Here is a 115,343-nt window from a genome sequence, read left to right as displayed (position 1 = left end):
TCATCTGTTCATAGGCACTTCTCGCAATCTCCTCACGGCCATGCCCCACATTCACACACCACAGTCCGGACATCGCATCCAGATAACGCGTACCATCCTGATCGGTGATCCAACTGCCCTCCCCACTTACCGCAATCATTGGATGATCGTTATGAGGCGAGATGTGATGCCACACGTATTTGCGATCCTTCTCCAGCCATTCTTCCTTCGTACCGCCAAGCGGCTGAGGCTGCTGATCCACAGAACTCATTCGTCATCCTCCTCCACACGCTTATTTCACCGCTTCTTCATAGATGCTTTTCTCGAGCGCTTCATCCAGGTTGGCAGCTTTTTTGATCAGACCATAGTTCAGTGCAATATCCGCAGTCCGGGTAAATGACTCATCCACAAAACTGCCGACTTGCTGCTCCGTAAATCCTTCCGGTCGAATCAGCTTCGCAATCTCTTCCAGCATCGTGACCTGATGTTCACGGGTGGTGCTGCCATCCGTCACATTACTCATCACGATATCCACCGTTTCATCCTGTTGATCAATGGCGTAATTCCACCCTTTCAGAATGGCACGGGTCACTTTGATCGCAAGCTCACGGTTGCTGTCTACCCAATCCTTTTTGGCAATCAGCGTATCCTCCAGCATGCCAACACCGGCATCTTCAATGTTGAACACATCCAGATCGGATTCTTTCATTCCACTTTCCAGTACAACGTGGTATTCGTTATAGATCGTCGCCGTAGCTACATCTACCTGATCGTTGAAAAACTGATCCATTGTGAAGCCCTGCTTCACCAATTCAATGTCTTTCTTCGGGTCCAGGCCGTTCTTCTCCATGAACGCGAGCACCTGAAACTGCTGACTGCCAAACCAGGTACTGACCATCTTGCCCTTCATCTGAGCCGGATCGGTAATGCCCAGGGACTTCTTCGCAATCAAACGATAGCTGCTCTTCTGTGAGATCTGGGCGAGCGAGACGAGTGGCAGGCCGTTATCCCGGCTGACCAGCAGACTGTCTACACCCGTAATGCCCACATCGGCCGCGCCATTGACCACCTGCTGCTCAATCACGATATCCGGGCCACCCGGAATAATCTCGGCATCAATGCCTTCCTCTGCAAAAAAACCTTTTTCCTTCGCTGCATAAATCCCGGCAAACTGCGCCTGCGGCACCCATTTCAGTTGAATTTTCACTTTGGTTAACGGTTGATCTGCTTCTCCCGCCCCTCCTGAACTCGCGGCAATAGGTCCAGCCGCTGGCTCGGACTTCGTAGAACATGCGCTCAGCATCGTAACAACCAACAGGAGCAATACCAGCAAACCCGGCTTCAACGTTTTGTACATGTACAGAACAACCCCCTGTTTATATACGAATTTTCAAGCATCAGTCCGAGTTCAAAAAGTCTGCTTTTCAGTACCGTGGACTTTTTGAACAACCTCAATCACGTATTACGATCTATGGATGGTTGATACCCTGATGTATGTTAGTGATCTGTGCGTGCACGATTCCACGGAATGAGTCGCTTTTCTGCCAGAACAACCGCTTCATACAGCACAATACCGAGCGTAGCGGCGATGACAATGCAGGACCAGGCCAAGGGCATGTTCGCCAGTCGAATCTGATCCGAGAGCAAGTATCCGAGCCCTTGTGAGGCAATGAAAAACTCACCCACAATGGCCCCGATAATACTGGTCGACATATTGATCTTCAGTCCGGCAAAGAGGGAAGGCATGGCGTGAGGCAGTCTCAGCTTCCAAAAAAACTGCATCCTGCTCGCAGCAAGGCCACTCAGCAGATCACTGTACTGCGGTTGAATGGAAGTCAGCCCTTTGAACAGGCTGACGGCCATGGCGGCCATTGTAATCACCGTGACGACTGCAATACGCGACCAGATCCCATCACCAAACCAATTATTCATAATCGGGGCAAGGGCCACAATCGGAACAGCGTTCAGTGCTGACAAAACCGTAACCGCGGCCCTGCCGCTTGTTGGAAAGAACGATGCACCCGCTGCCGCTAGAGCGCCCAACAATGATCCGAGCAAGAAACCTCCCAGCATTTCGGTTCCGCTGTACATCGCATAACGAAAGAGCATATTGGCATTTTCCTGAATGGATGCCGCAATCGCGGAAGGCAAAGGTAGTTGGTAACTTTCCAGCGAAAATATCCAATGAAACAACCTGAGCTGCCAAAGGGTGAGAAACAACACACCAGCACCCCAAGGAAGCATGCTCAGTGCAATGGAGCGCCCGCGAACGCTGGTGCCCAATCTGGCCTTTTCAGCTTGTCCCTGTTGTCCATGAATTTCCGATCCGGGAGAAGCCGTCATCTGTGAACCAGTGAGGGGCGTAGCCGCGCCAGTTACAGCAGCAATTGCCACACCTTCATCCTGCTTCCGTTGCAAAACTTGACCTTCACTCATGTGGCATCCCCTCCTTTGGCCCTGAATTCAGGCTGCCAAGGGGTCAGCCAACGTTCTGCCAAACTGATGGCCAGATACGAGATCAGGCCAATGCCAATGCTAAGCATGATGGTCGCCCAGAACATGCCAACTTGGGCATGACCGTAATATAACGAACTGACCATCAGGACGCCGAGTCCATCGGGAGCGCCCATCAATTCCACAACGATGGAGGAGGTCACCGCCAGCGGAGCGGCTATTTTCAACCCAGAAAATAGTCCCGGAAGTGCTGAGGGCAGCAGGCATTTGATATATCGTGCAGTCAGTGAAGCTCCACAGGAACGCATAAGTTCCAGATGCTCTGGTGCTGCACTTTTCAATCCTTTTAACGTATGGATGATGATCGGGAAGAAAGTGACATACGCCGCCATAACAATTCGGGCCCACTCCGCGTTGTGGATGATGCCGTACACAATCGGAGCGAGACCAATGACCGGAACCATCTGTGAGGAGACTACATATGGCGATAATGTGCGCTCCAGCCAGACAGCCGCGCTCATGAGCAGCGCCAGACCCAGACCCAGCAGCGTTCCCCCTGCGAAACCAATGGCTGCATTGCCAAACGTGACAGCCCCCTGCTCTGCGAGCGTACCCGAGTAACGAAACAGGGCTGCAAGGACTTCGTGCAGATATGGAAGGCGAGACGCCGCCTGCTGAGGTGACAGAAACAGCTGGAGCATCCAGGCGATTGCTTCCCACAGCACCAATACGGCCATAATCCAGATGACGACCCAGGAGCGATATCCCGGTTTAAAGAACCGCAGGGACATGAGATTCATCACGCTCCTCGTAGAAGCAATTGCGGATGGTTGTAATCATGTGGTAGAAAGCTTCCGTTTCTCTCAGTTCACTATGACGTTCGGAAGGCAGGTTGACGGAATGAACGGAATGCACCTGTCCCGGATGCGCCGAGAGCACGATGACCCGGTCGGACAGAAATACGGCTTCGGGGATGCTGTGTGTGACAAAGAGGAAGGTCTTGCCTGTTGAGCGCTTGATCTCAAGCAGCTCCAATTGAAGCTTTTCTTTGGTGAATTCGTCCAGGGCCGAAAAGGGTTCATCCATGAGCAGCAATGGTGGATCAAGTGCAAGGGCACGTGCAATGGATACACGTTGCTGCATCCCGCCACTGAGCTGCCATGCATAATGGTCTGCGAAGCGGGTTAGCCCTACCATTTCAAGCAGTTCACCGCTAATGCGGCGGCACTCCTTCCGGCGGGTACCTAGCAACTCCAAGGGCAATTCCACATTGTGACGAACGGTGCGCCAATCGAACAGGGCTGGTGTCTGGAAAACGATGCCGAACTGTCGCTGTAGTCGAGCCCGCTCAGGCTCCTGACCTGCAATGCGTACGGTGCCTGAGGTAGGTTGAAGCAGATCACCCACCAGCCGGAGCAAGGTCGACTTGCCACAGCCGGAAGGGCCTAGCAGAGAGACGAACTCATTGGACTGGATCTGGAATGTAACATCCGACAAGGCAGTGACTTGTTGTGTACCTGTGCCAAAAACAACGGACACATGGTCTACATCAATATGGCAGGCTTCGGGGACTGTGGCTGAGGGTGCGGAGGACATGGGCATTCTCCTTTGTGGGAAGTTGTTTTCATTGCACACCAAGGCTGAATGGGAGGTTTATATACACGAACGTAACAGGTTTTGCTTGTTAGATAATACTATATCGCTTTGGGCGGGGATTACATTATACAGTGTGTTTTGAGTATGGGCCTGTTCATGTTACACAATGTAAAATGAGACCCATTCTCAGATGTATTCATGTGAATTTCCTTGGTAGAAAGCTAACATATATTTCACCTAACAATAAACGTACGATCATTTGTATTTATTGAATGAATATTCGGAAAATATGACATATCCCCTCGTATTCTTGTTCGTTTTCTTGTATAAAGATTGAATATAGAATCCAGAAATTGGGGTGGTCATGATGTTTGATTGGCTGGGATGGAGAAAAGGATTGCCGCTGTGGCGATCGTATCGGTTGAACGCACATATGAAGGAAGATGTGGAACAGATTTTTGAGGGGATTGCGGAAACGAGACGGCAGCTTATGATGGACTGGGCAGATGAACAATGGAATCACCTGGATCGTTTGCTTCAACAGATACAGTCGGTCCAATTAGAGGATGTATTACAAGGTTCACAGCAACGAAGCAAACTAGATGCATGGTTTCAATCCAGTTATATTCGAGCCGTAGACAGTACGGAGCTATTCATGCTGAACGAACAGAATCAGGTAGTATTCTCTACATATAAGAAACATATTGGACAGATCTATGAAGATTACGAAGCTTTAATTGGACCAGGATTGAAATACTCCAGAGCAGATCGTCATGGCAAAAAATGCTTGTATGGTCCTTATTCTGATCCACTGACGTTGGATATTGGTCCACGCTCGTCCGCTTTTCACGATGATGTCACCTTGCTGTTTATCTCCCCAATCCTGCAGGAAGGTCGATATGTTGGTTCATTATGCAGTCGTGTTCCCGGGGATGTACTCGGTGACCTGATCCAACGAGAATCTGGTCATATCTATCCTGATTCTGGTGACAATTATCTCTTTATGGCTGAGTCGATATTAAGGCCCCATCTGCAACCCGGCACCGCCTTATCCCGAAGCCGCTTCGAAGACCGTACCTTTACGCATGGGGAAAATCTCAAAGATGGCGTCACCACCGAATGGGGTATCGTTTCCGTCAAGGAGCATACCGAACTGGAACTCATGTTCACTGATCCATCGACCGGAGAACTACACCCCGGAGTAGCAAACACCATTCAGAATGGTTCCAATCTGTTCGTAGCCTTTCCCGGCTACTCGGATTACCGCCATATTTCTGTGATCGGCAAAGGCATCACCTTCCAGCTGCCACACTGTCCTGATCGCTGGGGCATGATGTGTGAAGGGGATCTGGAAGAAGTGTATCGGATACGAAGCATCGGCTGGCGCCAGTTCAAGCAACACAGTCTCTTCACGCTTTTGTCAGGCGTTGCAGGAGCAGCTCTTGTCTATGCCCTCACTGGTAGTGGGTGGAGCGCAGCAGCAATGGCCGCTGTTAATGTGTTATTCGGATTCTTCACTGCATTACAGCTGCATCGCAGCCAATATCAACGAGTTCATGAAGACTTGCGTCGCATCAGCCGATTTATTCGAATTAACGCCGAAGGCAGGGGTGATCTGACCCAGCGCCTGGACACGTCTGCTTTTGCCCAAGATGAATCAGGTGAACTGGCGAAGTGGATCAACAACATGATCGATTCTCTGGAAGGCATTATGCTGAAGGTACAACTTGCCACGGTAGACGTTATGGATAATCAGTATCAGATGCGAACTTCAACAGAGACAACCCAAGGTACGACTGAGCGTGTGAACTACAAGCTTGGTTCGATGATTCAGGCCATTCGCACCCAACTGGAAGATCTCGACCAGGCCAAGATCGCTGCTGATCACATGCGCATAACGCTGCAACAACTGGAGACCTCTGCTACCGAACAGATCAGCGTGGCTCAACAGGAAGTGGAACGAATCGGCGATAAAATGACCCAAATCTCAGGAGCGGTGTCCGATACCAACCGTACCATCCTGTCCTTCATGGATACCATGAAAGAGATTTACCGTGCACTGGCTGTCATTGATGAAATTTCAGCTCAGACCAACCTGCTGGCTCTGAATGCCACCATTGAAGCTGCACGCGTGGGCGAACATGGCCAAGGGTTCTCAGTCGTGGCAGGGGAAATCCGCAAGCTGGCCGAGTTATCCCGCTCTTCAACTGAAAATATTCATCAGATTCTGGACCGAATCTCAACGGCAGCAGGAGCCGCATCTCAATTAATCACAGAGGGTGATCAGGTGCTGGCTGAAGGAACAACACTGGTTCAGGCCGCTTCGCAACTTTTGCAAAATGCTACCGCCGAAGAACCTGAGCGCACAGAAGTCGTGGATCAAGTGATCATGCTGATGGAGAATATTGCTGCAATCAGCCATCAAAATCGGGCGACTTCTGCTGAGGTGGAAGCAGAGATGATGGAACTAATCCGTGATATGTTGCAGGTTCAGCATTCTTCGCATAACGTGGAAGTCATTACGGTCTTTCTGCAACAACTCGTGGGACAATTCCATCTGAATCACCCCGCCAAAAATGCTGTCATCTGACGTCATCGTTGACGCGGATTGGAGAAATAGCTAAAATTTGATGCAACTGTTCCTTTTGAAATTGTCGTATCATTTATAATAGAAGATTTCCAATCTGAACCGATGAAAGGGTGGTCTGCATGGAACTGCTTCAGGATTCATTTGGCCGGATACATGACTACATCCGTATTTCTGTTACGGACCGCTGTAATTTACGCTGTGTGTACTGTATGCCTGCAGAGGGTATGGAATTTGCTCCACATGATGAGATTATGAGCTACGAAGAAATAGCACAGGTGCTGAAGGTACTTGCCCCGATGGGCATGCGCAAAGTCCGACTCACCGGGGGCGAACCATTGGTACGCAAGGATCTGCACAAGCTCGTCAGCATGATCTCGGCGATTGACGGGATTGACGATATTGCTCTCACTACCAACGCTCTTCTGCTGGACAAACAAGCTCAGGCGTTAAAAGATGCTGGGTTGAACCGGATTAACATCAGTCTGGATTCCCTGCGCGCTGATCGCTTCTCCATGATTACCCGCGGCGGAGATGTGAACAAGGTGCTGAAAGGCATTGAAGCTGCAACTGCCGCTGGCCTTGCTCCGATCAAGCTGAATGTTGTGCTGATGAAGGGTATCAACGATGATGAGATCAAAGATTTTATTGCAATGACGATTGATCAACCTCTTCATGTGCGTTTTATTGAATATATGCCGATTGGACAGGCTTCGGATTCATGGCGCAAATCTTATTTGCCGCTGGAAGCCGTGACAGATGTATGTGCTGAAGCAGGCTGGACGGTAGAAAATACAACAGGCCCTGCGGGCAATGGCCCATCACGAAATATGAAAATTGCGGGCTCCGAAGGCACATTTGGATTGATTCACCCCGTAAGCGATCACTTCTGTGACAATTGCAACCGACTTCGGCTGACCGCTGACGGACATATCAAAGCCTGTCTCTACTGGTCCGATGAGTATAATGTTCGCCGCTTCGTGGATGATCCGGATGCCATGGCGGCACTTTTCCTCAAAGCGCTGGGTACGAAACCGAAGAATCATGAGATGGCTCTGGCTTTGGAACAAAAAATGCAATCTCATACGCCGACGGTACGCCGCATGTCCCAGATTGGCGGATAACAACAGTACGCATATAACACAACCGGGCTTTCCTGCGTATGGATATATATCTGTACTGTCAGGATGACCTCTTCACACAACGGAAGAGGTAACGCTGGCGCGGTGACCCCTTACGTGAATCAGCATTCATAACGTGAAGTGGAGCGTGTCACAAGGAATAGGCGAATACCCCAAGCAGACAAGAACATGATGTTCTTGTCTGCTTTTTCGTTATATTTTCATAAATTTCTGAAAAACTCCAATTCCCCTGTTTCAATTGTTGAAAATTTAATTAATATACGTTATGCCCTTGTTGGGTCTTCAAGATCAACCTCATTCTGACGATGTATACAATACATCTAGATGATACATATACATTATAGGAGCTGAACCTTATTGAACATCGTTGAAGCACTCGTTGCAGCAAGTCCATATTTTAAAATTATGCTGAAAGAACATGATATCATGATTGCGGTAACCGATACGGAGAAGTTCTGGTATTATGTTCCCAGCAACAAACTCGATCTGGGCATCAAGGCAGGAGACCCTGTTTCCCTAGATGACCCTACACTCCGCCGGGCACTTATACATGGGGAAACTTCAGCGAACCGTATTGATGCAAAATTCTATGGTACATCCATCAACTCGGCGGCCACCCCACTTCGGGATGAACAAGGAAATATCGTGGGCACACTTGCCATTGGTTTCTCTCTTCAGAACGAGGAAAAACTGGAGTACTTCACTGAATTGATCGGCGGTATCAGCGGAAAATTAACAGATATGGTGCAGACGGTAGCCGCCCAATCCGAGCAATTGACGGCATCTTCCACGCAGATTTTGGATAATACCCGCATGGCTGTGCAGAACTCAGGCGAAGTCAACAAGGTCGCCGCATTCATCCGTGAAATCTCAGAACAGACCAATCTGCTAGGCCTGAATGCAGCCATCGAAGCAGCCCGAGCAGGTGAAGCAGGCGCCGGATTTAGCGTCGTTGCATCTGAAGTGCGGAAACTTTCTACGGGTACCAAAGAAGCTACGGTGAATATCGAACGTTCCTTGAAGGATGTTCAGCATTCCATTCAGCAGATGGAGCAGGAGATCACATCCATCTCACAGTCTAGCAACCAACAAGCGGTGCTGGTAACCGAGTTCAGCGAGGTCATTGATCAGTTGAACAGTGTAAGCCGTGATCTGAAAGTGTTTATTGAATCCATGCTGCTGAAGGCAGAATAGATCCGATTATGATTTCCCTAACTCAAATGACCAACCATATATAAGAGACACAACACCAAAGCATTATCGAGCATTACAGTTCCAACTCAATAACTTGATCACCAGGCATGCTGATAATCACATTCAGCAACCACATTGAACTCTCCGTGCGATTGACGTCACGGGGAGTTTTTTTATTTTAAACAGGATGAGCCACATCACGGTCCTTCTATGCATAGATGAGCTTCCACAGCATCATAACTGCCAGCCCAACCATGACCACAGCGGACAACCGATTAAACACCAGACTGATGCGTCCAGTTCGATCCGTTCTGCCAATCACCCTTCCTGCGCCTGCAAGTCCCAAGAACCATATCCACGATACAGCCGCGGCTGTCAGGGCAAAATAGATGCGCTCCACCCCTTCATAGTGAAGTGAACTGGTGCCAATCACAGCAACCGTGTCCAGCAGAGCATGCGGATTGAGTAAAGATACCGATGCGGCAAACGCAATCTGTCGCCCCGCTGACATTACCGTCTGCGAACCTTCCACAGATTCGGACGACCTCCAGATACTCCAAGCCATATACAGCAAAAACAAACTTCCTGCTCCATACAACACATTCGCCAGCAATGGCCACTGCAGCAAAATGAGTGATACTCCTCCAACGGCTGCCCCGATCAACAACGTATCACTGACCCCTGCCGTTATTACAGCAGGCAGTGCATGTATATAACGCCTCTGGCTCATGCCCTGGTTAAAAATAAATACATTCTGCACACCCAGTGGCAAAATCAGGCCAAACGCCAGAACCACTGCATGAATAACAATCTCCATCGTTCTTCCCCCTTATCTCTGTATTCCATAGTAGGGCAGATGATGGCTGGCGTAACCAACCACTTGGATGGCATCAGACCCAACCAAATGATATAGTGTTCGTTACAAAGAAAAACGGAGGTGATTCTGCCTGTAATGGAACGTTCTGATTCTCGGCTAAACATGGGGTGGAAGCCGAACCCTTCTCTCAACTTGCCCTTATATCGCCAGATTGAAGCCTATGTCCGGCAGAAAATCACAACGGGCGAATGGTCAGCAGGATATCGTCTCCCCTCACAGCGAATATGGGCTGAGTCCATGGGGGTAAACCGCAGTACATTGGTCACTGCCCTGGATAACCTGACCGCCGCTGGCCTCATTGAGGGCAGACATGGCGGGGGAACCTATATTTCCGGTTCTGGTTGGCATGGTATGGCTCATGGAGCGATGCCCAACTGGAACGAAGCCATCGAGGAGGGCTGGTATTATCCCAACCTGCCTGAGATCCAGCAGATTAATCAGGCTGAATTTCGGCCCGGCATCATACGTCTTGGCACAGGGGAGCTTGCCCCGGAGCTGATGCCTCAGGATGCTTTTAACGACATACTGTATTCCCTATCCCATCGTTCGCGTATACTCAACTACCTGGAACCTCAAGGAAGCCTGGAGCTTCGTGAGGCTTTGTCAGTCCATTTGCAGGCTACTGGCATTCAAGCCTCTCCAGATTCCATACTGATCGTATCCGGCTCTCTTCAGGCACTGCACTTGATTTCGGTCGGACTGCTCCCTCGCGGATCAGCGGTTCTGCTGGAAAAACCGTCGTATCTCTATTCGATTCACGCCTTTCAGTCAGCAGGGTTGAAAATGAGTGGTATCCCGATGGATAACGAAGGTCTACACATTGCACGTCTGGAGGATGCTGCGCAGCATGTCAAAGATCAAGATCATATCTCGCTTCTCTACACGATCCCGAGCTTCCACAATCCCACCGGCTCTGTCATGAGTGATCACCGCCGGGAAGAACTCATGACCATCGCTCGAACACTAGGCATCTCCATACTGGAGGATGCCGCCTACAGTGATCTGTGGCTGGATAAACCTCCTCCGTCATCACTGAAGGCGCGTGACCAGGAAGGACGGGTGCTGCATATGGGCACCCTGTCAAAGGCAGTCAGTCCTGGATTGCGCCTCGGATGGCTAGTTGGGCCAGAGCCGGTCATTCGCCGTCTCGCCGATATCAAGATGCAGACCGATTATGGTACCAGTTCACTCGCCCAAGAAGCTGCTGCCCTGTGGTTCGCAGAAGGACATCACGCTGGACATATGGAACGCCTTCGCCCTGAACTACGCAGACGCAGAGATACCATGCTGGAGCTGCTTCAAAGTCACTTTCATGGTATTGCGGAGTGGGAAATACCCGCTGGTGGATTTTATATCTGGCTGCAATTCACGGTCTCCCCTCTCTCCATCCGCCAATTGTTCCATACCTGTCTGGAGCAAAATGTACTTATCCACCCGGGTTACCTGTATGACCGGCTGGATGCGAGTCACATTCGGCTGTCTTACGCTTATGCCTCACCTGATGAGATGGAGCGTGGACTACAATGCCTCGCAGAGGCTGTCCAGAGGCTCATGGATTCTGAATCCTGACTTCGACGAATACTGTTTCCTGACTTCGCAATCAAAAAACAGCCTTGACCTGGAAGGACCATGTCCTTCAGATCAAGGCTATTCGCGTAAATTTTGTAAGTTTAGCCGAATACCAGTACGGGCAAATACCAGCTGCGCTCCGGGATTCCTTTGAATGTTCTACCCTTTGACCGCACCCTCCGCAATACCCTCCATAATGAACTTCTGGAAAAACGCATAGATTAGAATAACCGGAATCGCAGTCAGTACCAGGGAGGACAGAATCAACGGCCATTCCTTGTTATATTCTCCAAACAGCATGTTCGTGGACAGAATCAGCGTATAACGATTCACATCGGTCAACATGAGTAGTGGCAACAAGAAGTCGTTCCAGATCCACAGGAAGTCCAGAATCGCGATGGTAACTGTGATCGGTAACAATAGCGGGAAGATAATCTGGAAGAACGTCTGGAACTCATTACATCCATCCATCTGAGCCGACTCCTCCAATTCACGCGGAATGGACTTCACAAACCCGTGATAGAGGAAGATTGCCATGTTTACACCAAGCCCGATATAGATCAGGGCCAATCCGTACGTGCTTCCCTGTACCCCCATGCCTTTGGCTACCCGTGTCAGCGGAATCATGATTGAGTGGAACGGTACCAGCATGGACGCAACAAACAGGAAGAAGATCAGATTGCTCAAACGTCCGGAGGTACGTGACAGCTTGTATCCCGCAAGTGAGGCACAGAAGACGATTCCCCCGATGCCCAGAAAAGATACAATCGCCGAGTTCATCGAACTGCCCAGCAGATTGATTTTGTTAAACGCGTCCGAATAATTCTCCCAGTGAAGCGTTGTTGGCAGCGCGAGAAAGGATTGGAACATCTCACCCTGTGTTTTGAAAGAGTTCACCACCGCCATGTAGATCGGCAGCATGGCAACGAGAGAGCCCAGAATCAGCAGCAGTCGAATCAGATAACTGTTCAGTCGTTGCATCCTCATGCTTCCACCTCTTTCTTCTTCATGACGGTGATCTGGATGAGTGTAAAGATGAGTACGATGATGAACAGCACAACCGATTTGGCACTCGCATAGCCGTATCTGAAGTTGTTGGAGAACGCTTCTTCATAGATGTTCATCGTGATCACCTGCGTGGCCCGGCCCGGTCCACCACCCGTCAGTCCATACACCACTTCAAACACTTTGAATGCTCCGTTCAGCGTAAGGAAGAAACAGATGGTCACGGCATGAGTAATCATTGGCAACACCACATTGCGCAGCACCTGGAATGCGTTGGCCCCATCAATAACAGCCGCTTCCTTGAGACTTTTCGGCACACCCTGAAGAGCAGCCAGATAGATGATCATCATATACCCTACACCGTTCCAGAGCGATACGATCATAATGGAGTAAAATGAAAACTTCGGATCACCCAGCCATTGCTGGTCGAGGAACGAAAAGGCCAGTTTCTCTGCGAGCTGTGGCAGCACCTGAGAGAAGATGAATGTCCACATGAAAGCACTGATGATTGTACTGATCATGTTAGGCATGAAGAACAACGTCCGGAAAAGCCCTTTGCTGCGCGTTCGTGACTCAATCAACACAGCGAGCAGCAAGGCAATTCCATTTTGCAGAATCAGCATAAATATTACATATTTCATCGTGAACCACAGGGAGTTCAGAAAGTCGGGATCTTCTTTGAACAATTCCACGAAGTTGCCCAGACCGATAAAGCTGTAATCCCGATTGAGTCCGTTCCAATCCGTCAGACTATAGAACATGCCACTAAACGTGGGATACAGCAGGAAAATCGCATAGATGACAAAGGCAGGCGCAGTGAACGCGAGCAGTGACAGATACTTCTTGAACACATTCGTAGCCATTGGTTCTCCCCCTTTTCACTCGAAGCGGATGATTGTAAACGAGGGAACGAAGAACGTTCTGCCTGCCATATCATCTGCTTGGAGACTGTAACGAAATAAAGTACCGCTCATTTGTTGATTACACTCCCAAACCCATTGAGATTTTGTCAACAAAACAAAAGCAGGTACTCCATTCCTTACAGCTCCTTACTTGTTGACTTTGTTGTAGGATTTCCACGCCTTGTCGAGCGCATCGATAACCTGCTGTTGATTTAATTGCCCAGAGTAGTAACCTTGCAACGCTTTGCCTGACTCGTCTTTCACCGCTTGAGGGAGGGATGGGTCCTCATATGCTTTACCTTCACTCACATATTTCTGGGCATCGTCTACCCACGGGAAGCTCTTGAAGTCATGGATCTTGGCAATCGGATTGAACTTGAGTGCTTCGAAGAATGCACTTGAATCCTTGTCATCGAGAATATAGTTCACGAAATCGAGTGCCACTTCTTTGTTTTTGCTAGATGACGATACTGCCAGTGAAGTGGAGGTGCTCAGATTGATTTTGGTATCATCCGGATTGTCATTGATCGGCATGGGTGCTACACCAAAGTTCAAGTCCGGGATGGACTTCAGAATGGTTTCGGCAAACCATGGTCCCTGAATCCACATCGCGGCGCTTCCTGATGCGAAGGCTGCTGAACCATCATCTCCGCCCACTTCCAGCGCTTTGTCCGTTCCATTGGCATTAACCAGATCGAAGATATCAAACAATGCTTTCATATCGGAGAAGGAGCCCTGATCCTGATTCATCTTCTCCACGAAGTCTTTGTGCTCAGACTGAGTTAATGCACCCACGGTAAGCGGCAGGAATAATTGCGGAATCCAGGCTTCTTTGTAGGACAGTTCAAACGGTGTAATGTTGGCTGCTTTGAGTTTCTCCACGACCGCTTTCATTTCTGTTAACGTCGTTGGCACTTCCAGCCCTTGCTCTTTGAAAATATCTTTATTGTACAGATAGCCCCATGATACTGTTTCCAATGGAACAGCTACGATTTTGCCCTCCGCATCCGTTATGGAAGGTTTAACCGAATCCAGCAGCTTATCGACAAAAGGTTGGCCCGACAGGTCTTCCAGATAACCCGCTTTGCTGAATGGTGGAATCTCATTGACTGCATGGAGGGCGAACACATCCGGTGCATCATTGGAGGCGAGACGAGTCTTCAGAATCTGAGGGGCATTGTCCGCTGGCGGCATCTCCAGTTGCACGTTCACCTCAATGTTTTTCTCTGCTTTCTCCTTGGCTTTGAACTGTTCTATATATTTATCGTAGTGTTCTTTCAGCCGAGGTTGTGCAACGAATACTTTGAGTGATACCGTGCTGCCTGATGCCGATTCCTCCTGCCCATTGTCCGTCCCTGCATTGGAACCGCAACCTGCGAGCAGAACACTGACCAGTACTGCACTTGCTACACTTTTCCATACTTTCATCTCTTATGACCTCCCGGTGTGTAACTGGTTTGTCTTTCATAGGCTCATTATATATCAGAGAATGAAAGCGCTTCATTGGACAAAATTAGACTTGTGTATTGGATTATTTTAAACCTTAATCCTGCTGCAAATGCTCTCTCGAACTACTCATTCCGTGCTGCTGCTTGAATTGCCTGACATACGAGGTTGTCCCTTCCGCATCTCCCCAGGAGATACTCCGAAATGCTTTTTGAAAACCCGATAGAAGTAGGACACATCCTCATAACCCGCCATCTCGGCAACATGCTTGAACGGAATCTGTTCATCCATCACCCATTCTTTCGCTCTCGTCATACGTAATTGGACAACATAGTCGGTCACGTTCACCTCATACTCTTTCTTGAATACCTTGCTGAGATATTCCTTGCTGACAAAAAAGATCTGGGCGAGCTGCTCCAGCGTAATCATCTCCATACAGTGTTGCTCCATGTATTGCTTCACCTCGTCCAGGTTCAGCTTGTTCTTGAATTTACGCTGTGCAATGAGCTGCTCCAAAGCCTGGTAGTATGGAGTCGAAATCCATGTGATCGTGGATTCGATGGAAGCCAGCGCTGTTGAAGGAGGTAGCGCCGTTGCCACTGGCCGCTCGTACAAGCCGTTGGAGACGCACAACTCATCCAGCAAAGCCTGTAATTCATAAGCCACCCGCCCTAGCTGCCGGGGTCTGTTAATCTCGCATCGTTCCAGCTTCTGCTGTAATTGTTGGAACCACTCACGCAGACTCTGGACGTTCAGGTCATTAAACCTCAAACGAGCCTGCTGCTGAAACAGGGAGAACTCACCAGCAAACGCAGAGGGATACGATTCCCATGATTCAGGCGCAGATTCAGCCTTTTCCAATTCTTTTGCACATTTGGCCAGTACACCATTCAGTTCATCCGGATTCACCGGTTTGAGCAGATAATCTGCAGCCCGATGGCGAATCGCATGTTTGGCATAATTGAAGTCATCATACCCGCTCACTACGATTACCTTGATCCGAGGGTATTGTCCGCTCAACGTCTGTAGCAGCTCCACACCGTCTGTGCCGGGCATGCGCATGTCCGTAATGATAATGTGAGGCTGATGCTGCTTGACCAGTTGTATGGCCTGCTCACCATCCTCTGCCTCACCTGCGACGGTCATGCCTAGCTCACTCCAATCTCCAAGGGTGCGCAGAATATCCCGGTTCCACGGTTCATCATCTACCAGCAGCACTCTGTACAGTTCTTTGTTCACAAGGCTTCGCCTCCCGTATTGCAGGGTATTCGTACTGTAACGCTTGTCCCCTGTCCGTATTCACTTTCCATGTTCATCCCGTATTCAGGTCCAAAATGCATCACCATTCGTGAAGCTGCATTGACCAGTCCAATACTCGTGCCTGAACTCCACACCCGATCTGCCTCCCAGGTAAGCCGCTCCAGTCGGGACTGCATCTCCGCTAGTTTCTCAGCATCCATACCCACGCCATTATCACGAATTCGAATGGTTACATCTTTGGATTCACAGACGACCTCAATGCCCAGTTTCCACTCACCCTGCTTCTTCTCCAGACCATGTAAAAATGCATTCTCCACCATCGGTTGCAGAGACAACTTGGGAATATAACACGCCCGAAGTTCCCCAGTAATCTCCAGGGTATATTCAAGCCTGCCGGCAAAACGCTGCTTCTGAATCAGCATATAATGCTCCAGCTGGTCCAGTTCAGACTGCAGGGGCACAAGCCCATCAGGTGCTCGCACAATATAACGAAACATCTCGCTCAAGGCTCGAATGACCTTGTAACTGTCTGCCGGTTTTTGCGAGTAGACCATGCCACCAATCATCTGCAACGTATTTTGCAAGAAATGCGGATGGATCTGGGATTGCAGTGCTTTGAGTTCGGCCGTCTGCTTCTCCAGATTCATCAGGTAGTTGTCGCGAATATGTTCCCGAATACGATTAGCCATGCCGTGCAGATTTTTCTCCAACAGACCAATCTCATCTACCCGGCCGCTTCGTACCACTTCCCTGTCCTTGATCAGTTGAATACCCTTCATGGAATTCGCCAGTCTGACAATGGGCTTCGATGTCCGCCAGGCCACCAGCGCAGCTAGTCCCACAGATATGACGGTGGCCAGGCCACCCACAACCAATCCGTATTTCATCGTTTCCAAGGCACTTTCGTTAACGACATGGGCAGGTACAATCTTGATCACACGCAGTCCTGACGGCTCGATGGAGTGAAAGAATACATATTCTTTGGCTGTCCGGATGAAGCCCGAACTTTCTTTCGTGCCTGCCAATTTCTCCAGCGCTTCCGCAGACGGCTGAATCTCTTGGTTTGGCTGATAGACCGGACTGCCCGCGCTGTCAGCAATGTATACCGCATAGTCTCCACGGCTATCCAGCAGCTCCAGCGTCTGATTGAACTCAGCCCACTTGACCTCCAGACTGATGGCCCCGATCTGTGCCTGATCCTCGAAGCGGTTCATGCTGCGGGTCATATGAAACTTTTGCGGATCGTCCGGATCATTGATAATTGTAAAATCTTTATGTTGTGCAAAAAGCTCATGATATCCTTCCGGTATTTCCGATACCGCCTTGATGCGCGAATCCATGGAGTTGAAGGTGAACAGGGTGTCCAATTCCTTCAGATAGAGTTCAACGCCAAATACATAATTGCCAGCCGAATAGTATACACTGTTGAGCATATTGAACATGGCCTTCTGTTCATCGAATCGGCTGGCCGCCGGTGCTTCCTCGTTCAACGCCAGATATTGATGCAATTCGTCACTGATCTGAATCGAATAGATAATATTGTTCATGCGGGCGAACTGTTCACCCAGATAAATGGAGGCCCAGTTCATATTCGCCCGGTTGGTCTCCATAATCTCCTCTTCCATGGAAGAGCGGGTATTCTCGGCTGCCATAGCGGTCATGGCAATGACGGGAAGAACGGCCAGCAGCGTCATGGTAAGGATCAATTTATTGCGAATGCTGCGTTTGAAAGGATCTATCAGCTTCCGATAACATTCGGTAAACACAGCGCATCCACTCCTGAGCTAAAATAGACAAACGCCCCAGCATGGAAGCCGAGGGCGCTTTGGTCTTTATATTCGTTTGGAAATGTTGAATTCAACTTATATACCTATATTTATTATTTCTTATTATTGTTCGATAATCCGTATGCCCCATGGTTCCAACTCGATCTTCTCTCCCGCAGCAATCGGAGTTCCTGCCAGAAGTTCAGTCCCTTCCCCATAAGCATTCACGAAGGATGTTGCCTCATCCGCATAATTGAAATAGTAGCGAATCGTGTTCCCTTGATCGTTCACACCTGTCTTCACAATGATAGGAAAAGCCAGCTCCTGATCAGCTCCCCATAAGCCCGCTTCCTTCATGACACGTTCCAACACCTTACGGATCACCGCAGAACTGGTATAACATCCGACATAGGTTGCTTTGCCTTTTCCATAGGCATTCTGGGTAATTGCCGCATATTCATCCCAATGTGGATGATCATACCAAGCGAGTACTTCAGCCGTTGTTGGTGTAATCAGTTCCATCCAGGTGTGGACCTGGTTCTGCTCTTCACCAACTCCAAATGGATCATCGCGCAGCGAAACATGTTTTGGCTCTACAAATAGGTTGTAGCTGATCCCGCATGCCTCACTAATTAAGCCGGGCTGGCGGGTAGAGCGTACCTTGATATGCTCATTTGTGAATCCGCTTTTGAACGAGTAGACGATATGTCCGCCATCCTGTACGAATTGATTCAATTTTTCCAGCAATGCATCCGAAGCAGCATACAGAGCAGGTACAACGAGCACGTCATACTCCGCATAACTCTCAACCGATGGGTCGATGAGGTCACAGCTAATGTTCATCTTGTACAATTCATCGTACATCCAGCGCACCACGTCATTGTAGTTCTTGTCACTGGTGAAGTTAAAACCAAACCATTTGATGGATGTCAGAGCCTCATTGCTAAAAAGCACTGCCACCCGATTCTTTTTCTTCAGATTCACAAGCTGAGGACTCAGTCTTGCAAAATCCCTACCAATGGTCTTCGCTTCGTTGTACACCGGATTCGGTTCGAAATCATGACTGAGCAATCCTTTCCAATACGTCTCAAACGAATTGTGCAACGAATGCCAGTGCCAGTAAGCGACCATGTTCGCCCCTGATGCCAGATGACTGAATGCCTGCAAACGCAGTTGTCCCGGATACGGAACCCAATGCCAGAACGCCTGCGCTTCGGTCTCCAGTACCAGATAGTTCGATTGTTTGGTCGAACGCGCCACATCCCCGCCGAATGAAATTTCAATGCCGGTCAGATCATCCTGGGAAGGATGGTAGATGTCCACACTGGTGATGTCAAAAGGTTTCGATGCGGCAAAATGATCCACATCCCCTTGAATGCCGTAGGAATATCCACGCCAATCGAAGTCAAAGTTCTGGGTAACAAACTGTCCTGCCTGTTTGTATTCATTCACGATCCCCACTTGCCAAGCCAAAAAGTTGGTTACCAGCTGCCGCTGGAACTTGGCAAATTCAGCGCCCAGACTGCCGTTGATCGTTCCTACCACAGACGGGAAGTCCTCCCAGCTATTGATTCGATTGCTCCAGTAGTCGAGACCAAATTCCTTGTTAAGCTCTTCCAGAGAACTGAACTTGTTCCGCATATATTTGACGAATTGCAGTTGCACATTATCTCCGGCCGTATTGTAATGCTTTGTCTCGTTATCTGTCTGATAACCGATAACCGCTGGATGTGTGCTTACCCGAGAGATTAGCTTCCGGATGATCCGTTCGGCATAGAATAGATAGGTTGGGTGTGTAATATCCATGATCTGTCTTGCGCCGTATTTACCAGGTCCCTGAGAGGTGGTAGCCAGCACGTCCGGATGTCCCTTGACCATCCATGTTGGAACAGCATACGTTGGTGTCCCGACGATAACCTGAATTCCCGCTTCATGCATGGCATCCAGCACACGGTCTACGGAAGAAAAGTCAAATACGCCATTCTGCGGTTCATGGGTACTCCAGGTGGATTCTGCAATACGGACCACGTTGATGCCTGCATCCTTCATCATCTGAATATCCTTGTCCAATCTTTCGTAAGGCATATATTCATCATAGTAGGCTACACCATATAATAATTTGTCCATGATTTAATCTCCTTTTTGAAAATATAATGTTCTTGACGTGTGCAAGAGTTGACATATTCCAATCCATAATGGTAGCGTTTACATTATTATGGGTCGAAGAACTTGGATTGTTCAGCAACCACTTAAAAACGCTGATGCGTTCCATGGATCATCCATCCTTGCGTTAAACTAATTATAATGAAGTATACTACGGGTGCCGATTGTATAAGGCAAGTTGTTTTTACCCTTTTCCGAGGTGAATATGATGGATATCCGATCACAGCTCCGAGAAATGCCTCACCATACGTTGGCCCACTGGCTGCCTATTATCGACTGTAACATCAAATTTTATGGTGCGCACAGCCAACAAGTACCCTATGGATGGGCGATGCCGGAGGAATCACATCCGGGCTTTGAGATTATGTTGATCATCGAAGGTACGCAGGAGAGTGTGATTCATGGTTATACCTATACCGTGGAGGAAGGTTCCATTCTTCTCATTCCTCCCGGGTTCAAACATACAAATCAATGTGTATCCACGGAAGGCATGACTTATTTTAGCGCTCACTTTAATGTGGATGATCCCGTCTTCACCCTGAAGCTGATGTCACAGCACAGCCGAATCTACGCAGCAGGTACGGCAGATAATAGGAAGATGCGTTTAGTGCTGGAGAGCTGGATGGGCATGATTAACATATCTGAGGCCTACACGTCCACTGACAAAATGATCATGCAGGCCCGCATGTTTGAACTGTTCGCCCTGTTGTTCCAAGCCGCTGACAATGAACCGGAGTCCACCACTTCCGTTGCTGCTTCACATGCACCAGCTCCAACAGCCATGCATTATGCGGGAGCTATAGCGGAGGCAATCAAGCAGGCATTCCATGCCCAGCTTCGAACCAAGGAAAGCAGTATATCCACGGTCAAAGTAGAGCAGATTATATCCTCGTTTGGCATCAGCCCGGGATATGGTCTACAGGTCTTTCGCAAGGTATACGGGCGATCGCCCAGAGCTTACTTGTCCAGCTTGAAGTTGCAGGAGGCCAAAGTGCTGATCGAACAGCCAGAGCTGTCGCTCGGGGAAATTGCGTGGAAGCTCGGTTACACCCATCTGTCCCATTTCAGCAGACAATTCAAACGTTGGACAGGCCAAAGCCCGCTTCAATATCGCAATCATCATGCAGATACATCAGGTGATCCTGTATCCTACAGATCGGAATCGAGTCCAGAATCTTGATTGCGGATACGTTCGTACTCTTCCGGCGTGTTCATATTACTCATTTGCATCGCTACTTGATGAACGCCAGCTCTCTCAAGCTCTTCTGCTTCGACATAACAGCAACCGATCTCTTCAAGCCATCGCATAACTCGAAGATGATCCTGTATCAGGCGCTGCTCCAGATCAGGGAGCACTCGTATGTGGTAAGCCCCTGCAAGAGGGTGGACATGTCCATCCACGCGTGGAACGATAGCAGAATAAGAGTTATGCGACTCGACCAGTTTTTTTATTCCATCAAAGAAAGACGTTTGCAGGAGCGGCATATCGCAGGCACATACCAGATTCCAGTCTGTATCGGAAGCTTCCAGCGCCGCGTGGAGACCGGCGAGTGGCCCCTTCCCCGGATAGTGATCCTGAACGCAGTCGTAGCCCATTGCACCGTAGGTTGTCACATTGGGTCCGGCAGCCACGATGATACGGGATACGGCGGGCCTCATGGCCTTTGTAACATGTTGCAGTACTAGGGAACCGTTCAGTTCCAGCATGGCCTTGTTGGTCCCCATGCGGCTGGATAAACCTCCTGCCAATATGATGCCTGTCCATTCCCTCGTGTTCATGTTGTTATCCTCCCTCAGATCACGATATGTGTATGACCGCATCAATTTCAAAACGTTCGCTATGCATTGAATCCCCTTTCAACAAATGATACATTGAACAATATGCATTTGAAAGGAATGGCTTAATTGGACAGACCTGCACCTTCAAGAGGCAATCCCTCATTGGTTTCTCTGAAACTATATAACTTTTTCATATATGGAGCCATCTCGATCTTCGCCGGATTCCTGCAGCTTTACCTGCAAGAGATTGGCATGACCAAACTGGAGATTGGCAGTCTCATGGCGATTGGACCTTTTGTATCCTTGTTTGCCAACCCGTTCTGGGGTTTCTGGAGCGATAAATCTCGCAACATTCGCATCATTCTGATGATTATGATGGGAGGTACATTTGTGCTCGCCCAGGGTGTGTTCTATGCGCCCACTTATACATGGATTTATGTAGCCATGATTTTCTTTTATTTTTTTCAAAGTCCATTATTTGCTCAAACGAACAGTCTGATTCTCGGATATATCGATGGTACAACCCAAAAATTCGGGTCATTCCGGCTCTGGGGTTCACTCGGTTGGGCACTGACTGCCGTCGCAGCCGGACCGCTCATTGACCGTTTTGGCATCGGCAGTGTATCCATTATATTTGCATGCATGATTGCCACCGCCTTTGTATTATCCGTATTTCTACCCAGACAGCCGATCGCTTCGGATACACCCGTGGTTACTTTTCGGCGGTTTGGCAAAGTCATGTTCAATCCGTATTTTATGGCATTTATCGGCCTGGGTGTACTCGTATCGGTGCCTAATGCCATGAACAGTACGTTTATGTCACTATATATTGTAGAAATGGGTGGTGACAAACAGATGGTCGGCTGGGCCATCTTCACCTCATCCATTCTCGAAGTCGGCGTATTCCTGCTGCTCGACCGCTTGCTCAAGCGTAAAATGAGCATGCTCTTAGCATCTCTCATTCTGATCAGTGTGCTGTTTGCACTTCGCTGGCAGCTCATGGCACTGGCTAACAACCCACTGGAGATTGTATTCATTCAATTGATGCACTCCATTACGTTTGGTGGGTACTTCTATGTGGGTACGCAGCTAACCATGCTGTTTATTCCAAGACCTTATCGTTCCTCCGGTCAAGCGGTATATACGATGGCCTGGGGCGGTCTCTCGGGCGTTATTGCGGGTCTGTTCGGCGGCTGGTTGTTCCAGAGCTTCGGTGCAGAAATCATGTATAGCATTGGCGTATTCTTCTCGCTCATCGGCGCTGTTGGATTTAGCATCATGTGGTTATCGAATCGACGTAACGGCTATCAGCCAGTTGTATTGACGGAGATGGGCAATATGGATGAGGACCGATAATCTTTTGTTAGAAAGAGTTGAGAGATCGTTTTACACAAGAGCACTACGATGACAGAATACCCTTCCGATCGCTGTTATCCCCGGATTTTTTGATTCCCTTTTCAAAGGGTAAAATCCGGGGATAAAGGCGAACGCTCTGCTTCTTCAGGTTATTTCTGTCTTCTCCGTTATCGTGTAAATAAACCGTTCAAACATTCAGACAAAAGATTAAGCATAGGTGTAGTAAAGAGAAAGGCGTCTCCATGGGTTATTGCCATGGAGACGCCTTTTACATTTATAAATTTAAGTCTACTGGTTAGGCTTATAGCTTTAACTTGTAGCATTGATCCTACGCCTTGACTTTACCTTATGCCTTTGGCAGTTGGAATGAGCTTTTCAGGGATACGACCCGGTTAAATACCGGACGTCCTGGCTCGGAATGTTTTGGATCTACACTGAAGTAACCGTGACGGAAGAATTGGAATTTATCCTGAGCGTTTGCTTCCTTCATCTCTTGTTCCACAAACCCGTTAACAATCTCAAGGGAGTTCGGGTTCAGTTGATCCAGGAACGTTTTCTCCGGTTGCTCTTCCACAACCTCAGTTTCAGCTCCAGCTACTGCCACTTCGACCTCTGCTTCCGGTGCTTCATCCATGATCAAAGGCTCATACAGACGGAATTCAGCAGGTACCGCTTGAGTCGCTTCTACCCAGTGGATGGTGCCTTTGACTTTACGGCCAGTGAATCCACTGCCACTCTTCGTCTCCACATCATAGGTACAATGAATCTCGGTCACATTACCTTCTGCATCCTTGATCACATCGTTACATTTGATGAAGTATGCATGTTTCAGACGAACTTCGTTGCCAGGGAACAAACGGAAGTATTTGTTCGGTGGATTCTCCATGAAATCGTCTTGTTCAATGTAAATCTCACGGGAGAACGGAATTTGGCGATTACCCATCTCCGGGTTCTCCACATTGTTCTCAGCTTCAAGCCATTCCACTTGTCCTTCAGGATAGTTGGTGATGACCACTTTGAGCGGGTGCAGGACAGCCATCGTGCGCGGAGCTTTCAGTTTCAAGTCTTCACGTACAAAGTGCTCCAGCGTTTGCAGGTCAATTACCCCTTGGCTCTTGGAGATGCCTGTCTCGAATACAAAATCACGAATGGCTTCCGGTGTATATCCCCGGCGGCGCAGACCTGAAATCGTCGGCATGCGTGGATCATCCCATCCATCCACATGGCCTTCGTCCACGAGCAGTTTCAGCTTCCGCTTGCTTGTCACCATCTGGGACAGGTTCAGGCGGCCAAATTCGTACTGATGTGGTTGGCTCTCCATCTCACATTCAGCGATAACCCAATCATAGAACGGGCGTTGATCCTCAAACTCCAAGGAACAGAGGGAATGCGTTACACCTTCAATTGCATCTTCAAGCGGGTGAGCAAAGGCGTACATTGGATAGATACACCATTTGTCGCCCGTGTTATGATGGTGTGCATGTGAAATCCGGTAAATAACCGGATCGCGCAGATTGATATTCGGTGCAGACATATCGATCTTGGCACGCAGCACTTTCTCTCCGTTCTTGAATTCGCCTGCACGCATACGTGTGAACAGGTCGAGATTCTCTTCCACCGAACGATCACGGTACGGGCTGTTCTTGCCCGGCTCCGTCAACGTTCCGCGCATTGCACGGATTTCGTCGGCGCTTTGGTCGTCGATGTAGGCTTTTCCTTTTTTAATCAACAAGACAGCACGGTTGTACATCTCATCAAAATAATCCGAGGCAAAACGTTTCTCGTTCCACTCGTATCCGAGCCATTTCACGTCTTCCTGAATCGATTGAACGTACTCAACATCTTCCTTGACCGGGTTCGTGTCATCAAAGCGCAGATTCGTTTTGCCGCCAAATTCGCCGCCCAGCGTAAAGTTAATCCAGATCGCCTTGGCATGGCCGATATGCAGATAACCGTTCGGTTCCGGAGGAAAACGGGTAATAACTTCCTGGACTTTCCCAGACCGGAGATCTTCGGTAATAATATTTTTGATAAAGTTAGGTGGGGTTGTACGATTGTCCACAGGTATCAAACCTTTCATGAATGGATTGGAGCCTTCGGGAATTGCAGCAATTCCGGCTATAATTCCTTAATAACGAAGTCATTTCCTGAAAAAATCTATTTTCTTGGAAAGTTTCGTACGCGTTTCATTTAAATATACCTTTAACGGGGGAGGAGTTCAATAAAGAACGGCACCAAAGTCAGGATCAGCCATGCATAAATAGGCCCAAAACCATTTTGACGGGTTCGCTCGAATCATGTAGCATGATAGTAAAAACAAATTAAAGGGAGGGTTTCCCATTCCATTGAACTCGCTTAAACTGACCAAAGAACAGCAGGATGAAGCCATTCGCACCATCCAGTCGTATTTCGAAGAGGAACGTGGCGAAGAACTGGGTGATCTGGCCGCTTGGGGTGTCCTCGACCTGTTCATGACACAGCTCGCTCCCTACATATATAATCAGGCACTCCGTGACGCACGCACAACAGTTAATCAACGCATGGCCTCGATGGAAGAAGACCTGTTTGCACTGGAGCAAAAGTTACCCAAGACTTCCCGCTAATCCACTAATTTATAAAGAAAGAAGGTTGCATTCATGTTTACCTATTCATTGGATGAATATACCGAACTCCGGCCGCTGGCCATGGAACATACCAAACCGCTGTTCGAACTGACGGATCGCTCGCGGGATCAATTGAGACATTGGTTGCCGTGGGTGGATCATGTGACAGAAGTGGAACACACCTCGAACTTTATTACCAACGCGTTAAAACAAGGTGCCGAGAATGGCGGATTCACCGCCGGAGTATGGTCAAAGGGGGATCTAGCCGGCGTCATCGGATTCCACGAGATTAACTGGACTAACCGCTCGGTAAGCATCGGATATTGGCTTGGCAAAGGTTTTGAAGGTCAAGGCTTGATGACAAGCGCTTGTCGCGTTCTGGTTGATTATGCACTGGTGACCCTGGATCTGAATCGCGTCGAGATTCGCTCGGCAACCAACAACAAACGGAGTCGCGCTATCCCAGAAAGACTCGGATTTGTTCTCGAAGGTGTCATTCGTCAGGCAGAGAAGCTGCCTAAAGGTTACGTGAACCATGCAGTATACGGCATGCTTCAGCATGAATGGGAACTTTTGCGCTAATTCGCCTACATAATAAATCAGGAGAGATCTCTCCCAACATACCGGAATAACAGGAATACCCTCGATCTCCACAGAATGTGGTGACAGAGGGTATTTTATTGTATCCATGGATTTTATAGGGCTCGGACCATGCCACCATCCACGATCAATGAGGTTCCGGTAATGTACGTATTGGCCCCGGATAACAGGAACACCACCGCTTTGGCAAACTCCTCCGGTTGACCATAACGTCCTAGTGGAATCTCTTTACGGAACTGGTCAGATACCTCTTCCTCACTGATTCCGTTCTGCTCAGCCCGCGCTGCATCCAATTCACGAATACGATCTGTTGCAATACGTCCTGGTGCCACCGTGTTGATCAAAATTCCGTATGGAGCCAGCTCCTGGGATAACGTCTTCGCCAATCCAAACACGCCTGTACGGAACGTGTTGGACAGCACCAGACCCGGAATGGGCTGCTTCACCGAAGTTGAAGCGATATTCACAATGTGTCCTCCGCCTTCTTTCATATAAGGAAGAGCACCGCGAATCAGCCTTACATAACTGAGTACATTTAATTCAAATGCACGCTCCCAATCTTCATCCGTCAGTGACTCAAATGAACCCGATGGTGGGCCACCCGAATTGTTCACCAGAATATCAATCTGCCCAAACAGCTCCGCTGTCTTATGAATCAGCGCCTCAATATCTGCCTTGCGTGTCACATCGGTTGCACAATATTCCACACGTCCACCACCACCAAGCGCCAGCAGCTCCTGCTTCACTGCTGCGAGCTTTTCTTCGCTCCGGCTGGCAAGCATGACGTCAGCACCTTCTGCTGCCAATTGAGCGGCTACCGCTTTGCCCAGCCCTCGACTGGAAGCCAGCACCAGTGCTTTTTTACCTTGAAGTCCCATGTCCATCGTTGTTCCTCCTTCTCAGCTGGTTTCTATTTGGTCTGGATAAAATAACCCATAAGAATATCGTCCACATACTTGTCTCCGATATAAAACTCGGACACCAGCCTGCCTTCCGTCACAAATCCACACTGTGTATAAAACGTAATCGCTCCCGGATTGCTGGAAAGTACGCGCAGCCTGAGCTTGCGAACGCCTTGTTGGGCCGCATGCTTCTTGATGGCATCCATCAAAGCTGTGGCAATGCCACAACGCCGATCATGAGGGTGAACTGCAATATGAATCTCGTAGACATGACGGTTGACCGGCATACCTGTGGCTGGCTGAAAGCCCACATAACCACATACCCGCTCTCCCTGCACCGCAATCAATTGACTGCCTGGAGGGCAATGCTGCAGATATTGTTGCCTGGAGCGCCAATGCATCGGTGCAGGAGAGGTGTATTTGTCCCATACCAGGGCATCCAACTCCATTAGCTGGGCAGCATCCTTAATCTCCGATGGACGAATCGTAAATGTATGGCTGGTAAGCATAATGATTCAACCTTTCGTGCTATAGTCGACAACGCTGTGCGCTACAACGTCGGGAAAGTTAAGAGAGTTAAGAACGTTGAGAAGCTTAGGAATAGGAAGACATTGTTCGTTCGCTTCACTGTTTAGATTTCTTTGTTCTATATATTGTAGCATAGCCTCAGCTTTGACTAAAATTCCACTCGGTATTGAACCTTTTCGCAAAATGAAATAAACACTTAACCTTGCCGTAACGTCATGCTTTATACTGATTCGATAAGGAGGGGATGCATGATGAATATCAAAGAGGCAGCAAGCAGGCTTGGTATATCGGCGAGAGCCATTCGTTTTTATGAGGAAAAAGGATTAATTCTCCCCGCCAAACAGTCTAGTAACGGGTATCGTACATACACTGAGAATGATATCTGGCGGCTTCAAACCATTGCTGCACTGCGTGAGATTGGCATGTCCCTACAGGATATTACACACGCGCTCGGAGAGATTGATCAAGGGAATCAGCAGCGGCTGGAAGAATATCTGGAGCTGCAACAGGCCGTCATGTATGCCCAGTGGATTGAGTTGAAACGTATGATGGATACAACCCAACGTATGATTGACCTGAATCGTCAGGAAGTACCGCTGGATGTCAGCCATCTGCACGATCTTGCGGACAGTGCCCGTCGCCTGCGTGAAGCCCGGCAGAACTGGCATGATCGGTGGAATTATGACACGCAGGCAGCCATCCATGATCAGCGAGTGCAGGCTGAAGGCAGAGTCAGTACTGAACATCCCAATTCAGAGGACAATCATCATTCGGACAACGCCTCCCCTGTAAGCCATGAGAATGAAGTTCTACATCCACACCAGGATGCAGATCATTCCACGCCGGGCGACTCCAATGATACGGTACAGTCTTCCTTTTATCTGTATCACAACTATGACGAAGCGCTCGAACAGACAGCACATTGGATCTCTCCCGCCCTTGGTGAGAAAGGACTCGATATCGGTACAGGCACAGGTAATCTGGCTGGGAAACTGCTACAGCACGGCGCAGACATGACCGCAATCGACCAATCCCGGGAGATGCTGCGCAGATGCCGCACCAAATATCCTGAGATGCATGTGAAACTTGGGAATTTTCTGGCGCTGCCTTTTGCCGATCATTCCTTCGATTTTGTTGTATCCAGCTTTGCTTTCCATCATCTGAGTGCAGACCAGCAACTATTGGCTTTACAGGAGATGCAGCGGGTATTAACCTCGCGCGGACGTATCGGTCTAACCGATCTGATGTTTGTGGATGCTGCTCACCGTGAATCCTACATTCGGCAGGCCGAAACCACAGGACATGAGGAACAGCTGCGTGCCTTGCGCGAGCGTCACTTCCCTCTGCTGGGTGAGCTATGCGGCTGGTTGGAGCAGCAGGGCTACGTAACCAAGCATGTGCGGCATAATGAGCTGTTACATACGTTACTGGCGGTTCCACTGCGGTAAGCAATCATGAGCATATGCCAAAAAGGCCATCCCGCCTTGAATAAAGGAGGATGACCTTGGTGTACATCATGTTATGAAATTACATATAGATATCAACAACCGTACGCTCAGTTGCACTACGTGCTTGTCTGAACTCATCAAGCGAGATGCAGACCCCGCCCTGACGGTAACGGTTCGCTGTACGCTCGGTGCGAATGTCCTTGCCATTCACCGCTACACGGCTCACAGCACCTTCGTTCAAGTGATAGATAAACGTCACTGGCTCACCTGCATACTCGAATTCGAATTGCATGCCGTTCAGCTCAGCTGGCAATACCGGGTCAATGACCAGATCGCCGCCCTCTTGACGAATGCCAAGTGCATTGGAGATCAGCTGGTTCATATAGATTCCAGGGCCGCTGGAGTAGATTCTCCATCCGCCTTTCACCTGTACAGTCCCTTTACGAAGCTGGTCAAAATGCTCCTGTGCCTCATAACGCGTATTAAACTTGCCGTCTGAACTACTGAAGTACGAGTTCGCTTGGCGAATCTCCGCGTTAGGTACAACCTCACCGATACCAACCGGGTTGATCATCGCGAGACCATTCCACACCTGATCTGTCTTGCCGAGCTTCGCCATCGCTTCCACGTAACGGATATGAGCATGAACATATTGCAAACCAATCTCACGTCCGAAATTGGATGCTTGCTCTGCACGTTTGAAGTGTGTACTTACTCCGCCAGCATATTGAGCCGGACGATTCATCAGACGCACGCCATCCGGGCACAGGAACTGTTCACGGATCAAGGCATAATGCGATTCAGCTTGCTCCGCATTCAGCAATTCACCGATCATGCTGCGCGTCATTGGCAACAGACGATATTGAATACCTGTCTCTGTGTCTGTTGGATGAAGCATCAGTTTCGCTTGGTCGGCTTCTTCCATGTACACAAAGCCTGGAATCACATCTGTGCCCAGCATGTAACGGTTAAAGTCCTCACGGATGCCTTGAGCCAGCACGTCAAGCTCCTGTGCAAAGTCCGCATCCTTGAATTTCAGCGCTTGCGAGAGCACATTCACGGACTGATACGTCAATGCTACAGTCCAACTGCTCACCATGTATTGCTTCAGCTGTGCATTGGCTGGTTGGAGCGTATCATCCCAGTCGCCATCGCCGTAGGAAGACAGGAACGTATCATGCAGGAAGTGCGAGCGGATATATTCGATCTCTTTTTTCGCGTGATCCAGTACCGTTGCCGTCTCTTCCGTGAACCCGAAGCTATGTTTAACGGTATAAGGTACTTTCTCATCCAGGATCGCATAGTCGCGAGTTGCTGTCAGGTAGTCCGCCAATACTTTCAACGGCCATACGATGATGTCGCCATGACTTTCTTCCTGTTGAATCGCAAAGTATTTATCAAACATGAACCATTGCGGCCAGTTGCCATCATCTTCATATTGGTGGGTATAAACCATTTTGATGATATCGCGAACTTGCTCATATTTTTGCGTTGCCATAAAGTACTCCACCGGACCTTGGCACACATCCCGTGTACCCCAAGCCGCGCCGCCATACTGCTCCAAACCGTGAGGCACGGAGTAGTGAACCAGCATATTGTGGGTGTACCACCAAGCCAGCGCATTTACTTTGAACAGATCCTCAGCACTCTGACCTTCGCCACGGGACAAACGGAATCCGTTCATCACACCTGCGAAGAACTCGCGGTATGCCTGTACTTCCTCTTCAAACGTCAGGCTTGAACCTGCTACCACTCCGCTATCCGCTTGACCTTCCAATACCCCTTGTACCTTCAGCGTCCATTCAGCACTCGCTTCCAGACTAAGCGTTACCAGCGATGCGGAACCACTGCGGATACCACTTGCCAGCAACGTTTCGTCCCCTACATTCACAGCTGCGCCGTCCACCGACATGCGGTATTGCAGATCTGGATACGTTCCTGCACTAATCGCTTGTGGATCAGCCTTGAAGATCAAAGTATCGCCATCCTGCGTCATATGCAGCGGATATTCGTATTCATTCACATTCATCGTAATCTGGTTTGTTACCAGGTAACGGTATGCTGTGCCGCTTGTGGAGCGTACGTTCATGTTCACCTCGGTGGTGTGTGCCCCTGTATAGTTCGTTACGATGATCGTATCGGATGCCGTTTTGTAGATCCAACGTACATAGTTGAAGCCAATTTCGAACAGGGAAGGCATCGTCAGCAGACGATATTGTCCGTCCATTTCCACATAGATGCGTTGTCCCGCCGTTTTCGGCACGTTTAGTGCATTGCGAGCATTACTGATCATTTTATTAAAATTGGTGTTACCAATAACGAGTTGTGAGTTGAAAATACCGTACATATACGATGTTGTCGTAATAACCTGTGCTCCAAGTTGCACGTTGCCACCACTCATCAGAATGTGACCGTGTGGACGCTCTACGAGCAATTCTTTTGCTTTCAGAACGATATGCTCATAGCTGCCTGTGAAGAAGGACAACAGTTCCTCACCGCTGTGCTCTTCCTGATGACGATCAGGGAACAGTTCATGAATCTCATCTTGTGTCAGATCAAATGTAACCAGTGGTTCACCCAGGAAGGAGGACAGTTTCACCTGTTCCAACGTGTCACCATTTTCCACAGTCAGAGCCTGTACTTCATTCCATGCTGCGGTAACTTCATCTCCGAATTCCAGTGCAGAGATTCCTTCGGCATGATTAGGCTTCGCCAGTCCATAGAAGACCACCTGAGCTTCTCCGTTTAGATTCAGCAGTTCAGATTGCAGCGCCGTGTAGGCAAATTCATACTGATACGTCTCATTTGCCAGCGTTGGGCGATTCAAGCTCTCTGGTTGATTCGTTTCCTTGTACGACAGACCGAAGAATTGGAATCCATCTGTGGAGTAACCAACTGCTTTCGTCAGGGAACCTTGTTGCATATAAGGAAATGCGCCGCCCTGAGGCTGGTTTTGACGGGAACAAACGACATAACCTTTCGCTTCATCTTCAAACACCGTGTGGTCAATGTATTGTGACAGATAAGCTTCATTACTGCGTACCGCACCTGGATCAGCAAGACCTACATCCTGTCCGTATACCACGTCTACGTTATGTTGTTGTCCTGTGAGCTTCACATCCCAGAACCATACACCTTGAGGTGTAGCCGTAAATACGACCTGATAGCCAATGCCTTTTTCGCTACCTTCCAGCTGGACTGTGCCCTCCCAGATCAACTGGTTGCTGGATTGTGCCTTGCTTGTAATCACCTTGCTGTTCGAACGTACACCGAGCAACGGGAACGAGCTGATATTCTCTCCCTCATGTACACGCAGGTACAAGTTGTTCAATGATCCATCAATCTGGTTGTTGAGCAACTGGTTCAACATCGTTGTGCCGGATGTAGCTTGGTATAGGTCGCCACTGTTCAAAAAGGTAAAGGATAACTCTCCGGCACTTAAGCGGATCGGTTCATTAATCATCGTTGTCATAAGGTTCACTCCTTGAAATAGTTAAAATCGAAACGTTTCGATAAATCTGAAAAAGAATAGGGGCCTCTTCAAACCGGCCATTTACAGCCCGTCCGGACGATAACCCCATCATTAAACTTTTACTTCAGCATGCAGGCAGTTCTTGGTTGTTCAGACTCGGTCTAAATCGAACGTACAGAGCTGCGCTCGATCATGTTAATCGTTAACGTATATGAAGGGTCAACCGCTTCGCCATTGAGCATCTGGAATAACAGATGTCCGGCGAGCGACCCGGCTTCATGCTTCGGCTGGCGTATCGTTGTCAGTGGTGGATTCACATATTCGGACAACTGAATATCGTCAAAACCGATCACGGAAATATCATCCGGCACCGATACACCACGCTCTTCCAATGCCTTTAGGCCGCCAATCGCCATCTCATCGTTACCGTAAAATACCGCTGAGGGAAGATCGCCTTGCATGATCATCATCTTAGTTGCGCTGTATCCGCCCTCACGTACAAAATTACCGTTCAGACGCCATTTGGACTTTTCTTCAAGTCCCGCTTCCCGCATCGCTCGCAGGTACCCTTGGTAACGGAGCGCGTTATCATATGAGTTGGATGGACCGCTGATATAGGCAATCTTCTGATGTCCTGCCTGAATCAGGTGGCGGGTGGCAAGGTAACCGCCCTGCTCTCCATCTACCAGCACGTTGACCAGATGGTCACTCGACAGCTGACGATCCATCACAATGATCGGAAAACGATGACCGGCAGATTCTACCAGAATATCATCATGAATGTTATGCGCCAGGATGATGGCTCCATCTACTCTTTTTTCACGCAAAAATCGCACTGCCGTTGAGTCCCGTCCACCCATGGAGCTGCACGCAATCAGGTCATACCCGTTCGCGAGGGCTACATCCTGTACACTACGGATCAACTCCGAGTAATACGGGCCCGACAGATCGGTCAGGATCAAAGCGATCGTGTTTGTCCGGCTCCGTTTCAGGTCCATGGCAAAGCCGTTCTTGCGGTAATTCAGTTCTCGTGCTGCCTCAAGCACTTTAGCTTTGGTCTTGGCACTAACCTTGCTATCCCCGCTCAGCGCATAGGAAGCAGTCGAGAGTGCTACACCTGCCAGCTTTGCCACATCCTTAATCGTTGCCATTCCACGTTCGCTCCTTCTAAACTATATATAAGTTCAACTAAAGAATATTTACACTTACCACTCCGATGACAGAATAACCTTCCGATCGCTGTTATCCCCAGATTTTTTTTAATTCCCTTCTTCAAAGGGAAAATCCGGGGATAAAGGCGAACGCTTCGCTTCTTCACGTTATTTCTGTCCTCTCCGTTCTCGCGTAAAAAGTTTAGTTGAACCTATATAGAACAAATTCAAGGTTACCCACATTTTATACGGTACATGGTTAGAACAACCACTAAATCCTTCATTATCGTTTATTAATCTTTATACATATCATAGCGATGGATGTCAATCGAAACGTTTCGAGGTGTTCTCAAAAAAAATCCTCGTTCCCATCCTTATGGGACCACGGTTGAATGCGTCCCGTTCCAATCCATACCATTAATGATGGTCATGACGCGTCTTTCAATCTGGCGCCCTATGACCAGTTATTGCCTAATACAATGAAACTGGCAGTAAACGCCAGATTGAAACGTTTCGACATTTTCATTATAGTCGGTGTTGATAGCGATTTCAACCACTTTATCTATTTTTCACAGAAAAAGTTGAATTGTCCAATCTGTCCATCCACGTCACTCCGTTTATAGTATATACTGCATAATAGTTGAGATCCGCGAATTACGCCAGTATACAAAGGGCATGAGACGCATAATGCCCCTGCTGACTTATATAAGGAGACAGTTATTTAATGAATATTTCCAAACCCACATACCAAAAAAAACCACTGTCCCGTCCCGTTTCCTTGCAGAAGATTCAGTCCGTACCTGTTGCCCTGTTCAAGCTGTGCCATCTGGTGCAGCTTCACGACCGCGAGGCATTCTCCCGCATAGATGAGATGTGGAGCACACTTCACGTACTATACGTCATTACTGCTGGCCAGGCCAGGCTGATCAGTGCAGAGGGCAAACTGACATTAAATGCAGGCTCTGCAGTCGTTCGACAAGCTGGAAGCCTGCTTCAGCACGAGAGCAAGCGCGGCTCCCTGTCGCCAGTACAGGGCATTGCTATTGCTTTTGATTCCATTGAAAATGAACAGCTGTTCTGGCCGTTCGGGATACCAGCCCCCATTGCGAGCCGTACTCTCACCGACAGGGCAGTAGAGCTGATTCAAGCAAGTTCGACAGGCCATGATTCGAGCCCCTTCAGGCCACATATGCTTTTCTATGAATTACTGGATATTTTGCGGGATCATGTAGCTCATTCTGCTCATGAAGATCAATCCTGGCTCGATGCTGTACTCAGACATATCCATCAGATGTATACGCATCCGCTGACTCGCGAACAATTGGCACGCGATGCGAATGTGAGTCCCGAGCATTTTTCAAGAGAGTTCAAGAAACATACAGGTCTTACGTTTGTTGAATATGTGACCCGTCTCAGAATCAGGATGGCTCAGGAACATCTGTTGTTCGCGAACCCTACGCTACAGGAAATTGCACATCTAACAGGCTACAGGGACACCTTTTATCTGAGCCGCAAATTCAAACAGATGGTTGGATCAGCACCAACACACTACCGGAAAATGCCCAAGAAGATTGTATCTTTGACTTACAATTATACGGCCTCACTTCTGGCACTGGGCCACACTCCCCACATGGGCGCCGTAGCAAGCTGGATGGAAGAAAAAATGTGTGCGCATGATCATGATGGTCATGAACAATTTGAGCAACATTCCGAATATGAGCTGGTTAAACATACGGATCTGATTGCAAACACTCAGCCCGACGTCATTATCGGTTATGCACCACATCCCGCTTCCGATGAACTACGTCTGATCGCACCGACCATTCTGATGCCCTTTGAGGAACTTGATTGGCAGGAGCAGCTTCTTCATTTGGGTCGAATTACGGGGCTTGAGTCCAATGCACAAGCGTTGTTAGATCAATATCATCAACTTGAGCAAGAAGCCAATCATACGTTGGACCAACAGATGGAAGGAACACGAGGGTCCGCCGTTTGCATGTTTATGATTGGAGAAGACGGGGCTTATATCTACGGTCATGGCTGGGGCAGAGCTTCTCATGTGCTGTATCAATCGCTGGGCTTCACTCCACCCTCACGTATGGAGCAGGATGGGCAGTTACTTACGGGGTACGTTCATGTTCCGTTGTCCGAGATTCACTTGTATGCCGCAGATCACATGTTTGTCGCCTTCCCTGAGGAACCTGCCGAACGAGAAATGCTGGATAACTTGCTGAATCAGGAATCTTGGGGCACCCTCTCCGCCGTTCGTGAAGGACGTGTATACGAGATTGATGCCGACATGTTCTATGGATTCGATCCTCTGTCCGTTATGGAGCAGTTGCAGCATATCATGCGTCACCTCACATCATAATTGTCCATGCTGTAGTGATCATAGTTGTCCATGTACAAATATCATATCTTCCTCTATGTTATTAATGAGAATAATAATCATTATTGATTATACACAGGGGGAACAAGAATATGTTTGCTGCAAAAAAACGCTTTTCCGGCTTGGTGCTTATGCTCGCCATCATTATGATTCTGGCTGCATGTAGCAGCGGAACAGGCTCGACTGCCACTGAACAGACATCGGCAGCGGGAACCGAAACGACAACAGCCTCTTCCGAGACAAACACAGACACGTCGTCCGGTTCGGATAATTCAAATGCTACACGAATCTACAAGTCGTTAAGCGGGGATGTTGAAATTCCGGCTGAACCGAAACGAATCGTCACGGATATGTACGTAAGTGATCTGCTCGCACTGGGTGTGAAACCCGTTGGGGCTGTTCAATATTATTTGGAAAACCCGTTCTATGCAGATCAGGTGGCGGGCATCGAAAGTATCGGTGATCGGGCAGCGGTATCCATGGAGAAGGTTATTGCCTTGAACCCGGATCTGATCATTACCTACTCTGATCAAGCCGAAGAGATTGAAAGTTATAAAAAAATCGCACCTACCGTGGTCATTCCGTATGGTACATTCACCAATGTACATGATGAAATCCGGGGATTCGGAGAGCTGATGAACAAATCCGAAGCAGCCGAAGCTTGGCTGAAAACGTACGATGAACGAATTGAAGCCGCTCGCGCCAAGGTGAAAACAGTCATCAAACCGGAGGAAACCTTCTCCATCCTTGAAGTATCCGACAAGAGTTATTATGGATATGGAGACAACTTTGGTCGAGGAGGACAAGCGGTCTACAGTGCTTTGCAACTTGCCCCACTCGAAATCACCAAAAAAGAACTGATGGGTGATACCCAATGGAAAGAGATTTCGCGTGAAGTTGTTGGTGATTATGCAGGGGATCATATCTTCTTAACCGTTGGAGAGAACAATAAAAATTACAAAGGTGATGCCATCTGGCAATCCCTGCCGGCTGTGAAAAACAATCAGGTGTATGAATTATTGGAAGACCGTTACTGGTACTTCGACCCGATTGCGATTCAAGGTCAGGCTGAAGAATTCGCCGATATGATCGTAGAACGTGCAGAGCAAAACCGTAAATAACATAAGCATAAATCCAGGTGTCCGGACAGGCTAGGGCGCGTCTGAAAACTCCGAAGGAAGCAAATTTTGCCGAATTTTCGTTCCAAGCAAGAAAGTTTTCCGCAGGCGTGCCGGGGCACGTCAAGGGAAAGTGACGCAGCAGGGGGCGAAAGGCGGTAAAAGATGCACTTCAGCGAGTTTTGAGACACGCCCTGATCAGCCTGCTCGGGCATTTGTGTCATATCAAGGAGGACTTACATATGCTTCGCCGTTTTATGTCTTATTATCGTCCTTACAAAAGGCTCTTTATCATGGACTTCTCCTGTGCCATCGCCGCCGCTCTGCTGGAGTTGGCCTTTCCACTCGCCGTTAACCGGGTGGTCGATCAGCTGCTTCCGGCTGGCAATTGGTCCATGATCTTAGCGGCGTGTGTCGGGTTGCTCGGCATCTACCTGCTTAGTTCCTTTTTCCATTATGCAGTCACCTATTGGGGACACAAGCTTGGCATTAACATCGAATCCGATATGCGGCGTGAACTGTTCCAGCGTGTACAGAAGCAGTCCTTCCGCTTCTTCGACAATAATAAGACCGGTCATCTGGTCTCCCGCATGACCAACGATCTGATGGATATTGGTGAGATCGCGCATCACGGACCCGAGGACCTGTTCATTGCCCTCATGACACTCGCCGGAGCTTTCGGGATTATGCTGGGGATCAACTGGCAGCTCGCTGTGATGACGTTCATCATCGTGCCGCTGATGATCTACCTGTCCCTGTATTTCAGTCGCAAAATGTCCAAGGCGTTCAAGCGCATGTTTGCGGATATCGCCGATTATAATGCACGGGTCGAGAACAATGTGAGCGGCATCCGTGTGGTACAAGCTTTTGCCAATGAAAAACATGAAGTAGGACGTTTCGTAGAGAACAACGAACGTTTCAGACTCACCAAACTGATCACCTACCGCATCATGGCCTGGAACTCTTCACTCAGTTTTATTCTGATGAAATTTGTATCACTGTTTGTACTGGTATGTGGAACCTGGTTTGTCATTCAAGGCAGTATGACCTACGGGGAATTCATCGCTTTTGTGATGCTGTCCAATGTATTCCTCGGACCCATCGAGAAGATTAACTCTGTCATCGAGACGTACCCCAAAGGTATCGCCGGATTCAGACGTTACCTGGAGCTGCTTGAAGCTGTGCCGGATGTAGAAGATACACCTCAGGCGAAACCGATTCCGAATGTCAGAGGCGATATTGCCTTCCATAACGTTACCTTTTCTTATGGAGAACACAAACCTACACTGTCTCAGGTCAATCTGGATATTCAGGCAGGCCAGACGGTTGCTCTGGTCGGACCTTCGGGTGGGGGTAAAACGACGCTATGCAGTCTGATCCCACGTTTCTACGATGTGGATGCGGGACATATCTCCGTCGATGGCATTCCGGTGAAGGATATGACGCTGGAATCACTGCGCTCCCATATCGGGATTGTACAGCAGGATATTTTCCTGTTTGACGGAACGATTCGCGAAAATATTGCATACGGCAAACTGAATGCTTCCGATGAGGAAATCTGGCAAGCCATTCGCCGGGCCCAACTGGAAGAACTGGTACAATCCCAGCCAGATGGACTGGACACCATGATTGGTGAACGTGGCGTGAAATTGTCCGGCGGACAGAAGCAGCGTCTATCCATCGCAAGAATGATCCTGAAAAACCCGCCCATTCTCATTCTGGATGAAGCCACTTCCGCGCTCGATACCGAGACAGAAGCCGCCATTCAACTGGCGTTGTCCGAGCTGGCTCAAGGACGTACGACATTGGTGATTGCCCATCGACTAGCGACCATCAGACACGCCGATCGCATCGTGGTGGTGGAGAACGGTAGCGTAGCTGAACAAGGCAGCCATGAAGAACTACTCGCGCGTAAAGGTTCGTACAGCCGACTGCATCAAGCCCAGTTTGGCTAAGGTAAAACTTAAAAGCTATAAGTTCAATATATGAGTTGTACAAATAAGTCACTACAACAACAGCAGAACAACCCTCCCTCTGTACTAGAGGGAAGGTTGTTCTTTATATTTACTATTCGTTATATAAATTGAACTACATATTTACACGAGAACGCAGAGGACAGAAATAACCTGAAGAAGCGGAGCTAAAAGCTTTCTGAAAGAAAGCTGCATCGGAAGCATATTCTTCGCCTTTATCACCGGATTTCCCCCTTTGAAAAAGGAAATCCAAAAAAACCTGGGGATAACAGCGATCAGAAGGTTGTTCTGTCATCGAAGTGGCAAGTGTAAATGGCGTTTAGTTCAATTTATATAACTACCCATCCAGAATGGCATTTGCTCGCTCACGAAATTCCACCGCCGCCTGCTCAGGTGTAATTTTGCCAAACAGCAGAAGATCATACAACTCACGTAACACCGCAGTGACCTCTGGCGCTCCTACGGGATCAGGCGGGTCCATCTGAGTGCTGTTATCCGCAACCCAATCGATATAATCAAACACCTGCGCCAGCTCCGGTTCAACCACCAGCTTCATCCGCTCTTTGACACTGGATGAGACAGGCACACCCCGCTCCCCTTTGAGAAGCAGATTGGCATCCAAATCATTCACAAAAAAGCTGATGAACTTGGCAGCCTCCTCCTTATGTCTGGAATTACCCGCCATGGAGAAAAACATGCCTGGCTTCAAGAACAATCCATCCTGGCTGTTTGGCCCAGGCATTGGGGAGATGGTTAAGGGTTTGCCATAACGCTGAGCGGTGCTGATAAATTGGTTGGAATACCCCCAGCTAAACAAAGCCTCTCCCAGATAAAACGGGTCGTTATCAGGCTGGCCAATATCTGATGTCCAGATATCCGGTGCAAAAATAAGCTTATTCTCAGCGAGCTGCTGCATCCTGCCAAAGTAATCAATAAACAACCCATCATCCTCATACCCCAAACTCTTGCCATCCTCGGCGTATAGCTTGGAACCATACTGTCTCAAGTAATACGCGAAAAACTGTTCCGGTGTAAAATAGGTTCCCAAATAGATGCCTTTCCCGAGCAATTGCTCGCCCATCCGGTCAAAGTCCGCCCATGTCCACGTCTCCGTTGGCAATTCAATATCATTGGCCTTTAACACTTCCGGATCATAGATGCTGAGCATGGCGTTAACCCCCAAACTGAGACCATAGGTTTTTCCATTCAGGCTACCACTCTCCAACTGTTCCTTCTCAATATCTGTCGTGTCAATCAGCCCGCTCTGCATGTACGGCGTCATGTCTTCCAACAGTTGCAGCGAACTGTACTGGGACAGATAGGAGATGTCCATCTGGATAATGTCGGGCAACGCATTGCCTGCTGCATGTGGGGCAAGTTTTCTCCAATATTCATTGAAACTGCTATATTCGTATTCGATGTTCACATGTGGATTCAACTTCTCATACAGGTTGATAACAGCTATCGTTGCATTGTTGCGGAACTCCCCACCCCACCAAGCGATTCGCAGCGTTATCGGCTCTTCTTCCACAATCATGCCTGGCCTTTGATCCAACTGGTTCACGCAGCCAGGAAGAGTCAGCATAAGACAGAGCATGCCCATCATTCGCATCCATCTTCCCATAGCTTCTCCTCCTTACCTGGTGATGGGGGTGGCAGCAGCACCGTTACTCTCGTTCCACGCCCCGGCTTGCTCTCCAGCAGAACATCATATTCTTCGCCAAAAGCCAGACGCACCCGCTCCCTGATATTCAGCAGACCAATACCTGTGCCTCTGGTTTTCACTTCACCGCGCAGCACCTGTTCCACATATTCGGGTTCCATGCCGGGACCGTGATCCTCCACGATAAGGGCCAGCTTGCCACCTGATATTTCGGCATACACTCGAATCAGACATGATCCAACCTGTGGTTCCAAACCGTATTGAATGGCATTCTCCAGTAGTGGCTGTAGGGTCAACTTGGGAATGGCACAACCCAGATAGGAAGCAGGCACATCCATACGGAAATCCAATCGTTGCCGGAAACAATCAGCAGAAAAGTTGGAATCATGCCCCCGCCGAAAAACATCGTGAACGTAATTAATTTCATCAGCGTTTTTCTGCCCATCAGATCACCACGTGACAGCCCATATGCAGCCAGTGAAGTCATGAGCAGATTGATGGCTGTACCCACCACAACATAGAACAAGGTGTTCATATATCCCGTATAGATGCGAGTATCCTGAAATACCGACTTGTACGCTCCCAGCTGAAAACCTTCAGGAATGAGCATCAGTGAACGGGAACGCAGCATCTGGTCCGGGTCGCTGATTGAAGAATTGAACACGTACAGCATCGGGTACAAGCATAAAACCATGATCACCAAGAGCAGCAGTGTATTAAATACATCAAAAAGTCGTTCCCCTATAGACTGTTTCATCGCTTCACCTTCCGATTACCATAGACTGGTTGAGTTAAGCTTTCTGCTGATCGCGTTTGCGATAATGAGCAGCGCGAAATTAATGACGCCGTTAAATAGTCCGATGGCGGTTGAGTACGTATAGTTCCCTTCCAAAATACCGGATCGATATACAAAGGTGGATATGACATCCGATGTCTCATAGGTCGGTGCCGTTTGCATCAGCAATATTTTCTGAAAATCCGCATTCATGACCGCCCCCATACGCAGAATTAACATGATCACAATCGTGGGCATAATGCCCGGCAGCGTAATATGTAACAGCTGTCTCCAGCGGCCTGCGCCATCAATTTTGGAAGCCTCATACAACTGAGGATCAATACCACTTAGTGCTGCCAAAAAGATAATCGAGGCCCAGCCTGCGCCCTGCCATATGTTGGACAGGATGTACATCGGACGGAACATATCTTTTTCCGCCAGAAACATAATCGGCTGCAGATCGAAAAAGTCACGAATGACGTTAAATAACCCACCGTCCAGAGATGAGAACGTTTTCAACATTCCAACCACGACAACAACCGAAATAAAATGCGGCATATAACTAATGGTCTGTACTGCACCTCTGAACCACTTCTTCCGGACTTCATTCAGCAGCAGTGCTAGTAGAATCGGAGCCGGGAAACCAAATACAATACTGTAAAAACTCAAAATCAGTGTGTTCTTAATCAGTCGCCAGAAATAATAACTTTCAAAAAACATGGTGAAGTTGTCAAATCCGACCCATTCGCCTGCCAAAATTCCTTTGATCGGGTTGTAGGATTCCTGAAATGCCATCAGTAGCCCGTACATTGGCCCATAGCTGAAAATCAGATAGTAGGCTACCACAGGAACGAGCATCAGATAGACGTATCTGTTGCGGACAAGTTCCTTTTTCACCGAACTCCATTTGCCAGCTGGCTTCAAACGCCCAGGTTCAATCCCCCGGCTTCGATTCAGCTCCATCCACTCAACCTCCACTCTCGATGTTCATTCACTAACATGACACTTCTAATGATAGAATCGAGCGCCTTTTCTTCCCATGCTCATTTCCGATAAATGGATGTTCAAAACCGAGTTCTGTCCGACAAAAAAAGACCCTGCTGTCGATGAATGGCGTTCAGGGCCCGATCACAGATTAGATGTAGAGGTTGCTATCTAGATAAATCGAGCTAAAGAATATTTACACTTGCCACTCCGATGACAGAACAACCCTCTGATCGCTGTTAACCCAGATTTTTATGATTCCCTTTTCTAAAGGGAAAACCCGGGGATAGCATATGCTTACGATGTAGCTTTCTTTTAGAAAGCTTTTAGGCGAACGCTCCGCTTCTTCGTGTTATTTCTGTCCTCTCCGTTTTCGTGTAAATGTTTAGTTCAATGCTGTAGAAGCGACAGCAACGCTGTCTTAGGGTACTTTTTTATACTCGGAAGGGGAGAATCCCGTGTATTTCTTGAACATTTTGCTGAAATACGGCCAGTTGGCACCAAAGCCTGTCTGTTCGGCAAGCGAGGATACGGTGTAGTTCCCGTCCTGCTCCAGAAGCTCCAACGCTTTACGGATGCGGTAGCTTAACACATAGTTCGTAAATTTCTCACCGGTTTCTTTTTTGAACATTTTGCCGATGTAGTCTGGATTCATGTATATTTCCCCGGCGATGGACTGGAGTGTTAATGTCTCGTCCCTGTAGCGCTTCTCTACCAGCTGTTTCACACTACCTACCATCTGCGATTGTCTGGAGCGGTGTTGTTCGTAGCGGCGCAGGGTGATTTCCTTGCCGACAGCAAGCAGAAACTGTTGAAAAGAATGCAGGGTGCTGGATTCAATCATGCCTGGCAACTGGTCCATATACCTTTTCATCTCGGCAGAGCCACTGAGTCGAATCATCTCCATAAACATCTGAATAAGATAGGACTTCGTTTGGGAGATATCGTATCGCAAGCTGGCAAGCAGCTGAAACATCCGGTTCAGCTCTGTTCCAACTTCCTGCCAGTGTCCGGCCTTGATTGCAGTAACCATCCGCTCCGGATCGTATTCGAATTCAGGAAGACTGTGCTCCCCGGGAGAGTAAATATCCCGCTCCATAATCAGACTGCCCTCACCGAGGTAAAAGCGGTAATTGAGATAGACCAGCGTCTGCATGTACAAATGGCGTGCCTGCGATAGATCTCCTGGCTCGCTCAGCGCAATCGTGAGATCATCATGATAATATCGAGTAAATGTGGCGCGAATCTCATCGATATTATGGAACAACTGCATTTCAGACAACTTGTCCTCCATAATTAGTAGCACATGCCTTCCAACCGTGGCACTTAATATTGGGTTGTGAAAAATATCTTCAGCAATGTTCTTGACCGCGAACAAGTGCAAATACTCATGATCCCCCTCAATCTCTACCAGCAGCAACCGCACACGCTGATCCTGGAACTGTACATCGAATAATTCCTCGAAATACTTCCATTCCTTGACCCCGTATGTTCTGTTGGTCACCAGCTCTTTCAGAAAATATTCCTTGGCATGTGGCAGTACACGCTCCAGATTATATTGAATCGACTGTACAAAACGCTCCTGATCGGTCAACTCTCGCTTCTCACTCACCAATTCACTAATAGCCTGTACAAGATGCTCTTCACTGCAGGGTTTGAGCAAGTAGTGCTTCACCCCATACTGCATGGCCGTTTTCGCATATTCGAACTCCGTAAAACCCGTGAGCATGATAAACGAGATATGCTGATACTTCTCCGCCACTGCTTCAACCAGCTGTAAACCATCCATTCCCGGCATACGGATGTCCGAGATGATGATATCCGGGCATTGCCGCTCGATTGAAGCAAGCGCTTCTAATCCATCTTGAGCAATGCCGATCAGTTCTGTTCCTAATCGGGACCAGTTCACCACACTGGAGATCCCGTCCGAGATCATAAATTCATCATCGACCAACAAAACCTTATACATCGTATGCATCCTCCTGCCTTTAACCAGTTCCATTCTATTATATGGGCATTATGCACAAATAGAGGGGAGGACATTGATTGACATGGAATTGAACTATAACAAGTCTGATTTCTGAACATTCCTGAGTCATCTCATCGGAAAATCATTCGCTGGCACGGTTATTGGAGTTAGTCTCTGTAAAGACAAAACAACCCTCACCCCGCTACTGGGGTGAAGGTTAGTCTCGCTTCATTTTACAATATCATCAGGGTATGGGTATGGACGGAGTAATTCCGATACAACATTACGTATCCATCCCATACTCCTTCACTTCACGATTACGGTTCAACACCGCGTGCAGTACAAAACCAAGTACCGCAATCGCTGCTGTGCCTGTTGCCAGCCACGCTACAGGAATAAGTCCCTGTTTGTCATACATAACCCCCATCGCATAGGGGCCGATAACCCGTCCAACTGCACCGATCCCACCCGATATCCCGATGTAAAAAGGTGCTGCCCTGCCTGCATGCTCCGATATAAAGGCAGGCGTCGCAGGGGAGATCAGCATCTCTCCAAACGTGGCAAGTACCATTGCAAGCACCATGCCCGGATAGCTGTACATGGTAATCATGACAATGTAGGCCATGCCATAGAATACCGCACTCGCCGTCATCTGGGCAGTTGAGGTACGGGCCATGGTCCGTTTCACCCAGCTGGTAAAAGGTTGTCCCACAAAGATCAGCACCCCGTTCAGGGTCCAGAGCAGACCGTACATTCTTTTTTCCATACCCTCAGAGATGATATAGGGTGACACACCTGTGTTCCAGATGGAGTTACCGAATAACAGGAAGAGCACGCCCAAGCTCATAAACAGATATAATCGGGTATTGCCCAGCAATGCCCAGACGCCCGGCCCATCGGGAACTGTTTTGCGTTTCGTCAGATGTACTTCCCCCTGATCCGGTTCGACTCGCGACAGATAATACCAGAAGAAAATCGCAAATCCGGCTGAGGTCACCCCGTTCAGTACAAAGCTGAGGTGATAGGAAAAGTCAGCCAGAAAACCACTCAGCGCTGTACCAATCGCCACCCCGATATTGTTCGCCACATAGATAATATTGAATAATTCACCGCGACGCTCCGCAAACCGGAAGCCAATAAAGGCCTGAATCGCTGGCAGCGACAATGAACTGAACAGGCCAATCCAGCCCATCGCACATATAAATACGACCCAATACGCGCTAATCCAGGGCAGTGCAAACAAACCTAACGCATTAAGCGCCAGTGAACCAATGATCAGCTTCTTCACGCCTACTCTGTGATACAAGGAACCACCAAGCAATTGTCCAAAGATGCCACCCAGGGACTGAATCAGGATCACAAAACCCGCGTTGGCCATCGTCCGTCCAAGCTCGTCAAATACATACATTGTGGTCAGCGGCCACATCAAAGCACTGCCTGTTGCGTTAACCAGACTTGCTAATAAAAATATTCTCACTTCTTTTGGATAGTTATCCAGCCATCTCATCATCGTTAATTCATTCTCCTTAGTACCTCTGCACATACAAATAGCCATAAAAAATAGACCTTTGCCCTGACGGCATAACCATAACCAGCCAGAGCGAAGGTTTTATGAAGTGTTACGTGGATTGCTTTTTAATCCTGCTCAAATTCTAGTCTTTGTTCATCTTACCTCAAAAATTTCACGCTGCAAGCACACTCATTGACGCTTCACTTCAACAGTGGCCGAAAAGAAGGTCGCCCCGTTCCCCATGTCCGACAACCGATTGGACGTCAGTGAATTCGCCCGCTGCTTCTTCCCGTCACCATCCCACCATAAGCCTTGGCTGATGACGGTTCCCGGCAACATGGCTTCACTCACCTTGGCGGTAAGTTCAATGCGCCCACGATCATTCCATACGACCACCGCATCTCCATCCTCCACATTTCTGCGGGTAGCGTCCTCGGGGTGTATCTGCAATAGAGGCATCTTTTCCAAACGCTGATGTTTGGCTGAATTACCAAAGGTGGAGTTCAGGAAATTATGGTTTGGCGGTGACAGGAACATCAATGGATACGTATCGGCAGGTCCAGCCGGATTCTCCCCATCGTATCCTTCAACCAGAGCGCTATAGGTAGGGAGCGGCGGAAGCCCTCTCTGTTCCATTGTCTCCGAATACAATTCGATTTTGCCTGAAGGTGTGGGCAGCTGATCCAGATATGCAGCATGTGGCGTCATATCCAGCTTCACGAATCGGTGTTCCTTCAGTCCCTCCAACGTGACCCCATTCATGTAGGGGTTGCCTGTGCCCTGAAGTGCGTCCTCAATCATCTGTTCCGGCGTTTCTCCGAAGATCACAGGGTCATACCCCATGGCCTGTCCAAGCAGGGAAAACAGTTCGACATTACTCTTGCTCTCCCCGATCGGTGCAATCACCGGCTCTTGCAAATGAACGTACTGATGCCAATAAGAGGTGTACAGGTCTGTCGCTTCAAATGAAGACGTAGCTGGTAACAAGATATCTGCATATTTCGCCGTATCCGTCATGAACAGATCATGCACAACCGTGAATAAATCTTCCCGTGCAAAACCTCGCTCCACCCGCTCGGTATCCGGTGCCACCACCAATGGATTGCTGCAGTAGACCATCATGGCCCGAATCGGCTGCTCTGTTTCCAGCAACGCTTCACCAATTCGATTCATGTTCACCACTCGCGGCTCCGGGTTCTGCCGCAGCTCCGGACGTTCGAGCGCGTCGCTATTCGTGCTCGCATAACTGTTGGTGCGAACGGCACCGCCGCCTTGCTTCAGCCATTGCCCTGTAATGGCAGGCAGACATGCAACGCTGCGCACGTTCATCCCCCCATTATCATGGTGCTGGAGGCCATTGCCAATATGAATATGGGCTGCCTGTGCGTTGCCATATAGTTCGGCCAGCTCCACAATCGTTTCCTCCGGCACGCCCGTAATACGTGCAACGCGGTCAGGGGTGTAACTGCGGACATGGTCACGCAGTGCCTCATGACCCACCGTATATTTTTGCATAAACGCTTCATCCGTTAGTCCCCGTTCGAACAGCACATGCATTAATCCTAGCGCCAGTGCACTGTCCGTGCCCGGATACAGCGGAATAAACCAGTCGCCCCATTGGGCCGTGCGATTGCGATGAACGTCGATTACGACGATCTTGGCGCCTTTTTTGCGGGCTTTCTCCGCCAAAACGACCTGATGCATATTTGTACTCACGATATTGCCGCCCCATACCAGGATGAGATCCGCATGCTCCGTATCTTCCGGCACCGTTCCCCGGTTGGCGCCCATCGTATATTTCCAGCCGGTATTTCCAGCAGAGTTACAGATCGTCTGCTCCAGCACACTTGCACCTAGCGCATTGAAGAAACGTCGATCCATGCCGTCTACGCCGAGAATACCCATGTTACCGTAAAAGCTGTAGGGCAGGATGCTCTCCGGGCCGTAGGTTTCGGACAATGCAGCGAATTTGGTCGTAATCTCACGAATCGCTTCATCCCAACTGATTCGTTCGAACTTGCCTTCACCTTTGGCTCCTACACGTTTCATCGGATATTGTAGACGCTCGGGGTGATACACCCGCTCAGTCATATTTCTAACTTTATTACAGATGGCACCCTTGGTGATCGGATGATCCGGATTACCTGCCACCTTCACAATTTTGCCGTTCTCTTTATGTAATAACAGACCACAAGTGTCCGGACAGTCGAGCGGGCACACCGCCGCAAATATACCATTCTCCTGATCGATCATCGTAAGGCTCCCCTCTTTAAAAGCTATCCCTATATCATATCTTCTTCGAGGTTATCGCGTAAAGAGAACAGTATGTTTTTGCTTCATATTCACCGCTATAGCGGCTTTAAATTATTTTCAAAAAAATGTTTTTGAGTTTGATTCAACTTCAGAATTCAGGGGTAAATTAAAAATAAGGCATTAGGCTAGTGTTTCCCCACTTCCTCCTCATGCCATATCATGGACCACTCCCGAAATTCGCCATGAACAGGTTTCGTTCCCCCGAACCTTGTCATGGCGAATTTGCTTTGCGTTTAATCCCAACAAGGACCCCATACAAAAAACGATCCCGACCTTCTCCGTCACAGCATATTCGCCATGAACCGAGCAAGATCAGAATCGTCTTCACTTCTAATACCTGTATACATGCCTCACTGTGCCTGCTATGCTTGCTTGCTCAACATCACTCTAGCCTCCGTCTCCACAGGTTCGATCGACGTTGCTATCTCTGGCTTCACTTTCAGCTCAACTTGGCGCAGGTACACCACCCAATAGGCTGCAGCTACAAACAAAGCTCCTCCAGTCAGATTCCCGAGCCATACCGGAATGAAATTCATCACATATTGACCCCACGAATAATGTCCTTCGAAGATTGCCGCCGGGATGAGGAACATATTGGCTACAACGTGCTGGAATCCAATCGCCACAAATGCCATCGTTGGAAACCAAATGCCCAGTACCTTGCCACTCATCGTATCGGATGCATAAGATAGCCACACGGCAAGTGCCACCAGCCAGTTACAGCCGATGCCAGAGATGAAAGCTTGCAGGAAGCCGTCATGCAGCTTATGCCCAGCCATATCCACCACTTTCGCCAGATATACACCCTCTCCGGTCAGACCCAGCACATGTCCAAACGCGTACGCGACAAACAAAGCTCCAACAAAATTACCAATCGTCACTAAGGTTAGATTTTTCAACATGCTGCCCACGGATAATTTTCGTGCAATTGTCGCGAGTGGAACAGCCATCATATTTCCCGTTAGCAACTCGCCACCACCAATGAGCACCATAATCAATCCAACCGGGAATACCGCCGCACCGATCAAATTAACCAAGCTTCCCCACTCTGCTGGAGCAGATGCAATCACCCGAATATCCAGTAGAAAACCCAGCGCAATAAAAGCCCCTGCCAGAAAACTGAGCACCAGTACAGAAGAGTCCCGATATTGTGCCTTCTTCATTCCTGTTTGCGCCGTATATTGTGCAACCTCAAGAGGTGTTTTTGCTGCCATATCATTCATCCTCTCCTTCATTGTTCATCATTGGATAAGACCATCTAAAATTCATTAGTTATGCGTTGAATACCATATCCTAATTGTATCTTGGTCTTATACAAAACTTTGTGCAAATTATCACAATGTTATGTATAAAAGTCGTTATTCATGCTTGTCATTGAATGACTCTGACAGCAAGGGATATCGTGCATGTTACTTACACCTCCATTACAGATATACAAAAAAAGACTGACGATATGCTCGCCAGCCTTTGTGCATTTTATGGTTCAGTATTTTATATCAACATCTATTCTGCTTCCTTACACCATTGCTGGTGCTTTTACTTCTATTGGAGGCAGTGCTTGCAGACCCGCCGTGTTCAGGAAGTTCCACGGTTTGTTGTAATGTGGCTGGAAGAAGAAGTCGATGAAGGCCAGCTCATCTACGGTCATGTTGTTTTGGATGCAGACCGAGATCGTATTAATCGATTGAGTCAGATCAACCTGTGACATTACTTGCGCTCCGACAATTCGACGAGTAGCCTGCTCATATACCACTTTGAGTAACAGTTTCTCAGCCGTAGGCATGAACTCCGGACGGTAGCTGTCTTCCAGTACCACGGATTCCACGATCAGACCTTCGTCAGCAGCAGATGTTTCCGTCATCCCGGTACCCGCGATATTTTGCTCGTAAATTTTGATACCCGATGTTCCTTGTGTACCCATATACGGTGTCGTAGGGCGAACCAGGTTGCGGGCTACCAGTGTACCCATCCGCACAGCGTTAGTCGCCAGTGGAATGTAAGATGCTTTGCCTGTAGGGTTATAATGGATAGCACAGCTGTCACCCGCAGCGAAGACGTCTTTTTGACTGGTTTGCATATATTTATCCACGATGATCGCACCGTTTGGCAGCATATCCACTTGGCCTTTGAGCAGCTCTGTATTTGGACGGAAGCCGATGCACAGAATAACCAGATCGGTTTCAAACTCACCTTTGGACGTGATCACCTTGGTCACTTTGCCATTTTCTCCAGTAAACTTCTGTACCGTCTGACCAAGAGCCAGCTTGATACCGCGTCCAGTCAACGTATCTTCGATCGCATCTGTGAATTCAGGGTCCAGGTATTTGTTCAAAATCCGGTCCACACTGTCGATCAGGGTAACTTCCTTGCCGTTCATCTGGAAAGCTTCCACCAGCTCTACGCCGATATATCCTGCACCTACAACGGTAACACGTTTGGCATCTTTGGCTTTTTCAATAATCGTATTGGAGTGATTGTAATTTTTGCAAAGTAAAATGTTATCCATGTCGATGCCTTCAAGCTTCGGAACGACAGGCCAAGAACCCGTTGTCACGATCAGTTTGTCAAACGTATCTTCAAATTCTTCCCCAGTTTTCAGGTTTTTAGCCTGAAGGGTATGACCCTTGGCATCAACTGCTGTAACTTCATGAAGCATCTTGGTTACAACGCCGAGATCTGCCAATTGATTAGGCGAAGAATAGAACAAACCGTCAGGGTCTTTCACAACCCCACCTACGTAGAGCGCAATGCCACAAGATAGGAAGGAGATATTGTCATTGCGCTCATACACGGTGATGGTAGCATCCGGGTACAATTTGGCGGTATTTACGATGGCTGCGGTCCCTGCGTGTGTACATCCGATAACTGCGATTTTCATTAAAAGTTCCTCCTCGAAATATATAAATGAGTTTGAATATAAGGTTGTTATGGTTGTGAAATATTTCACTTCTTAATCGATACTGTGTATGTGATTAATTTCACTTTATACACTCATTATAATGTGATCTTTTTCACATTGCAATAGGTTGAGCAAAAAAAGTTTGTCGAAAGAAGTCATTTCCCTGTATTCAAGCTTTTCTTCAGCTTTTCTTCCCTTCATTTTATTGATTTCATTTTCCCCGGATTCGGGTCGATTTATGCTATGCAAAGGCTTCCGCGATCCCTGTATGGACGCATAAAGTTAGAAGCGTGCCTTTCATTCATGTTTTAGTTGTACAAAAAATAAATGGCTTCAATTTTCATTACAGAGAGTTGATTTCATGGAGCCAACTCCTACCTGTGAAGAGAATAAATCTGCGTATATAAAATAATCAAAAAAGCCTATCCTCGTTTATACGAGGATAGGCTTCTCAACGTTCATGTATTAACCGAGCAATTTCTCGATATCTGCAATCATGGTCTCCGGGGATTCTTTCGGTTCAACACGACCTACCACTTCACCTTCACGGTTAACAAGGAACTTGGTAAAGTTCCATTGGATGTCGCTTGTTTCGCCTACGCCGGGTTGTTGCTCCTTCAGGTATTGGAATAGAGGATGTGTTTCCTCACCATTCACATCTACCTTGGCAAACACCGGGAAATTCACACCATAGTTAATCTGGCAAAATGATTCGGCTTCCTCACTTGTACCTGGCTCCTGCCCTCCAAACTGGTTACAAGGGAAACCCAGTACAACCAAGCCTTGATCGCGATAACGATCATAGAGCTTTTGCAATTCACCGTATTGCGGGGTCAGTCCACACTTGCTGGCTGTATTGGCAATGACCAATACCTTACCTTGATACAGATCCAGTGAGACTTCTTGGTTCGCGGTAGTTACCGCCTGATATGAATATACGGACATGACTGATTCCTCCCATGACATATGTTGGTTTGGACTGTTGCGAGCACGTTGGCATAACCAATGAACCTACAGCCTGTCTTATTATTATAAACCTGATCGGATGCGATTACCAAATCTCGGATCTACCCATATCCCTTTGCTCCCGACTCACTTCAACCTGACTTGGCAGCCACAATTGCATCATACCGCTCTTGCCGCTCGGCCTTGGTCAGTTTGGGACAGCTGTAACAGTAATTCTGACCACCGTACACCTGATAGTGCAGGCAACATGTCGGCTTCATCAGCATGGTCTCTCCAGGTTGATGGGGATTAGCAATCTCGACCGGTTTGAATGACAGCAAGTTCTTGCGTAACCCCAGAATCTCCGGTGGCATGGCAATGACATGCTCATATCCCTGAATTACAGCTTCTCGTTCCGATTCTGTAATGTCCATCTTTACCACCATCGTCTTGAACCATCTCAGGATGGATGCGAACTGTGCCCACATCTGACCCGTGTTTGCTTCTCCCGCAAGGGCCACCCCCTCAATCAGTGGGCGTAGTTGTTCACCGTAATATGCTGTAAGTAGCTCATTCCGCCAAGGAGATACAGCTCCAACACTGCTGTCGACTGAACCAGGATGGGCATACTCGGTTGCATCCACAATCTGAAAATGGATTACAGGACGCCCTTCCTGAACCTCCAACTGCAAATGGATATTCTCCAACGAAATATTCAGCGATGCATCACACATAGATGTCAAGTAATGAATACCGAGCACTAAACCGCGAACAGAGTGCATGAAATATACAGCAGCAGAGCGAAGAAAATCTGTACGCAGGTGCTTATTATAGACTTCGAGCATAAGCTTTGCGTTCTCCGGATGTCTTAACAATGTCAAAGGCATGCCAAAAACCGGTTCGTTAACCGGACCGGTCGTTATACGTCCATATTGCTCTAACCACGTGTAGTTGATTGCTCCCATTGGTTGCAAACCTCCCATGAATGCGAATGAGCCGCGTGCATTATGCACAGCGGCTTCATTCTATAATGTAAGGACCACATATGGCCCATTTCGTTAACTTCCTGTCGCTTGAACACGTGGTTCTGTCCGTCCTCCAGCATGAACCATCGCACTGTTCATGACCATCTGCTCTGGCGTCTTCGATTGCTGGCGTTCGCCTGCAAGAGCGTAAGGCAAGCAGAGCGGTACACCGGAACGCGGATCAATCACGATATCTGCTTCAATGTTAAATACTTCACGAAGTACATCCGAATTCATAACTTCCACAGGTGAACCATGAGCAATAGCTTTACCTTTTTTGATACCAATCATGTGATGTGCATAGCGGGAAGCATGATTCAAGTCATGGACAACCATAACAATGGTACGGTTGGCTGTGGCATTCAGTTGCTCCAGTAATTGCAATACTTCGAGCTGGTGAGCCATATCCAGGAACGTAGTCGGCTCGTCCAGGAAAAGGATATCTGTTTCTTGTGCAAGTGCCATAGCAATCCAGGCACGTTGACGCTGTCCACCGGACAGTTGATCAATCGGACGATCATGGAATTCAGTCATGGCTGTCACTTCGATAGCCCATTCAATCATGCGTTTGTCTTCCGCACGCATGGAGCCAAATCCCTTTTGATAAGGAAAGCGACCATACGATACCAGTTCAGTAACGGTAAGACCTTCAGGGGCTGTTGGATTCTGTGGCAAAATCGCAAGCTGCTTGGCAACTTCACGCGTGGATTGTTTATGGATGGACTTCCCGTCGAGCAATACATTACCTGCTTTTGGAGCCATAATACGTGCCATCGTTTTCAGGATGGTTGACTTCCCTGAACCATTGGCTCCAACAAGTGCTGTAATTTTTCCTTGGGGAATCTGAATATTCAGATCCTCTACAATTAGTCTTTCCTCATAAGCGATATCCAGCTTGGTCGTCTCCAGACGAAACATGCGATCATCCCTCTCTCATTTATCCCGGTTATGTAATCCGGCTATGGCAACAAAAACGAAATTGTAATTCTGTGTATTTCCGACGCAAATATCTTCTACACTAAAGATACTGATAATCATTATCATTTGTCAACATAAAAAACCAAATTTTCTTCTCTTTTCGTGCTTTATTTGGTCTTTCTATAGCAGAAATCCCCCTCTTTTTTCAAGTACACTTGAGATCTTTTCTCATTCATTCCGCGCACTTTATCACTTCTCACTGTCTTTCAAACTCTTGAATTGCAAATTTTGTGTCCGAATTGTGAATGTGGCCACTCCGATGACAGAACAACCTTCTGATCGCTGTTATCCCCAGATTTTTTGATCCTTTTGTAAAGGGTAAATCCGGGGATAGTATATGCTTCCGATGTAGCTTTCCTTTAGAAAGCTTTTAGGCGAACGCTTCACTTCTTCAGGTTATTTCTGTCCTCTGCGTTTTTGTGTAAATGTTAGTTCAATCTATTCAGCCGCCATATCAAATAAAAAAAATGACCTTGAAATTCAAGTTCAAGGTCATCTCACATACGCTCGTTTAATAAGGTATGAAGTCAGCATTTTTCATTATTGGATCAAAAGACACTTAATGAATCTATGCAACATGTTCATATAAAATAACTTAGAGCTTCGGCTGCGACATCAATTGGATCACCTTCATATTGCCCTGCGTACTCTTCACACTGACAATGCTCTCGGCATCCATATTCGCTGGAAGATCAATCTGCAATCCATACGGATAGAGACGATCTACCTCTCCAATAGACATCTGTGCAGGAGTGTTCGCATCCGCACCCTGTTCATTGGATACAGATGTGTCAGGCGATGTGGAACCAGTAAATTGATCTGCATCCGTACCTTGATCCGCGTCTCCACTCGCAGCATTAGACGATGCATTCGTCCCTGTATCCGTTGTTGTATCGGTAGCAGGATCTGAAGTGGAATCACCCGATGTTGAAGGATCGGCCTGTTGATCGCCTTCCTCCGTCTGCTCTGAGTTCCCCGCGTTTCCCGCTGACGACCCATCCGTACTCCCTTCGGAAGTACTTCCTGAACTACTATCGGAAGGAACTTGCTTATCTGGCTCCTCATTCCGATTAAAACTCTCCCACTTGCCTGTAGTATCCAACTCCTGAGTGCTATCATCCTTCATCGTCAATTGAAGTTTGCCTTGCTCAAACTCAGTGCTTCCCGTATCATTCCTGAAACGGATCACCAGTTGAGCAGGTAATTCCGTACCCTCCTGGTCACTCGTAGGAATCATATAAGCAATCTGCTCCGCGAGCTGCACCTCAGGTTCAGCCGGTATGACAGGCTCCTGGGTAGATGGAGGGGATGCCGCTGGCGGCTCTACAGAATCTTTCATCCATGCATATGTACCGCCAGCAATACCAAGAACCAGGATCAAGAGGATTAATCCGAACAGATTTTTCCTTTTACCCGTTAGCATCCGCACCAGTGGAGAGGACAATTCCGTCTTCGCACGGTCATAGACCGGCTTCATTGTCTTGCTGGCTCTCACGTAATACGGTTTGAAAGCTGACTTCGACTTGAAAGCTTCCCGGTCATGGGCTTTGAAATACGCCACGATCGCATCCGCATATCCTTTATGCGCACTGGAACCCCGGACAAACATTCGATGATCTCCTGACCATTCGAAGAATGGATACAGCCCTTCAGCACGACTTGCATTCGTGCGGATGAATTCAATCAGGCCAGGATAATCCAACCGATTGCTGCCGCTTCCTCCCCTATAAAAAGCCATCGGCAAAGCTTCATATGCCGCAATCCCCGGATGAGCCTGCAGCTCTCCGGCAAGCCAGCGACGCGTCCAGCGTTGAAGTTCATTGCGTTCTGCCAGGGAAAGTGCCTCCAAGGCCTCTTCTTCATTCCCCTCGCCACTAAGCCACACTCTCGCAGCCAGCATCATGTTCGTTCGAGCGGATACATCAGAGCCCTGACGTGCCGCCCAATCCCGCACCTCATTGCCATGCTGCAAAATATCGATGCTTAACAACTGTTCACGGTTAACCCGATCCAGATCGAGATCCTGAATCATAAACAGGTTAATGACATAAGCGAGCTTGTCTGCAAGGCGGGTTAACTCCTCCTGATACGCCGGATCTTGACTGGCAGCCGGAGATCCCCCTTTTCGATTAGGGCGGGCTGTAGCTTCAGTTTGACCAATTCGTGCCGTAATGCCTGTATCATAAGTACCTTCCACAGATACCCTATCGAGTATGCTAACCCGTTGGAGTGCTTCATTCGCAGATTGTACCGGATTAGGCGCAGAACATAACCGTTCACGCAGCTCATTGGCTGTCCGCTCCTGCAAGAAGCTGTAGTGGATCGCAGATGGATGGGACGTAACCCATCTTCGGATCACTTCCACAACGTTCGCTGCCGATTCCGTGCGTTTCAGCTGATTGTCGAGATAAGGCTCGAACAACAGCTTGGTAAGCGATTCATTGGCCAGCACTTTATCAAAGAAAGCTCGATTCAGCTGCGGATCCCGATCCAGCACAGCATACAATTCCTGCACAGCACGCATACGCTTCTGGGCGCGGGCATTATTCACACCGTAGATGAAATAGTCCACAATCCGTGATTGTACCACGGGCGCGGCAACACTGAAATATTCTCCAATGCGAGCTGCGACGTCTTCTTCGGGTACGTTCTCACGCTTCACACTGTCCAGTTCCCTACTGAGCAAGGTCAGGAACAGCTCGTTCAGACGGGATCGTTGCTGCGATCCACCATCCGGCTTCAAATAGGTCAGCAAACCACTCAGGACATGACTTTTGTTATCCAGATACAGGTCTTCCATGCCTTGTTCAAGACCATAGAACACCGCAAGTTCACCATATGCTTCAATGGAAAGTTCCCGTCCAGGCTCCATTCCTGACAGCATCTCATCCGCAAACGTATAGAACGCATCCGCCGCCGCAGGTTCCTGCAATAAGGCCCAAGCGAATTCGGCGTAAGGTAACTTCGCCACAGATGCATCCGCATGTGTCACTCTGCCGGATACCAGATCAAAGGTGAAATCCTTCTCCGTATTCCGATCTTTCGGACGTAACGTTCCTCGCTCTACAAACTGGACGTGAATGCCCTTCTTGGCCTGTGGCTCCTTGGCAAACGTCATGAATCCCAGCTGCCGCCGGAATGCGTAGGGTAAAGCCGTGTACAGCAAACGTAACAATCCTTTGGCCCCTGCGGTCACTTCTTCTGCCGGAAGGTCCAGCGCAATGTATACTTTTCTGCGTGTCGCTACAGACTGCATTACCGCATAGAGCAGGCGCTTGAACAGCACTTCGTTCATTTTCAAAGCGCTCAGCACTTGGGTTGGTGATCCTACGCCAGCATCGGTCGCCCCACCCTGTCCGCTCCTAGGTGATATAGGCAATTCAGCAAGTGCTGGCAGAACTGTACCTTGTTCGATGTCATAAGACGTGGCGAACACGGCATCCAGCCAGCCACCTTGTTTCATCTGCTCTTCCGAGCGTTCGGGAGACAAGACGTAATTATGTGCAAAAAAGGCACTGCGCAGCCCGGTGAAATCCGCAGACTGGTACACATTTTGCCCAAGGATCGTCTCTCCACTCTCCAGATGAAGCAGGTGAATGGAAGCCGGAAACTTCGTCTCGTCCTTCTCGCTACGGCCTGTAAGCTCCGCTGGAGCGTCATAGACACAGTAGGGGTGAAGCACTTTTTTGATAAAAGAAGGGTCCAGTCCCGGCGATGCCGCAACCGTATCAAACCCCTCTGTTGTGCGAAACACCCCGCGCCGCTCTCGAGTATACAACTGTTGTTCAATGGGCGGGGTTACGGAAGAACGCATCATCCCACTCTCCCCTCAATGTACTTCAGCTTGTACAATAGCCATAAGAAGGGTTCATCCACGCGAATCGGACTAACCACACCCTGCAATTTCATATCCACCGGATTGCTACCCAGCGCAGAGACTGCGAAATAGGCTGTATCCTTGAAGTACACATCCATCGTGCCCTTGAACGGACGATCCACTTTCTCGATAAAACGCCGGATCTCCCCGTCGATATTCTCGAACTCGGTTAAGTCGAACCAATCGCGGTGCACCATGTTGCGGAAGACATTACTGTTGGATTTGATATAATCGCCCTCTTCATCCTTGAGGGAATGCAGCATGTCGCTTTTGGTGAGCACAACGGCCGTTGGAATATTGGTTTTGGCTTTATCCTGATATGCGATAAAATCTCCAAACATCGTCAGTACCACGTCACGTGGCTCATCGTATCGTGGTGTCCACTCTCCCGGCTCGTTGCCGAGGTTAATGCGGATTTTGTCCCGAATCGAACGAATCTGAAGCGGGTCCACCATGAACAGAATACCTGCCGAGTTCTTGATGTGCTGCCCGTGAAGTCCGAGATAATCCTGCTCCACCATACCTTCACCCGCAACGTCAAAGAAAACCAGTGTCAGCGGCGCTTTGTCTTCATCCTTGAACACAAACTGGAAGATAAACGGCTCCTGCAACTTTTCCTTCTGTGTGGAATCCAGCAGATCCCCCCGTTCGAACAACGGTTCTTCATAATCCGCACGGAACCGGCGGCTGATCTCCGCATTCAATGGCATGCAAGCCGCGTCAAAATGATCGGCCGTATAATGCTGCAATGTATGAATTAATGAAGTCATGTAGACGGATTTACCTACCTGGGATGCACCAATGATGGATATGATGTTGCTCGGTGCTTTACCTGCCGTAACAGGTAGCTCATTGTGACACTGCGGGCACAACCGGCGGCGTGTAACGACACCGTACCGATCGTTCAGACCCATCACGATGTTATCGGAATAAATACGGTGTTCCTCCGGTACATCATGTGGAGCCAATACGGCCTCCATATCAAATACCGTATCAAGTCCGAACCTTTCGCGATACCGATTCAACTTTGCATCTTCCCCGAGTGCGTAGTCCTCGTCATCATCGCGGTGATGGGCGGCGCGGAACACCACCTCTTCCGGTGAAAACTTGCTGAAACAATAAGGGCATACAATATCATAAAACAGCGGACGTTCCTCCGGCTGTTGTCTCTTCAAAAACCGACTAAAAAAGCTCATAGCCACTCCCCTCCCCTGATCAGTCAGACTAAGGTGATTTACACTTGCACTACGATGACAGAGTAACCTTCCCATCGCTAGTCCAACTATCTAGTCTGATATAAGCCGATAGGCGGCTCCATATTTCGGTCCGTCCGTGAAGAATAATCGCACATAATCATCCTTGGCGACTTCAACGGGCGGCATCTCATTTCTTCCGGGAGCAAAATCACTCACAAAAGGATACACCGTACCATCTTCCTTATTCAGCGGAACCCCGCCCTGTTTGCGAACATAACAGAGGGCTTCCTTGGGAACAGGTACTTCCGCTGTGACGGTGATCAATACACTTTTTCGTTTCTGAAAAAAACCGCTCTTGTAGCGAATGGAAAAGCGGATGTCCGCCTTCCCTGCGCTTGCAATTACCATGTTGTCCTCGTCTCGTTGACGGATCAGTACAGGACCCTCTTCCTCCATCTGACACACATACACGGTGTACTTGATGGCACCAAAACCTGTGATCCGATCCGTGTAACCATTGCTCGCCTTATATTCCTCTCTTGTGTACAGCTTCAGCTTGCCCTGTGCAGGCTCTTCCCCGGTACGATCATCGCTCATCATATCCAGCTCCAGCCGTTCCACATACACAGCTTCTACCCGTTCCGGCCAGAGCCAGCGAAGTGTACAACGCCCTTCGTCCACCGCAAGTGTCAGTTTTCGAATCAAGGGTGTCGAAGGGTCTGCATCCTTAAACCGCATTTCCATTGACCTCCCGACGTTAGAATCCTTTGCTGCGTGTATCTCTTGGTCTCTGACCAAACCCTTCGGCAGAAGAAGTTCCGCCGCCAGCTTCACGACGACCTCGGCTCTTCCGCGGCGTGTTCTCCTTAATCGGAACAATCCAGGAGAAGAGGGTCAATACGCCTGACAAGATGAGCATCGCACCCAGTCGTACGAATGTATCCCCCACGTTCGAACCGTCGAGTCCCCATTCCAGCAGAAGCCCTGCCAGCAGACCCGATACCGCACCACCAATACCAAAGCTGAGCGCGAGATGACGGTTATCAAATACGAGTCCGAGTGACACACCCAATGCTACTCCAATCAGTAACATTGCTGCTACACGGAAAATCGCCAGATAAACGCTATGCTCCATCATACCTGTACGCTCCGTTACCAGCGTCCGTTCATCAATCGTATCGTAGATCTGCTGGAATGCCAGATTCAGACCACCGGAATCCGGTACATCATAGTACATGCCACCCGTTTGCTGGGCAATGTTACGCAGCAAATCCGTACCCGAAGGGTCTACCAGACTAAGGCCGACTGTATTAATGGCAATCTGTTCGTTGTTATATTGGGACAAAATATCGGTCGTGTCCGCTTCACTGAAGCCATCGGATAACAAGATGACGACGGTACCGCGTTTTGGGTCCTGTTTGCCCTGAATCTGTTCCATGCCTTCCCGCAGCACGGCATCAAAATTGGTGCCGCCCGAAGTTGTGACAATGCCATCGATTTTGCTATAAACCTCATTCTTGGCCGCTTCACTATCCAGCGCAATAAACGGCTGTAACAACTGCGGTTGATCATCAAACGTAATGACAGCTACCTGTTTGTCACTCTCCATTTGGCTGATTAGTGTCTTGGCGGCTTCAAAGCGTCCGTTATCCGGATCTGTATCATTCATGCTGCCCGAGTTGTCGATCATTAGTACGATGTCTTTCACTTGCTTCGCACCGCCCGGGTTGATCTGATACAACAATTGCAGGGCGAGTCCGGCAACAAACAACAGAGCGAGTGTTGCCGGAACAAGCAATTTCCACGACAGTCCCAGATACCGGAGCTTCCATGAAGCACCATTCAGCTTGGGTGAGATCATCTCTGCGATCAAACAGAACAATCCAACGCTCAGCGCCAGTACGCCAAAGTATAATCCCATCAGCAACAGACGTGGCATCTCCCCAAGCCATTGACGCAGCATGATTTCTCCTGCCGCAAAGCCCACTGCCCCGCCAATCAGGCTGAACAGGACCAGGAGAAGATTGATTTTTCGCTGCATGTCTACATGCATCCTTTCCATACCAGCCTTAAACAGGCTGAGTTAATACAAGATTGGTGCTGGGTGTAGGACACCACCAGACTTCTTAACGAATGGGTGACAACTTTTCCACCAGACCTGCGGGGTGAAGTTCATAACCATTCTCCGTGTACGAGTCATAATATACCTTGCCGTTCCGATACACCATGAGATCCTCCAGATGGAAACCTCCCATCAGATTCAGCTTCTCCACACCACTGCTGCGTTCTTCGTACACCACACCCAACTTGTAGATGCGTGACGTCTCTTCGGCATGTGCCGCATAGTCCATGAAAGCACTATGATGGTCGCCAAAGAAGTACTTTTCTTCATACCGATGTTCCTGCGTATAATCGAATACCCGTACCCGAACAACCGCCTGATCCTCCAGCGTGTGGTACAACCTGCGGAACAGATCATCCCGGGTTAATACGTCTTTATCTCCGTAGGCAATCGTTACATTGGCCCTTTGCAACAACTCTTCTTCAAATGGCAATTGCAACGGCTCTGCCGTAAGCAGCAACGAGTGACATACCTCCATCAGCCGTTTCAACAAACGATCATCGCCTTCTGTGGCAAGCCGGTTCATGTCTCCCATGTAACGGTCCTCAAACCATACGTCCCGTCCGCGTTTGGCTTCCAGGTCGATGATTAGCTCTTCCGTCACTTTGCCGTAGTACTCCATCACGTTCTGTCCGATGTATTCATCGGCAGCAGCGATACTTTGGGCAGCTGTCTCCCGCAGTGTGCGTTCCAGCGCTTCAAGTGCTGCTGTGACTTGGCGACTGAAACGAGAAAGTTCTTCCATCTCCGTATCGTAGATACGCAGCAAATGTAATTCATTTTCCAGTCGCAGTAATTCTACCTTGGGTACATACACTCGCTCCAGCATGCAGTCAATCAGATTGCGTACATTCTGCTTATCACGGAACAACGCTCGTTTGAACGACTGATCTTCCACCCGCTCTTGCTGACGTTGCTCCAGCAGAGCACGTGCCGATTCAAGCTGCATCGATTTATCCCGAATCAGTCCGAGCAGCGCTTCACGTACACTGCCGGGCTCACTGTCACTCCAGGCTGCCCATTGGAAGTAACCAACCTCTGGATGCTCCGCTCGGGAATGTTCAGCCTGACGGCGCAGGGAACCGCTAGAGCTACGCTCGCGCACACGCTCTTCGACAAGACGGACAACGTTATCGCGAAAGTACGCTTCGGCTCCTTGGCCAAACAATGCTCTCTCCGCTTCACGTAGGGAGAGCGGCTTCAGATCAGAGAAACTGACGTTATGCGTCATGATGCCGCTCATGCCACTAACCAGATCTTCGTCAGGTAACAGACCTTCGACTTTGCGTTCCACCGAGGGCGCGTCCAGTCCGAAGAAAGCGAGCTTGTCCTTAATGCTCCAATCCGGCTCTTGCCGCATGCGTGCGAGCAGATACCGATACAGGTGATATAACACAGCTAGTGCAATCGGCTTGTTTGGCCGCCTGATCTCGGCAAAACCCGCGCTTGCATAACCGTGCTGATCAGAGGTGGTACGAATATTGTTTTTAAAGGATGTATTGTTGTAAGTGTTCGCTCCCGTGCTTGAAACGGTCCCCGAGTGATCTGTACCCTGCTTCCTGTTCTTCAACAGGCAGATGCGGCAGATGATCTCGGCATTTTCGATCCAGCCACCGGGAACGCCGGTTCCACGCTCATTTTTGTCGGACAACAGATATACCAGATCAAACAACGGTGACGCGGGATGTGTAACCGGAATGGAGATCCCATCCTCCGTCACCAGCAGTTTACCGCTGAACGTGTAGTCCAAGGACTGCATATAATCCAGTTCCCGCAGAAAAGCAAGACCTGCTGCGCTGGCATACCCGAAGGAATCCACCTGCTCCATCTCACTGACCAATACATGCAGATCCGTCTGCACCGACTTGAAGGCTTGGGACAAAATGGTCTCCGTCAGCTTGGTGAGCTCTGGCAACAATACATTCAGCGGATCATCCGCTCTGGTTACCACCGTAACGTAAATCCGATCAAATGACGAGTATAACCGTCCATATTCGGCAATTCGGTTACTGACCCGCCGAAGCGTACGATTCAGATCGTAGAGCGCCTGATCCGATTCATGGAAATTGCGGTGCACATCCTTACGCCGTGTTTTGGAAGGTCGCTCCTTCTGCCCAGTGGACAATGGCAAGCGGTGCAGAGTTACCTGTCCGTCGTCACCGGATGAGCTATCGTTCCTCGTTTCACCCGGATCTGCTTCCTGATCTTCTGTCCCAATCTGAACGTAGACCACACCGTCTCCATTATCCCATTTCAACCGGTTAATCTCCCTCACGGCAGACACGGCAGGTGCAACCTGATCACCCACGAACAGAAACAAGGCCGGGTAATGGATACTGCTGCGTCCATCACCCAGGCTGCCTTGACGCTCCTGCTCTATTGCATACTGTGCTGCATACTTCTCCAGATCACGCTTCAGGGTATTGTTCGAATTGAACTCCATCCCAGCCGCCATCTTACTTCAGCCTTCTGCGAATGTCGTTCAGCTTGGACGACATCGTTCTGTAGAACTGATAGATGTCTTCTCCGTTAGCCAGTTCTACCCGCTCGTATTCGAGACGATCGCGCGATTCCATGAACAGCGCAGCCAGATCATCCAGCTTCGTCAGCAGTGGGGTGATATCCTCTGAAGCGGTTAGATCGTTATCGCGGCGGGAGGCTTTGCGCAGCAATGTACTGCGATCCTTCTCAGCCAGACCGCGGAAGTTGCCAAACACTTCATACTCGGCAAAGTTACGGCTCTTCATCAGGTTTGCGAATGGCTCCCATGCGTCTTCTTCCGGGTCACGGTCATAGACGTAGAGCGCGCCTTTTTTGACGATGGTGTCGGTATATAACGCTTCGATGAAGCGGTCATACCACTGCTCTTCATCCTGGTACTGGGCAAGAATGCCTTCGAGTTCCGCGACTTTGGCCGAGATGGCATTCATCTTCGCCAGTTCCTCACGTACACGTGCGATCAGCTGCGGGGAGCGTACCAGGTTTTCTTTAGCCATATCTTCATTAATACTGCCGAAAATATCCTTAACTCCCACACGAGGCAACCCTTCGGATTGCAGACGTTTCAGCTCGATCACCGCCCGCTTCACTTCGCCGAGGTTCGGCGTGGTGGACGTCAGACGCATGTCGTAGGCTCCCAGTTTGGCAGACAAATCAAACGCTTCTGTTGTCACAATCGCATACCGGTTGCTTGTATTCTCATCGATGGATTTGGCTGTCACAATGTTGTATCCGAGCGCCTGCTCGAATTCGCTACGCACACGGGCGTTATACTGCTTCACGCGGGCGTTCTCGTACACATCTCCCCATGATTTCTCCGGAATCGGAGACGGCAGATAGGTCCAGTTGTTTTTCTCCGTTTGCACCAAGTGACGACCAATGCCTTCTTTGTCCAAAATGGTACGTTCATAACTTTCCTCATATACCTTAAGCGGTGTATACACAAAGAGTGGTACCCCGTTGCGGGTATTCAGCCAGAAAATCCGGTTACGTACTTCACTTTCCTTAACGGTAAAATGAGACTTGCCCACGGCATTGTTCTGATAATTGCGAATCCCTTTCAGAATGCCCGGCGCCTGTGCAGGTACCGATACAAATCCCCATGAAGGGAAATGCAGACTGCCTGTACTGTTGCTCAGATTGAACACTGGAACAGCCTCATCATCCAGCTTGCCAGCAATGAAACGTTCCACGAATTTCTCTACTGACTCATCCTGACCGTACTTGATCACCAGGAAATCTTCCATGGAACGGGTAATCAGATCACCGAATTTCTCACTTAGGAAGTCGGAGATGGAGCTGACGATATCAATCTCGTTTTCTTTCACCCACTGGCTGGAGTTTTCCAGCAATTCACGAGAGAAGTCACGGATCAGATCATCCGTATCTCGCTTGTCCAACAGCCTGTCCACTACACTGACGATATCCGGTACACTTACAACGTTCCAATAATATGTTTTGTTGCCTTTGTGATCGGCTTGTTCTTCGCCGCGTGTCAGCAGGTCACCGTTCTTGGCGAATATCGAGCTAAGGGCGTTCAGCGTTTCGGTAAATACGTTATAAATGCGGCTGTTCTCCTGGTTCAGCAACTCATACAGATCTTCATAGAACTCGATCATCTGATCGTTGCGTTCCACGTCGGCGTGCAGCCAGTACTCATGAATTTTTGCTTCAATATAAGCATTCTTTTTCTTCTCTTTGGAGACAAAAGCACTCTTTGCATCGCCCAGCTTCTCTTCGGACTGCTCCTGAGCTGCTTCAATATCACGCGGAATGCGGAAGGCATTCTCACGCAGCGTTTCGATGTACGACTGAATCATCTTCAGTACACAGAAACCTTTTTCCGTATAAATCAGACGAGAGACATAGAACGGACCTTGTTCGGGATGCAAAAACATACGCCGGATCTGTTCGGTGAACTGACCCGCAATCTCACCCGGCAGTTGTTTCTTCGCCTTGATATATTCTTCACGGGCACGGGCCAGGAAGTTCTGCTCCAGTTCGGTGTCCATATTCACAACCTGTGATTTCACCACGTTGCCATAGGATAAACGCTCGCTGTTCTGATAACCAGGCAGCGGCTCTGGCACGCGGGCTTCAAAAGACTTGACCACACTTTCGAGATCAATGCCCAGCTTGCGGGCAAACTTCTCGGTATCCTCCTGGTTTGGTGCTTTGGAGAACATGGTGTTCATTTTGTCGAACATCCGGTAAGCCAGATACGTTGTCATCTCTTCAATCGGCAGTACAGCCGAAGATGCACCGATGATGTTGTAATCATAGTTCGCCGGGTACACCTTGTTCATCTGTGCAATGTTGGTCCGGATGTTGCTGATATAGTCATGGATCGCAAACTCCTCACCCGACTGCTTCTCCTCACTTGCCATGAAGTTGGTAATGTTCTCGGCAGTGACGTTCATGCAGTAATCATAGGCGTTCTCCAGCAATTTGCCCTCGGTATTCGTCGCAGAGATCAGGTGACACAGGTTAAATGGTGGCAGTGGTGAGTTAACTGTTAAAATATTGCCGTACTTCTGTGTAAACCGCTCACCGCGGCTATCCACGTTCATCCAATAATCCAGCTCTTTGAGCGCAGCATATCCGTTCTTGCGAATATATTCGCGAGTGTGTTCGCTCAAGCTTTTGTTGGACAGGTTCACGTCTGGCGTGAACAGATAGCCCAGCGTATTCACGCGGTCAATCCCGGCTGAGCCGTGATCACGTTCGATAATACCGCGCACGATATAGGAAATATCGAGGAAGCAACCGCTGCCTGTACCGCCGGACAGACCTGTCAGCAGGAACACCATCAGTTTTTTGTTGGTGCCTACAGATAAGGTTTTGATCTTTTTATCGATGGCCTGTACGACCTGATTAATCTTGGTGAACAGGAGCAGACGTCCAGCCTGACGCACCCCTGCGGCGCCGTTCATGCCGTCCGTGATGCTCAGTTCCGGAGACAGCCAGTCCGTAATGTACGGCTCTAGTACACTGCGGTTCTGAAGAAGTCCGCCAATCTCGGCATTGGACAGCAGCACGAATTCATTGATCGGATCAAGTCCGATCCCTTTATACTTTTTGGCACGATCCTGTTCGTTTGTCTCAAAAGCCAGAAACTCCACATTGTCCGGCTTATCCATTTTTTTCTTGGATACTGGGTCTTGTGGCAGCTTGAAACGACGGTTGATCTGATATTTGAGACGCAGCAGCGCATCAATTCCCGTTCCTCCCAGACCAATAATCAGAATGGGGTTATCAATCGTATCAACTCTGATCTTCTCACTGACAATACCTCCGCCAAGTGATACATCCAGTTGCTGAATATGTTCTCTAACAATCGGTTTCATTCCATGTCCTCCTTAGATTAACGCACGTATGCTTCAATCTATATAATTCAAACTAAAGAATATTTACACTTGCCACTCCGTTGACAGAACAACCTTCCGATCGCTGTTATACCCAGATTTTTTGATTCTATTTTCCAAAGGTGAACATCTGGGTATAAAGGCGAACGCTTCGCTTCTCCAGCTTTTTTCTGTCCTCTGCGTTCTCGTGTAAATGGATTAGTTCAACTTATATAGCTTACATTCACTTAGCTATAATCTTTCACACCAGATACTCAATTAAAATGGTTTTGTCCGCCTGTTGCAGCGGGATGCTCAGTCGGTCACCGTTCTTCAGTTCAACGCCTGAGCTTGCATCGACTGCACGACCGGATTTCTCCAGCGTACCGCCAGCGGTGTTACGGATTATAATTCGATCCCCATTGCTGGGCGTAAATACATATTTCTCGGTTTCCTTCAGCTCAGGGTCCAGTTGCAACAACTGATGCAGATGGAATCTGCCGCGGAAGGATACCAGCTTTTTATATTGTGGATAGGACTTGTCGCCTGTGTTCTCATCACGAATCTCCACAACCATCTGACCTACAAATCCACGGTTTTTGCGTTTCAGCCAGCCCATCAGGAACCATGCACCCACACCGACCACAATTAGAGCTATAACACCCAGAATAACAGGTAACCAAGGAAACGGCTTATCCTGTTCACCGCCTGATGTTGTCGGTTGTGTTCCACTTCCGGCTGCTCCGCTCGCGTTGATCGTAATTGGCGCACTTTCACGGTAGAAGCTGTCTTCTTCCGCACGGATGACCAATTCATAGTTATGATTGTCCGGTACTTCAAACGTTCCGGCAAAACCAGAACCTGTGTTTTCCAGCGGTTGTTCTTCACTTTTGCCTGTATCCACATCTTTCACAACCAGCGTGGCCTTCATATCCGTATACAGGTCATTATCCTGAAGCGGCTGACCGCCATTCTCCAGTTTGGCTGCAAGATCAACCTTGTCCCCTTTGGTATAGGACTTGGTCTTAATTGGGTCCACAACGAGCTGAAGATCATAGTTGAACAACAGGTTGATATCGATGCTGTCTTTCGGAGCCCCTTTTACCCGAAGTTTCCAGTCTCCCTCTTGGGGTTTCAACAGCTTCACGAGTGAATAACTCTTCGACGTCGAGAGCTTGGCTGCATCCGAATTCAGGTCCACGGCTTGTCCGGAAGGGTCCGTCAATTGCACTTCCACCGGCTTCGAAGACATGATCGAAATATTTGCTTCCAATACACTGTCATTCGGCACATTCACGGTAACTTCCTGATAACTGCCGTTTCCCGTTACAGAGGGCAGCTTCACCACATTCAGTTTGGCATGATCGGCGAAGATCTCACTCAGAATCTGTGGCAGATCATCCGGCGTATCGGTAATGAATGACTTGCCTCCGGTCTGCTGAGCCAGGTCTGCGAGTGCATTCTTGTTCAGCTTGCCATCCGCGTTCAGTCCAATCGTATACACCGGAATACCTTGATCCTGTGCTTCCTTCACGGCTTTCGCCAGATCAGCGTCGGATTGTGCCTGTGTACGGCCTTTGGTTTTGTTAAAGTCATTGTTGCCATCCGCCAGCAGCACGATCATCGGCGAGTGGGATGGGTCTGCACCATGATTCAGTATGTTTACGGCTTCAGCGACACCAACTGAGACATCGGTATATGGGCCTCGGCCGAGTTGATCAATAAAATCCTTCAGGCTACTCTTGTCCGCATCGGACTGAATCTCCAGCATAGCCTTTTCCCGCTCCACCTGATCGGTATATGCAACAATTCCTACCTTGTCCCCCTGGACCGGCAGCATATCAACAAACATTTTCATGGCCTCATTACTAATCTTGTCACGGTCACTTGTATTCATCGAGTTACTTACATCGGCTACAAGTACCGCATCGATTCCGCTTGTCTGTGCCTGAGCCGCTGCAGCTTGTGGCAGCAACGCTTGAGGTAGCAGTAGCGTTAGAATTGCCAGCAGAACCATCGTTCCGCTGAGCCAGCGTATTTTGCGTGTCCGCAGCATTGGGTGTACTCCTTCACGTTTGAGATTAAAATGGGAATAGTTTATTATAGGCGTCAAGCCTTAAGGAAATCTTAACAGTCTGCTAATAAATTCTGAAAAGCACCCCTATCTTGAGTTACAGTTTTGTAATGACTGACAATAATCGACGATTTCACGCCTGTAACTGGCACAAAAGTACCAACTATGGAAATATGATATAGTTATTGCCAGCAAACTGCAATATAACAGCGCTTGATTATCAAGCTATAGAAGGGAACGGATTATGGTTACATACGGATGCCTCGCCATATTGTTTCTTTTTGTCATGATAAAGGGTTTTGCACTCCAGCTTCATCGGCGGAAACCGGTCTCCCGGGAAGACACGGATCGTACCCTCTACACTATTCTGAATGGTGAGCGTGATTGAGCATGAGTACTAAACTAGTTGTATCCATACGACCATTTCAACGAACGACCTATGCCTATGAAAAGTTGCAAGTCTGCACCCGTTGTGGACAGTATACCTGCCTGTGGGAAGAGGAGTGCACGGCCTGTGGCCGGGGTACCCTGAATTCCGTTCAAGCGAAGGCAACTTCCCGTGTGAAACGTCGAATTGCACGCGACCTGTTCATTACGATATTGTTCGGTGCTGCTGCCACCTATTTTGGTGAAACCATAGATCAGACCATGGCGGCAGCCAGCGTTTCCCTGCTGCTTCTGGCCTTACTGATTTTCATGCAGAAACGTTCGTTCGAGGTACAGCAGCAGCGCGAGTTGAAGCGCACGTTGCAACAGGATGAGGAACTCATCCGCCAGGGTATTAACCGCAACTGGGCTCTGGTCGCTGAAGCTCGAAAGCAGGATGAAGCACTTGCCTATGAGATGCTCCGCGAGATCGGCTCACTCGTCTACAATGACCGGATTCGACTGCAACAGGTTGCGCTGTTACAATCCTTTGTACTGCGCAGTGATATGGATCTGCAGCTCAAGCCCTTGCTGTTACGCAGCTTCGAGCGGCTACTGGCTGAATATATCGGTGAGATCGCACGACTTAAGCCGGATTTGATCCGGGAAGATGCGATTCGTTATATCGCAACCTATGAAGTGAACATTTTACAGCTCCACAATGGTATTCAGATTCTTACAGCCGTAGCTGCTGCTGCCGTGCGCAAGAGCAAATATATTGAGTTATTCCCTAGTCTTATTACCCGCTACGCCCGCTTTATGCCCAAGGATCGATTCATGAGACTTTATCACACGATTGAACGCTATCCGAGCAAGGCACGCGGGGGACTGGCGGAGTCAGTAGGCCGGGTGTATAACGAGAAATATCGGGATCAATACGCAGATGTTCAGCTGTAGGGATGATATATTGAGAAAGAAAAACGTAGTTTAGTGCAAACTCATTCCCTGTATATAGACGAATGCAATTTCATCCATCCCTGCATGCGCGTCAGCACCACAGATCGAAGGTTATGATTCTAATGATATAAGAATTAATCCAAAAACACCCCATCCTTAGGTCTAGGATGAGGTGTTTTGAATTTTATGGAAGTTTGCCAAGTGCTATGCGCAGTACACGGACAGAAAGAAAAACTAGATGGGGAATACCTAAATGGCATCTTCCATGGATCAAGCAGGCGCACAAACAGGCACTCACAGATGACAAAAAGAATAAGCGAAAATGATCATCTGCCCTGTTGAAAAAGGGCCGCGACGTGGTTCCGTCGCGACCCTTGATCTGAGGGTTCGGTACATCTGTACCCGAACCCTCTCATATGTGCCATGCCAAACCCTGTGGCATGGCATGGTGCCTGCGCAATTGCGGCTGCATCGCAGCTTGCGCCAAGGCTTTACCGTCCGCGACGGGAATCGCGACGGTCGCCCTTTGCCGCTCCGCGTCCTGCGGATTCCGGACGGCGAGAGCCTTCGCTGCTGCGCTTGTCGGCGCTACGGCCAGCCCAGCCGCTGCTAGCTGCACCGCGTCCGCCTTGGCCCGCTGCACCACGACTGCTGTCGCTGCTGCGCGCGGAACCACGACCTGCACTGCGCTCGTCGCCACTGCGACCCGCACCGCGTCCACCTTGACCTGCTGCTCCGCGACTGCTGTCGCTGCTGCGGCCACCGCTACGACCACCACTGCGTCCGCCTTCACTGCGTCCACCTTCGCCGCCGCGGGAACCACGCCCCCCACGTCCGCCAGAGCTGCGATCATTACGACCTGCACCGCGACGGGCACTGCCTGTTCCGGAAGAGCGTCCGCCTGAACGTTCGTCATCCCCTTGACTGTTGATGGAACGTCTAGCTGCTCCAGTTGAAGCAATTGGACCTTCGCTTGTCCACTGGATACGGGACAGCTTCTGGTCGATCCCTTGTTCAATACGTGCCAGTTCCGGTCTGTCGTGCTCTGTTGCAAACGTTACAGCAAGACCTGTACCGCCTGCACGGCCCGTACGACCAATCCGGTGGATATAACTTTCCGCATCATGCGGCATATCGTAGTTAAATACATGCGTAACGCCTTCAACATCAAGTCCACGTGCAGCTACATCTGTAGCAACCAGCACTTGCAGTTTGGCATCGCGGAACGCTTTCATTACGTTCTCACGCTTGGATTGGGACAGATCTCCATGAAGTTCATCACTTGCATAACCTGCTTCACGCAGATCTTGGTTCAGCTTGGATGCACGACGCTTGGTCCGGCAGAAAATAATCGCCAAGTATGGGCGATACGTATCAATCATGCCGCGAAGTGCTTCTAATTTACCACGATCCGTGCATTCCAGCACTTGCTGGCGAATTTGTTTGATCGGAATAACAGATTGGGAAGATACTTTTACATCTTCCGGATCTTTCATGTAGGTCTTCGCCAGGTTGCGAATGCCTTTTGGCATCGTTGCCGAGAACAGCATTGTCTGACGTTTATGTGGCAGCTCACTAAGAATCGTTTCCACATCGTCCAGGAAGCCCATGTGCAACATTTGGTCGGCTTCATCCAGCACCAGTTTCTTCACATTATCAAGCTTCAACGTGCCACGGCGCAGGTGATCCAGGAGACGACCTGGTGTACCAATAACGATCTGGGTACCGTTCTGCAATTTACGCAGTTGCTTGTCCACATCCTGCCCGCCGTATACGGCAAGCACGTGCAGTTTATCGTCGTTTGCCGTGAGTTTCTTCGCTTCTTCCGTAATTTGCAGCGCAAGCTCACGCGTAGGCGCAATAATCAACGCTTGTGGCGAACGGTCCGATACGTTAATTTTCTGAATAATCGGCAGCAAAAATGCCAGCGTTTTCCCTGTTCCTGTCTGTGCCTCAGCGATAATATCGCGTCCACCCAGCAGTACCGGAATCGAACGCTCCTGTACCGGAGTCGGCACGGCGATGCCCTGATGTTTCAGGATCTCGCACCATTCCGGGCGAATGCCCAGTTGTTCAAAGTTTGCCAATCGTTACACCTCTGTATATTCATTTAGATAAGTCCATTTCATAATGACCTTAGTATCAGTATCTGCCATCAAGACTAGTTTTCCTTATATCAATCATGATTATGAAATGAATTTTTAAAAAGCAATCCACTCGTTGCTCTTCTTCTCCATACCCTGTAGTTTACACGTTAGTCAAGCAAAACAAAAGGGGATACAGCGTTACCCACCCAACTTGTAGCACAAAATTCCAAGATCAGCGTAACTTGTATCGACCAAGTGAGTTTGAGGTTGGTTTATTAACCTAGCATGCCTCAGGCTCTAATAAAAAAACAGCGACGCCCTCTCCCCAATTGCCGGAAAAAGTGCGACGCTGATTAAAATGCATCTTTTTGTTACCTATTCGTTGTTTACTTCGTTGCAACCAAGTTACGAGCCGTGCCCTCCAGCTGTGGCAAATCCACTCCGTTCAAGAATGCGAGTGCTCTCTTCGTTTAACCCGCGCAGGTGCACAGTTTTACCCAGCTTCGCGTATTTGAACTTCACTTTGCCAATAGCCACAACCGCAGTATTGTCCCAGATATGTGAACCTCCGAAATCAATCGTGATTTCCTTCGGATCAGCTTCTGCATCGAACTCGTCCACAAACCGGGACGAAGAACCGAAGAAGAACGGTCCATGAACCCGATATACTTTCTGCCCTTGCTCCTGGCTCGCCTGAACGCGAATCTTGGTCTGTTTCCAGCCAAAATGCAACACGCTGAGCACAACACCTACCATGACCCCGATTGACAGATCGTGGGTATAGACCACAATTGCCACCGTCACGATCATGACAAAGGCTTCCGCCCGAGGCACACGAGCAATGTTTTTAATGGAACTCCAGTCGAATGTTCCGATACACACCATAAACATTACACCGACGAGCGCCCCCATCGGTACCTGTTTCACCACACCGCTAAACAGCAACAACAGGATCGCGAGAAACGCACCCGCAGTAAACGTGGACAATCTTCCACGTCCGCCAGACTTCACATTAATGACCGATTGCCCAATCATCGCACAGCCGCCCATGCCGCCAAACAAACCGTTCACAAAATTCGCGATACCCTGACCACGCACCTCACGATTCTTGCTGCTCTTGGTCTCGGTCATCTCATCCACGATGGTTGCAGTCAGCAGGGATTCCAGCAAACCAACCAGTGCCATGGTGAATGAATAAGGCAAAAGAATCATCAGCGTGTCCCAAGTCCATGCAATATTTGGCAAGTGGAACATCGGCAGAGTGCTCGTTATATTCCCCATATTGCCTACTGTTCTTACGTCCAGATGGAACACCACGGTAATAATCGTCATCACGATAATCGCAATCAGTGGAGCTGGAACGCCTTTGAAAAACCGTGGCAAAATATAAACGATCGCCAGCGTGCCCGCCACCATCGCATACATAATCCAATTCGCTCCCGTGAAGTGGGTTAACTGCGCCATAAAGATCAGTATAGCCAGTGCATTCACGAATCCGGTCAGAACAGAATGAGGCACAAACGTAATAAACCGTCCAACCTTAAATATGCCCAGTAGAAACTGAATAATTCCTGTTAATATCGTTGCTGCAAAAAGGTATTCCACGCCATAATCCTTGACGAGTCCAACCATCAGTACCGCCATGGCACCTGTTGCCGCCGAGATCATGCCTGGTCTTCCACCAGCTATCGAGATCACAATTGCAATTGTAATCGAAGCATACAACCCGACCATCGGATCAACACCCGCAATGATGGAGAACGCAATGGCTTCCGGAATTAACGCCAGCGCTACCGTAATGCCTGCCAGCACGTCTCCGCGAATGTTGCCAAACCATTGTTGTTTTAAAGTATTCATATGTTCTTGCCGTTCCTCCTACGTGTATTCCTCAGAATGGACAATCTTACTGAAGAGTAACGGAAGACGTTCACACTAACCAACTACCCAGGACAGCACAAAACAACGGATCCCGCTCCGCATCATTCGTCTATGCTCTTGCCTGAGCTGCACCATTCTTCCCCATCCGTATAACCTTGACGGGTTCATGAGCACTCATGTCTTTTCCGTTCCAGTGTGTACCGCTGATATTCCATTACTGCCCTCAGTTGTCTTACTCGTGCGACATCAGGAGCTGATCCTGATATCTAGGTTTTCCCCTCTCAGAAAAACCGGGTCCGTTAATGTACTGACCTATTATTATAGTCACAGGACTGGATATGTACTAATACAGTTAAGGCGAAAAAACAGAACCTTTTCTTCTATTATCTTAATATTTCTATAATTTACTCACCAATTCTCTATTCACAAAAAATAACCCGCAAAGACCTTTGGAGAAAGTCTCTTTGCGGGTACTCTGTAATGTCATGCTAGTGCTAGAACCTTCCCGATTTGAATATCGAATAGAGCAGGAAAGCCACCATCAGAATCGCCACCAGGAAACCAATCTCAATGACCGGAATATCCCACAGCATCGTGGACTGATGACTGATCGACGAACCAATAATCAAACCAACCATGATGATACAAAAAGCGAGTAACACAATACTGAAAGACAGCCGATTACTGATTTGGTCCATTCTGCGCATGAGTGCATCCAGTTCAGGGACACTGATCTCCAGCCTCAACTTGCCTTTGCTAATAATGGATGATAATTGCCTTAACTGCCCTGGCAGACCAATGACACTTTCGGCCATATCAGCCGCACTGCGGAACAACCGATTCTTTATTCTTCCTGCGCTAAAACGTTCCTTGATCAGCTTCCGCCCAAAGGGCTCGGCCATATCTACGATGCTCAGGGAAGGATCGAGATGTTCGATGACACCTTCCATTGTTAGCAACGATTTACCGAGCAGCAGAATATCGGCAGGCATGACAACCCGGTGCCTCTGGGCTACGCCGAACAAGTCATTTAGCGCCTGACCCACACTAATCTTGGAAAAAGGAATATCATAATATTTGGTACGCAACTTGTCCAAATCCACATGAAGCCCACGCAGGTCCATGTCATCTGGCATCATGCCCAATTTCTCAATTGCCCGGATCATACTGTCCGTATCTTTGCGCATTAACCCAATAATAAGCGAAGCAAGCTGCTGTTTCATCTCATCACTCAGACTGCCCACCATACCGAAGTCTATAAAGGCAAGACGTCCATCCTTCAATACCATCAGATTGCCCGGATGTGGATCAGCGTGAAAGAAACCCTGAATAAAAATCTGATTCAATAATGAATCCACCAGCCGCTCGGCAATGTTATTCAGATCATGACCGCGTCTAACCAGTTCTTCACGATCATTGAGTTTGATACCTTCGATATACTCCATCGTGAGTACACGGGATGAAGTCTGATCCCAGTAAATTGCCGGGATTTTCACCTTGTTGTCCTGTTGGTATTGCTGTGCAATCTTTTCCGTATTGCGGCCTTCGACCGTATAATCCAGCTCGGCCATCAGGGCCTGAGCATATTCTTCGACCATTTGCGGAATCTGATATTGTTTTACCCAGTCCCACCGCTTCTCCGCCATGGCTGTCAGTTCACGCAAAATATCCAGGTCACGCTGCACAATACGCGATATACCCGGCCGCTGAATCTTGATGGCTACCGACTCACCGCTTCGAAGTTTGCCCAGATGCACCTGTCCAATGCTGGCCGCAGCTACAGGGGTATCCTCGAACCGGGAAAAGATCTCCTCCAGCGGTGTATCCAATTCCTGTTCCAAAATACCCCGTGCCGTCTCGGAAGAGAAAGGCGGGACCTGATCCTGCAACTTCACCAATTCACGAATGACAGACTCAGGCAATAGATCTGCCCTTGTACTTGCGAGTTGCCCCAGCTTGACGAAAGCTGGCCCCAGCTCCTGCAGCACAAGCCTGATGCGTTCACTCAACGTTTTGGTGGTGTGTGCTTCACGCGACATCCACCGTCTGGGCAGAGCCAACAGCTGGAACAAACCCAGCTCCTCGACCATATAACCGAAGCCATGACGCACTAGCGCCATGGCAATTTCACGGTATCTGCCGACATGTTTGATTCGCACTGCCATCTACTCGATCTCGTTTCCTTTGAGAGGAGGAGGAACTTCAAGTGGAGCCGGGGATTCATCAGGGTGGAGCTGTGGTGATTGGCCCAGTTCGGCAAGTTTTTTCTCCAGGACAGCAACGCGCTGTTCCAGACTGGTTACATCACTTTCGGATGCCACACCAGCTTCCTGAAGCACTCGCTTGACCTGCTCCTGAATCATTCTCTTGAACTGACCCTGCTCTTCATCGCCCCGTTCCAGCAGACGTTCAACCAAAGCTTTGGATTCACCGGGCGCAAGTTCCCCGCGCTTGACCAAATCATCCACGGTTTTCTCAATCTTTTCTTTGCTTACAACAGTAAGACCAAGCCCTAACGAGATCGCCTTTTTGAACAAATCGCTCATTTTTGTCATCCTCCTCTTCGTTGATCTCTATATTATACCCCTTATACTCTGCATGCAAAGTTGCGTGTCCGATCAGACGTAACGTGCAGCCCATTTGCCTGCTTGCAGAAGTAATTTACGGTACGTTTCGTGTGCAAAAGACGGCACATGGTGACCCGGCATCAGATACACAATACGTCCAACACCATATCGATGAGCCCAAACCGCAGGTTTTGGTCCATCTTCGGATTGATATTCCAGCAATATTTTCGTTTCAGCAAAAGAACCAAATTCGAACTGATACGGCTCTTCTTCCATTGTGAAATTCGAAATGCCCTCCGTCACGGGATGGCTTTCCGCCGTTACAGTAAATTCAAGCGGTGCATATGCCGGATGATGCAGGAACTTGGCACCGATCATCTGTTTGAGCTCATAACGATTTTGGAGCGAAATGCCGTTATGTATAATGACCAGTCCACCTCCATTACTTACATAGGACAACAAACCTGCTGTCTGCTGTGGAGAGACTTTCCCCTTCCAATCGTCCATGTATGAGATACATACATCAAACCCGGTTATATTTTCTTGCAGCAGCATATTCCGATTCTCACTGCACTGCACAGTCATAGTATCATGGAAAATTCGGCTAATCTCCGCATCCACACCTTGAAGCGGGTGCCAATCCGGATGTGTATAATCGCCAAGTAGTAATGCTTTTTTACGATGATCCATTCAATCAATCTCCTTTCTTGTTCACCTCACTGTATCCATCAACTACCAGGGGAGCTTCTCGCCCTTGTAGTCCACATATGCGGGTTGATCTCCTTTAAACTGTTCATGGCGGTCGATAAGTACTGCGATATGCTGTGCAGATTGCTCGGGCGTGAGATCCGCAGAAACATCCAATTCGCCCCTCATATAACTCTGTACCCAACCGGGATGCACAAGCATCACTTGTCCGCCTTCATCCTTCAGACCATTGTGCACAAGACGGGCCTGCATGTTCAAAGCAGCTTTGGACATACAATAGGCATACCACCCATCCCGACTGCATTGCTCTATACTTCCAGCCTCGGAAGAGATATCAACAATCAGCTTGACCTGTCCTTGAAGAAGGAGGGGCAACAGCGAATGAGTCACACGCAGTGTGCCTAAGGTGTTCACATTAAATACTTCAGCCATCTCCGCCATATTCAACGGCCCGCGGATATGATCCGTAATACTCCCTAGTATAGCCGCATTATTGATCAGCATATCCAAATGATTCGTATCCAGCTTCAACGTCTCCGTGAACAAAGCTACCGACAGGTCGTCCGCGATATCCAGTTCGATGGCGCGCAGATGGTCAGGATATCCTTCTGCAAGCATACGAATCCCCTCGGAATCCTCCACGTCCAGACCGGCCGCATACACGAGATACCCTCTCTTCAGCATCTGTGCCGTCAAAGCCAATCCCAATCCCCGAGCAGCTCCCGTTACACATACGGTTCTCATCATGATGTCCCTCCCTCGCATAATGATTCTGTCTTTTATTCATTCCACATATTCATCTAAAAACCTTTAATTCAGAATGGGATCGCCAACTTCACGACCAAAGACTCAGGAGGCAAAAGCGAGATTAGAGCCATTTTGCTTATTGAATTCAGCTATCTATTTGAGCTATAAAAAGCTGCTATTATCTCTGCATATATCGCTCCTGCCGATAGGCTAGACAATGTTCCACCCATCTTCGAGCGGCTGCCGGGTAAGAGCCCAGATGAACGTGCGTGTACCCCGCCACGATGTTGCCTGCGGCATACCCTTCTTGCTTCAAGCCACGCAACCCCTTGGTCTCATACGCATAAGGAATCATTCCTTCTTCACGATAGGTCATTGTGGAGTAATGAAATTCATGACCCCGAAGTACTTCACCCTTTTTCAGCAAAAAGGAATCCTGAACCGCACTCGCTTCACGGTAACCAAGTGCAGCTCGCTTCTTCTGCATCAGCACCTGTGCGGGGATAATGCCCGCCATCTCGAAAGTAACACCCTCCCGATCGGTCAACGTTTCCCCGAGCACCATGTAGCCGCCACACTCTGCGAATAAGGGCATGTTGGATTGTGCTGCCTGTCGAAGTCCTTCCAAGAACCCCTGGTTACCGGCAATCTCTGCTGCAAACTCCTCTGGAAACCCGCCGCCCAAATAGACGCCATCCACATCCATTGGAATACCTTCACCAGCGAGCGGGCTGAAGTATTGTAATCGGGCCCCGGCTGCTTCGAGCAATTCCAGATTATCGGGATAATAGAAATTAAATGCCGCATCACGCGCAACGGCAATGACAGGCTGCACCGCATATGATACATGTCGATTATTAACGTGGATCACTGAATCGAATTGCGAATCGTAATTCGAGCCTGATTCAGCATTAGCCGAATCCGCGTGGGTAGTAGCGGCAAGACTCCCTTTTTCTTGTTGAAGCGGCGGGGCGCTTGCTGCCAGCTCCAGCAGAAGATCCAGATCAGTGCCTTCCATTAACACATCGGCTGCACGTTGGAATAATGGCTCCAGTTCACCGCGCTCAATGGCAGGCACCAGTCCCAGATGTCTCTCAGGGATGGACATGTCCTCGTCCCGCTGCAGCCAGCCAACCACCGGAATGCCGCACATCTGCTCAATGGCTTTTTTCACAATGGTGTAATGACCTGCACTTCCACACCGGTTAACGATCACTCCCGCAATATTTAATTCAGGCTCCAAATGTTGAAAACCCAGTACAATCGCGGCCGCACTGCGAGCCATGCTGCGTACATCCACGACCAGGATCACAGGGGTCTGCGTGACCAGAGCAATCTCTGCAGTTGAGCCTGTATTGCTAAGCGGATCTTTGCCATCGTAGAGGCCCATAACGCCTTCGATAATGGATATATCATGTCCTGCCGATGCCTTCTCGAACGTATCTCTCACATACTCAGGCGATGTCATCCATGCATCCAGATTACGTGACGGTCTGCCCGTGACTGCGGTATGATATGTCGGATCAATATAATCCGGGCCGCACTTGAACCCTTGTACACTCAAGCCACGCTGAGCGAGTGCTCTCATCAGCCCCAAGGTTACTGTCGTTTTTCCTGCACCACTCCCGGTGCCTGCAATGATCAGTCGGGGCCTGGCGTTACGATCTGCAATGGTCATCGTCATTTCCACCTTTTCTTCGAGATAAGAAAAGCTTCTGATCGAAGCACTATCAAGGATGTACATTGGTGTTTTAGTTGTAATGTATAAATTCTATAATCTAAACAAAACCGCATCATATAGCGATGCGGTTAAGCTTAATGCACACTCTTTATTCATGAAGCGACGCCAAAAGCTTTTTGTCGAACTGATCTAAAAGCAGGCCACTAATCTCTAATCTTGGCCGCACGCCCTGCTGCAAAGTAACGTCCGAGCTCCACGATGAGTGCTCCCATCTTCTCTTCCTCCGGAATGACCAGTGCCTCAATGCCTTCTTCACGCATGGAGTTTGCTGTAACTTTACCTACAGACGCAGGAATTAAACCTTGTCTGAAGGCTGCAAGCATAGGCTCAAGCTTGTCCTGGGAGGCTGCATATTGGGTCAGAAATCTGACCTGCGGTCCACTTGTGAACGCAACAGCATCTACTTCGAAATTTAGAATTTCATTCAGTAACTGTTCCAGCTCTGTCTCTTCTGGCGGTACATGGCGGTAAGGAAGCACTTGTCTGACGAGTGCGCCTTGTTCTTCCAACCATACGACAAGTTTGGGAGCTGTCTCCCCATGAAGCTGCAACATCACCTTTTTCCCTGCGAGATCATGTGGGGCGAATTCTCGAATGAGCCCGTCCGTGCTACCGTCATCATCTCGTACCAGTGGTGTTAACTTGCGCTTTTTGAGCGCATTCACCGTCTTGTATCCCCTTGCCGCAATTGAGGATTCCGATAATACATCCAACAATTGGCCTGCCACTTCCATATCCTCAGCCATTTCAAACAACGCATCCAATCCCATACCCGTAGTTAATACCGCCCAGTCTGGCGGGTCTGAGATCCAGGATACCAGCCCGTCCCTGATACTCCGGTCATCCAGAAATACGGTCCCCTGTGCCGGTCGCACAAGCGGGATTCCACCCATTTTTTCAACCAGTACGGACATTTCTTTCGATTTTCGTGGTCCTGTCAATGCTACACGCACACCTGCCAAATGTTGAGCCATTCATGTTCCCCCCGTTAGTTCAGCCGAATGTTCATCAGTCTGACTACAGTATACAGGGTACTTCTGTGAAGGGGAACTGTGCTTTCCCTCTTTTTGCCCGTTCATCTATAAGGATTTTTGATGGAATGCATCAGGAAGGCTGGAGTTCCCCACCATGAGAATCTTTCCGCCTTTTCTCTCCGTCCTTCTCCGAATCAGCCGATTTTTGTTCCGGCTCATGCTTCTCTTTCTTTGACTGGTCTCCCGTTCTCTGTTGGGTAGATTCTTTTTTATCCTTTTTGCGAGGACGAAGAAAAAGGAACAGCACAATGGGGAACAGCGCTTCGAAAACAATAGCAATCCATGTCCATTCCCGGGTAAAACGATTAAGCTGAATCGCGTTTCGGAAGAACCAGAAAGCACATACGAATCCAACCAAGGCCACCGGGCCTGTCATCATCTTTCCCGACACTTTCGGAATCATCCGCTTCAGTCCCCAGCAGACAAAGTATAGATCAAATGCAATCTTCGTAATCATGGTTGGCATGGTTGCTGCTGCCAGCGCAAGGTCAAACCGGTCCAGAAAATCACTGATTTGCAGCTGCCTTGCCAGTTCATAGGATGGGTATACGAGTCTGGAAGCAATAGGGACTCCGATCGCAGTTATCGTCTCCACAAGGATAAGCATCATTAGGAGTGCAGAGATGATAATTCCCCATAGAACCGACTTGAAACGAAAATCACTACCCTTGATGACAAACGGCAATGCAATCATCTCTCCATAAAACGAAAATATGTACCAACTCCCCTTGCCTACTCCTGCAACATCAACATGAAAATACGGCATGAGATTATCCATATTTACCTGCTGAATAAGCATGAAAGGTATAATCAACGAGATCAGCAGAAACAGCATAACATACAATTCCGCCATTCCGATTAAGGAACCGAGTCCGCCTCGAACGATAAAGACGCCCATGATCACCAGAGATAATACAATGATGGAAATGGGTGTGTTCTCCAGTAGCGTTATACTTATATAGTCACCTGATAGTCGGATGTCTCTTGCAAACACGAAGAAAAAAAATAGAATGTACAGAAATCCCATTACTCTCCCCAAAAACGGGAATCGCTGAACAATGGATTCGAACAGATCCTGATTGGGAAATCGTCGCTGGACCCGACTTATTAACCATAGAGATATTATCATCACAAAAACAACGGGCACATACGAGAGATAAGCATGCTGCTCCGCGTAGAAAATGGCCTGAGCGTGGGGCTGAATCAGCGTACCTGTAATACTGAGTATCAGCACGAGCAGCACAACCTGCCGATGGGTCACACTCTGATTCATACAATACCTCCTTTCCGTCAGTTAATCTGCAATCTATGGTAAAGGTAAAAATCGCTGAATAACGTGGCTTATCCATACTGTGACATAAAGCGTTTTACTCAAGTGAGTGACATAGAACCAAATGACCGTTCCCAATGCAATCAGACCATAGGATATCCAGCGATTAATGGCTGCTGCCTGCTTCATATGTCTGAAATCCATCAAAATGACCACAATTGCCATGCCCAGATAGGTAAACAAAAGCGGTTTAATCATGTACGACCTCCTCCTCCACGACACCGATCGGTTTGTTGATCACTCCTACATTTTCAATAATGACATGGGGAATAACGGTTACCTCAACTTCAGGATAAATGACTTCCCATCGATCCTTCATCTTGTCCCATTCCGCCGGCAGGTGCTGATGGATAGATCGACCGATTCCAAGAATATCGGCACGATACTTCTGCTGGACCAATCGGATGCCTTCCTCAATATCTGACTTTATTTTCTTGTGGATGGCGTCATTTATCTTTAATATCTCATCCTCCCGCCGGTCACCGTAATTCGATTCGTTATCGACGATAACTCCCTTGGCGTATAATTGAATGTTTACCTTAACCTTGTCATTCTTGATACTGGGATGCAGCGAAGAATTGTTCTCGTTCAGTTTAATGAATATATCTCCTTCTCCCCCTGGAGCCTCGACCATAACCTCTGGTGCATTGGCCTCACCCATGGCCAGAATTAGTGCATCTGCTGGTGCTTTATCGATCATGCCTACCAGCTTGTCTTTCTTGAAAATGGCCAATCCATCCATCTTGATGTTCGTTTTGGGGTCCTTCCAGTTTTTGGGCACAGTGTCAACGACCGAAGCTATGGGCAGAAAAGGATCTACGCCTTCGCTAAGAATGGAATCTATAAACGTCTTGAGCGAGCGGGGATTTCGCATATTTAAAAAACACAATTCCCGTACCATCTCAGATGGAAATTTTTCTATGGGTGCATCAGTATCCATGACCTTATATGCTTCTCCTCTTGTCACAACCGGCAACGCTGAGAAACGATTGAGCGGATAACGTGTCATCAAATCCAGCATAGGGGCAACGCCCTCCCTCGCCAAATCCTCACCGATTAGCAGAGTACGCCGATGAGCGTAATATATTCTGCGTGAGAGCGCCTTTTGCCCTTCAAGAGATGTTCCGTGAAAGGTTTTGGCTGTATTGGACAATATGAACCAGGATTTATCACCACTTGTGCCCCCTCCTCCTCCTTCACTACCCGAAGAACCAGATTGTCCTGGAAGAGCAATCTGCAGACTGGATCTGTAGTTTTGTTCCTCCTTATCCACAGCGATACCAATTACAAAGGCAACATCATTTATTTCCTCTCGATCCCAGCAACCTGAAATGAGAGAGGTACATAACAACAGGGCTATAACTGCCCGGTATTTATACATAAATTGCATGGGTTTACCACCCTTCCTCTGCTTCGGGGGAACCATTGATCTTCTCATTCATCCGTTTATGGTTATCATGGACGGTAGATGGACGATTGATCATTTTCCACCACGGCACACGAATGAGAATATCCTTGGTATCCGTTTTGCTGTATGGGCTAAGACCCGACAGATAAGGCACACCAAATGAGGTCATCTGGGTCAGATGCACCGATATCAGGACCAGACCGATCACGATGCCATACAGTCCGAACATGCCCGCCAGTAACATGATTGGAAAACGCAATAGACGAACGGTAATCGCAAAATTAAACCGCGGAATCGTAAAGGAAGCGATACCTGTCATGGATACGATAATAACCATTGGTGCAGATACAATCCCTGCCTGAACGGCTGCCTGCCCAATTACAAGCGCACCCAAGATACTGACGGCCTGCCCTACCGTTTTCGGTAACCTGACTCCTGCTTCACGAAGTGCCTCGAAGGAAAGCTCCATGATAAGAGCCTCTACCAGTGCCGGAAAAGGGATGGCTTCCCGCGCCCCGGCAATACTCAGTATCAAAGTGGTTGGCAGCATGTCCTGATGAAATGTCGTAATAGCAATGTAAAGCGCTGGCAGAAATAGAGCGATGGCTACGAACAAAAATCGAATCCAACGCACCAGATTACTGATGAAGAATCGTTCGTAATAATCCTCGCTGGCTTGCAGCATCTGCCACATTGTGACTGGAGCAATCAACGCAAAGGGAGTACCATCTACCATAATGGCAAACCGCCCTTCCAACAGATTGCCTGCTACCGTATCCGGACGCTCCGAGTAGTGCATTTGTGGAAAAGGAGAATACGGATGATCCTCAATTAACTCCTCGATATACCCACTCTCCAGGATGCCGTCGATTTTTATTTTTTCCAGACGTTTCTTGACATCCTGAATCGTTTTAGGATCAGCTATATCCTCCAGATAGGTTAGAACGATATCGGTCTTGGTATCTGTGCCAAGGGTCATACTCACGATCTTGAGAGAGGGTGTTTTCAGCTTGAACCGCAATAAGGCCGTATTTACACGGAGCGTCTCGGTAAATCCCTCCCGCGGTCCCCGAATCACGGATTCTGTCTGCGGTTCCTCCACACCACGTCTGACGCCGCCTTTGACATTGAACATCCAGGCTTCGCTACTTCCATCGACCACCAGAAGTGCGGAGGATGCCAGCACCCCTTCTGTCGCAGCAGCCCAGGTATCCACTCGCTTCACCTGTGTCAGCTCAACACGTGTATCATCCAAAGGAACATCAGGTTCATCTGTACGCTGCTGCACCAGCCCTCGAATAATCGGACGCAGCATGTGTTCCTGGATATCAGCCGAATTAACAATGCCTTCGATATAGACGAGAAGTCCTTTCACTTCAGGCGTAATCATGACGTTGCGAAAAACCACATCCGAGCAATCGGAGAATATCTCCTTCACCGCTTGAATCTGAGTTTCATGTACTGCACTAATCGGCTGCCGCAGAAAAGGCGGGGACGGCAGTCCCAAAGGGATATGTTTTTTTTCTGAAGTTCTTCCCGATTGCCGGGACTTGTCTTTACCAGATGTTTTGTCCGCCATATGCCGCCCCTCCGTTCTTGTTTTTATACAAGGTAGCTTGTGCCAGACAGCAGGGAATTATGTGGTCTTTTTTGCAAAATTACGATTAAATCCTCTGAGTTTTCAGACAGCAAAAAAGGCCTCTGTATTTAACAGAGACCTCTGGGATGTTCCAAGTTCTATCGTTACTTACACGTTAATCCGCAAAATAATCTTCAGGCACATAACGAATCTCCGACTTCGCATAGATGCTTAGCGTGTGACTCTCCCTATCGTACACAACCCGTTCACCATCTACGTAGTACCAGTGTTTCAAAAGGGGCTGATCCTTGCGTTGGACGAAGCGAAATACGTTCAGTTCCTGTCTAAGCTCCATAATCTGTTCCACCATCTGCTCGTCCAGACCCGTAACGGTAAATATGAAGCCTGTACCCTCCTGTTGGAACCGATAGGACAGGGAATCTGTTTTGCTATTAGCTAATCCTCGCCCGGTCACCGCATGTTTAACCATAAACCATTCCTGTTGCGCCATACGTGTATATCCTCCTTCATCTTGGAGTTCATTTCATCAGTCATCTACGGCAAATCAATAATCATATAGAACGTATCTTCGTTTCCTTGCAGTTCGATTGAATCCCGCTGTTCCACACGAGCCGTGTCGCCTTCGTTCAACAGGTACTCTCCATCCAATCCCAGCTTGCCTTCGATGGAGAAAATGTACATTCGGCGGCCTGCATCCTGATTAAAGGTTAACGTTTCGTCTTTGGCTAATCGGCCAAGGTAGATCGTCATATCCTGATGAATGGTCGCAACTCTTGGTCCCCCATCTGGGGATACAATCGGCACGAGTGCTCCTGCCAATGCCGCTGGATCAAATGATGTCGTCTCATAGGAGGGCTCCAACCCTTTGGTCTGTGGCATGAACCAGAGTTGAAGCAAACGTACTTCTTCGGTATCGGATGCATTATGTTCGGTATGAATCATGCCACTGCCTGCTGACATCCGCTGGATACCGCCAAAGCCTGTAACGGCTACATTCCCAAGGTTATCTTCATGTCGCAACTTGCCGTTCAGTACGATCGATACAATCTCCATATCACTATGCGGGTGAACTCCAAAACCGCGACCAGGCGCGATCACATCGTCGTTCGCTACCCGCATCGGTCCAAACGCCGTATTCTCCGGGTCTTGGTATTCTCCGAAAGAAAAGCTGTGACTACCACGGAGCCAGCCTCGATCGAAGCTGGAGCGGGCATCGGATGGAATGACGTTAATCATAAAATGCATCCTCCTTATTTTTTCTTAGTAGCATACTTATTCTCATTGTACCAAACCAAAGGCATGTCGTCCAAACAAGGTGAAACGGCTGTCGCCGTCCTCTCGCGGCTCAGCGTGTTTCATTCCGAAGAAATATAGATAAAGAATGGCGAAATGATATATTTTCCTATATTTTAAAAAAAGTTCTCTACTGATCAGCCCGGTTCGCAAATCAATTCCCGAACCGGCCTGGCCAATAAAGAACCTCGTTACAGGACTAATCCTGCATTTCATTATTTGTAGCAATCGTTAGTCCATTCAAGCACTCACATTCTGGCGACCGTTCCCCTGTCTGGAGAACAGATAATCCACGGCCAGGAAGCGGCTTCCTGTGAAGAGCAGTGTCACGGAACCCGCCAGTAGCAGGTAATCTAACTCGGTACCACTCAGGAACGGCTCACCCACTTTGGCTGTAAACAGAACGCCAACCATCACGATGGCAAACAGGGCAGCAAACACACGTGTTCCCAGACCCAGAATCATCGCTGCACCACCTACCAACTCAATGATGGCTACAACGGATGCAAGAAATCCGGGAATACCAATACTTTCGAAAAAACCTACCGTACCGCTGATTCCACCTTCGAATTTACTCCAGCCGTGCAATACAAAGATCAAACCAATCATAATCCTTGAGAAAAGTAATCCAATCTCTACACTTTTATTATTCATGTTCATCTTCCTTTCTCATTATATTCGACTTCACTTTAGCCAAATTAATCTATCCGATCGACCAAACAAACAAGATAGACAGCAATAGAAAAACAGTAGCCGACATGAGAACAGCATAACGTGGCAACCTCAACGTCACGTCCTGTTCCGGGTCCAGCAGACGTGAAATTCGGACATTCACCGACGTATCCGCAAATGAGGATTGAACGGTCAGTTCTGTGGCCCCCCAAGGTTCAGGACAAGCGCGGAGCAGCTTGAGCAAAGCACTGCCAATGCCTGCCACATTGCCTGTACGCTCAATGGCCTCATTGTCTGCCAGAATTTCTCTAACGATATTGTAATGTTTCGAAGTATGCTTCAATACGGGAATATACGGCATCATGATTGCAAATACCGATAACAGTGTCGTTTTCAGTGGGTCACGGTGCCACAGATGATGGACTTCGTGGTACACCACTGCTGTCTCCTCTTCTGCATCCAACATCGTCAGAAGCCCCGTGGAGAGTACGATGCAAGGTCTCCATAGACCAATTGTAAATGCAGCCGGAGAATGCTTGTCCACTACAATGAATCCTGGCTGTCCAAGATGGTGATACTTGGACTCCAGTTCGCGAGACAATGCACGCACCTCCATGGAGCGGAGCTTACGTACGGCTGCTCTGGTTTTCATCATACGCACCATTAGCAACCAACCTGTTCCCGCAAATGTCAGCAATACCAGTGCCAGCAGGAAATGTCCCACGGATAACCAACCCAGTCGACTCATCCAATGATTACAGAGCCAGAGCAGGTTAAACGGGATATCCCAGCCAAAAATTTTGTACATCGCGTACATGAACATCTGCATGAACACGAGTAACGGAATGCCAAACCCGACGGTAAACAAAAGTTTCGAGCGGGTCTTCCACATCTTAATCGGTATCCTTTTTCCATTGTTTGATCTTCTGTTCCAAGCGTTCAATCAGACCCGCATCTGCTTCATCCAGCGCATCCAGCATATGATTCAATGCCAAAGCTCCGAATTCATCCACCAACTCATGTGACAGTTCCTTGGATTGGTCGTTCATAAACTCCTCCTTACTCTGTACCGGTTGGTACAAAGATGTTCTGCCCTTTTGTGACTTTCCGAGAAGTCCCTTGTCTACGAGCCGGTTCATCACGGTCATGACTGTATTAAAATTGACGTCTTTGTCTTGTTCAAGTGCGGTCTGCACTTCACGGATGCTGCTGCCAGGACGAGCCCATAAAATGTCCATGATCTTGGCCTCCAGCGGACCGAAAAATCGGTTGAGCCCACGCTCACCCACTTTGAAATTGTGTATTCTCATTTTCTGACACCCCTCACACTACCCATTGTAGTGCCAACAAATGAGAAGTCAACCTCTATGTCAGCTATTTTATGTAAATGATTTGTAAATTTGTTTTCCATTGCAGTAAAAAAGGTTAAAGACCGGGAAATTCCGCACGTTCACGGTTTTCCCGGTCTTCAACGAATATCAGTCAGTATGATGTTGTGAGTATAAGTTCAAACTGCAATTTATTTTCCATCCTGTGACGGCATATGTGCAGAAATATCCACGCCGAGTCCATGAGCCAAACGTCCGCCAAGCTGTCCATCCGCCCGGAAGAAGTGGCACAGGGCACGCATTTGAATATCAACAGATACGCCCTTAAGGTCATTGATCAGATTATCCAGCAAATGCTGCTGCTCTACAGGAGTGAATGAACGGAAAAGCTCCCCTGCCTGCGTATAATCATCCGTCTTCTCGATTTTCTCTCTTGTAACGTGTCCTTGCAACGGAACCTGACTGTCCCGGTATGCCGGATCTTCCTGCGGGCTGTTCCCGGAACTGTTGGGTTCATAGTTCACCGGGGATGGGTCCTGATTCACATTCATGAGTCCATCACGCTGATGATTACGAACGGGTGCGTACGGGCAATTCACCGGAATTTGTAAATAGTTCGTTCCAAGCCGGTGCCGCTGTGTATCTGGGTAGGAGAATAGGCGTCCTTGCAGCAATTTGTCTTCGGAAGGCTCAATTCCAGGTACAACCGCACTAGGAGAAAACGCAGCCTGCTCCACTTCAGCAAAGAAGTTTTGCGGATTACGATTCAGGGTCATGGTTCCTACCGTATGGAACGGGAGTACATCCTCAGGCCAGGTCTTCGTAGGGTCGAGTGGATCAAAAGCAAAATCATCCATCTGTTCAGGCTTCATCAGTTGCACTTGAAGCTTCCACTGCGGGTATTGCCCGTTCTTGATATGTTCACGCAGATCACGGGTAGCATGGTTAAAGTCTTGGCCCTGTACTTCGGCAGCTTCCTGACGAGAGAAGCCTCGGACCCCTTGGGCAGACTCCCACTTATACTTCACATAGTGGACCTGTCCCTGTGCATTGATCCATTTGAAAGCATGTACGCCGAATCCATCCATCTCCCGATAACTTGCCGGTGTACCCAGGTCAGAGAATAACCAGGTCATCATATGGGTTGATTCCGGCGAGAGGGTCATAAAGTCCCAATAGCGAGCTGGGTCCTGAATGTTGGTATCCGGAGCTGGCTTCAGGGAGTGAACCATGTCAGGGAACTTTATCGCATCACGAATGAAGAAAACGGGCAGATGGTTGCCTACGATATCATAGTTGCCTTCACGTGTGTAGAATTTGACGGCGAATCCACGTGGATCTCTTGCGGTCTCTGGTGATCCCGTACCATGAATAACGGTCGAAAATCGCACCAGCACATCGGTCTCCGTACCCGGATCTTGCAGGAAGTCCGCTGTTGTATAAGCCTTCATACTTTGCTCCAGCGTGAATACACCATGAGCTCCGGCACCTCTCGCATGTACGACTCTTTCGGGAATACGTTCACGGTCAAAGTGGGCTATTTTCTCAATGAGATGGTAGTCTTCAAGCAGTGTTGGCCCTCTTCTGCCTGCTGTGCGAGAATTCTGGTTGTCACCTACAGGTGCTCCCTGATTCGTAGTCATACGTTCTGTCATCATGTCGTCCTCCTCTAATGGGTCTCACGGCTGTTATATATCTACTATTAAAATCATATTCGGCTTCGGTTTAAATATACATTTAGACTTGATCTAACTGTTAAATTGATTCTAACATGTCCCTCTCTGCTCTTGCATGAGGTTCACATGAGATTAAGATGAGGTTCTTCAACACTTCATGAATGAACTATGAACATGCTTTTAAGGAAGTGATCCGGATTTACTATATCCATTAGGCAAAAAAAAGCGGACTAATCCGCCAGGCGGTAGCCCACTCCTCTTACAGTGACAATATATTGCGGCGAAGATGCGTTATCGCCCAATTTTTTGCGCAAGCTTTTGATATGAACATCGACCACATTGCTTCCACCCGTAAAGTCCGTCTCCCAGATATCGCTGAGCATCTCCTCACGGGAAATGACTGCACCTTTGGCATCAATCAGCTTGAGTAACAGATCATATTCGGTCTTGGTTAGATGAATCCGGTTATTATCGCGCTGTACACTCATCCGTTCACGATCGAGCCACAGATCCTTAAATCCGATACGGTGCCCTTCCTCAGGCAAAAAACCACGGTTAGGCAGAGCAGGACTGTTGCCAATCATACGCTGCACCCGGTAAAGTGCTTCCTGCGGGCGTGCAGGCCACACCAGCAATTCCTCCTGAAGCATCGGTCCACTCGCACTGCCGATCATCTTCTCACCAACCAGATACAGACAAGGGGTTGTATGCTCAGCCTCACGATTCAATCGGCTGCTAATGCCGGCAAATGCATCGATCGTTCCGGCCACAGACAGGTCATAGATCAACAGATCAAAGACAAGACGCTCATGCAGATCCGGTTCCCAGCGATGAAAGACCAGTACATCAAAGCAGCTATCCGTTAAGGCTTTTACCAGTTCATGAACCTGCCCCGGCATCGGGCTGATCAGAATAACACGCCGTGTAACAGGACAATTGTCCACAAGGGGTGCCGAGTCGGACAAGGTTGGTTTAACCCTAAGGGGTAAACGGCGGCCAGGCAGTTTTATTTTTACTTGATCCGTTTGTTTCTGCATTCCCCGCAGACACCTCCAAAGACCACATGAGCATGATCGATTGCATATCCGGTTTCTTCAGCTACCTGTTTCATCCATTGTGGAGGGACCTCTGTCATTACCTCATCCACTTTGCCACACACTTCACACATAATGTGCTGATGATCATCCATACGGGCATCGTATCGGCTTGCTGTCTCTCCGAGTTTAAGTTCCCGTATCAATTCTTTGTCCGTCAGATAACGAAGAGAATTATACACCGTACCATAGGCAAGATTATATCCTTGTTCTACAAGTCGATTCATGACATCTGCAGCTGTCGGGTGATCCTCTGAATGGCGCACCACATCATATACCGCTTGCCGTTGTATCGTCAGATTTAAAGTTCTCACAACCATTTCTCCTTTATTATTGATCCATTTTATATGAAATCAGACACTGATCTTCTACTTATGATGGTCTTCCCAAAAAGAAGGAATACATTTTGATTTAGATTAAGTATAAATCTCATTGCATATTGAAGTCAATATCACCCTAACATCCTGTATATGCAAATAAAACATCTTTCCCAGCAATCCCCTCATAAATTTGGGATAATATGGTTCGCTACAGCACCACTTTTCAGATAAAATATAGGGATGTGCGTAAAAAGGGGGAATGTCGGTTGTTTAGCACTTTTTTCATTAATATCTGTGTCATGATTACGTTTATGTATGTGTCCGGGATCATCGCGAAGTTCTATAGTATCCGATTGCCTTTTCCCTCGTTACGTGTTCAGTTGATCGGCGGCTTATTATTCGGTATATATGGCACAGTACTCATGAACTATTCCTTCCCTTTGAACGAGACTACAATTGTAGATCTACGGCATCTGGCCATCGTTACCGCAGCGGTATATCTGGGAGGACTGGCTTCGATCGTTACGGGACTCATGATCTCGGTCCTTCGTATTCTGATGTTTGGCATATCATCCTCTGCCATAGATGCAGGATTTGTCATGACGCTGATCGGACTGTCCGGTGTATACTTCGCCTATGCTTCCTGGTCCAGACTGACCAAAATCATTACGATGAATCTGCTTGGCATTACGTTAATCTTTATCATCCTTATGTTGAACACGGACAGCATGAATTCATTAATGAAGATATATCCGTTACAAATGACCATTTCCTTTGCCGGTGGATTATTTATCTATTTCATCGCAGAATTCATCAATAAATCCAATGAAATGTTATTTCTATTGGAAAAGAGAGCATCTACCGATCATCTTACCAACCTGAGCAATCGACGACAGTTCGAAAAATCACTTCAACTGGAACTCCAGCGTGCGCGGGATTACCAACAGAAGCTTTCATTGCTTGCCATAGATATTGACCGATTCAAAAAGGTGAACGACACCTATGGTCATTCCGCCGGCGATGCGGTCCTGAAGCAACTTGGACAACTGCTCGTTGAGCATGCACGTTCTGCTGATATCGTGTCACGAAACGGTGGGGAAGAATTCGCCATTCTCTTGCTCGACTGTGGACACCGTCAGGCCGTGGCTACCGCCGAATCTATACGACAGGCTGTAGAGAAATACCATTTTGCTCTGCCCGACGGGCACACGACACGTCTAACCATCTCCATTGGTGTAGCCGTGTATCCCGATCATTGTGATGATCATGACGATGATGATTTCTTCGAACAGGCCGATCGTGCGTTATATGAAGCGAAGAATACAGGGCGTAACCGTGTGTGTGCCTTAACTTTTCGTTCCTTGCCTCTTACACTTTAAAGTAATATCTAACCGGTAAATAAACTAACTTTTCACCGTTCTCCCAAAAAAGGGATGTCTCGTTCGCCTATTCAGGCGCACAGGACATCCCTCTTTTTATGGATCATCACATATCATCTCAGCTTGTGTGCTGACAGGAGATCAAGCAAGGATGCTCTCAATCTCCTCGATAATGGCAGCATCCAGCTTCACGCCAGATGCAGCCGCGTTCTCTTTTACCTGCTCGGGACGACTCGCCCCTACAAGTGCACTGGATACATTGTTCTGGCGCAGAATCCAGGCAAGGGCCAGTTGGCCAACCTTCAGATCCAGCTTGTCCGCCACTTCAATCAGTTGACGAACTTTCCCGATACGATCCGCATTGATCTTTCCTTCGTCCCATCCTAGCTTGGCAGCACGGCTATTCTCTGGGATATCGGAAACGGACGTATATTTCCCGGTCAATAGACCTTGAGCAAGCGGGGAGTATACAACTTGTCCAATGCCTTTACGCTCGCCGAGCGGAATAATCTCATTTTCGATATAACGGTCAAACATGTTGTACACCGGTTGATTGACCACGATATGATCGAGGAGCAGACGATCTGCTGTACCTAGGGCATCTTCCATCTGAGCTGCAGTCCACTGGCTGACGCCTACATATAACACTTTACCTTGACGTACCAGATCATCAAGCGCGCGAAGTGTTTCTTCGATTGGTGTTTCAGTATGATAACGATGGCAGTAATAGATATCCACATATTCAACGCCCAGGCGCTTCAAGCTGGCTTCACATTGCTCTTTGATATGTTTGCGAGACAACCCCTGGTCATTCGGACCATCACCCATTTTGCCAAATACTTTGGTTGCAAGTACATAAGAGTCACGGGAATATGCTTTGAGCGTCTGCCCCAGCAGTTCTTCTGCTGCACCCCGTTCGTATACATTGGCAGTATCAAAAAAGTTAATGCCTTCATCAAATGCAGTTTCAATTGATTTCACCGCATTTTCACGTTCCACATACCCTCCGTACGTCAGCCAGCTTCCCAGGCTGATCTCGCTTACTTTCAGTCCGCTTCCACCTAATCTGCGATAATCCAATGTACATCCTCCTCTGTGGTTATAAAGATGAAGTTCACTTTCTATTGTAACGTAACCAGCTCGGAATAAAAGGGCTTTGCCTCAGAAAATGGAAAATGAAAAGAAACGCACCCATAACAGGTGCGCCGAATAAAGATTTGTCTTCTGATCATGATTTAAGGCAAAGTAATACTCAATGCATTCAACAGATCAGCCTGTCTGACTGGCTTCGTCAGGACAGCATCAAAGGCTTCTGCTTCATGCAATTCAATGTGTATACCATAAGGAACAAGAACAATGACGGGCAGATCCTCCAGTCGCTGTTTCAGTTCTTGTACAAAATCGACCGCGCCGCCTTCCAGTAATCCCATATCCACAACTGCTACATCAGGCATGAATCCTTCGTTGATCCAATCATGCGCTAATGTCAGATTCGAGGTCATGTGTACATCCATCTCCCACCTACGCATCAGGGAAGAGACGCCTTGCAAAATGTCAGGGTCTTTGGCAAGTAACACCTTTTTCCCTTTTAACCGTTGCTGAACACTTGCGAGTTGAGGTAACTCCCAGTATCTGCGTAACGGAAGGGATATGTTGAATTCCGTCTCATTTTCCTTCACACTGCTCACCTGAATACGGCCATGCATGAGAATGGCAAGATTCTGGCTTACAGCCAGACCCAGATTACTTCCAATCAGTTTTTGGATATTCAACTTCTCTTCTTGGCTGTTAAAGGTTTGCATCTTCTTATCCGATAACGTCTGACCTGTGTAATTCACCTTGAGCAGAAGTGTACCCGTCTCTTCGGTGTCTTCTCCGTTCACCACTGCCGTGATCAGGACGGAGCCCTCACGCGTTGAATCGAGAGCGTATTGAATGACATGTGCAAGCAGCTGTCCGATCTTGATCTCATCACCAACGAATACTTGCGACACATTCAGCTCCAGATTCAATCCCAGCTCAATGTTCTTGCCAGCCGCAATTCCCGCATAAAGATAGACCGTATTCTCAATTGTACCTACCAGATCGAAAGGATCATCATGTATAACCGTTTTACCTGCCTCATTGATGTTGAAATTCATCATATTGTTCAACAAAGTAAGCAGAATATTGCCGCTCGTCTCAATCATATTCACATATTCTGACTGCTCCTCAGGCATATCCGGTGTACGTATCAGATCAGTCAGTCCCAGAATGCCGTTCAACGGATTGCGAATCTCATGACTCATCAGCTTGAGCATCTGTGATTTGGTCATGGCCTCCGATTCAGCTCGTTCTTTCTCTGCCTGGAGCTGCTGTTGCATTTGTTCCGAATCACTCAATTTACGCTCCTGAAGATGCAATGTGCTCTCCAGGTCCACAACATAGCCAAGGAATACGGCCATCGCCTTCAGCGTCTTCATGTCGGTTTCACTGATTACATAATCAGGATTATCCATCAGACAGATGGTCCCGAATGTTTCGCCAGATCTTCGCATGATGGGCACGCCCACGAAGAAACGATTGCCGAGCCCACTCGTGACATCCATGAATCTTGTCATCGGATGTTCACATGTATTCTGGATTGTAAGGTTCTCATGTTTATCTTTTAATACCAAGCTGCAGTAAGAATCTTCAAATGGAAGTTCGCTACCTTTTACAATCAATTCTTCCTTGCGATTGAACGCCTCCAGAATGACATTCGTCAAACCGTCATTCGTAGCAACAAAGATGGTATTAACCTTCAATATACCACTTAGTACGTCTACAATATGGGCCGCAGCTTCCTTTATATCTTCATAGAAGCCTCTCGTAATGCCTTCTGCCGTCCCCATGATCCACCCCTTTTATCTTAGCTGCACTATCCAATCTGTAGATCATAATTGTGTAATCACGTACAAGGGTTCATCAAAAAATCGGAATAGCTGTCACAATCTATACTTATATGATTAACACCGTAGCTGTATAAGAGAATCATACTTCCTGTTTATTGCCCATTTGCGGTCAAAACAGTTCTTAAACGGATGGATTAACAAACGAAAAATTATGGCAAAACGCCTTTTCAGATTGATTAAAGTCCATCTTGTCCAACTTCGGATATTATCCTTGCAGGATAACTAGAAATTATACGCTTCTACTCAAACTTTGGGAACCTTTATCCACAGCAATTAAAGGAAAGTCCACTTTGTCCTGTGAACTATGTGACCATTATCACACCCAAAAAACCACATATAGTTTATAAATGGATAAGACGAATCTACATATAGTGTTTTACGGAAATTGAATGATATTCAATCATTTTAGGAGGAACCTTACATGAACATGCTTGAGTATGCCACTTCACCGGCATCCGATCTATTATCCGACCTGGGAAGACGAATTATTGGCGCAGAAGACGCCGATACGCTGAGGGAAAATGCCAATCTGAACGGAGACTCCTTCAGCGGCAAGATGAGCAGGCTCGGTTCGGAGACAGCCAAGTGGCATGCTCTGCGTCATGTGTTGCCGGAAGAGCTTGCCCAAGCTGTGGAGAATGGGGATCTGTATGTACACGATCTGGACCAGTATGCACTTGGAACGACCAACTGCATTTTTATCCCGTTTGACCGTCTTCTTGCTGCGGGTTTCAATACAGGCAACGGATCGGTTCGCACACCTCAGACAATCATGTCTGCAATGGCTCTGGTTGCGATCATCTTCCAATCCCAGCAGAACAGTCAATATGGCGGTGTGTCAGCCAATAAAATCGACTGGGATCTGGCTCCCTATGTACAGCGATCGTTCCGCAAACATTACCGCAAAGGGCAACGCCTCTTTGGTGAGCATGCCCTGCTCGAGGATGAACAGCTTCATCTGGACAGCATCGAAGCGAAGAATCAGTGCCCACAGGCGTATGCCTTCGCCTATGAGGAGACTGAACTGGAGACAGGACAAGCTGCTGAATCGCTGATTCATAACCTGAATACGATGAGCAGTCGTGCAGGTGGTCAGATTCCATTCACTTCACTGAACTATGGATTATGTACATCAGCAGAAGGTCGATTGGTATCACGCTCATTGCTGGAAGCAACCATCCGTGGCCTGGGCAACGGAGAGACTCCCGTGTTCCCTCAACATATTTTCCAATGTAAACAGGGGATCAATCAGGCTCAAGGAGAGCCGAACTATGATTTGTTCCGTCTCGCAGTCACCTGTTCATCCCGGCGGATGTACCCCAACTTTGTCAATGTGGATGCCTCCTTCAATCTGCCCTTCTATCATCCGGAAGATCCGGATACGATCATCGCCACGATGGGATGCCGTACACGTACACTGGCTGACCGGTTTGGACGCAATCGTCAGAGTGGCAAGGGTAACCTGTCCTTCAACACCATTAACCTGGTTAAGCTCGGCATCCGGTTTGGTATCTGCCAAGGCAGCAGAGCCGTTGCAGATCGGGCAGGATTCTACACCGCACTGGAATCAGTGATGCATAATGCTGCTAACGGTCTGTTACATCGCTACCGAATCCAGACCGCGCAACCTGCCAAGGCATCGGACTTCATGATGCGGGAGGGAGTATGGGAAGGTGGAGAACAGCTTGGCCCGAACGAGCCGGTTGGCGATCTTTTGAAGCATGGAACATTATCTCTTGGTTTTATCGGTCTTGCGGAATGTATGACAGCTCTCTATGGGCGTCATCATGGGCAGGACACTCATGTACATCGTGAAGCACTGAACATTATTCGGACCATGCGAGAATTCTGTGATCGGATGAGCGAGCAGCATAACCTGAACATCACCCTGTTTGCCACACCTGCTGAAGGGTTGTCCGGCAAATTCACGAAGATCGACAGAGAGCGTTATGGCCTCATTCCTGGAGTTAATGATCGGGAGTATTATACGAACTCATTCCATATCCCGGTATACCACACTCTTCCAGCTTATCGGAAGATTGAATTGGAGGCCCCGTTCCATACGTTGTGTAATGCGGGTGCAATCTCCTATGTGGAGCTTGACGGAAACGTTCGAGCCAACACTGCAGCTTTCCTGCGGATCGTGCAATATGCACTGGCACAGGATATCGGATATTTCTCCATTAATCACCCGATTGATCGCTGCCCTGCATGTGGTTATGAAGGCGTCATTGGAGATGTATGCCCAAGCTGTGAAGCTCACGAGAACCATGTACACTTCCAGCGGTTGCGCCGCGTAACGGGCTATCTGACCGGAGATTACAAAGTACGCTTCAATGCTGCGAAGCAAGCCGAAGTGCGGGATCGGGTGAAACACCGGTGAATCTATATGGTTACATTCCGGAATCGGTGAATGAAGGGACAGGCCTGCGCGCCGTGTTGTTCATCAGCGGATGTCGTCACGCCTGTCCGGGCTGCTTCAGTCCGGATTCATGGAGCTTTCGAGCGGGTGAGCCCTTTACAGAGGAGCGGCAGCAGCAGATTCTGCATGAAGTAACGACCCATCCCCTGCTGGATGGCGTTACGTTGTGTGGTGGTGATCCCTTTTTCTCGGCAGCAGAATGTACGTCCTGGGTTCAGCAGCTTCTCGCTGCACGTCCTGATCTGACGGTGTGGGCTTACACGGGATTTGAATATGAAGAACTGATTACCCACCCTGCGAGAGCGGAGCTTGCCCGGTTGTGCGATGTGATTATTGACGGTCGATATGTTGAAGCGGAGCGTGATGTCTCCCTTCCCTTCCGCGGCAGCCGGAACCAGCGTTTGATTGATGTCCGTGCAACACTAGCCAATCGAACCATCGTTACAATGCAGCTCAGTATGCGGTAAACATTGGTTTTATTCCACTCAACAACTAACAAGGCACGGGTCCCCAGGGGACTCGTGTCTTTTTGGTGTATAACAGTCTGCTTTAAGAAATAGGTTTTATCCATTCTCTCTATTTCCTTCTCTATTGCATGACGATATATTATATAGGTAGTTATTAAGTTAGCATTTAAAATTTAACCGTTTACATAAGGTAACCAGGGAGGAATCATCTTTTATATGGATATTGTTCAAGCATTAATTACATGTATGCCTTTCTTTCGAGATACGATTCGTCAGGATGTAACCCTCTCCGTGATTGATCATGAAAAATTCCTATATTTCTCAGCAGGGGAATCGTTAAAGCAACTGAATTATCAACCTGGCGACCCTCTATTGGATGGAAATCGAAATTTTGCTGATCTCAACGGCGGTACAGTCAAACGATTTGATCACTACCCTAAAGATTTATTCGGTGTTCCTTTTGACGTGGCTTTCATTCCCATTAAAAACGAACAAGGTGAAATCATCGCCCTGTTTAATCTGCTCTACAGTATGGATGATCAGGACCAACTGCAACAACTCATGGATGCTACCGAAAATCTGACCAACCAGTTAATTGACAGTGTACAGCATGTAGCTGCACACTCCGAGGAACTCAGTGCCACAACCGAAGAGATCCGGAATAATTCCAAACAAGCCGTACAGAAATCAGGCAATGTCACTCAAGTCGCCAGTTTCATTCGTGAAATCTCCGAGCAAACCAATCTGCTCGGCTTGAATGCAGCTATTGAAGCTGCTCGTGTAGGTGAAGCAGGTGCAGGTTTTGGCGTTGTTGCCAAAGAAATTCGCAAACTGTCTGTGGATACCAAAGAAGCGACGGCACGTATTGAAGATTCTCTTCTCTCAGTTCGGCAATCCATTCAAGGCATGGAGAATGAACTTGGTGAGATCACGGCAAGCTCCCAAGAGCAGGCTGAACTCGTAAACAATTTCATGAGCACAATTGAGCAACTGAATGAAACCAACAAACAATTGAAGCAATTTGTGCAAAAAATGATTACGTTTGACGGAAAATAAAGATACGTCTGATAGCAAAGCATTTTGTATAATTCTAGTGTTACCGCTCAGGATAAAAGAGTTGGACAGGAAGAAGCATCCTGATCCAACCAGCGTATAGACCAACAAAAGCCTCCGAATACATTCGGAGGCTTTTTCATGAGCTATTTGACTTAACGAATCTCGAAGTGACTGATGCGTACACCTGCTGACAGCACAATGTATACATCCTGCTTACCTGCTGCACCTGTGAGTTCCGCCTTCACGGTAGACCACTGCTGGGCTTCACCTTGTGCCAGTTCCACACGTCCTGCGAGCGTACCCTCCGGAGAGCCGAGTCGCAATTCCAACACAGCGCCTGCTTGTTCTGCGGATACACGAGCTTCAATTGCTGCTACCCCACTACCCAGATCGGCATCCTTGAAGGCAATCCATCCCTGCTCTCCAACTACATGGACAGCACTTCCGCCCTCTTTACTCTCATCCAGATCAACACCCAGGTAAGCATCATAATTCTCGGCACGAGTCGCCACAGCCAGATTACGAGCGGGGATTGTCTCTCCTTCCACCGTCAGGTCTGCAACCAGCTGAACATCGGAGGATGACTTGGCAACCATAATGGAGTAAGTTCCACTTTCCACGACATACCGATCACGAGTCACATCCCAGATCGCCAGTTCCTGAACAGGCAAAGTGAAGCGGACTTTCGCTGTACCTCCCGCTTCGATATGAAGACGACGGAATCCTTTTAACGTTTTAAGTGGACGTTTTACCCGCGATTTGCCTGCACGAACGTACAACTGTACAACCTCGTCACTGGCGATTGAACCCGTATTGGTCACATCTACAGTTACCGTAACGTTGCCCTCTGTACCCACTTGAGCTGGGCTAAGTTCCAAATTGCTGTATTTAAACGTTGCATACGTCAGACCATGTCCAAACGGATACAATACATTACCTTCAAAATATTGATACGTACGACCGGATTGAATAATATCGTAATCTTTGATGTCGGTCAGTTGATCTGCTGATTGTACCCATGTCATGTTCAAACGGCCTGCTGGCGCATAGTCGCCATAGAGTACGTCTGCTACTGCGTTACCCAGTTCCTGTCCTGCGTGTGAAGTATACAATACCGCCGGGATGTTCTCCTGAACCCAATTCGATGTGAACGGATAACTACCCACGATGACAACTACCGTGTTCGGGTTCGCGGCATAGACCGCCTCAACCAGACGTTGCTGGGATTCGGCCAGATCCAGACTTGGACGGTCAATTTCTTCTTTACCATTTACAAGTGGATTATTACCAACAAAGACAATTGCCGTTTCCGCAGCCTTGGCAGCTTCTACTGCTTCCTCAAGTCCATTCACAATAATATCCTGCTTGAATGTCTCTGTGGCGCCAAAGGTTTTCAGGTCTTCGGACACCGCAAATGCATCGTTTCCACCATTAGGTGTAGTCACCGTTTTGCCATTCCAAGTGGTTAGACCTACACTTCCGTCCTGTTGTGGCAACAGGTGGAATACTTCCTTTACAAACCAGCCGTACACTTCATCAGCGGAAGCCGTTACGGTCTCTTCATCTGTGGTCAGATATTTGCCGTTGCTTTCCGCCTGCAAGGTATAACTTCCGAAGCCCCAGTCGGAAACCATAAACGTTTCTGCTTCTCCCGAAGCAACAACAGGTGATTTTTCACCTTCTGCCAGTCCAATTTTCTTCCCATTGGCTACGGAAGTTAACGTAATGCGATCATTACCATCCTTGAACGATACTTTATCGCTGCCTACTTTGCCACGTATTGCCTCAAGCGGGGATATGGTATACGGCATGGTGCCTGCATACCAGTCACGATAGACCGTTCCACCCAGTTGACCAATCACAGCCACTTTACCAGCTTTTGTTTTGTCCAGCGGGAGCGTGCCTTTGTCGTTTTTGAGCAATACCACTTGTTCTCTTGCGGCTCTGAGCGACAGTTCTTTTGCTTTCTCCGTCATCATTGACTCTTCACCGATAGAAGCATACGGGTTGCCCTCTTCCGGATCGAACTCACCCAGACGGAAACGCACACGGAACGTATTAAACAACGCCTTGTCGATGTCATCCATCGTGAGTGTACCTTGTTCCAATCCTTCACGCAGTGCCTGTTTGGACAGCTCAGCATCATCAGTGATGCTATCAATTCCGGCCTTCACAGATTCTACCGTACCCGGTGTGTGGGAATCATAGTATTTATGATCGTTTTTGATACCCATTACGTCGCCTGCATCACTGACAATAAAACCATCCATGCCCCATTCGCCTTTGACAATCTCGTTCACAAATGGATGCAACAACGCTGGTGTACCATTAATGGAGTTGTACGCTGTCATCATGGACTGTGCGCCGCCTTCTTTAAATGGCTTCTCAAACGCCTTCAGATAATATTCACGCATGTTGCGCGGATCAATGCTGGACGAACCGCTTCCGCGATCCACTTCGTTATTATTCGCAAGAAAATGCTTCAAGGTAGCGACCGCTTTGTAATACTTCGGATGGTCGCCCTGAATTCCTTTGACCAATGCTGTTGTCAGCTCGGCTGTCAGTTCCGGATCTTCACCATACGCCTCTTCATTCCGTCCCCAGCGCGGGTCACGTTCCATATCTACTGTAGGTGCCCACAGGGTAAGACCGTTCACTGCCGGATTGCGTTTATAAAATACACGTGCCTCGTCTCCAAGCACGGAGCCAATCTCTTTCATCAGATCCGCATCCCATGTGCATGCCAGCCCCACCGGTTGTGGGAAAGATGTTGCTTCTCCAAGCCAGGCCAAGCCGTGGGCAGCTTCTGTTCCGTGTTTGTATGCAGGTACACCCAAACGGTCTACTGCCGGTTGATATTGAAGCATGGATTCAATTTTTTCATCTTCCGTCAAGCGGGATACAAGGTCCTTCACACGGGTGTCTAACTCTAGTGCTGTATCTTGAAACGGATATTTCGTTTGGTTGGTGGTCATATAGAATCTCCTTTGGTTATCGGTAGTCAATTAAAATGATAGCGAATACATATATCAAGAAAAAACGGGGATTAATTCGGATGAAATCTTTCTTCCAATAGATAGATTAATCCTTTTACAATCAACGTTTACAGGTGTAAAACCTGATCTCCTTTTAAAACCTAAAACGATTTCGGTAATTCTATCATATAGCATGTTTAACAAAAAAAACAGAGGTTCTGTGCAGGAAATTGTGAACATCCCCTCTGCAAAATCTAAACAACACCGTTTTTTCCTGGCATAGTCTGGCAATCATGAATAAGAGTACAACGATGTGCGCTGAACAACATCCCATTCGATAGATTGAAGATAATCAAGGAGGAAAAAAAATGAGCGACAATCAGCAGCCCAAGACGGGTCTGCCCCCGGTCCCCGAATCACTGTGGCGTGCTACGCATGAATTCGATAGCTATCCGAAACTGACAGAAGATATTACCGCTGATGTGGCCATTATCGGTGCCGGTATTGCAGGCATTACCACCGCTTATCTGCTGGCACAGACGGGTATGCGTGTAGTCGTGCTGGAGGCTGGAAAAGTACTGGATGGTACGACCGGCCATACCACGGCCAAGGTATCTGCACAACACGGTGTCATATTTGATGAAATTATGCATCATTTCGGACAAGAACAGGCTCGAATGTACTATGAAGGTAATGCCGATGCCGCGAAGTGGATGCGCAATCTGGTGAAGGAAAAACAGATTGATTGCCAGTGGGCAGAGGAAGATGCCTACGTCTACATTCAATCAGAGGAAAACATCAAAAAACTGGAGATCGAGCTGACCGCCTATGGCAAACTCAACATCCCTGGTGAGTGGGTAGACCCACTCCCTATTCCTGTTCCAGCTAGGGCAGGTATTCGCATGCCGGGTCAGGCACGCTTTGATCCGCTGGCCTACCTGCACTACTTGCTCGATTCCGCTGTGAAACAAGGGGTACAGATCTATGAGCATACGACAGTTACAGATGTAGAGGAAGATGCTTCTCTGCATGTACGAACCTATGGCGATGGCCCATCTGTAACAGCAGAACATGTTGTTGTAGCTTCTCATTTCCCTGTCTATGATCCCGGATTCTATTTCACGCGGTTACATGCGGAACGATCCTACGCCGTATTAGTCGAACCGGAGAAACCCTATGCGGGCGGCATGTACATCTCGGACGATACACCGTCCCGCTCCTTGCGTACCGTCTTACATGACGGTAAGGAACTTATCCTCTTTGGCGGCGAAAATCACAAAACTGGACAAGGCATCTGCACCTTCGGTCATTATGAACGCCTGGAGCAGTTCGCAGCGGAGACATTTGGCATCCGCAACATCCCTTTTCGCTGGTCAGCCCAGGATCTGATCTCTATCGACAAGGTGCCCTACATCGGACCGATTACCGGAAGACATGAACGTGTCTATGTGGCGACCGGGTTTGCCAAATGGGGTATGACGACTGGTACGATGGCAGGACACATTCTTGCGGATCGCATCACTGGACGTGACAACCCTCATGCTGCCATATTCGATCCGGCAAGATTCAAAGCTGATCCTGGCATGAAACACTTTATTGTGGAAAATATGAATGTAGCCAAGGAATTAATCTCCGGTAAAGTAGGCATTGTGCACAAAAATGTTAGCGATATTGGTGAAGACGAAGGAGCTGTCGTTCGACATAATGGCAAACGGGCTGGTGCCTACAAAGACACCAGTGGCAAGCTGTTTCTCGTGGATACCACCTGCACCCATCTGGGGTGCGAAGTCGAATGGAACGAGGGCGAGCGTTCGTGGGATTGCCCATGCCATGGTTCCCGCTTCAATTATGCAGGCCATGTGATTGAGGGCCCTGCTGTGGAAGACCTTAAAGTTCTGGATGCACAAGAATAACCGACATTTAGCGATTCACCTGTAAACCAAAGAAACCAAAGTTCATCTCACAGACCGGATCGGAATCCGCCTTCAGACGGAAGCAACCGATCCGGTTTTTTCGTATGCTGAATTATATAGCTAAACAGACAGCCTCGGCTAAGCATTCGCATTAAACGAACTTATGATCGATAAATCGTGATACGGAACTATTTTAAAGTCACTACCTTGCATTAAACAGTACTGGATGCTATGATGGATTCACCACTACTGAACAATATACACTAGCGATAAATGAAGCTACGAAGGAGGAACCTGTGTGAATGTGAACATCCAGTTCAAAAAAGGAGTATTGGAGCTGTGCGTCCTGGTATTAATTAACCGCCAGGATCGGTATGGCTACGAACTGGCTCAGGCGGTCTCCAAACATATCGAAGTTGCTGAAGGTGCACTGTATCCCTTGCTTCGCCGGCTTGTGAATGACGGTTACTGCACCACCTACCTGCAAGAATCAAGCGAAGGACCGCCGCGTAAGTATTACCGACTATCCGATACAGGTCGCGATTACATGACGGCACTGACGACAGAATGGAATGAATTTGTGCGCAATGTCGCAAATCTGATTGAGGAAGGAATCCCCAATGAATAGACAACAATTTATGAAAGCCATGGAAATTCATCTACGGCCGATGGACCCATTCGAACGGGCTGAGTTACTAGCCGACTATGATCAACATTTCGAGCTTGGACTACGAGAAGGCCGACTGGAAGAAGAGATCGCTCGGGAACTCGGACAGCCGGAAGAAATCGCCAAGGAAGCACTTGGTGATCGTTATGACATTCATACGCCGGGTTCAGATGCGTTCTATGCACCGACGTATCGCGAGATGCGGTCACCCAGAAACAGCACCAGCGCCACTCGCAAATTTTTCACCGCCATCGGCCTGTTATTCCTGAATCTGATCCTTGGCATCCCCCTTGGTCTCATGATGTGGTCGGTATGGCTTGTTATTGCCAGCCTTTCCTTGCTGGTAGTGGCTCCTGTAGCAGCAGTTGTGGACTTTGTATTCCTGGGCCAACTCGATAAACCGGAAATTTTCGTTGCGATTGGCGCTTTCGGTGTCGGCATTTTGTTCGCCATCGCATCGAAGTATGTCTTTAGAGCCTTCAAAATCGTCACTCTTCAATATATTAGATGGAATAAAAACACGATGAAAGGAGATGTTTCCGCATGAGTACCAAAAAATGGCTTGCGCTCGCCGTGATATGTATCGGAATAGGTTTACTTGGAACATCCATCTATGGCGTTCAGTTCGGGGATGAACGGGAGCATTATTCTAAACGATGGGATTTCAAAGCAGATGAATTGCAGAACATTATCATGAATGCTAATTTCAGTGCAGATATTGAATTTGTTGTAAGCCCGGATTCGAATGGTTATATCGAAGTGGATGGCAAATGGGACTCTGCCGTAGTCAAAAGCTTCGAACAAGCCACTTTATCCAACGGCACATTCCAACTGTCTCAGACAGAACGTGAACGATTACAATTTTTCACCCTGTATTGGAATGATCAAGACTCCACAATAACTGTGGCCCTGCCCGAAGGGCACCAATTAAATGAGGTTAAGCTGGATTCTTCTTCAAGTGACTGGGATCTGACAGATCTGAGTGCCAAGCAGCTTGAGCTGAATAACACCTCAGGTTCCATACGTCTGGAAAACATCAAGGTACCCCGTATTGAGCTGGCTCTAACTTCGGGTGACATTACCGCTTCCATGATTGATGGAGACATGACCGTGAAACAGACATCGGGAAGCCTCACTGTTGATCAGGTAATAGGTCATGTAAACAGTGAGATCGAATCAGGTGATATTGAGATCACTGAATTAAACGGCGCAGCCGATGTTCAATTCACTTCGGGTAGCATTCATATTGAACAGTCCCATTCCGCCCCGATTAATGCGTCTGGAACATCAGGAGATATTTTCATTCAAGTTGCACCTGATTTTAACGGAATCTATGATGCTAAGGCTACTTCGGGCAGTGTAGATGTACCTGAATCGCCAATGGTGAGCCGGGAAGTGATCAAGGCCCGTACTTCTTCTGGCAGCATCGAGATTACCAAATAGTGATGAAGCCAATTTCCGAACTGTGGGTAATAATAGTATAATTGAATGCTAGTCCATTTCTAAGGAGGAATTGCCCACATGGAACTTAAAAATAAAACAGCGATCATCACAGGTGCCGGAAAAGGTATCGGCCGTGCCATCGCTAAAGCACTTGCAAAAGAAGGAGTGCACCTCGGCCTTATTGCACGTACCGCTTCCGATCTTCAGGCTCTGCAACAGTCACTTAGTCAACAATACGGTGTAAAAGTAACCAGTGCTGTAGCAGATATCTCGGATCGCACGCAGGCGGAAGCCGCTGTAGCAGCCATTGAGATGGAACTCGGCGCGGTGGATATTCTCATCAATAATGCAGGGATCGGAAAGTTCGGGACGTTCATGGAGATGGAACCGGAAGAGTGGGAGCGCATCCTGCATGTTAATGTCATGGGTACATACTACGTGACTCGTGCTGTCCTTCCGAGCATGATCAAGGAAAGTAGCGGCAGCATTATCAATATTGCTTCCACTGCAGGTGAGCGCGGATTCGCTACAGGTTCGGCATACTGTGCATCCAAGTTTGCTCTACTCGGCATGACCGAATCTCTAATGCAGGAAGTGCGAAAGTCCAACATTCGTGTAACAGCACTGACTCCAAGCACCGTTAATACGGAGCTTGCGACCAATGCCGGACTGAAAATTGGCGACGAAGATCGCATGATGCAAGCGGAAGATGTCGCTGAACTTGCACTCGCAACGCTCAAGCTGTCCGACCGTGTCTTTGTCAAAGCCGCAGGCATCTGGACGACTAATCCACAATAGACAGGGTGCCTCTGTCTATTCTAAGGAATCTCTCGCACCTTATTGTTCCCTTTTGCAGGAATTGAGAAACGTAACGAATCATAGCGACGTTATTTCGCCACAAGTCTGTGGAATGTAGCCAAATTACACACACAGCAGTGAAATAAAGCGCCTGAGATTCGTTACATCTCGAGATCTGCCTAGAATCATCTAATAGGGCTCGCTCATTTCGTTAGAAATATAAAAGGACGTTTCCCATTGTACATGTATGCAGGTTCGCATGTTCATGACTTGGGAGCCGTCCTTTTTGTATTTTACAAATGATCCAGACCCAATTCTTTGGACACCGCAATGAGCACCACCGCAGGCTCCTCTCCGATATTGGTCACTTCATGGGGCACTATTGCATTCCAGGTAAACGAATCACCCACTTCAAGAACTTCCACATCTTCGCATTGCTCCGCACGAATCTTGCCCTGCAACACCAGATGACTTTCCTCCCCGGCATGTTTGCTAACCCCAGTTGAAGCACCTGGCGGTAACTCCACAATGGACATACGCATCGCACCTTTGGCTGTAAGCTGCTGCACTTTGATCTGTCCGCTTCCGGCTGTCGTCTCCTTGCGCTCGTTCTTACGTACCACATTCATCCGTTGCTCCGGTGTCAGCAGCAAATAGGGAAGTGGCACTTCCAGATAATCCGCAATACTTTCAAGCGTAGCAATGGAAGGTGACGTTTTGTTATTTTCCACGTTGCTAATAAAACCTTTGGACAATCCCGTGCCCTCGCACATCTGCATGATCGTAATCTGTTTCTGCTTGCGGATCGTACGAATAGCCAAGCCAATATCCATATTGCGTCCCTCCCCTTCTGTTGATTTTCGAACGCCAGTCGTAGCGTCGCTTCTTCAGGTTATCTATTCGGCGCTTGCCTCAACAAATATAATCCGATTACCAAATGGATCTGTCACGGTCATTTCTCTTGATTTCCAAGGGGTCTCCTCTATACCGGGTCTCGCATGTTTGTACTCTTTCTGACGAAGTGCACCATGGAATGTATCCAAGTTATCCGTTTCCACGCGCAAGGCAGCTCCAGGTGTACAATCTCCATGATGTTCAGACAGATGAATCACGATGGAATCAAGCGAAATCTGCATATATAAGGGCATATTTTGCTCAAATCGATGTTCCCAATCCAATTGGAAACCCAGGTATTCCAGGTAGAACTCTCTAGCTTTATTTTCATCAAATATTCTCAAAATAGGCACGATACTTTTTAACATCCTGATCACGTCCTCGGGAATAAGATATGAACCATGCGTAGCGGTATTTATTGTAGAACCATTCAAGATTTTTTATAAACAACATATATTCATCATACAAAAAAAGTATTGACCCTACAATGAAACCATGATAAATTTTGTTCATAAATAAGAATATTTATTTCATATTGGTGAACTTATTTGTCAGAACGATATATTTAACTCATTCCTCTTCAGGTGGTGTTTTCAATGAATTCTCCTTATATACATGAAGTCCGATTACCGTCTCATTACAATCCAGATCAGCGTTATCCCGTGATTTTCGCCTTACATGGGATGGGATCAGATGAACAGGATATGCTTCGTTTAATGGAGCCTATGCAGTCTGATTTTATTATTGTTGCCATCCGTGGGCCTATCGTTCAGGGTAGTGGTTATGCTTATTTTCAGATTAAAAGCATCGGCAACCCCATCCGTGAATTGTATGATGCCTCTGTGTTGGGACTGCAACAGTTGATTGTTGATCTGTCCGCCAAATATGCTATTGATCCCACGCGGCGTTATATCGCCGGATTCAGCCAGGGCGCCATTATGGCGATGACTTTATCGCTGGTGATGGGAGATGAAATTAAAGGCATTGTAGCGATGAGTGGGTACATCCCGCAATTTGTGAAAGACGAATACACGCTGCAACCCGATTCGGAGCTGTCTGTGTTCATCTCGCATGGGGATCAGGATCATCTATTCCCGCTGCAACTGGGCGAAGATAACGCCCATTTCTTCCGTCAACATACCAATCACGTCACATATGTACCTTATAATGGTGGGCATCAGGTGACCCCTGATCTATACCAACAATTTCAACACTGGCTTCGGACGGATGCAAATCTGACTACCGAGGACCCGAAAGGACTGAATTCATAATGATGCCATCCCTGTTTATTGCTCACGGTGCCCCATCACTGGCACTGGAGGAGAATGTATACACCGAATTTTTGCAAAAACTTGGACAGGAACTGCCGAAACCCAAAGCAATCGTGTTATTCTCTGCTCACTGGGAATCCACAACCCAGCTTGTATCCTCGGTAGCCAACTATGAGACCATTTATGATTTCGGCGGTTTCCAGCCCGAGCTGTACCAGATCAAGTACCCAGCTCAAGGACAGGCAGAGACCACAGCCGAGGTGGAACGTTTATTTGCAGAAGCCGGGATTCCAGTACAGACCGATGACGTCCGTGGCCTGGATCACGGCGCTTGGGTTGTTCTGCGCCTGCTCTACCCGGATGCGGATATTCCCGTAATTGCCTTGTCCGTGAATCGCTATCTGACAGGTGAGCAGCAATATCAGGTTGGACAGGCGCTCGCTTCCTTGCGCGAGCAGGACATTCTCGTGATTGGCAGCGGCGGAACCGTCCACAATCTACGTCGATTGAACCGGGAAAGCAATGGCGTTGACCCGTGGGCATCAGAGTTCGACAACTGGCTGCATGACAAGCTGGTGAGTTGGGATACGGAGTCTCTCTTCTCCTATGATAAACTGGCACCTTCAGCTCAGGCCGCCGTGCCTACGCCGGAGCATTTTGTACCGCTGTTACTCGCCATGGGTGCGGGAGACCAGAACAAGCGGGCAACGCTCCTATTCAAAGCCTATCAGTATGGCAACCTGAGCTTGTCCTGTTGGAAGTTTGAATAAGAGGACTATGTAAAAGATTAGTTTCATTTATATAGTAGATAAATAATTAGCGTGTGTTACAGGGATTACCCCTGTAACACATGCTTTATTTGTTGTTAGGAGCGACTTTCATAATGGTTGTACATAATTGATTGGATGGAGACAGGTGTGCTGATATGCAACAACCGCCTTTGAATAATGAGACCATTGTAGTATGTAAGCAAGGACTCCGGTTTCTTGTGTGCTTTTCTGGATTATAACTATAATATGAGGTGAAATCAGGCACAGTTTGCTCGCATATCACTCACCATATTATCTGAATAGCTCATACGGAGGGAATTGGATGCCAGAACAGCGTATATATGAATTGATGGATGAACTGGATATGTTGCTGGAGGAGAAGGTACAAGATGAGGAAAACCGGGAGCTCTTGGAGGCTTATCGCGAGTTTGAAGGCGTGACGGATGAGCAGCTCGACGCATTCGAGCGTGAACAAGGTATTCGATTACCTGCTGATTTTCGTGCGTTTTATAAACGTAAAAATGGGAGTGGTTATGGCTTTCACGTCTTGTACCCAAGCCTTGAGGAAGGACGGGAATCCGAGCCATTTTACCTGTTATCCCTGGAAAAAATTCAAAAGGAGCAGTCCACGCTGGTGGAGAACCGCATGGATGATTATTTGACCGAGGAAGAGATCCGTGAGCTTGATCCCCGAATCAAACCCTACCTTTTTCAAAAAAAATGGGTTACGTTTGGCAAGCTTGGAGGCGGGTCCTTGTATCTGATGTTCGACTTTGATCCGACAGAGCAAGGAACGGTTGGACAGATTATTATGTACGTGCATGACCCGGATTTTGTATATTATGTCGCTGGGACGTTTACGGAACTGTTGGAACAGTCTAACCAGAATTTACGTGCCTTGGAGGCCATTGAGTACTGAGAGGCACATGATGATATGACCTTTTTTGCATAATGCTGGGATATGTCAAAGCGGTTATAATAACATTTAGTGGAAATGCACATGCTGTATAGATAAACTGCCTTTTCTACACCTAATACATTGATCTGGGAGGAACATACGAAGTGGCTGAACAACCGAAGTCTGAGAGCTTTATGTCTCTCGTCAAAAAAGGAAACACATCCTCCGCCGTAGCGATGGCAGGTAATGCCGTACTTGCTGTGTGCAAAGGGGGCGCCTTCCTATTCAGTGGCAGTGGTGCCATGTTCGCTTCGGCGATGCATTCACTCGCTGATGCCATTAACCAAGGGTTTGTCTTTGTCGGAAGTGTGTTGTCCGAGAAAAAACCTACACGCCGCTTCCCGACCGGATTCGGACGGGTCATCAACATTTTCTGCATGATTGCCGTGATTGTTGTTACCATTATGGCGTATGAAACGATCCATGAAGGCATCCATCTGTTGCAGCATCCTGTTGGTCATACCGGCGGTCTCTGGATTAACATCGGAGTGCTTGTTCTGAACATTGTCATTGACGGGGCCATTCTGATCAAAGCCATGAAGGAAATCCTCAAAGAAGCGCGCGCACCCAAAGCCGCCGGATTTGCCTTGGTCCCTGCTGCCATCAAAAACGTAGGCCGTGCTGCGCCACCAACCCGTCTCGTATTCTACGAAGATGTTGTAGCAGTACTCGGTGCGACACTCGCCTTGATCTCCGTTGTAGTCATTGCATTGACCAATTTTGCATTGCTCGACGGAATTGTGACAACGATTATTGGTTGCTTGATGATCGCTGTAGCCTTCCGTGTCGGTTACGATAATATGATCGGATTGATCGGTGTTGCGGCTCCGCAGGATATTGAGGACAAAGTGTCCCAAACCATTCTCGCAGACACGCACGTTGCCGATATTCAGATGATGCGTATCATTCAGGAAGGCCGTTATTATCATGTGGAAGGTCTGATTGAGTTGACCAAAGGACTCAGTCTTGCCGATGCAGATGACATCAAGTTCCGTATTCAGGAGAAACTGATGACAAACCCCGACATCGCCGACGCTGCCATCTCCATTATTGAGGATGACGGTGTGAACAGCTGGGGCAAGAAACATTCGGATGTAGTGAAATAACAAGCTTCGTTTTGATGACTCAGCTTTACCATTCAGTAGTTGCTCAATTTATGTTTAACTATTGACTAAACAGTCAACGAATCGTATATTATTATTAACAGATCTCGCCCGCACCTCTGCTTATGCATGTGGAACAGGGCGAGACATTTTTGCGTTATGGGGGTATTTTCCTTGCCAGATGAGGTTCAGCTACGTGAAATGAAAGCGCCTACTACATATGAAGAACAGCTCGAAAAGTTTAAAAACCGAAAAATGAAAATTGAAAATGAAGTAGAAGCGATTACAATCCTGAAACGCATTCACTATTACAGGTTTCCTGCATATGCCTTAACTTTTAAACAGGATACCTCGGACAACTACATTGAAGGAACAACTTTCAACAAAGTGTATAAGCATTATTTGTTTGATGCAGCCCTTAGAAATCACTTTATGAAGATTGTCGAGTACATCGAGATTGCCTTAAGATCACAAATTTCATACAAGCTCGCCCACAAGTATGGTGCTCTTGGATATACGAATGCCGCTAATTTTTCTAAAATTCAATTTCACCAACGCTTTATGGAGGATTTGCAAAAATGCATTCAAAAACAGCACAAAGAAGTGCTTATTGCTCATCATAGAGAGAATTACCAAGATAGATATCCTATCTGGGCGGCCTTTGAAGTGAGTACAATTTCTATGATGTCCTCACTCTATAAAAATTTAAAAACGTCTGACAAGAAATCTATTGATCGAGAATACTACCCTTCTCGAAACATAAGTTATAGGGAACTCGAGAACTGGTTCCACGTCTTAACTGTTTTTAGGAATAGATGTGCTCACTACAGCAGACTTTTTAATTATAGAATCCCTGTTACCATAAGATACACACGAAATGATGAATTATTAGGCTTAGACAAAGCCTTTCTTTTTGGAGCTATCTACAATGCGAAGTACCTGATAAAGGATAGAACAATCTGGGATAGTTGGGTGACTGAGCTTTCCTCATTAATCGAAGCTTACACTATAGTTGATATATCCCTTTTGGGATTCCCTACAAACTGGGAGCATCTGCTACGAAAGCAATGATAATTCTCTCTTGCAACATGCAAGCCTAAATCACATTTTTCTGTGTAACTTGTTCACCACCGTTTGGCACGGATTGTTTGCATGAAAAAGCGGCTGAGTATCTTTCGAACCTAGACTTTGGTCTAGGTTCACTTTAACTCCAAAGACGGAGGATAGACTTTTCCAGTTCATGGTATGCTGTGAGTAACGAAAGTATTGCTCTACATACAACCGTTCGGAAATTGATCTTGTATTGAGAAGGAGAGATATTATGGCTAAACGTACGATCCTTGCGCCTGTTCTCATTTTGCTGGGCGTGTACCTGATTCTGAACCAGGGAGGTTCACTCGGTCCGGGTACGATCTTTGCGAACTTCTGGCCCACATTATTCGTGATTCCACTCGGGCTTTTCTTCCACTGGCTGTACTTCTCCATGATTGGCAGAGGGGTAGGACTGCTGGTTCCCGGTGGGTTGTTGCTCACGGTTGGTATCGTGTGTCAGATTGCCATGCTGTTTAACAACTGGAGTACAATGTGGCCGGGCTTCATTCTGGCTGTTGCTGTTGGTTTGTTCGAATTGTACTGGTTCGGTGGTCGGAACAAATGGTTGCTGATCCCCATCAACATTCTAACAGTGATATCGCTGCTGTTCTTCGCTGTAATGTCGATTGGCACGATGCTGAGCAGCTTGAGCTTTATCCAGCCTTTCGTGGCGATTGTGTTGATTATGGGTGGGGCGTGGATCATGGTGGGTCGCAAAAAGCGCATGTAACCCTTTATTCGTTCCCACTTGATCACTGCGGTGACAGAACAACTTCGGATTGCTGTTATCCCCGGATTTTTTTGAATCCCATCTAGCAATGGGAAAATCCGTTGATAAAGGCAACCGCTTTGCTTCCTTCGTTTGTTCTGTCCCCTCCGTTAACGTGTGCACGAAAAAATAACCTGAGCTTTTTGCTCTGAAGCGGGTAACAAAAAAAGGGTTGCTGCTCGTCATTAATTGATA

Annotated in this window: 91 protein-coding genes (1 of these 91 cut by a window edge); 29 read left to right on the top strand and 62 right to left on the bottom strand. The window is 48.2% G+C overall.

Translation table 11 applies throughout. The features are described from left to right. The 5 genes from ACE04G_RS06575 to ACE04G_RS06555 form a co-directional block, all read right to left on the bottom strand. A protein-coding gene (locus tag ACE04G_RS06575; protein ID WP_339305934.1) for an aspartate aminotransferase family protein crosses the window boundary here: on the bottom strand, positions 1-250 show its 5' end (the start). The gene continues 1,124 nt to the left of window position 1, outside the view; 250 of the gene's 1,374 nt are visible here — the first part of the coding sequence; it begins with the start codon at positions 248-250; the stop codon falls past the left edge of the window. Between the two features lie 21 nt (positions 251-271). Beyond that, positions 272-1,336 carry an ABC transporter substrate-binding protein gene (locus ACE04G_RS06570; RefSeq protein WP_449004044.1) on the bottom strand — a complete coding sequence of 355 codons (1,065 nt, stop codon included), beginning with the start codon at positions 1,334-1,336 and terminating at the stop codon, positions 272-274. 140 nt (positions 1,337-1,476) lie between these two features. After that, complete coding sequence (locus ACE04G_RS06565; protein WP_449004045.1) at positions 1,477-2,415, bottom strand: ABC transporter permease; 939 nt, start codon at positions 2,413-2,415, stop codon at positions 1,477-1,479. Further along, positions 2,412-3,224 (bottom strand): ABC transporter permease, encoded by an 813-nt coding sequence (locus ACE04G_RS06560; protein ID WP_449004046.1) that lies wholly within the window; start codon positions 3,222-3,224, stop codon positions 2,412-2,414. Before ACE04G_RS06560 ends, ACE04G_RS06565 begins: the two co-directional genes overlap by 4 nt. Further along, the gene (locus ACE04G_RS06555; RefSeq protein WP_449004047.1) at positions 3,205-4,029 is read right to left on the bottom strand and encodes an ABC transporter ATP-binding protein; all 825 of its coding nucleotides are present in this window, start codon (positions 4,027-4,029) and stop codon (positions 3,205-3,207) included. Before ACE04G_RS06555 ends, ACE04G_RS06560 begins: the two co-directional genes overlap by 20 nt. 364 nt (positions 4,030-4,393) lie before the next feature. Here ACE04G_RS06555 and ACE04G_RS06550 point away from each other — a divergent pair, with 364 nt between their 5' ends. The 3 genes from ACE04G_RS06550 to ACE04G_RS06540 all read left to right on the top strand — a co-directional run bounded on the left by ACE04G_RS06550 (position 4,394) and on the right by ACE04G_RS06540 (position 8,952). Next, positions 4,394-6,619 (top strand): methyl-accepting chemotaxis protein, encoded by a 2,226-nt coding sequence (locus ACE04G_RS06550; protein ID WP_449004048.1) that lies wholly within the window; start codon positions 4,394-4,396, stop codon positions 6,617-6,619. A gap of 119 nt (positions 6,620-6,738) precedes the next feature. Continuing rightward, the gene (gene moaA / locus ACE04G_RS06545; protein WP_017691896.1) at positions 6,739-7,740 is read left to right on the top strand and encodes a GTP 3',8-cyclase MoaA; all 1,002 of its coding nucleotides are present in this window, start codon (positions 6,739-6,741) and stop codon (positions 7,738-7,740) included. A 375-nt stretch (positions 7,741-8,115) separates the two neighbouring features. Continuing rightward, positions 8,116-8,952, top strand: coding sequence for a methyl-accepting chemotaxis protein (locus tag ACE04G_RS06540; RefSeq protein ID WP_221825467.1), 837 nt, complete (start codon positions 8,116-8,118; stop codon positions 8,950-8,952). A 208-nt stretch (positions 8,953-9,160) separates the two neighbouring features. Here ACE04G_RS06540 and ACE04G_RS06535 read toward each other — a convergent pair whose 3' ends face one another. Beyond that, a complete protein-coding gene (locus ACE04G_RS06535) occupies positions 9,161-9,769 on the bottom strand; it encodes a LysE/ArgO family amino acid transporter (protein WP_221825469.1) in 609 nt (202 codons plus the stop codon). A gap of 135 nt (positions 9,770-9,904) precedes the next feature. On the opposite strand from ACE04G_RS06535, the gene ACE04G_RS06530 reads away from it, so the two are divergent. Next, entirely contained in the window at positions 9,905-11,398 is a 1,494-nt protein-coding gene (locus ACE04G_RS06530; RefSeq protein WP_221825471.1) for an aminotransferase-like domain-containing protein, read from the top strand. Positions 11,399-11,557: 159 nt separating this feature from the next. Here ACE04G_RS06530 and ACE04G_RS06525 read toward each other — a convergent pair whose 3' ends face one another. From ACE04G_RS06525 to ACE04G_RS06500, 6 genes are all read right to left on the bottom strand, one after another. Next, positions 11,558-12,385, bottom strand: a complete 828-nt coding sequence (locus ACE04G_RS06525; RefSeq protein WP_047840740.1) for a carbohydrate ABC transporter permease — start codon at positions 12,383-12,385, stop codon at positions 11,558-11,560. Beyond that, positions 12,382-13,266, bottom strand: a complete 885-nt coding sequence (locus tag ACE04G_RS06520; protein WP_221825474.1) for a carbohydrate ABC transporter permease — start codon at positions 13,264-13,266, stop codon at positions 12,382-12,384. The genes ACE04G_RS06525 and ACE04G_RS06520 overlap by 4 nt, the downstream gene beginning before the upstream one ends. 186 nt (positions 13,267-13,452) lie before the next feature. Continuing rightward, complete coding sequence (locus ACE04G_RS06515; RefSeq protein WP_449004049.1) at positions 13,453-14,733, bottom strand: ABC transporter substrate-binding protein; 1,281 nt, start codon at positions 14,731-14,733, stop codon at positions 13,453-13,455. A 147-nt stretch (positions 14,734-14,880) separates the two neighbouring features. Beyond that, positions 14,881-15,990 (bottom strand): response regulator transcription factor, encoded by a 1,110-nt coding sequence (locus ACE04G_RS06510; protein WP_449004050.1) that lies wholly within the window; start codon positions 15,988-15,990, stop codon positions 14,881-14,883. Beyond that, positions 15,987-17,777 carry a sensor histidine kinase gene (locus tag ACE04G_RS06505; protein ID WP_449004051.1) on the bottom strand — a complete coding sequence of 597 codons (1,791 nt, stop codon included), beginning with the start codon at positions 17,775-17,777 and terminating at the stop codon, positions 15,987-15,989. The genes ACE04G_RS06510 and ACE04G_RS06505 overlap by 4 nt, the downstream gene beginning before the upstream one ends. 123 nt (positions 17,778-17,900) lie before the next feature. Next, entirely contained in the window at positions 17,901-19,904 is a 2,004-nt protein-coding gene (locus tag ACE04G_RS06500) for a beta-galactosidase (protein ID WP_449004052.1), read from the bottom strand. Positions 19,905-20,145: 241 nt separating this feature from the next. Between ACE04G_RS06500 and ACE04G_RS06495 the strand changes: the two genes are divergently transcribed. Next, entirely contained in the window at positions 20,146-21,120 is a 975-nt protein-coding gene (locus ACE04G_RS06495) for an AraC family transcriptional regulator (RefSeq protein ID WP_449004053.1), read from the top strand. Here the strand turns inward: ACE04G_RS06495 and mobA are convergent. Continuing rightward, positions 21,090-21,719 (bottom strand): molybdenum cofactor guanylyltransferase, encoded by a 630-nt coding sequence (gene mobA / locus ACE04G_RS06490; protein WP_339305959.1) that lies wholly within the window; start codon positions 21,717-21,719, stop codon positions 21,090-21,092. The genes ACE04G_RS06495 and mobA overlap by 31 nt on opposite strands. A 162-nt stretch (positions 21,720-21,881) precedes the next feature. Between mobA and ACE04G_RS06485 the strand changes: the two genes are divergently transcribed. Further along, a complete protein-coding gene (locus tag ACE04G_RS06485) occupies positions 21,882-23,075 on the top strand; it encodes an MFS transporter (RefSeq protein WP_036667790.1) in 1,194 nt (397 codons plus the stop codon). A 346-nt stretch (positions 23,076-23,421) separates the two neighbouring features. On the opposite strand, the gene ACE04G_RS06480 is transcribed toward ACE04G_RS06485, so the two are convergent. Next, positions 23,422-25,155 (bottom strand): glutamine--tRNA ligase/YqeY domain fusion protein, encoded by a 1,734-nt coding sequence (locus ACE04G_RS06480; protein ID WP_449004054.1) that lies wholly within the window; start codon positions 25,153-25,155, stop codon positions 23,422-23,424. 265 nt (positions 25,156-25,420) lie between these two features. On the opposite strand from ACE04G_RS06480, the gene ACE04G_RS06475 reads away from it, so the two are divergent. Beyond that, on the top strand, positions 25,421-25,678 hold the full coding sequence (locus ACE04G_RS06475) for a DUF2164 domain-containing protein (RefSeq protein WP_091012850.1): 258 nt from the start codon (positions 25,421-25,423) through the stop codon (positions 25,676-25,678). A gap of 33 nt (positions 25,679-25,711) precedes the next feature. Then, positions 25,712-26,260 carry a GNAT family N-acetyltransferase gene (locus tag ACE04G_RS06470; RefSeq protein ID WP_036612698.1) on the top strand — a complete coding sequence of 183 codons (549 nt, stop codon included), beginning with the start codon at positions 25,712-25,714 and terminating at the stop codon, positions 26,258-26,260. A gap of 113 nt (positions 26,261-26,373) precedes the next feature. Here ACE04G_RS06470 and ACE04G_RS06465 read toward each other — a convergent pair whose 3' ends face one another. Then, positions 26,374-27,162, bottom strand: a complete 789-nt coding sequence (locus ACE04G_RS06465) for an SDR family oxidoreductase (protein ID WP_449004055.1) — start codon at positions 27,160-27,162, stop codon at positions 26,374-26,376. A gap of 26 nt (positions 27,163-27,188) precedes the next feature. Then, positions 27,189-27,689 carry a GNAT family N-acetyltransferase gene (locus tag ACE04G_RS06460; RefSeq protein ID WP_449004056.1) on the bottom strand — a complete coding sequence of 167 codons (501 nt, stop codon included), beginning with the start codon at positions 27,687-27,689 and terminating at the stop codon, positions 27,189-27,191. A 267-nt stretch (positions 27,690-27,956) separates the two neighbouring features. On the opposite strand from ACE04G_RS06460, the gene ACE04G_RS06455 reads away from it, so the two are divergent. After that, positions 27,957-29,156 carry a methyltransferase domain-containing protein gene (locus ACE04G_RS06455; RefSeq protein WP_221825493.1) on the top strand — a complete coding sequence of 400 codons (1,200 nt, stop codon included), beginning with the start codon at positions 27,957-27,959 and terminating at the stop codon, positions 29,154-29,156. A 79-nt stretch (positions 29,157-29,235) separates the two neighbouring features. Here the strand turns inward: ACE04G_RS06455 and ACE04G_RS06450 are convergent, their stop codons facing one another. Next, positions 29,236-32,628, bottom strand: coding sequence for a GH36-type glycosyl hydrolase domain-containing protein (locus ACE04G_RS06450; protein WP_449004057.1), 3,393 nt, complete (start codon positions 32,626-32,628; stop codon positions 29,236-29,238). A 161-nt stretch (positions 32,629-32,789) separates the two neighbouring features. Further along, positions 32,790-33,779 (bottom strand): LacI family DNA-binding transcriptional regulator, encoded by a 990-nt coding sequence (locus ACE04G_RS06445; RefSeq protein WP_221825499.1) that lies wholly within the window; start codon positions 33,777-33,779, stop codon positions 32,790-32,792. A gap of 724 nt (positions 33,780-34,503) precedes the next feature. On the opposite strand from ACE04G_RS06445, the gene ACE04G_RS06440 reads away from it, so the two are divergent. From ACE04G_RS06440 to ACE04G_RS06430, 3 genes are all read left to right on the top strand, one after another. Further along, positions 34,504-36,150 (top strand): ABC transporter substrate-binding protein, encoded by a 1,647-nt coding sequence (locus ACE04G_RS06440; RefSeq protein ID WP_449004058.1) that lies wholly within the window; start codon positions 34,504-34,506, stop codon positions 36,148-36,150. A 110-nt stretch (positions 36,151-36,260) separates the two neighbouring features. Then, positions 36,261-37,289, top strand: coding sequence for an ABC transporter substrate-binding protein (locus ACE04G_RS06435; protein ID WP_449004059.1), 1,029 nt, complete (start codon positions 36,261-36,263; stop codon positions 37,287-37,289). 239 nt (positions 37,290-37,528) lie between these two features. Next, positions 37,529-39,241 carry an ABC transporter ATP-binding protein gene (locus ACE04G_RS06430; protein WP_449004060.1) on the top strand — a complete coding sequence of 571 codons (1,713 nt, stop codon included), beginning with the start codon at positions 37,529-37,531 and terminating at the stop codon, positions 39,239-39,241. A gap of 355 nt (positions 39,242-39,596) precedes the next feature. Here the strand turns inward: ACE04G_RS06430 and ACE04G_RS06425 are convergent, their stop codons facing one another. From ACE04G_RS06425 to ACE04G_RS06335, 19 genes are all read right to left on the bottom strand, one after another. Next, positions 39,597-40,883: an ABC transporter substrate-binding protein gene (locus tag ACE04G_RS06425; protein WP_449004061.1), complete on the bottom strand. Its 1,287-nt coding sequence runs from the start codon at positions 40,881-40,883 to the stop codon at positions 39,597-39,599. Further along, a complete protein-coding gene (locus ACE04G_RS06420; RefSeq protein WP_486094259.1) occupies positions 40,862-41,260 on the bottom strand; it encodes a sensor histidine kinase in 399 nt (132 codons plus the stop codon). Before ACE04G_RS06420 ends, ACE04G_RS06425 begins: the two co-directional genes overlap by 22 nt. Next, entirely contained in the window at positions 41,215-41,679 is a 465-nt protein-coding gene (locus tag ACE04G_RS06415; protein WP_260633048.1) for an ABC transporter permease family protein, read from the bottom strand. Before ACE04G_RS06415 ends, ACE04G_RS06420 begins: the two co-directional genes overlap by 46 nt. Before the next feature lie 15 nt (positions 41,680-41,694). After that, complete coding sequence (locus tag ACE04G_RS06410) at positions 41,695-42,555, bottom strand: ABC transporter permease (protein ID WP_235193717.1); 861 nt, start codon at positions 42,553-42,555, stop codon at positions 41,695-41,697. Positions 42,556-43,102: 547 nt separating this feature from the next. Further along, positions 43,103-44,650 carry a response regulator transcription factor gene (locus ACE04G_RS06405; RefSeq protein WP_449004063.1) on the bottom strand — a complete coding sequence of 516 codons (1,548 nt, stop codon included), beginning with the start codon at positions 44,648-44,650 and terminating at the stop codon, positions 43,103-43,105. A gap of 283 nt (positions 44,651-44,933) precedes the next feature. Continuing rightward, positions 44,934-46,157 (bottom strand): MFS transporter, encoded by a 1,224-nt coding sequence (locus ACE04G_RS06400; protein WP_036667966.1) that lies wholly within the window; start codon positions 46,155-46,157, stop codon positions 44,934-44,936. Between the two features lie 192 nt (positions 46,158-46,349). After that, positions 46,350-48,413: a molybdopterin-containing oxidoreductase family protein gene (locus tag ACE04G_RS06395; protein ID WP_449004064.1), complete on the bottom strand. Its 2,064-nt coding sequence runs from the start codon at positions 48,411-48,413 to the stop codon at positions 46,350-46,352. Positions 48,414-48,835: 422 nt separating this feature from the next. Further along, positions 48,836-49,687 carry a formate/nitrite transporter family protein gene (locus tag ACE04G_RS06390; RefSeq protein WP_449004065.1) on the bottom strand — a complete coding sequence of 284 codons (852 nt, stop codon included), beginning with the start codon at positions 49,685-49,687 and terminating at the stop codon, positions 48,836-48,838. A 302-nt stretch (positions 49,688-49,989) separates the two neighbouring features. Beyond that, a complete protein-coding gene (locus ACE04G_RS06385; protein ID WP_449004066.1) occupies positions 49,990-51,351 on the bottom strand; it encodes an FAD-dependent oxidoreductase in 1,362 nt (453 codons plus the stop codon). Between the two features lie 486 nt (positions 51,352-51,837). Then, a complete protein-coding gene (locus tag ACE04G_RS06380; RefSeq protein WP_062836886.1) occupies positions 51,838-52,317 on the bottom strand; it encodes a glutathione peroxidase in 480 nt (159 codons plus the stop codon). A gap of 152 nt (positions 52,318-52,469) precedes the next feature. Beyond that, a complete protein-coding gene (locus ACE04G_RS06375) occupies positions 52,470-53,282 on the bottom strand; it encodes a (2Fe-2S)-binding protein (protein ID WP_449004067.1) in 813 nt (270 codons plus the stop codon). Between the two features lie 93 nt (positions 53,283-53,375). Next, positions 53,376-54,260: an ABC transporter ATP-binding protein gene (locus tag ACE04G_RS06370; RefSeq protein ID WP_091012819.1), complete on the bottom strand. Its 885-nt coding sequence runs from the start codon at positions 54,258-54,260 to the stop codon at positions 53,376-53,378. Between the two features lie 655 nt (positions 54,261-54,915). Beyond that, positions 54,916-58,137 (bottom strand): GAP1-N2 domain-containing protein, encoded by a 3,222-nt coding sequence (locus ACE04G_RS06365; RefSeq protein WP_449004068.1) that lies wholly within the window; start codon positions 58,135-58,137, stop codon positions 54,916-54,918. Continuing rightward, entirely contained in the window at positions 58,134-59,393 is a 1,260-nt protein-coding gene (locus tag ACE04G_RS06360) for a TRAFAC clade GTPase domain-containing protein (RefSeq protein WP_024632789.1), read from the bottom strand. Before ACE04G_RS06360 ends, ACE04G_RS06365 begins: the two co-directional genes overlap by 4 nt. 90 nt (positions 59,394-59,483) lie before the next feature. Then, on the bottom strand, positions 59,484-60,131 hold the full coding sequence (locus ACE04G_RS06355; RefSeq protein ID WP_237177330.1) for a beta-mannanase: 648 nt from the start codon (positions 60,129-60,131) through the stop codon (positions 59,484-59,486). A 19-nt stretch (positions 60,132-60,150) separates the two neighbouring features. Then, positions 60,151-61,434, bottom strand: coding sequence for a vWA domain-containing protein (locus ACE04G_RS06350; protein ID WP_237177328.1), 1,284 nt, complete (start codon positions 61,432-61,434; stop codon positions 60,151-60,153). 85 nt (positions 61,435-61,519) lie between these two features. After that, positions 61,520-63,970, bottom strand: coding sequence for a transcription initiation factor TFIID (locus ACE04G_RS06345; RefSeq protein WP_449004069.1), 2,451 nt, complete (start codon positions 63,968-63,970; stop codon positions 61,520-61,522). A 1-nt stretch (position 63,971) separates the two neighbouring features. Further along, positions 63,972-67,361: a tubulin-like doman-containing protein gene (locus tag ACE04G_RS06340; protein WP_339305998.1), complete on the bottom strand. Its 3,390-nt coding sequence runs from the start codon at positions 67,359-67,361 to the stop codon at positions 63,972-63,974. Between the two features lie 259 nt (positions 67,362-67,620). Continuing rightward, positions 67,621-69,414 carry a vWA domain-containing protein gene (locus ACE04G_RS06335; protein ID WP_339306000.1) on the bottom strand — a complete coding sequence of 598 codons (1,794 nt, stop codon included), beginning with the start codon at positions 69,412-69,414 and terminating at the stop codon, positions 67,621-67,623. A 262-nt stretch (positions 69,415-69,676) separates the two neighbouring features. Here ACE04G_RS06335 and ACE04G_RS06330 point away from each other — a divergent pair, with 262 nt between their 5' ends. Next, on the top strand, positions 69,677-69,820 hold the full coding sequence (locus tag ACE04G_RS06330) for a hypothetical protein (RefSeq protein ID WP_167350926.1): 144 nt from the start codon (positions 69,677-69,679) through the stop codon (positions 69,818-69,820). Between the two features lie 2 nt (positions 69,821-69,822). Further along, the gene (locus ACE04G_RS06325; RefSeq protein ID WP_221825536.1) at positions 69,823-70,755 is read left to right on the top strand and encodes a hypothetical protein; all 933 of its coding nucleotides are present in this window, start codon (positions 69,823-69,825) and stop codon (positions 70,753-70,755) included. Positions 70,756-71,246: 491 nt separating this feature from the next. Here the strand turns inward: ACE04G_RS06325 and ACE04G_RS06320 are convergent, their stop codons facing one another. From ACE04G_RS06320 to ACE04G_RS06225, 20 genes are all read right to left on the bottom strand, one after another. Further along, the gene (locus ACE04G_RS06320; protein ID WP_449004070.1) at positions 71,247-72,842 is read right to left on the bottom strand and encodes a DEAD/DEAH box helicase; all 1,596 of its coding nucleotides are present in this window, start codon (positions 72,840-72,842) and stop codon (positions 71,247-71,249) included. 405 nt (positions 72,843-73,247) lie between these two features. Further along, positions 73,248-74,699: a SulP family inorganic anion transporter gene (locus ACE04G_RS06315; RefSeq protein WP_221825538.1), complete on the bottom strand. Its 1,452-nt coding sequence runs from the start codon at positions 74,697-74,699 to the stop codon at positions 73,248-73,250. Between the two features lie 515 nt (positions 74,700-75,214). Then, positions 75,215-76,885 (bottom strand): ABC1 kinase family protein, encoded by a 1,671-nt coding sequence (locus tag ACE04G_RS06310; protein WP_221825539.1) that lies wholly within the window; start codon positions 76,883-76,885, stop codon positions 75,215-75,217. Beyond that, a complete protein-coding gene (locus tag ACE04G_RS06305; RefSeq protein WP_076209724.1) occupies positions 76,886-77,266 on the bottom strand; it encodes a phasin family protein in 381 nt (126 codons plus the stop codon). Between the two features lie 72 nt (positions 77,267-77,338). After that, a complete protein-coding gene (locus ACE04G_RS06300; protein WP_074092596.1) occupies positions 77,339-77,977 on the bottom strand; it encodes a ThuA domain-containing protein in 639 nt (212 codons plus the stop codon). 42 nt (positions 77,978-78,019) lie between these two features. Beyond that, on the bottom strand, positions 78,020-78,742 hold the full coding sequence (locus ACE04G_RS06295; RefSeq protein ID WP_260633050.1) for an SDR family oxidoreductase: 723 nt from the start codon (positions 78,740-78,742) through the stop codon (positions 78,020-78,022). 178 nt (positions 78,743-78,920) lie between these two features. Further along, a complete protein-coding gene (locus ACE04G_RS06290) occupies positions 78,921-80,420 on the bottom strand; it encodes a cobyrinic acid a,c-diamide synthase CobB (RefSeq protein WP_339306005.1) in 1,500 nt (499 codons plus the stop codon). Between the two features lie 206 nt (positions 80,421-80,626). Further along, entirely contained in the window at positions 80,627-81,457 is an 831-nt protein-coding gene (locus ACE04G_RS06285) for a uroporphyrinogen-III synthase (protein WP_339306007.1), read from the bottom strand. A gap of 130 nt (positions 81,458-81,587) precedes the next feature. Further along, positions 81,588-82,790 carry a GerAB/ArcD/ProY family transporter gene (locus ACE04G_RS06280; protein WP_339180128.1) on the bottom strand — a complete coding sequence of 401 codons (1,203 nt, stop codon included), beginning with the start codon at positions 82,788-82,790 and terminating at the stop codon, positions 81,588-81,590. Between the two features lie 33 nt (positions 82,791-82,823). Further along, positions 82,824-83,045: a hypothetical protein gene (locus ACE04G_RS06275; RefSeq protein ID WP_221825544.1), complete on the bottom strand. Its 222-nt coding sequence runs from the start codon at positions 83,043-83,045 to the stop codon at positions 82,824-82,826. Next, positions 83,038-84,237, bottom strand: coding sequence for a Ger(x)C family spore germination protein (locus ACE04G_RS06270; RefSeq protein ID WP_221825546.1), 1,200 nt, complete (start codon positions 84,235-84,237; stop codon positions 83,038-83,040). The genes ACE04G_RS06275 and ACE04G_RS06270 overlap by 8 nt, the downstream gene beginning before the upstream one ends. A 4-nt stretch (positions 84,238-84,241) precedes the next feature. Beyond that, on the bottom strand, positions 84,242-85,834 hold the full coding sequence (locus ACE04G_RS06265) for a spore germination protein (protein WP_221825548.1): 1,593 nt from the start codon (positions 85,832-85,834) through the stop codon (positions 84,242-84,244). Between the two features lie 175 nt (positions 85,835-86,009). Further along, positions 86,010-86,345: a hypothetical protein gene (locus ACE04G_RS06260; RefSeq protein WP_076209715.1), complete on the bottom strand. Its 336-nt coding sequence runs from the start codon at positions 86,343-86,345 to the stop codon at positions 86,010-86,012. Between the two features lie 44 nt (positions 86,346-86,389). Then, positions 86,390-87,091 (bottom strand): pirin family protein, encoded by a 702-nt coding sequence (locus tag ACE04G_RS06255; RefSeq protein WP_405130954.1) that lies wholly within the window; start codon positions 87,089-87,091, stop codon positions 86,390-86,392. Between the two features lie 297 nt (positions 87,092-87,388). After that, complete coding sequence (locus ACE04G_RS06250; RefSeq protein ID WP_221825551.1) at positions 87,389-87,802, bottom strand: DoxX family protein; 414 nt, start codon at positions 87,800-87,802, stop codon at positions 87,389-87,391. 49 nt (positions 87,803-87,851) lie between these two features. Next, a complete protein-coding gene (locus ACE04G_RS06245; RefSeq protein WP_339180159.1) occupies positions 87,852-88,712 on the bottom strand; it encodes a M56 family metallopeptidase in 861 nt (286 codons plus the stop codon). A 1-nt stretch (position 88,713) separates the two neighbouring features. Beyond that, entirely contained in the window at positions 88,714-89,130 is a 417-nt protein-coding gene (locus ACE04G_RS06240; RefSeq protein ID WP_221825553.1) for a BlaI/MecI/CopY family transcriptional regulator, read from the bottom strand. A gap of 209 nt (positions 89,131-89,339) precedes the next feature. After that, positions 89,340-90,803: a catalase gene (locus ACE04G_RS06235; protein WP_339185466.1), complete on the bottom strand. Its 1,464-nt coding sequence runs from the start codon at positions 90,801-90,803 to the stop codon at positions 89,340-89,342. 251 nt (positions 90,804-91,054) lie between these two features. Continuing rightward, the gene (locus ACE04G_RS06230; RefSeq protein WP_449004071.1) at positions 91,055-91,861 is read right to left on the bottom strand and encodes a winged helix-turn-helix domain-containing protein; all 807 of its coding nucleotides are present in this window, start codon (positions 91,859-91,861) and stop codon (positions 91,055-91,057) included. Beyond that, positions 91,837-92,232 carry a Fur family transcriptional regulator gene (locus ACE04G_RS06225; RefSeq protein ID WP_036612807.1) on the bottom strand — a complete coding sequence of 132 codons (396 nt, stop codon included), beginning with the start codon at positions 92,230-92,232 and terminating at the stop codon, positions 91,837-91,839. Before ACE04G_RS06225 ends, ACE04G_RS06230 begins: the two co-directional genes overlap by 25 nt. Positions 92,233-92,504: 272 nt before the next feature. Between ACE04G_RS06225 and ACE04G_RS06220 the strand changes: the two genes are divergently transcribed. Then, on the top strand, positions 92,505-93,617 hold the full coding sequence (locus tag ACE04G_RS06220) for a GGDEF domain-containing protein (protein ID WP_237177301.1): 1,113 nt from the start codon (positions 92,505-92,507) through the stop codon (positions 93,615-93,617). A gap of 141 nt (positions 93,618-93,758) precedes the next feature. Here ACE04G_RS06220 and ACE04G_RS06215 read toward each other — a convergent pair whose 3' ends face one another. Next, positions 93,759-94,697: an aldo/keto reductase family protein gene (locus tag ACE04G_RS06215; protein WP_221825561.1), complete on the bottom strand. Its 939-nt coding sequence runs from the start codon at positions 94,695-94,697 to the stop codon at positions 93,759-93,761. A gap of 155 nt (positions 94,698-94,852) precedes the next feature. Beyond that, a complete protein-coding gene (locus tag ACE04G_RS06210; protein ID WP_339180166.1) occupies positions 94,853-96,490 on the bottom strand; it encodes a histidine kinase dimerization/phospho-acceptor domain-containing protein in 1,638 nt (545 codons plus the stop codon). A 481-nt stretch (positions 96,491-96,971) separates the two neighbouring features. Here ACE04G_RS06210 and ACE04G_RS06205 point away from each other — a divergent pair, with 481 nt between their 5' ends. From ACE04G_RS06205 to ACE04G_RS06195, 3 genes are all read left to right on the top strand, one after another. Continuing rightward, positions 96,972-98,933: an anaerobic ribonucleoside triphosphate reductase gene (locus ACE04G_RS06205; RefSeq protein WP_449004072.1), complete on the top strand. Its 1,962-nt coding sequence runs from the start codon at positions 96,972-96,974 to the stop codon at positions 98,931-98,933. Then, the gene (nrdG, locus tag ACE04G_RS06200) at positions 98,930-99,439 is read left to right on the top strand and encodes an anaerobic ribonucleoside-triphosphate reductase activating protein (protein ID WP_449004073.1); all 510 of its coding nucleotides are present in this window, start codon (positions 98,930-98,932) and stop codon (positions 99,437-99,439) included. The genes ACE04G_RS06205 and nrdG overlap by 4 nt, the downstream gene beginning before the upstream one ends. A 216-nt stretch (positions 99,440-99,655) precedes the next feature. Continuing rightward, entirely contained in the window at positions 99,656-100,495 is an 840-nt protein-coding gene (locus ACE04G_RS06195; protein ID WP_237177293.1) for a methyl-accepting chemotaxis protein, read from the top strand. Between the two features lie 152 nt (positions 100,496-100,647). Here the strand turns inward: ACE04G_RS06195 and ACE04G_RS06190 are convergent, their stop codons facing one another. Then, a complete protein-coding gene (locus tag ACE04G_RS06190; RefSeq protein WP_449004074.1) occupies positions 100,648-103,470 on the bottom strand; it encodes a glycoside hydrolase family 3 C-terminal domain-containing protein in 2,823 nt (940 codons plus the stop codon). A gap of 368 nt (positions 103,471-103,838) precedes the next feature. Between ACE04G_RS06190 and ACE04G_RS06185 the strand changes: the two genes are divergently transcribed. The 5 genes from ACE04G_RS06185 to ACE04G_RS06165 all read left to right on the top strand — a co-directional run bounded on the left by ACE04G_RS06185 (position 103,839) and on the right by ACE04G_RS06165 (position 108,291). Continuing rightward, positions 103,839-105,383 (top strand): FAD-dependent oxidoreductase, encoded by a 1,545-nt coding sequence (locus ACE04G_RS06185; protein ID WP_449004075.1) that lies wholly within the window; start codon positions 103,839-103,841, stop codon positions 105,381-105,383. A 298-nt stretch (positions 105,384-105,681) separates the two neighbouring features. Next, positions 105,682-106,011 carry a PadR family transcriptional regulator gene (locus tag ACE04G_RS06180; RefSeq protein ID WP_036667851.1) on the top strand — a complete coding sequence of 110 codons (330 nt, stop codon included), beginning with the start codon at positions 105,682-105,684 and terminating at the stop codon, positions 106,009-106,011. Continuing rightward, entirely contained in the window at positions 106,004-106,597 is a 594-nt protein-coding gene (locus ACE04G_RS06175) for an HAAS signaling domain-containing protein (protein WP_449004076.1), read from the top strand. The genes ACE04G_RS06180 and ACE04G_RS06175 overlap by 8 nt, the downstream gene beginning before the upstream one ends. After that, positions 106,594-107,493 (top strand): DUF4097 family beta strand repeat-containing protein, encoded by a 900-nt coding sequence (locus ACE04G_RS06170; RefSeq protein WP_449004077.1) that lies wholly within the window; start codon positions 106,594-106,596, stop codon positions 107,491-107,493. The genes ACE04G_RS06175 and ACE04G_RS06170 overlap by 4 nt, the downstream gene beginning before the upstream one ends. Before the next feature lie 78 nt (positions 107,494-107,571). After that, positions 107,572-108,291, top strand: a complete 720-nt coding sequence (locus ACE04G_RS06165) for a 3-ketoacyl-ACP reductase (protein ID WP_449004078.1) — start codon at positions 107,572-107,574, stop codon at positions 108,289-108,291. 293 nt (positions 108,292-108,584) lie between these two features. Here the strand turns inward: ACE04G_RS06165 and ACE04G_RS06160 are convergent, their stop codons facing one another. After that, a complete protein-coding gene (locus ACE04G_RS06160) occupies positions 108,585-109,124 on the bottom strand; it encodes a helix-turn-helix domain-containing protein (RefSeq protein ID WP_017691808.1) in 540 nt (179 codons plus the stop codon). Between the two features lie 63 nt (positions 109,125-109,187). Beyond that, complete coding sequence (locus ACE04G_RS06155) at positions 109,188-109,553, bottom strand: glyoxalase superfamily protein (RefSeq protein ID WP_449004079.1); 366 nt, start codon at positions 109,551-109,553, stop codon at positions 109,188-109,190. Between the two features lie 228 nt (positions 109,554-109,781). Between ACE04G_RS06155 and ACE04G_RS06150 the strand changes: the two genes are divergently transcribed. The 6 genes from ACE04G_RS06150 (at position 109,782) to ACE04G_RS06125 (ending at position 115,109) form a co-directional block, all read left to right on the top strand. Next, positions 109,782-110,456, top strand: coding sequence for an alpha/beta hydrolase (locus ACE04G_RS06150; RefSeq protein ID WP_449004080.1), 675 nt, complete (start codon positions 109,782-109,784; stop codon positions 110,454-110,456). Next, a complete protein-coding gene (locus tag ACE04G_RS06145) occupies positions 110,456-111,226 on the top strand; it encodes a DODA-type extradiol aromatic ring-opening family dioxygenase (protein WP_449004081.1) in 771 nt (256 codons plus the stop codon). The genes ACE04G_RS06150 and ACE04G_RS06145 overlap by 1 nt, the downstream gene beginning before the upstream one ends. Before the next feature lie 322 nt (positions 111,227-111,548). Next, the gene (locus ACE04G_RS06140; protein ID WP_449004082.1) at positions 111,549-112,145 is read left to right on the top strand and encodes an SMI1/KNR4 family protein; all 597 of its coding nucleotides are present in this window, start codon (positions 111,549-111,551) and stop codon (positions 112,143-112,145) included. A 143-nt stretch (positions 112,146-112,288) separates the two neighbouring features. After that, positions 112,289-113,290: a cation diffusion facilitator family transporter gene (locus tag ACE04G_RS06135; RefSeq protein ID WP_091036009.1), complete on the top strand. Its 1,002-nt coding sequence runs from the start codon at positions 112,289-112,291 to the stop codon at positions 113,288-113,290. A gap of 171 nt (positions 113,291-113,461) precedes the next feature. Next, entirely contained in the window at positions 113,462-114,358 is an 897-nt protein-coding gene (locus ACE04G_RS06130; protein WP_449004083.1) for an Abi family protein, read from the top strand. 250 nt (positions 114,359-114,608) lie between these two features. Continuing rightward, positions 114,609-115,109, top strand: a complete 501-nt coding sequence (locus ACE04G_RS06125) for a hypothetical protein (protein ID WP_405130971.1) — start codon at positions 114,609-114,611, stop codon at positions 115,107-115,109. Positions 115,110-115,343: the final 234 nt, after the last annotated feature.

This window comes from Paenibacillus sp. AGC31 (assembly GCF_057334655.1).
This window is presented reverse-complemented; position numbering and strand designations above follow the sequence as displayed.

Excerpts from the sequence above, each read along its gene's own strand:
- ACE04G_RS06570 (WP_449004044.1), bottom strand. The coding sequence starts at position 1,336 with ATGTACAAAACGTTGAAGCCGGGTTTGCTGGTATTGCTCCTGTTGGTT.
- ACE04G_RS06565 (WP_449004045.1), bottom strand. The coding sequence starts at position 2,415 with ATGAGTGAAGGTCAAGTTTTGCAACGGAAGCAGGATGAAGGTGTGGCA.
- ACE04G_RS06560 (WP_449004046.1), bottom strand. The coding sequence starts at position 3,224 with ATGTCCCTGCGGTTCTTTAAACCGGGATATCGCTCCTGGGTCGTCATC.
- ACE04G_RS06555 (WP_449004047.1), bottom strand. The coding sequence starts at position 4,029 with ATGTCCTCCGCACCCTCAGCCACAGTCCCCGAAGCCTGCCATATTGAT.
- ACE04G_RS06550 (WP_449004048.1), top strand. The coding sequence starts at position 4,394 with ATGATGTTTGATTGGCTGGGATGGAGAAAAGGATTGCCGCTGTGGCGA.
- moaA (WP_017691896.1), top strand. The coding sequence starts at position 6,739 with ATGGAACTGCTTCAGGATTCATTTGGCCGGATACATGACTACATCCGT.
- ACE04G_RS06535 (WP_221825469.1), bottom strand. The coding sequence starts at position 9,769 with ATGGAGATTGTTATTCATGCAGTGGTTCTGGCGTTTGGCCTGATTTTG.
- ACE04G_RS06530 (WP_221825471.1), top strand. The coding sequence starts at position 9,905 with ATGGAACGTTCTGATTCTCGGCTAAACATGGGGTGGAAGCCGAACCCT.
- ACE04G_RS06525 (WP_047840740.1), bottom strand. The coding sequence starts at position 12,385 with ATGAGGATGCAACGACTGAACAGTTATCTGATTCGACTGCTGCTGATT.
- ACE04G_RS06520 (WP_221825474.1), bottom strand. The coding sequence starts at position 13,266 with ATGGCTACGAATGTGTTCAAGAAGTATCTGTCACTGCTCGCGTTCACT.
- ACE04G_RS06515 (WP_449004049.1), bottom strand. The coding sequence starts at position 14,733 with ATGAAAGTATGGAAAAGTGTAGCAAGTGCAGTACTGGTCAGTGTTCTG.
- ACE04G_RS06500 (WP_449004052.1), bottom strand. The coding sequence starts at position 19,904 with ATGGACAAATTATTATATGGTGTAGCCTACTATGATGAATATATGCCT.
- ACE04G_RS06495 (WP_449004053.1), top strand. The coding sequence starts at position 20,146 with ATGATGGATATCCGATCACAGCTCCGAGAAATGCCTCACCATACGTTG.
- mobA (WP_339305959.1), bottom strand. The coding sequence starts at position 21,719 with ATGAACACGAGGGAATGGACAGGCATCATATTGGCAGGAGGTTTATCC.
- ACE04G_RS06480 (WP_449004054.1), bottom strand. The coding sequence starts at position 25,155 with ATGAAAGGTTTGATACCTGTGGACAATCGTACAACCCCACCTAACTTT.
- ACE04G_RS06470 (WP_036612698.1), top strand. The coding sequence starts at position 25,712 with ATGTTTACCTATTCATTGGATGAATATACCGAACTCCGGCCGCTGGCC.
- ACE04G_RS06465 (WP_449004055.1), bottom strand. The coding sequence starts at position 27,162 with ATGGACATGGGACTTCAAGGTAAAAAAGCACTGGTGCTGGCTTCCAGT.
- ACE04G_RS06460 (WP_449004056.1), bottom strand. The coding sequence starts at position 27,689 with ATGCTTACCAGCCATACATTTACGATTCGTCCATCGGAGATTAAGGAT.
- ACE04G_RS06455 (WP_221825493.1), top strand. The coding sequence starts at position 27,957 with ATGATGAATATCAAAGAGGCAGCAAGCAGGCTTGGTATATCGGCGAGA.
- ACE04G_RS06450 (WP_449004057.1), bottom strand. The coding sequence starts at position 32,628 with ATGACAACGATGATTAATGAACCGATCCGCTTAAGTGCCGGAGAGTTA.
- ACE04G_RS06445 (WP_221825499.1), bottom strand. The coding sequence starts at position 33,779 with ATGGCAACGATTAAGGATGTGGCAAAGCTGGCAGGTGTAGCACTCTCG.
- ACE04G_RS06440 (WP_449004058.1), top strand. The coding sequence starts at position 34,504 with ATGAATATTTCCAAACCCACATACCAAAAAAAACCACTGTCCCGTCCC.
- ACE04G_RS06435 (WP_449004059.1), top strand. The coding sequence starts at position 36,261 with ATGTTTGCTGCAAAAAAACGCTTTTCCGGCTTGGTGCTTATGCTCGCC.
- ACE04G_RS06430 (WP_449004060.1), top strand. The coding sequence starts at position 37,529 with ATGCTTCGCCGTTTTATGTCTTATTATCGTCCTTACAAAAGGCTCTTT.
- ACE04G_RS06425 (WP_449004061.1), bottom strand. The coding sequence starts at position 40,883 with ATGGGAAGATGGATGCGAATGATGGGCATGCTCTGTCTTATGCTGACT.
- ACE04G_RS06420 (WP_486094259.1), bottom strand. The coding sequence starts at position 41,260 with ATGGATGTGCCTGCTTCCTATCTGGGTTGTGCCATTCCCAAGTTGACC.
- ACE04G_RS06415 (WP_260633048.1), bottom strand. The coding sequence starts at position 41,679 with ATGAAACAGTCTATAGGGGAACGACTTTTTGATGTATTTAATACACTG.
- ACE04G_RS06410 (WP_235193717.1), bottom strand. The coding sequence starts at position 42,555 with ATGCTCGTTCCTGTGGTAGCCTACTATCTGATTTTCAGCTATGGGCCA.
- ACE04G_RS06405 (WP_449004063.1), bottom strand. The coding sequence starts at position 44,650 with ATGTATAAGGTTTTGTTGGTCGATGATGAATTTATGATCTCGGACGGG.
- ACE04G_RS06400 (WP_036667966.1), bottom strand. The coding sequence starts at position 46,157 with ATGAGATGGCTGGATAACTATCCAAAAGAAGTGAGAATATTTTTATTA.
- ACE04G_RS06395 (WP_449004064.1), bottom strand. The coding sequence starts at position 48,413 with ATGATCGATCAGGAGAATGGTATATTTGCGGCGGTGTGCCCGCTCGAC.
- ACE04G_RS06390 (WP_449004065.1), bottom strand. The coding sequence starts at position 49,687 with ATGGCAGCAAAAACACCTCTTGAGGTTGCACAATATACGGCGCAAACA.
- ACE04G_RS06385 (WP_449004066.1), bottom strand. The coding sequence starts at position 51,351 with ATGAAAATCGCAGTTATCGGATGTACACACGCAGGGACCGCAGCCATC.
- ACE04G_RS06380 (WP_062836886.1), bottom strand. The coding sequence starts at position 52,317 with ATGTCCGTATATTCATATCAGGCGGTAACTACCGCGAACCAAGAAGTC.
- ACE04G_RS06375 (WP_449004067.1), bottom strand. The coding sequence starts at position 53,282 with ATGGGAGCAATCAACTACACGTGGTTAGAGCAATATGGACGTATAACG.
- ACE04G_RS06370 (WP_091012819.1), bottom strand. The coding sequence starts at position 54,260 with ATGTTTCGTCTGGAGACGACCAAGCTGGATATCGCTTATGAGGAAAGA.
- ACE04G_RS06365 (WP_449004068.1), bottom strand. The coding sequence starts at position 58,137 with ATGATGCGTTCTTCCGTAACCCCGCCCATTGAACAACAGTTGTATACT.
- ACE04G_RS06360 (WP_024632789.1), bottom strand. The coding sequence starts at position 59,393 with ATGAGCTTTTTTAGTCGGTTTTTGAAGAGACAACAGCCGGAGGAACGT.
- ACE04G_RS06355 (WP_237177330.1), bottom strand. The coding sequence starts at position 60,131 with ATGCGGTTTAAGGATGCAGACCCTTCGACACCCTTGATTCGAAAACTG.
- ACE04G_RS06350 (WP_237177328.1), bottom strand. The coding sequence starts at position 61,434 with ATGCAGCGAAAAATCAATCTTCTCCTGGTCCTGTTCAGCCTGATTGGC.
- ACE04G_RS06345 (WP_449004069.1), bottom strand. The coding sequence starts at position 63,970 with ATGGCGGCTGGGATGGAGTTCAATTCGAACAATACCCTGAAGCGTGAT.
- ACE04G_RS06340 (WP_339305998.1), bottom strand. The coding sequence starts at position 67,361 with ATGAAACCGATTGTTAGAGAACATATTCAGCAACTGGATGTATCACTT.
- ACE04G_RS06335 (WP_339306000.1), bottom strand. The coding sequence starts at position 69,414 with ATGCTGCGGACACGCAAAATACGCTGGCTCAGCGGAACGATGGTTCTG.
- ACE04G_RS06330 (WP_167350926.1), top strand. The coding sequence starts at position 69,677 with ATGGTTACATACGGATGCCTCGCCATATTGTTTCTTTTTGTCATGATA.
- ACE04G_RS06325 (WP_221825536.1), top strand. The coding sequence starts at position 69,823 with ATGAGTACTAAACTAGTTGTATCCATACGACCATTTCAACGAACGACC.
- ACE04G_RS06315 (WP_221825538.1), bottom strand. The coding sequence starts at position 74,699 with ATGAATACTTTAAAACAACAATGGTTTGGCAACATTCGCGGAGACGTG.
- ACE04G_RS06310 (WP_221825539.1), bottom strand. The coding sequence starts at position 76,885 with ATGGCAGTGCGAATCAAACATGTCGGCAGATACCGTGAAATTGCCATG.
- ACE04G_RS06305 (WP_076209724.1), bottom strand. The coding sequence starts at position 77,266 with ATGAGCGATTTGTTCAAAAAGGCGATCTCGTTAGGGCTTGGTCTTACT.
- ACE04G_RS06300 (WP_074092596.1), bottom strand. The coding sequence starts at position 77,977 with ATGGATCATCGTAAAAAAGCATTACTACTTGGCGATTATACACATCCG.
- ACE04G_RS06295 (WP_260633050.1), bottom strand. The coding sequence starts at position 78,742 with ATGATGAGAACCGTATGTGTAACGGGAGCTGCTCGGGGATTGGGATTG.
- ACE04G_RS06290 (WP_339306005.1), bottom strand. The coding sequence starts at position 80,420 with ATGACCATTGCAGATCGTAACGCCAGGCCCCGACTGATCATTGCAGGC.
- ACE04G_RS06285 (WP_339306007.1), bottom strand. The coding sequence starts at position 81,457 with ATGGCTCAACATTTGGCAGGTGTGCGTGTAGCATTGACAGGACCACGA.
- ACE04G_RS06280 (WP_339180128.1), bottom strand. The coding sequence starts at position 82,790 with ATGAATCAGAGTGTGACCCATCGGCAGGTTGTGCTGCTCGTGCTGATA.
- ACE04G_RS06275 (WP_221825544.1), bottom strand. The coding sequence starts at position 83,045 with ATGATTAAACCGCTTTTGTTTACCTATCTGGGCATGGCAATTGTGGTC.
- ACE04G_RS06270 (WP_221825546.1), bottom strand. The coding sequence starts at position 84,237 with ATGCAATTTATGTATAAATACCGGGCAGTTATAGCCCTGTTGTTATGT.
- ACE04G_RS06265 (WP_221825548.1), bottom strand. The coding sequence starts at position 85,834 with ATGGCGGACAAAACATCTGGTAAAGACAAGTCCCGGCAATCGGGAAGA.
- ACE04G_RS06260 (WP_076209715.1), bottom strand. The coding sequence starts at position 86,345 with ATGGCGCAACAGGAATGGTTTATGGTTAAACATGCGGTGACCGGGCGA.
- ACE04G_RS06255 (WP_405130954.1), bottom strand. The coding sequence starts at position 87,091 with ATGATTAACGTCATTCCATCCGATGCCCGCTCCAGCTTCGATCGAGGC.
- ACE04G_RS06250 (WP_221825551.1), bottom strand. The coding sequence starts at position 87,802 with ATGAATAATAAAAGTGTAGAGATTGGATTACTTTTCTCAAGGATTATG.
- ACE04G_RS06245 (WP_339180159.1), bottom strand. The coding sequence starts at position 88,712 with ATGTGGAAGACCCGCTCGAAACTTTTGTTTACCGTCGGGTTTGGCATT.
- ACE04G_RS06240 (WP_221825553.1), bottom strand. The coding sequence starts at position 89,130 with ATGAGAATACACAATTTCAAAGTGGGTGAGCGTGGGCTCAACCGATTT.
- ACE04G_RS06235 (WP_339185466.1), bottom strand. The coding sequence starts at position 90,803 with ATGACAGAACGTATGACTACGAATCAGGGAGCACCTGTAGGTGACAAC.
- ACE04G_RS06230 (WP_449004071.1), bottom strand. The coding sequence starts at position 91,861 with ATGCAGAAACAAACGGATCAAGTAAAAATAAAACTGCCTGGCCGCCGT.
- ACE04G_RS06210 (WP_339180166.1), bottom strand. The coding sequence starts at position 96,490 with ATGGGGACGGCAGAAGGCATTACGAGAGGCTTCTATGAAGATATAAAG.
- ACE04G_RS06205 (WP_449004072.1), top strand. The coding sequence starts at position 96,972 with ATGAACATGCTTGAGTATGCCACTTCACCGGCATCCGATCTATTATCC.
- ACE04G_RS06195 (WP_237177293.1), top strand. The coding sequence starts at position 99,656 with ATGGATATTGTTCAAGCATTAATTACATGTATGCCTTTCTTTCGAGAT.
- ACE04G_RS06190 (WP_449004074.1), bottom strand. The coding sequence starts at position 103,470 with ATGACCACCAACCAAACGAAATATCCGTTTCAAGATACAGCACTAGAG.
- ACE04G_RS06185 (WP_449004075.1), top strand. The coding sequence starts at position 103,839 with ATGAGCGACAATCAGCAGCCCAAGACGGGTCTGCCCCCGGTCCCCGAA.
- ACE04G_RS06175 (WP_449004076.1), top strand. The coding sequence starts at position 106,004 with ATGAATAGACAACAATTTATGAAAGCCATGGAAATTCATCTACGGCCG.
- ACE04G_RS06170 (WP_449004077.1), top strand. The coding sequence starts at position 106,594 with ATGAGTACCAAAAAATGGCTTGCGCTCGCCGTGATATGTATCGGAATA.
- ACE04G_RS06165 (WP_449004078.1), top strand. The coding sequence starts at position 107,572 with ATGGAACTTAAAAATAAAACAGCGATCATCACAGGTGCCGGAAAAGGT.
- ACE04G_RS06160 (WP_017691808.1), bottom strand. The coding sequence starts at position 109,124 with ATGGATATTGGCTTGGCTATTCGTACGATCCGCAAGCAGAAACAGATT.
- ACE04G_RS06155 (WP_449004079.1), bottom strand. The coding sequence starts at position 109,553 with ATGTTAAAAAGTATCGTGCCTATTTTGAGAATATTTGATGAAAATAAA.
- ACE04G_RS06150 (WP_449004080.1), top strand. The coding sequence starts at position 109,782 with ATGAATTCTCCTTATATACATGAAGTCCGATTACCGTCTCATTACAAT.
- ACE04G_RS06145 (WP_449004081.1), top strand. The coding sequence starts at position 110,456 with ATGATGCCATCCCTGTTTATTGCTCACGGTGCCCCATCACTGGCACTG.
- ACE04G_RS06140 (WP_449004082.1), top strand. The coding sequence starts at position 111,549 with ATGCCAGAACAGCGTATATATGAATTGATGGATGAACTGGATATGTTG.
- ACE04G_RS06125 (WP_405130971.1), top strand. The coding sequence starts at position 114,609 with ATGGCTAAACGTACGATCCTTGCGCCTGTTCTCATTTTGCTGGGCGTG.